Annotated in this window: 93 protein-coding genes and 2 pseudogenes (1 of these 95 cut by a window edge); 54 read left to right on the top strand and 41 right to left on the bottom strand. The window is 57.7% G+C overall.

The annotated features are described in order from the left end of the window. The first annotated feature begins 94 nt into the window (after positions 1-94). A complete protein-coding gene (locus tag FHS09_RS04480; RefSeq protein WP_183457159.1) occupies positions 95-742 on the top strand; it encodes a hypothetical protein in 648 nt (215 codons plus the stop codon). A 678-nt stretch (positions 743-1,420) separates the two neighbouring features. Continuing rightward, positions 1,421-1,627: pseudogene (locus tag FHS09_RS04475) on the top strand (transposase); the annotation flags it as partial. A 133-nt stretch (positions 1,628-1,760) separates the two neighbouring features. Here the strand turns inward: FHS09_RS04475 and FHS09_RS04470 are convergent. The 4 genes from FHS09_RS04470 to FHS09_RS04455 form a co-directional block, all read right to left on the bottom strand. Further along, entirely contained in the window at positions 1,761-2,411 is a 651-nt protein-coding gene (locus tag FHS09_RS04470) for an ABC transporter substrate-binding protein (RefSeq protein ID WP_183457157.1), read from the bottom strand. Between the two features lie 95 nt (positions 2,412-2,506). Continuing rightward, positions 2,507-3,466, bottom strand: coding sequence for a glutathione S-transferase family protein (locus tag FHS09_RS04465; protein WP_183457155.1), 960 nt, complete (start codon positions 3,464-3,466; stop codon positions 2,507-2,509). Positions 3,467-3,468: 2 nt separating this feature from the next. Next, the gene (locus FHS09_RS04460) at positions 3,469-4,065 is read right to left on the bottom strand and encodes an FMN-dependent NADH-azoreductase (protein ID WP_183457153.1); all 597 of its coding nucleotides are present in this window, start codon (positions 4,063-4,065) and stop codon (positions 3,469-3,471) included. Positions 4,066-4,094: 29 nt separating this feature from the next. Further along, positions 4,095-4,544: a DoxX family protein gene (locus tag FHS09_RS04455; RefSeq protein WP_183457151.1), complete on the bottom strand. Its 450-nt coding sequence runs from the start codon at positions 4,542-4,544 to the stop codon at positions 4,095-4,097. Positions 4,545-4,755: 211 nt separating this feature from the next. Between FHS09_RS04455 and FHS09_RS04450 the strand changes: the two are divergent. After that, positions 4,756-5,155: pseudogene (locus tag FHS09_RS04450) on the top strand (transposase); the annotation flags it as partial. A gap of 100 nt (positions 5,156-5,255) precedes the next feature. Here FHS09_RS04450 and FHS09_RS04445 read toward each other — a convergent pair. Both FHS09_RS04445 and FHS09_RS04440 read right to left on the bottom strand, forming a co-directional pair. Continuing rightward, on the bottom strand, positions 5,256-5,945 hold the full coding sequence (locus tag FHS09_RS04445; RefSeq protein WP_183457149.1) for a pirin family protein: 690 nt from the start codon (positions 5,943-5,945) through the stop codon (positions 5,256-5,258). 29 nt (positions 5,946-5,974) lie between these two features. Next, positions 5,975-6,421: a DoxX family protein gene (locus FHS09_RS04440; protein WP_183457147.1), complete on the bottom strand. Its 447-nt coding sequence runs from the start codon at positions 6,419-6,421 to the stop codon at positions 5,975-5,977. 112 nt (positions 6,422-6,533) lie between these two features. Between FHS09_RS04440 and FHS09_RS04435 the strand changes: the two genes are divergently transcribed. Next, positions 6,534-7,460, top strand: coding sequence for a LysR family transcriptional regulator (locus tag FHS09_RS04435; RefSeq protein WP_183457144.1), 927 nt, complete (start codon positions 6,534-6,536; stop codon positions 7,458-7,460). Positions 7,461-8,606: 1,146 nt separating this feature from the next. On the opposite strand, the gene FHS09_RS04430 is transcribed toward FHS09_RS04435, so the two are convergent. The 3 genes from FHS09_RS04430 to FHS09_RS04420 form a co-directional block, all read right to left on the bottom strand. After that, complete coding sequence (locus FHS09_RS04430; RefSeq protein ID WP_246394536.1) at positions 8,607-9,296, bottom strand: pirin family protein; 690 nt, start codon at positions 9,294-9,296, stop codon at positions 8,607-8,609. 129 nt (positions 9,297-9,425) lie between these two features. Further along, entirely contained in the window at positions 9,426-10,316 is an 891-nt protein-coding gene (locus tag FHS09_RS04425; protein WP_183457140.1) for a LysR family transcriptional regulator, read from the bottom strand. Positions 10,317-10,347: 31 nt separating this feature from the next. Next, on the bottom strand, positions 10,348-11,454 hold the full coding sequence (locus FHS09_RS04420; RefSeq protein WP_183457139.1) for a lipid A deacylase LpxR family protein: 1,107 nt from the start codon (positions 11,452-11,454) through the stop codon (positions 10,348-10,350). Between the two features lie 471 nt (positions 11,455-11,925). On the opposite strand from FHS09_RS04420, the gene FHS09_RS04415 reads away from it, so the two are divergent. The 12 genes from FHS09_RS04415 to FHS09_RS04360 all read left to right on the top strand — a co-directional run bounded on the left by FHS09_RS04415 (position 11,926) and on the right by FHS09_RS04360 (position 25,054). Beyond that, a complete protein-coding gene (locus FHS09_RS04415; protein ID WP_183457137.1) occupies positions 11,926-12,651 on the top strand; it encodes a hydrolase in 726 nt (241 codons plus the stop codon). A 63-nt stretch (positions 12,652-12,714) separates the two neighbouring features. Beyond that, entirely contained in the window at positions 12,715-14,478 is a 1,764-nt protein-coding gene (locus FHS09_RS04410; RefSeq protein WP_183457135.1) for an amidohydrolase, read from the top strand. Between the two features lie 98 nt (positions 14,479-14,576). Beyond that, on the top strand, positions 14,577-15,743 hold the full coding sequence (locus FHS09_RS04405; RefSeq protein WP_183457133.1) for a low temperature requirement protein A: 1,167 nt from the start codon (positions 14,577-14,579) through the stop codon (positions 15,741-15,743). A 322-nt stretch (positions 15,744-16,065) separates the two neighbouring features. Then, the gene (locus FHS09_RS04400; protein WP_183457131.1) at positions 16,066-17,886 is read left to right on the top strand and encodes an amidohydrolase; all 1,821 of its coding nucleotides are present in this window, start codon (positions 16,066-16,068) and stop codon (positions 17,884-17,886) included. Positions 17,887-17,970: 84 nt separating this feature from the next. Beyond that, positions 17,971-18,207: a DUF1427 family protein gene (locus FHS09_RS04395; protein ID WP_221191791.1), complete on the top strand. Its 237-nt coding sequence runs from the start codon at positions 17,971-17,973 to the stop codon at positions 18,205-18,207. After that, positions 18,204-18,419 (top strand): DUF1427 family protein, encoded by a 216-nt coding sequence (locus FHS09_RS04390; protein WP_183457129.1) that lies wholly within the window; start codon positions 18,204-18,206, stop codon positions 18,417-18,419. Before FHS09_RS04395 ends, FHS09_RS04390 begins: the two co-directional genes overlap by 4 nt. Beyond that, the gene (locus tag FHS09_RS04385) at positions 18,382-19,065 is read left to right on the top strand and encodes a hydrolase (protein WP_183457127.1); all 684 of its coding nucleotides are present in this window, start codon (positions 18,382-18,384) and stop codon (positions 19,063-19,065) included. Before FHS09_RS04390 ends, FHS09_RS04385 begins: the two co-directional genes overlap by 38 nt. A gap of 75 nt (positions 19,066-19,140) precedes the next feature. Beyond that, positions 19,141-20,163 (top strand): LysR substrate-binding domain-containing protein, encoded by a 1,023-nt coding sequence (locus tag FHS09_RS04380; RefSeq protein ID WP_221191790.1) that lies wholly within the window; start codon positions 19,141-19,143, stop codon positions 20,161-20,163. Between the two features lie 41 nt (positions 20,164-20,204). Beyond that, complete coding sequence (locus FHS09_RS04375) at positions 20,205-21,863, top strand: MFS transporter (RefSeq protein ID WP_183457125.1); 1,659 nt, start codon at positions 20,205-20,207, stop codon at positions 21,861-21,863. Positions 21,864-21,889: 26 nt separating this feature from the next. Beyond that, entirely contained in the window at positions 21,890-22,588 is a 699-nt protein-coding gene (locus FHS09_RS04370) for a pirin family protein (protein ID WP_183457123.1), read from the top strand. Positions 22,589-22,721: 133 nt separating this feature from the next. Beyond that, positions 22,722-23,987, top strand: coding sequence for an alginate export family protein (locus FHS09_RS04365; RefSeq protein WP_246394534.1), 1,266 nt, complete (start codon positions 22,722-22,724; stop codon positions 23,985-23,987). Positions 23,988-24,139: 152 nt separating this feature from the next. Next, on the top strand, positions 24,140-25,054 hold the full coding sequence (locus tag FHS09_RS04360) for a pirin family protein (protein WP_183457119.1): 915 nt from the start codon (positions 24,140-24,142) through the stop codon (positions 25,052-25,054). 245 nt (positions 25,055-25,299) lie between these two features. Here FHS09_RS04360 and FHS09_RS04355 read toward each other — a convergent pair whose 3' ends face one another. Continuing rightward, the gene (locus tag FHS09_RS04355; RefSeq protein WP_183457117.1) at positions 25,300-26,313 is read right to left on the bottom strand and encodes a DNA-binding protein; all 1,014 of its coding nucleotides are present in this window, start codon (positions 26,311-26,313) and stop codon (positions 25,300-25,302) included. Positions 26,314-26,547: 234 nt separating this feature from the next. Between FHS09_RS04355 and FHS09_RS04350 the strand changes: the two genes are divergently transcribed. The 5 genes from FHS09_RS04350 to FHS09_RS23360 all read left to right on the top strand — a co-directional run bounded on the left by FHS09_RS04350 (position 26,548) and on the right by FHS09_RS23360 (position 34,318). Continuing rightward, entirely contained in the window at positions 26,548-27,501 is a 954-nt protein-coding gene (locus FHS09_RS04350) for a site-specific integrase (protein ID WP_183457115.1), read from the top strand. A gap of 254 nt (positions 27,502-27,755) precedes the next feature. After that, the gene (locus FHS09_RS04345; RefSeq protein ID WP_183457113.1) at positions 27,756-30,149 is read left to right on the top strand and encodes a tellurite resistance TerB family protein; all 2,394 of its coding nucleotides are present in this window, start codon (positions 27,756-27,758) and stop codon (positions 30,147-30,149) included. Next, positions 30,146-31,450 carry an ATP-binding protein gene (locus tag FHS09_RS04340; protein ID WP_183457111.1) on the top strand — a complete coding sequence of 435 codons (1,305 nt, stop codon included), beginning with the start codon at positions 30,146-30,148 and terminating at the stop codon, positions 31,448-31,450. Before FHS09_RS04345 ends, FHS09_RS04340 begins: the two co-directional genes overlap by 4 nt. 21 nt (positions 31,451-31,471) lie before the next feature. Beyond that, positions 31,472-33,718, top strand: coding sequence for a DEAD/DEAH box helicase (locus FHS09_RS04335; protein ID WP_183457109.1), 2,247 nt, complete (start codon positions 31,472-31,474; stop codon positions 33,716-33,718). Between the two features lie 108 nt (positions 33,719-33,826). After that, positions 33,827-34,318: a tyrosine-type recombinase/integrase gene (locus FHS09_RS23360; RefSeq protein WP_425487762.1), complete on the top strand. Its 492-nt coding sequence runs from the start codon at positions 33,827-33,829 to the stop codon at positions 34,316-34,318. Between the two features lie 166 nt (positions 34,319-34,484). Here the strand turns inward: FHS09_RS23360 and FHS09_RS04325 are convergent, their stop codons facing one another. Further along, complete coding sequence (locus FHS09_RS04325; protein WP_183457105.1) at positions 34,485-35,354, bottom strand: ImmA/IrrE family metallo-endopeptidase; 870 nt, start codon at positions 35,352-35,354, stop codon at positions 34,485-34,487. 2 nt (positions 35,355-35,356) lie between these two features. After that, a complete protein-coding gene (locus tag FHS09_RS04320) occupies positions 35,357-35,749 on the bottom strand; it encodes a helix-turn-helix domain-containing protein (RefSeq protein WP_183457103.1) in 393 nt (130 codons plus the stop codon). Between the two features lie 288 nt (positions 35,750-36,037). On the opposite strand from FHS09_RS04320, the gene FHS09_RS04315 reads away from it, so the two are divergent. The 11 genes from FHS09_RS04315 to FHS09_RS04265 all read left to right on the top strand — a co-directional run bounded on the left by FHS09_RS04315 (position 36,038) and on the right by FHS09_RS04265 (position 46,553). Next, on the top strand, positions 36,038-36,262 hold the full coding sequence (locus FHS09_RS04315) for a DUF2188 domain-containing protein (protein ID WP_183457101.1): 225 nt from the start codon (positions 36,038-36,040) through the stop codon (positions 36,260-36,262). 6 nt (positions 36,263-36,268) lie between these two features. Next, on the top strand, positions 36,269-37,270 hold the full coding sequence (locus FHS09_RS04310) for a CBASS cGAMP-activated phospholipase (protein ID WP_183457099.1): 1,002 nt from the start codon (positions 36,269-36,271) through the stop codon (positions 37,268-37,270). Continuing rightward, positions 37,264-38,406, top strand: coding sequence for a CBASS cGAMP synthase (locus FHS09_RS04305; RefSeq protein ID WP_183457097.1), 1,143 nt, complete (start codon positions 37,264-37,266; stop codon positions 38,404-38,406). The genes FHS09_RS04310 and FHS09_RS04305 overlap by 7 nt, the downstream gene beginning before the upstream one ends. Continuing rightward, positions 38,403-40,034: a ThiF family adenylyltransferase gene (locus FHS09_RS04300; protein ID WP_183457095.1), complete on the top strand. Its 1,632-nt coding sequence runs from the start codon at positions 38,403-38,405 to the stop codon at positions 40,032-40,034. Before FHS09_RS04305 ends, FHS09_RS04300 begins: the two co-directional genes overlap by 4 nt. Further along, positions 40,022-40,498, top strand: coding sequence for a Mov34/MPN/PAD-1 family protein (locus tag FHS09_RS04295; protein WP_183457093.1), 477 nt, complete (start codon positions 40,022-40,024; stop codon positions 40,496-40,498). Before FHS09_RS04300 ends, FHS09_RS04295 begins: the two co-directional genes overlap by 13 nt. A 294-nt stretch (positions 40,499-40,792) precedes the next feature. Further along, entirely contained in the window at positions 40,793-41,878 is a 1,086-nt protein-coding gene (locus tag FHS09_RS04290; protein ID WP_343057402.1) for a bifunctional nicotinamide-nucleotide adenylyltransferase/Nudix hydroxylase, read from the top strand. A 162-nt stretch (positions 41,879-42,040) separates the two neighbouring features. After that, complete coding sequence (locus FHS09_RS04285; RefSeq protein WP_183457085.1) at positions 42,041-42,883, top strand: metallophosphoesterase; 843 nt, start codon at positions 42,041-42,043, stop codon at positions 42,881-42,883. Further along, entirely contained in the window at positions 42,880-43,464 is a 585-nt protein-coding gene (locus FHS09_RS04280) for a 3'-5' exonuclease (RefSeq protein WP_183457083.1), read from the top strand. Before FHS09_RS04285 ends, FHS09_RS04280 begins: the two co-directional genes overlap by 4 nt. Before the next feature lie 158 nt (positions 43,465-43,622). Next, the gene (locus FHS09_RS04275; protein WP_183457081.1) at positions 43,623-44,222 is read left to right on the top strand and encodes an AHH domain-containing protein; all 600 of its coding nucleotides are present in this window, start codon (positions 43,623-43,625) and stop codon (positions 44,220-44,222) included. After that, positions 44,219-44,806 carry a hypothetical protein gene (locus FHS09_RS04270; RefSeq protein WP_183457079.1) on the top strand — a complete coding sequence of 196 codons (588 nt, stop codon included), beginning with the start codon at positions 44,219-44,221 and terminating at the stop codon, positions 44,804-44,806. The genes FHS09_RS04275 and FHS09_RS04270 overlap by 4 nt, the downstream gene beginning before the upstream one ends. Positions 44,807-45,137: 331 nt before the next feature. After that, positions 45,138-46,553: a nicotinate phosphoribosyltransferase gene (locus tag FHS09_RS04265; protein ID WP_183457077.1), complete on the top strand. Its 1,416-nt coding sequence runs from the start codon at positions 45,138-45,140 to the stop codon at positions 46,551-46,553. A 144-nt stretch (positions 46,554-46,697) separates the two neighbouring features. On the opposite strand, the gene FHS09_RS04260 is transcribed toward FHS09_RS04265, so the two are convergent. The 3 genes from FHS09_RS04260 to FHS09_RS04250 all read right to left on the bottom strand — a co-directional run bounded on the left by FHS09_RS04260 (position 46,698) and on the right by FHS09_RS04250 (position 48,296). Further along, complete coding sequence (locus FHS09_RS04260; protein WP_183457075.1) at positions 46,698-47,183, bottom strand: 5' nucleotidase, NT5C type; 486 nt, start codon at positions 47,181-47,183, stop codon at positions 46,698-46,700. Between the two features lie 38 nt (positions 47,184-47,221). Next, entirely contained in the window at positions 47,222-47,935 is a 714-nt protein-coding gene (locus FHS09_RS04255) for an NUDIX hydrolase (RefSeq protein ID WP_183457073.1), read from the bottom strand. 148 nt (positions 47,936-48,083) lie between these two features. Next, positions 48,084-48,296 carry a hypothetical protein gene (locus FHS09_RS04250; RefSeq protein ID WP_183457072.1) on the bottom strand — a complete coding sequence of 71 codons (213 nt, stop codon included), beginning with the start codon at positions 48,294-48,296 and terminating at the stop codon, positions 48,084-48,086. Positions 48,297-48,638: 342 nt separating this feature from the next. On the opposite strand from FHS09_RS04250, the gene FHS09_RS04245 reads away from it, so the two are divergent. The 5 genes from FHS09_RS04245 to FHS09_RS04225 all read left to right on the top strand — a co-directional run bounded on the left by FHS09_RS04245 (position 48,639) and on the right by FHS09_RS04225 (position 55,039). Beyond that, entirely contained in the window at positions 48,639-49,358 is a 720-nt protein-coding gene (locus FHS09_RS04245; RefSeq protein WP_183457070.1) for a hypothetical protein, read from the top strand. Then, positions 49,331-51,223, top strand: coding sequence for a hypothetical protein (locus FHS09_RS04240; protein WP_183457068.1), 1,893 nt, complete (start codon positions 49,331-49,333; stop codon positions 51,221-51,223). The genes FHS09_RS04245 and FHS09_RS04240 overlap by 28 nt, the downstream gene beginning before the upstream one ends. Continuing rightward, a complete protein-coding gene (locus FHS09_RS04235; protein ID WP_183457066.1) occupies positions 51,220-52,176 on the top strand; it encodes an ATP-binding protein in 957 nt (318 codons plus the stop codon). The genes FHS09_RS04240 and FHS09_RS04235 overlap by 4 nt, the downstream gene beginning before the upstream one ends. A 482-nt stretch (positions 52,177-52,658) precedes the next feature. Continuing rightward, positions 52,659-53,603 carry a hypothetical protein gene (locus FHS09_RS04230; protein ID WP_183457064.1) on the top strand — a complete coding sequence of 315 codons (945 nt, stop codon included), beginning with the start codon at positions 52,659-52,661 and terminating at the stop codon, positions 53,601-53,603. Between the two features lie 437 nt (positions 53,604-54,040). Then, the gene (locus FHS09_RS04225) at positions 54,041-55,039 is read left to right on the top strand and encodes a site-specific integrase (RefSeq protein WP_183457062.1); all 999 of its coding nucleotides are present in this window, start codon (positions 54,041-54,043) and stop codon (positions 55,037-55,039) included. 106 nt (positions 55,040-55,145) lie between these two features. Here the strand turns inward: FHS09_RS04225 and FHS09_RS04220 are convergent, their stop codons facing one another. The 6 genes from FHS09_RS04220 to FHS09_RS04195 all read right to left on the bottom strand — a co-directional run bounded on the left by FHS09_RS04220 (position 55,146) and on the right by FHS09_RS04195 (position 65,066). After that, positions 55,146-56,825 carry an NAD-dependent malic enzyme gene (locus tag FHS09_RS04220; protein WP_183457060.1) on the bottom strand — a complete coding sequence of 560 codons (1,680 nt, stop codon included), beginning with the start codon at positions 56,823-56,825 and terminating at the stop codon, positions 55,146-55,148. Then, the gene (locus tag FHS09_RS04215; protein ID WP_183457058.1) at positions 56,822-57,826 is read right to left on the bottom strand and encodes a hydrolase; all 1,005 of its coding nucleotides are present in this window, start codon (positions 57,824-57,826) and stop codon (positions 56,822-56,824) included. Before FHS09_RS04215 ends, FHS09_RS04220 begins: the two co-directional genes overlap by 4 nt. Positions 57,827-57,928: 102 nt before the next feature. Then, positions 57,929-59,329: a cytochrome B6 gene (locus tag FHS09_RS04210; protein ID WP_183457056.1), complete on the bottom strand. Its 1,401-nt coding sequence runs from the start codon at positions 59,327-59,329 to the stop codon at positions 57,929-57,931. Between the two features lie 236 nt (positions 59,330-59,565). Then, positions 59,566-60,528, bottom strand: coding sequence for an L-histidine N(alpha)-methyltransferase (gene egtD / locus FHS09_RS04205; protein WP_183457296.1), 963 nt, complete (start codon positions 60,526-60,528; stop codon positions 59,566-59,568). 2 nt (positions 60,529-60,530) lie between these two features. After that, on the bottom strand, positions 60,531-61,826 hold the full coding sequence (gene egtB / locus FHS09_RS04200; protein WP_183457054.1) for an ergothioneine biosynthesis protein EgtB: 1,296 nt from the start codon (positions 61,824-61,826) through the stop codon (positions 60,531-60,533). Between the two features lie 606 nt (positions 61,827-62,432). Beyond that, a complete protein-coding gene (locus FHS09_RS04195) occupies positions 62,433-65,066 on the bottom strand; it encodes a TonB-dependent receptor (RefSeq protein WP_183457294.1) in 2,634 nt (877 codons plus the stop codon). Positions 65,067-65,346: 280 nt separating this feature from the next. Between FHS09_RS04195 and FHS09_RS04190 the strand changes: the two genes are divergently transcribed. After that, complete coding sequence (locus tag FHS09_RS04190; RefSeq protein WP_183457052.1) at positions 65,347-67,704, top strand: penicillin acylase family protein; 2,358 nt, start codon at positions 65,347-65,349, stop codon at positions 67,702-67,704. Between the two features lie 524 nt (positions 67,705-68,228). On the opposite strand, the gene cysG is transcribed toward FHS09_RS04190, so the two are convergent. The 6 genes from cysG to FHS09_RS04160 all read right to left on the bottom strand — a co-directional run bounded on the left by cysG (position 68,229) and on the right by FHS09_RS04160 (position 75,912). After that, complete coding sequence (cysG, locus tag FHS09_RS04185; protein WP_183457049.1) at positions 68,229-69,611, bottom strand: siroheme synthase CysG; 1,383 nt, start codon at positions 69,609-69,611, stop codon at positions 68,229-68,231. Positions 69,612-69,633: 22 nt separating this feature from the next. Further along, a complete protein-coding gene (serS, locus tag FHS09_RS04180) occupies positions 69,634-70,917 on the bottom strand; it encodes a serine--tRNA ligase (RefSeq protein WP_183457047.1) in 1,284 nt (427 codons plus the stop codon). 54 nt (positions 70,918-70,971) lie between these two features. Continuing rightward, positions 70,972-71,346: a fluoride efflux transporter CrcB gene (gene crcB, locus FHS09_RS04175; protein WP_183457045.1), complete on the bottom strand. Its 375-nt coding sequence runs from the start codon at positions 71,344-71,346 to the stop codon at positions 70,972-70,974. 108 nt (positions 71,347-71,454) lie between these two features. After that, positions 71,455-72,789, bottom strand: coding sequence for a replication-associated recombination protein A (locus FHS09_RS04170; protein WP_183457043.1), 1,335 nt, complete (start codon positions 72,787-72,789; stop codon positions 71,455-71,457). A 6-nt stretch (positions 72,790-72,795) separates the two neighbouring features. Further along, positions 72,796-73,407 (bottom strand): outer membrane lipoprotein periplasmic chaperone LolA, encoded by a 612-nt coding sequence (gene lolA, locus FHS09_RS04165; protein WP_183457042.1) that lies wholly within the window; start codon positions 73,405-73,407, stop codon positions 72,796-72,798. Positions 73,408-73,569: 162 nt separating this feature from the next. Then, positions 73,570-75,912 (bottom strand): DNA translocase FtsK, encoded by a 2,343-nt coding sequence (locus FHS09_RS04160; protein WP_183457040.1) that lies wholly within the window; start codon positions 75,910-75,912, stop codon positions 73,570-73,572. 408 nt (positions 75,913-76,320) lie between these two features. Here FHS09_RS04160 and trxB point away from each other — a divergent pair, with 408 nt between their 5' ends. The 4 genes from trxB (at position 76,321) to infA (ending at position 79,206) form a co-directional block, all read left to right on the top strand. Continuing rightward, positions 76,321-77,265 (top strand): thioredoxin-disulfide reductase, encoded by a 945-nt coding sequence (gene trxB, locus FHS09_RS04155; RefSeq protein WP_183457033.1) that lies wholly within the window; start codon positions 76,321-76,323, stop codon positions 77,263-77,265. A gap of 187 nt (positions 77,266-77,452) precedes the next feature. Beyond that, on the top strand, positions 77,453-78,172 hold the full coding sequence (gene aat / locus FHS09_RS04150) for a leucyl/phenylalanyl-tRNA--protein transferase (protein ID WP_183457031.1): 720 nt from the start codon (positions 77,453-77,455) through the stop codon (positions 78,170-78,172). Continuing rightward, positions 78,165-78,884, top strand: coding sequence for an arginyltransferase (locus FHS09_RS04145; RefSeq protein ID WP_183457029.1), 720 nt, complete (start codon positions 78,165-78,167; stop codon positions 78,882-78,884). The genes aat and FHS09_RS04145 overlap by 8 nt, the downstream gene beginning before the upstream one ends. Before the next feature lie 103 nt (positions 78,885-78,987). After that, entirely contained in the window at positions 78,988-79,206 is a 219-nt protein-coding gene (gene infA, locus FHS09_RS04140) for a translation initiation factor IF-1 (protein WP_010130378.1), read from the top strand. A gap of 79 nt (positions 79,207-79,285) precedes the next feature. On the opposite strand, the gene clpA is transcribed toward infA, so the two are convergent. Both clpA and clpS read right to left on the bottom strand, forming a co-directional pair. Next, the gene (clpA, locus tag FHS09_RS04135; RefSeq protein ID WP_183457027.1) at positions 79,286-81,574 is read right to left on the bottom strand and encodes an ATP-dependent Clp protease ATP-binding subunit ClpA; all 2,289 of its coding nucleotides are present in this window, start codon (positions 81,572-81,574) and stop codon (positions 79,286-79,288) included. Positions 81,575-81,687: 113 nt separating this feature from the next. After that, positions 81,688-82,068, bottom strand: a complete 381-nt coding sequence (gene clpS, locus FHS09_RS04130) for an ATP-dependent Clp protease adapter ClpS (protein WP_183457024.1) — start codon at positions 82,066-82,068, stop codon at positions 81,688-81,690. A 269-nt stretch (positions 82,069-82,337) separates the two neighbouring features. Between clpS and cspD the strand changes: the two genes are divergently transcribed. Further along, positions 82,338-82,628, top strand: coding sequence for a cold shock domain-containing protein CspD (gene cspD, locus FHS09_RS04125; protein WP_183457022.1), 291 nt, complete (start codon positions 82,338-82,340; stop codon positions 82,626-82,628). 102 nt (positions 82,629-82,730) lie between these two features. Here cspD and icd read toward each other — a convergent pair whose 3' ends face one another. Further along, positions 82,731-83,981, bottom strand: coding sequence for an NADP-dependent isocitrate dehydrogenase (icd, locus tag FHS09_RS04120; RefSeq protein ID WP_183457020.1), 1,251 nt, complete (start codon positions 83,979-83,981; stop codon positions 82,731-82,733). 156 nt (positions 83,982-84,137) lie between these two features. Here icd and FHS09_RS04115 point away from each other — a divergent pair, with 156 nt between their 5' ends. The 7 genes from FHS09_RS04115 to FHS09_RS04085 all read left to right on the top strand — a co-directional run bounded on the left by FHS09_RS04115 (position 84,138) and on the right by FHS09_RS04085 (position 90,888). After that, the gene (locus FHS09_RS04115) at positions 84,138-84,728 is read left to right on the top strand and encodes a pseudouridine synthase (protein WP_183457018.1); all 591 of its coding nucleotides are present in this window, start codon (positions 84,138-84,140) and stop codon (positions 84,726-84,728) included. A gap of 182 nt (positions 84,729-84,910) precedes the next feature. Then, a complete protein-coding gene (gene mnmA, locus FHS09_RS04110; protein ID WP_183457016.1) occupies positions 84,911-86,041 on the top strand; it encodes a tRNA 2-thiouridine(34) synthase MnmA in 1,131 nt (376 codons plus the stop codon). Between the two features lie 9 nt (positions 86,042-86,050). Continuing rightward, entirely contained in the window at positions 86,051-86,686 is a 636-nt protein-coding gene (gene hflD, locus FHS09_RS04105; protein ID WP_183457014.1) for a high frequency lysogenization protein HflD, read from the top strand. A gap of 15 nt (positions 86,687-86,701) precedes the next feature. Next, positions 86,702-88,075 (top strand): adenylosuccinate lyase, encoded by a 1,374-nt coding sequence (gene purB / locus FHS09_RS04100; RefSeq protein ID WP_183457011.1) that lies wholly within the window; start codon positions 86,702-86,704, stop codon positions 88,073-88,075. Positions 88,076-88,198: 123 nt separating this feature from the next. Beyond that, positions 88,199-89,353 (top strand): JmjC domain-containing protein, encoded by a 1,155-nt coding sequence (locus FHS09_RS04095; protein WP_183457009.1) that lies wholly within the window; start codon positions 88,199-88,201, stop codon positions 89,351-89,353. A 1-nt stretch (position 89,354) separates the two neighbouring features. Then, positions 89,355-89,834, top strand: a complete 480-nt coding sequence (locus tag FHS09_RS04090) for a DUF7931 domain-containing protein (protein WP_183457007.1) — start codon at positions 89,355-89,357, stop codon at positions 89,832-89,834. A gap of 220 nt (positions 89,835-90,054) precedes the next feature. Then, on the top strand, positions 90,055-90,888 hold the full coding sequence (locus FHS09_RS04085) for a CheR family methyltransferase (RefSeq protein WP_183457006.1): 834 nt from the start codon (positions 90,055-90,057) through the stop codon (positions 90,886-90,888). A 3-nt stretch (positions 90,889-90,891) separates the two neighbouring features. On the opposite strand, the gene FHS09_RS04080 is transcribed toward FHS09_RS04085, so the two are convergent. The 5 genes from FHS09_RS04080 to FHS09_RS04060 all read right to left on the bottom strand — a co-directional run bounded on the left by FHS09_RS04080 (position 90,892) and on the right by FHS09_RS04060 (position 99,159). Then, positions 90,892-91,482 (bottom strand): NAD(P)H-dependent oxidoreductase, encoded by a 591-nt coding sequence (locus FHS09_RS04080; RefSeq protein WP_183457004.1) that lies wholly within the window; start codon positions 91,480-91,482, stop codon positions 90,892-90,894. Positions 91,483-91,495: 13 nt separating this feature from the next. Further along, complete coding sequence (locus tag FHS09_RS04075; RefSeq protein WP_183457002.1) at positions 91,496-92,323, bottom strand: arylamine N-acetyltransferase family protein; 828 nt, start codon at positions 92,321-92,323, stop codon at positions 91,496-91,498. A 245-nt stretch (positions 92,324-92,568) separates the two neighbouring features. Further along, the gene (locus tag FHS09_RS04070; protein WP_183457000.1) at positions 92,569-95,484 is read right to left on the bottom strand and encodes a TonB-dependent receptor; all 2,916 of its coding nucleotides are present in this window, start codon (positions 95,482-95,484) and stop codon (positions 92,569-92,571) included. 430 nt (positions 95,485-95,914) lie between these two features. Beyond that, on the bottom strand, positions 95,915-98,095 hold the full coding sequence (locus tag FHS09_RS04065) for a malate synthase G (protein WP_183456998.1): 2,181 nt from the start codon (positions 98,093-98,095) through the stop codon (positions 95,915-95,917). Between the two features lie 128 nt (positions 98,096-98,223). Further along, complete coding sequence (locus FHS09_RS04060; protein WP_183456996.1) at positions 98,224-99,159, bottom strand: LysR family transcriptional regulator; 936 nt, start codon at positions 99,157-99,159, stop codon at positions 98,224-98,226. A gap of 115 nt (positions 99,160-99,274) precedes the next feature. Here FHS09_RS04060 and aceA point away from each other — a divergent pair, with 115 nt between their 5' ends. The 3 genes from aceA (at position 99,275) to FHS09_RS04045 (ending at position 105,469) form a co-directional block, all read left to right on the top strand. Beyond that, positions 99,275-100,609, top strand: a complete 1,335-nt coding sequence (gene aceA, locus FHS09_RS04055; RefSeq protein WP_183456994.1) for an isocitrate lyase — start codon at positions 99,275-99,277, stop codon at positions 100,607-100,609. 315 nt (positions 100,610-100,924) lie between these two features. Further along, the gene (locus FHS09_RS04050) at positions 100,925-103,189 is read left to right on the top strand and encodes a glycoside hydrolase family 9 protein (protein WP_183456992.1); all 2,265 of its coding nucleotides are present in this window, start codon (positions 100,925-100,927) and stop codon (positions 103,187-103,189) included. Positions 103,190-103,408: 219 nt separating this feature from the next. Continuing rightward, the gene (locus tag FHS09_RS04045; protein ID WP_183456990.1) at positions 103,409-105,469 is read left to right on the top strand and encodes a glycoside hydrolase family 9 protein; all 2,061 of its coding nucleotides are present in this window, start codon (positions 103,409-103,411) and stop codon (positions 105,467-105,469) included. 203 nt (positions 105,470-105,672) lie between these two features. Here the strand turns inward: FHS09_RS04045 and FHS09_RS04040 are convergent, their stop codons facing one another. The 6 genes from FHS09_RS04040 to ppsA form a co-directional block, all read right to left on the bottom strand. Further along, complete coding sequence (locus FHS09_RS04040; RefSeq protein ID WP_183456989.1) at positions 105,673-107,877, bottom strand: acetyl-CoA hydrolase/transferase C-terminal domain-containing protein; 2,205 nt, start codon at positions 107,875-107,877, stop codon at positions 105,673-105,675. A 72-nt stretch (positions 107,878-107,949) separates the two neighbouring features. After that, positions 107,950-110,175 carry an acyl-CoA dehydrogenase gene (locus FHS09_RS04035; RefSeq protein ID WP_183456987.1) on the bottom strand — a complete coding sequence of 742 codons (2,226 nt, stop codon included), beginning with the start codon at positions 110,173-110,175 and terminating at the stop codon, positions 107,950-107,952. A 98-nt stretch (positions 110,176-110,273) separates the two neighbouring features. Further along, positions 110,274-111,116: a DMT family transporter gene (locus FHS09_RS04030; RefSeq protein ID WP_183456985.1), complete on the bottom strand. Its 843-nt coding sequence runs from the start codon at positions 111,114-111,116 to the stop codon at positions 110,274-110,276. Positions 111,117-111,166: 50 nt separating this feature from the next. After that, positions 111,167-111,646 carry a ribonuclease E activity regulator RraA gene (rraA, locus tag FHS09_RS04025; protein ID WP_183456978.1) on the bottom strand — a complete coding sequence of 160 codons (480 nt, stop codon included), beginning with the start codon at positions 111,644-111,646 and terminating at the stop codon, positions 111,167-111,169. A 134-nt stretch (positions 111,647-111,780) separates the two neighbouring features. Continuing rightward, positions 111,781-112,365: a L,D-transpeptidase gene (locus FHS09_RS04020; RefSeq protein ID WP_183456976.1), complete on the bottom strand. Its 585-nt coding sequence runs from the start codon at positions 112,363-112,365 to the stop codon at positions 111,781-111,783. A 312-nt stretch (positions 112,366-112,677) separates the two neighbouring features. Then, on the bottom strand, positions 112,678-115,041 hold the full coding sequence (gene ppsA / locus FHS09_RS04015) for a phosphoenolpyruvate synthase (protein ID WP_183456974.1): 2,364 nt from the start codon (positions 115,039-115,041) through the stop codon (positions 112,678-112,680). 173 nt (positions 115,042-115,214) lie between these two features. Between ppsA and ppsR the strand changes: the two genes are divergently transcribed. Next, positions 115,215-115,343, top strand: the start of a protein-coding gene (gene ppsR / locus FHS09_RS04010; RefSeq protein ID WP_183456972.1) for a posphoenolpyruvate synthetase regulatory kinase/phosphorylase PpsR. It continues 699 nt past the right edge of the window; 129 of the gene's 828 nt are visible here — the first part of the coding sequence; its start codon is at positions 115,215-115,217; the stop codon falls past the right edge of the window.

The following is a 115,343-nucleotide window of genomic DNA, read 5'->3' as shown; positions in this document are numbered from 1 at the left end:
GTAAGACAACGCTCTGGAGCTTGCTGACAAGATGCCGCCTAAGGCAAACTATTGACCTAGCCCTCTACTTTCACGTCATTAAGCCAGAGATCGTATGAAAGTCGCGACTTTTCGCTTGGAAGACCCCGAACGCATACCGCAAAACGATATTTTTGATGGCGGTAGCGAAACGATATTTAAAATACCAACCTTGCCTGCGTATGCAATTCATCATTCTAATATCGAAATGGATCCATGTATTTTTACCGCGTCCGAGGTCACCCAGAAAATTAGTCATGAAATACAAAATTGCATGGTCACTGTTCGAGGGTACTATGATCTTTACAGTCCAGCCTCCGGATTTTTGACGATTTATCATGCTGGAATTAAAGACTACTCTCTGCTATTTCCTCATATTAAGTCAGAATCACTTCGTCAACGATTGGGTCAGTTCGCTCAGGAAGCGGAGAGCGCACTAAGTAGTCAGTCCTGGATGTCTTACGTCTTAATGGTGGGAGCTGTTCTGGAAGGGCTGCTGTTTAATCAGTTTGGGGATAAATCATTTGCAGTGTTAATTAGAGATGCAATTGATAGGAATCTTATAGATAACCAAGAAGCAGCACTTTTCCAAGAAGTAAGAGCAACGCGTAATCGAGTTCACGCAGCAAAGCACATGGAGCCTTTCTCTAACCGAAAAATTGCTATGGAACTAAATGTAATTTACGAGAGACTTCTGAAAAGAAGTTGGATTTCACCCGATTGACTCAAAATCTTAAATCAGACTACCGTATGTCGAATACGATATTGGATATTTAGAGGGATTTAAGAGCCAGCACCGCCTCGCTGCTAGTCATATTGACTTCCGAGCGCGTACCGGTGGTTGCAGCCACATAGATAAAAATATTAGGCAGGACGCTTGGCAGTTGTGGGCCGTGCTGTTGAGCGTCTACGCATTTAGTATGAAAAGCCACATAGGGGTACTGAGTAATTCTGGCCAAATTATCACGCCAAATCATATAACCAGGGCTTGAGCTAGGGGCCCAGTACCTCCTCTTCGTACTTGTGATGACCTCACTTTTAGCACTTCTTATTCACTATCCCCCAAATTTTTGACGAATCTTCCCAATCAACTCGGGCGTTACCTCCCTCTTCCCCAGATAGCACATGGCGGTCAGAGCCAGCCCCGCTGGTCGTCGCTTACCAAGGGTCAGCTGACCTGGACAGACATGCTGCAAGCGGATCTCTAACTTCCCATACGGGGCTACTGGCTAATTTTGGCCAACACCACTAAAATGGGCATTCACCCAACATGAGATCACCTTATTGTTTCCCGCCGCTAATTCCGCTCAGTGCGTCCGAAATCTCTTCCTTTAGTGGTTCTTCATAAAGAATCGTCGTAGACGGACTTACATGGCCTGCAATCTTCTTGGCCACCTTCAGGGTGAACACCGTTCTCGGCAATCTCAAGAGTGCGCTACGCAGCACTTACCATTCGATACGTCCAAAATATGCGCAACGCTACCTTGCCGAATTTCAGTATCCGTTTAATCGCAGATTCGACTTGTCAGCGCTCATTCCTCGGCTTGCCTTTGTCTCCCCCCGGACGCCATCGATGCCGGAAAGACTACTTAAACTTGACTTAGCTTAGATGGTAATTAGGTGGGTTTTTGCAAGTGAACTTCATTGCTACAGCGACTTCCGAAGAAGAATTCCAGCGTTGGGTGGCGCAAGACTGGAAACCCGCCGGTCGCGCAGCAGAAAGGCGCGACCGGCGCAGTGGTTCAGCTGACTTTGTCAGGGGCCTCATCCGCGGACCAGTTGGCGATCACTTTGTCGATATCGCCGTGTGTCTGCATGGATTGCGCGAACTGGCTGCGGAAGGTCTTGCCGAGGTTGACCCCATTCAGGATCACATTGATCAGCTTCCACTGTCCGGCGCGGTTGCGCAACAGTGTATAAGAGACCTTGGTAATCCCCTCCTTACTACGCACTTCCTGCAGGACATTCACCCGGTTGCCGCTCGGTGCGGAACCTGGATTGACGACCCTGACGTGCATATCGCCGAACGAGGCCACCCCGTGGGCGAAAATCGCCACCAGGTTGCGACGGAAGGTATTGGAAAAACGCGAGCGCTGTTCGGCTGTGGCCCGTTTGGCGTAGCGCCCCATAACGCCGCGGGCGATGAAGTCGAAGTCCACGACCGGCGTCAGCACGCTCTCTACCGCACTGTAATAGCGCTGGGGATCGGAGTTCAGGTACTGGCCGTTTGTGCGAATCACCTCCAGGAGGTTCTGCGACACACCCTCGCTCATGGTGTAGGGGTTCTGGGCGGCACTGGCAAAAGGCACCCATACAGATACCAGCAGTGCGCACACAGCTGCCTTCACCCAACCGGCGAAACCGGTACGGCCAGAAAATGACGATACGTTCACAAATATTCTCCCATTGGCAAATCATCCCTTGGATGCACGCAACACCAAAATTTTCTGTTCATATTGAACCTTCTGGATTCTGAAACCTGTTGTTTTCACTCAAACTGGTCCCGGTTATGGGGTAACGTAAAATCCTGCTCGGGCCCCAGCGGCACCACCTGGGTCGGGTTGATAGTGACGTGGCTGCCGTAATAGTGTTGCTTGATGTGTTCAAAGTTAACTGTCTGTGCCACTCCCGGCTGCTGGTACAACTCGCGAAGATAATTGCTGATTGCCGGATAATCGGCGATGCGCTGGCGGTTGGTCTTAAAATGTCCGTAATAAACAGCATCGAAGCGAATCAGGGTGGTAAATAGGCGCCAGTCCGCTTCCGTCAGTACGGTTCCCGCCAGGTAGCGCTGCCGGGTCAGTGTCGCCTCGACACAGTCCAGCGCATCAAACAGCTTGTAATAGGCCTCTTCGTAGGCCTGTTGAGACGTTGCGAAGCCAGCCCGGTATACGCCATTGTTGATCGAGTCGTAAACCCGCTCGTTAATGGTGTCTATCTGCGTCCGTAAAGCGCTAGGGTAATAGTCCTTGCCGTTACCGGTAAGCCCGTTAAAAGCACTGTTGAGCATGCGGATAATCTCCGCCGATTCATTGCTGACAATGGATTGGGTCTGCTTGTCCCACAATACCGGCACGGTGACCCGACCTTCGTAATTTGGGTCTGCCTTTAAGTACAACTGATACAGATAATCCAGGTTATATTGATCGTTTTTCAACTCCCAGCCGTTGCTCAACATCAATGGCTCAACCACAGTGACATCAATCAGATCCTGCAGGTCTTTGAGCTGGCGAAAAATCAGGGTGCGGTGGGCCCAGGGGCAAGCCAGCGACACGTATAAATGATAACGTCCCGGCTCTGCTTTAAATCCCGCGCTACCCGTCGGGCCGGCGGTGCCATCAGCGGTTACCCAACTGCGAAAGCGACTGTCCTGGCGGCGGAATTTACCGCCGCTTGAGCTAGTGTCATACCACTGATCTACCCATTGTCCGTTCTGTAATAAACCCATAGCTACGCCTCCCCGACTTCACGCTGCGCCAGCAACGTATCAATTTGCTGCCTGGCCGCTTCTATCACCACCCCTGGGGCTCCCTTGGAACCGCTGGCATCGATATGAACCACTTCTGTTACACCCAGAAAGCGACAGATATGTTCAAGATAGCGACTGGCAAAATCCCAGTCACCGCCAATTGGCGTGCCGCCGGACGCTGTCACAATGAAGGCCCGCTCTACTCCGATCAATCCCTCCGGGCCGTTCTCCGTGTAGCGGAATGAAACCCCGGCGCGACAGACATAATCGATCCACTGCTTCAGGTAGGCGGGCACGCTAAAGTTGTACATCGCAACCCCCAGCACCAGGGTATCGGCCTGCTGCAACTCGGCGATCAATTCGTTGGATACCGCCAGATGCTGCTGCAAGCTGGCACGGTCATCTTCGTGGGAACCATGCACACCCACCAGATCTCGCGGACTGATCGGTGGCAGAGGGTTCTTAACCAGGTCTCGCTCGATGACCGGCTGCCCCAGTTGTTGCACCAGATAATCGGTGATGATGCGGGAGTTACCGCCTTCCACCCGGGCACTCGAATCAATTCTCAATACGGTCATAAGGTATCTCCTGTAGATTTGAGTAGGTTTTATTGGCTCAGTTTTGTGCTAATCAGCTGATCGGCACTTATGCTCCCTGCACCGCGGATCGCAAGAGTGACGCTCATCGCCAGTAATGCCAGACCGAACTCATAGCCGTTGTTTGCCATGAACAGGCCGTTACCGGCATGCACCGCGAGGATCGCCACCAGCATGGTGATCGCCAGCACCGCCGCCGCCGGGCGCACCAGCAGACCAAGCAGCAAGGCGATACCGCCGAAGAATTCGGCACTACCGGCGGCCAACGCCATCAGGTAGCCGGGTTCCAGGCCGATGGAGGCCATCCACTGTCCGGTCCCCTCCAGTCCGTAGCCGCCGAACGCGCCGAACAGTTTCTGTGCGCCGTGGGCGGCAAAGATGATGCCGGCCGGGATACGCAGCGCCAGGGCCGCCAGGCTGGAGTCGGTTGCAAGCAGTTTCGAAATCGTTGAGTTATTCATGTCGGGTCACCTTGTTTAATTCAATGTATTTGATCAGTAAGGCCACTATAATTCCTATCATTAAGAAAAAATAACGGGTATATTTGAACTTTATCATCAAATAATTTGAACTATTGGCTCACCCCTGACCCTCGATGCCATCGATCGACGCAAGAGTTTCGCTGCCACGGCTGAGGAGCTGTGCCGCGTAGGGCGTTCGCTCGAATGGTAAGGCCTGTTGGAACGAGACGCCGAGAACAGCTATCTCGTTGGGGAGGCGGTGGACGACGACCCGATGACGCCACTGCTGGGGCATGCCATCACCTACCGCATCGCCGTGGGCCGCAGGCAGGGCGCAAGGTGTTCACCTTGCAGACGCTGCCGGGCAGCAATGAGCCGTTCGATGACAGGGTGGGCAACGTGGCTGGCTTCTCGTTGCACGCCGGGGTGGCGGCAAGAGCGAATGAACGCAAGAAGCTGGTGCGGCTGTGCCGCTACATCAGCCGCCCGGCGGTCTCGGAAAAGCGTATGTCGCTCACGCCCAACGGCAACGTGCGCTATCAGTTGAAGACCCCATACCGCGACGGGATTTCATTGCAAGATTGGCGGCACTGGTACCCAGGCCCCGAGCGGGAGAATCAGCTGCGCCAGGAGGAGATTACCGAGGAGATCGAGGTGCTGCTGCTCAACGCGTCCTGCACTGAACTGGCACCTGAAGATAACCAGGACTGATCAGGCGGCCAGATCAAACAGCAGCGCTTCGACGCCGTCGCCAACATCGATCGCGAGCAATGACTCTGCCTCGATGATCCCACCATCCCCCTCTTGCAAACGCGTGCCGTTCAGCTCCAGACCGCCCCGCGCCACATGCAGGTAATACACTCGATCGGCTTGAAGCGGTAACTCGACACGCTCTGCCGACAGCCTGAGTTGATAGATCCGCACATCCTGATGCGCCTTCAGCGATCCGTTCTCGCCATCCCGAGAGACGATCAAGGTCACCCCCCTCGCAGCACTGAAATCCCTCTGCACGTAACCGGGCCGCAAGCCCTGCCTCTCGGGGCGAATCCACACCTGCAGGAAGTGCAGAGGCTTTTCCCGGTCCGGGTTGAATTCGCTGTGCATGATGCCGGTACCCGCGCTAATCACCTGTACCTCCCCGGCGCGCAAGCGGGTCCGGTTGCCCATCGTATCCCGGTGCTCGATACTGCCCTCGAGGATATAACTGATGATCTCCATATCCCGGTGAGGATGGGTTTCGAAACCCGCACCTGGCACCACCCGGTCGTCGTTGATCACCCGCAGGCTGGATACACCCATATGGCGAGGGTCGTAATAGTGGCCAAAAGAGAAGGTATGACGGCTATCGAGCCACTTGATGCGGAACCGCCCCCTCTCCTCTGCCGGTCTGAGCTTGATCATGTCATCTCTCCTGTGGTGTGGGACGCCATTCAGGCGCCCGCGTTGGTCAGCTTGCGGTCGATCGACAGCGCGCCGCCACCCTGAATTGCCAGTGCCACGGACACCGTCAGAAGTGCCAGCCCGAACTCATAGCCGTTGTTCGCCATAAACAGGCCGTTACCGACATGTACCGCGAGGATCGCCACCAGCATGGTGATCGCTAGCACGGCGGCCGCCGGGCGCACCAGCAGACCAAGCAGTAGTGCGATACCGCCGAAGAATTCGGCACTACCGGCGGCCAGCGCCATCAGATAGCCAGGTTCCAGGCCGATGGAGGCCATCCACTGCCCGGTCCCCTCCAGTCCGTAGCCGCCGAACGTGCCGAACAGTTTCTGTGCGCCGTGGGCGGCGAAGATGATGCCGGCCGGGATACGCAGCGCCAGGGCCGCCAGGCTGGAGTCGGTTGCAAGCAGTTTCGAAATCGTTGAGTTATTCATGTCGAGTCACCTTGTTTAATTCAATGTATTTGATCAGTAAGGCCACTATAATTCCTATCATTAAGAAAAAATAACGGATATATTTGAATTTTATCATCAGATAATTTGAACTATGAGCTCACCCCTGACCTTGGATGCTCTGCGCATCCTCGATGCAATCGATCGACGCAAGAGTTTCGCTGCCGCGGCTGAGGAGCTGTACCGGGTACCCTCGGCCATCTCTTACACTATCAACAAGCTGGAGGAAGACCTTGGGGTGAAGCTATTCGATCGCAGCCGACGCAAGGCTGAGCTGACCGCGGTGGGTCGGCTGGTTCTGGAACAGGGCCGTCAGATTCTGACCGCCAGTGAAGAGCTCGCGGTGCTCGCACGTCAGGCGGCCACCGGCTGGGAAGCAGAGCTGCGCATCTGCGTGGACTCGGCGATTGGCTTCGATACCGTGTACTCCTTGATTGGAGCCTTTCAGGAGTTCCAGCCACGGACCGAAGTGCGTCTGATCGAGGAGGTGTTGGCCGGCAGCTGGGACGCACTCAACGCCCAGCGCTGCGATCTGGTGATCGGCGCGGCGGGCGAGCCTCCGGGCCAGGGGTTTTCCACCCTGCCGCTGGGCGCGCTGGAGTTCGAATTCGCCGTTGCCATGGACCACCCGCTGACACAGATGCCGCAGCCATTGTCGATGGAGCTGATCCGCCAGTACCCCACCGTGGTGGTCGCCGACAGTTCACGCTACCTGCCGGCACGCTCCTCCGGGCTGCTGGATGGGCGCAACCGCATCGTGGTCGACTCGATTCAGCGCAAGATCGACGTTCAGGCGCGCGGACTTGGCGTCGGCTATCTGCCGCTGAACCTGATGCAGAAAGAGTTGCACAACGGCACGTTGCAGATCATGCAACTGGCAGAGAGTCGACCGGCGCAACCGATCTGCGCCGCCTGGCACAGCAGCAATCGGGGCAAAGGGCTGGCCTGGTTTATCATGCAACTGCGTGGCATGCGCTTCGATGCCCGTACAGGCCTGATCAGCGATCAGGCCAGCGAGTGAGTGGATGCCGCCTCCGAATGCCGGCAGACGCCGAGAACAGCTGCTGGGGCATGCCATCACCTACCGCATCCCGGGGGCATGGTTGCGAGGACGGTGCCGCGGAATTAGTTGTTATGTTGCGGCTGCCCGGATGCTAGCACCGACTATTTTCCCTTAATAGTGGAGCCTGCCCTTTTTGTCGACATGAGGGCGCGGGGTATTCTGAGGGCCTCGAATCGGAATTGGTAAGGAGACATCCATGTGCCAGTGTTCCCTCGCTGCCAATACAGCAACCGCCGTCCCTACGTCACGTTCAAAGCAAAACTGCTGGAATGGGAGGATGGCACGAAAACGCTTAAACTGCCGGCAAAGTTCACCCAGAACCACTGCAATATGCAGCCTTTTCGGTGTTCGAAACGATTTGGTGGTTTCGCCAATTCTGATTAGCCTATTGGCCGGCCACAAACACGCTGATGGTGGAGTACAAATACAACCAGCCATCGTTCAGCATTAAAGATTCCAGGTGCCTTAGGGATCGCATTTTCGGTAAAGACGAGACTGATAGGGCGGGTCAGTTCAGTCGGATCGCTCGTCGTCGCGTTTTGTACGGCACCGTCCTCGCATGCTTGAACTTCTAAAATGGCCTACTGCGGCAACCGGCGATAGGAGCGATGTAGAAATGTATATAGGGCCGTGAAATGCATTGGTGGATGGTCCACCCCCCTTACCCCATTCCGACGATCTTTATCACTGTGGATTCTCTGGATGACTGGCTCCATAACCAAGCTTGGTCGTGATGAAATCCATCAGCTGGCACAGTACACGAGTGGCTTCTTGTTAGTTTGCAATGTAAGACGCCTGCCATGCAGTTAAACTGCACCGCAAGAAAAACTTCCTAATATTTCAGATTATGCGCACTGGACACCTAGGAGAAATGACAATAGATGCAGCGGCACACCTAAGTGGAAAAATTTTTGAGGCATTGCCTACAACTTGCATCCAACATTGAAGTGTATCTAATATGATGATGACTGGCTCTATACCAAGCTTGGTCACGTTCATCAATTTTCAGTTACATTCAGGCACCACAACGAGTCTACTGAACTAGTTGTCGGATTGCTTTCGTGATGCTCCCAGTTTGCATCGGAAATTTGTGAGAGTCCTCGGTTAGCCTTCCTCCGGAGGAAGGTCAAACCAGAGTGCAATTAACCCATCCTCTCGTGCCCGCACTTCCAGCAACTCACCAAAGGAACCCAGGGCGTCGCCAGGACCGAGCTCCCGCCCATTCACCTGAGCGCCACCTTCGATTAAGTGCAGGTAACCAATACCACGGCTGGCCTCCAATAGCTCTCCTTCGTCACTTGCAAGCTTCAGGCGAAAGATACTCACGTCCTGGTGGATAGTCAGGGAGCCCTCTTGGCCATCGGGTGTTATCAGAGATGTGAGGTGACCACTTTGCGCTATGGCTTTTTGCTCGTAACTTGGTTCTAGGCCCAGCCGATTGGGCCTAATCCAGATCTGCAGAAAACGCAGTGATTCACTGCTGAAATGGTTGTACTCCGAATGGGTAATGCCAGTTCCCGCTGTCATGCGTTGCACCTCGCCAGCGGGAACCACAAATTGGTTACCTAAACTGTCTTTGTGTTCGATTGCTCCCTTCAGCACATAGGAAATGATTTCCATGTCCTGATGGCCGTGGGCATTAAAACCTGCACCCGGTGCCACTGTATCATCGTTGATGACTCTCAAGACAGATATACCCATATGATTTGGGTTGTAATAGTGTCCGAAAGAGAAGCTATGGCGAGAGTCTAACCATCCAAATTCTGCCCTGCCCCGCTCTCTAGCACGCCGCATGTAAAGCATTCTTGCATCTCCGCAATTAGTTGTACGACACGCACTTTATAAAGGATTGCGGAAAATAAAAATCAGCTTATATTAGATGAATGGTTCGAATTATTCACACGAGTTTTACAATAGTCAGTCCTATGAAGGCATGTTCATGGTCCGGTAGCGCAACTCACCTAGCAACTCTCTGGCGGCCGGCCCTAAACTGTCGCTGTCGGCGTAATTAAGATAAAAGGACACAGTGCGACGAGACCCACGCTCCAAGTTCAGCGGCAGCAACAAGCCCTCATCTAAATACTGTTGAATAGAGGGCAGTGGTAGCCAGGCATAACCAATGCCCTTACATACCAAATCAATGGAGGTTCGCATATGACTTACCGTCCATCGCTGCTCCGAACCAAGCCAGCCAGCGCTCGCCGGGGCCTTGGCACTGGAGTCTCGCACCACGATCTGACGGTGTGCCTTTAGATCTTCATACGTGAGCAGTCGCTCCAGCTGATGCAGCGGGTGCCCTTCTTTCGCTACCGCAACAAATGCTACTTGGCAGATTTCTTCGTTTAAACCGCTATCCATCATTAGAGGGGATATACCCAATGTGGCACGCCTTTCAGCGACGGCTTCGTTGGCACCGGATAGAACCGTCTCCACCACCTCTACCTTGAGCTGGGGAAATTTTATGGAAATTCTTTGTAGAACACGGAAGATAAGCTCCTGGGGAAAGGCGCTGTCCACGGCGACACTCAGGCTGGCCTCTATACCGGTGCTCAATGCCTTGGCAACTGTCTCTATGCGCGCGACCTCTTCAAGCAGAAACCTGCCCCGACGCAGTAACAGTTCGCCATTGTCGGTGAGGATGGCCTTGCGCCCCTCGAGTTTGAACAAGGGCGTGCCAAGGCTCTCCTCCAGTTTACCTACAGCATGGTGCACCGTGGACTGGCTCTTGTGAACCGCCTGGGCGGCCTGGCTGAATCCACCGTATTCCACTACGGCCTTGAACATACGCCATTGTTCCAAGGTTGTTTTTTGCATGAAAATTCCTTCAGGACTTTCTAGAGGTTTCCTACAGATCGTAAGAAATGATGATTCCCGCCCACAAAGGGCTGCGTGCGCCGGCGCCGCTCTTGATTTCTCTGTTCTGGTAGCGGAGGACGTAACTCAGGCGATAGCGCTGCAACTGCGCAGTGACGCCCAGCCATGCCTCTCCCAGCAGGTGATTCAGTTCACCACTGCTGAAAGTGACATCGCTCTCCCTGAACTGCCCCTGCAGGAACGCGTTGTATGCGCGCGCGCGAACCTTGACCCCGCCCCAGAGATAGAGCTCCCCTACTCCCCGTCGCACCGACTCACCGATCACCGGCGCAGGCCGCGAGCTGTAATCGCCATTCTCCGGAGTAAAACTCCACCAGGGGGTGTTGATCAGCCCCCAGCGGCCGGTCAGGGAAAGGCTGGTCTCGCTGATGTAGCCGATGCTGGCAGAAGAAGTGTATTTGATCTCGTACTCAGTGCGCTCGCTCTGGAAGTTGGAAGCCAGTAGGGCCTGACGGCCGGCAGTGTACTGGAAAGTGAGCTCGCCCCCGTCGCTGACCTGGTGGTCCCAGCCGTTCGGCAGGTCCGAACCCACCACTCTGTGCACCCTGTCCTGCAACGTAGCGCCCAGTTGGCTACCCATTACCCCCAGGGTGAAGGCCGTTTGGTACACGGGTTCATCGGCGTCGCGGACGTAGAGGCGGCTGTTGGACAGATAGGCCAGGTTGGCAAAGGGGCGGTCATCGTAAATCGCCTCGCTGCTGGCGATATCCGTTGGGGAAAACATAAGTACCCCAAACTGCATCGCGTGCAGGCGATAGAAATCGTCGGTTTCCAGCGGCAGCAGGCTGTCCGCGGCACCCAGCAGCGGATCCAGGGACCACCAACCCTCAGCCGCTTTCCGCCCGCTGAAAGTCACGCCTACCCCAGCGGTATAGTCCTGGTCCCGGCTGGCGCCGGGGATCAGCAGGTCGTTGTCGAAATAGAAGCTCCAGCCTGAGAAGGGCTTTTCAAGCCCATCCTCCCCCAGAGGCAACCCCTCGGGCTCTGCCCAGGCAGGGCTTTGCGCCGCCCAGAGAAGGGGAACTGCGGCGGCCAATGACCATTTGTTTAAAATACTTAGAGTTCTAAGGGACTGCATAACCATCTCCAACCAGATGGCGGCAGCTTACCCTCTATTTTTTAGAAGAAAATAAGATAAAAGGCGACAATATATTCTATAAAGTAGAAAGTTCTTTGGCTACGGCTACGGCTACGGCTACGGCTACGGCTACGGCTACGGCTACGGCTACGGCTACGGCTACGGCTACGGCTACCGGGCTACCGCAGTTCGGCAACAAGAACTCCGGAGAAGAGCAATCGCTTCGTTGCTATAGCGCCATACTGCCGCTTCGCGCTTTCCTCGCTCGACCCACCCTCATCATTCTCTTCCGCTGTCGAAGGCGCAAACAGAGGCGGAAGCCCCCTGCCTTCGGGCTTTTTCTAAATTTTCGAAACACACCCTCGAAACTATCAAATTTTCACCCCGCCACGGCGGCAGTAATCTGCGCCCCGACGGTCAGTGATGGCCACGCAAGACGCTTATTAGCGAACACACTTTGAGGAAATGACTATGGGTATCATTGGCAAAAAATTCAAAGCGGCAATCGCGGCTGTCGGCCTGCTCGCCGCAGCTTCCGCTTCTATCCAGGTACAGGCCGGTGAGCCGGCCAAGAGTCTGCTGACCCCCGACAACCACACCCTGATCCTGATCGACCACCAGCCACAGATGGCCTTCGCCACCCGCTCCCACGGCGTGCAGTCCATTCGCAACAACGTCACCGGACTGGCCAAGTCCGCCAAGGTGTTCAATGTGCCCACCATACTGACTACCGTGGCCTCTAAGTCCTTCAGCGGCCCCCTCTTCCCGGAACTGCAGGCGGTGTTCCCGGAGCAGACCCCCATCGACCGTACTACCATGAACACCTGGGAAGACGACCGCGTGACCGACGTGGTTAAGAAGCACCGCAACAAGAAGTTGGTGATCGCCGCCCTGTGGACTGAAGTCTGCGGTATCGGCCCGGTACTGTCCGCCATCGAAGACGGCTACGACGTTTACTTTGTGACCGACGCTTCCGGTGGCGTGAGCAAGGAAGCCCACGACATGGCGGTACAGCGCATGATCCAGGCCGGCGCCCACCCCGTCACCTGGGTACAGTACCTGCTGGAGCTGCAGCGCGACTGGGCCCGTGGTGAAACCTACGCGGCCGTAACCGACATCGCCAAGGAGCACGCCGGCGGCTACGGCCTGGGCATCATCTATGCCAAAGAGATGTTCAGCGCCAAAGAAGGACACTGAATCGCCAGCGACGCCCCGGCCCGATCCGGGGCGTTTTTCGTTATCGAAGAGGATAAAACAGCCATGAAAGCCCTACCCCGCCTCCTTCTGGCCTTCGGCATCAGCTGTGCCACCCCGGCGCTGGCAGCCCCGGATCTGATCGTCACCAATGCCAAGGTCACCAGCTTCAAGAGCGGCGAAAACATCACCGCCTTCGCGGTGGAAGACGGTGTTTTTACCGCGGTGAGCAAAGACGCCGCCAGCCTGCTGGCGGGCAAGGATAAAGATACCAAAGTCATCGACGCCGGCGGCCGGCGCGTAATTCCCGGCCTCAACGACTCCCACCTTCACGTAGTGCGCGGCGGTCGCTTTTACAACAGCGAAACCCGCTGGGAGGGCATCGACACCCTGGAGGAAGCTCTGACGCTCGTCAGCGAGCAGGCCAAGCGTACCCCCAAAGGCCAATGGGTACGCGTGATCGGCGGCTGGTCTCCCTACCAGTTCAGGGAAAAGCGCATGCCCACGGTTGAGGAGCTCAACAAGGCTGCTCCCAATACGCCGGTTTTCGTACTCTTCCTCTATTCTGGCGGCCTGCTTAACAAGGCAGGCATGGAGACGCTGGGCATAAACCGCGACAGCGTAGCACCGGAGGGTAGCCGCTATGAGCGCGACGCCGAAGGCAACCCCACCGGACGGCTGATCGCCGACCCCAACCCGATGATTCTGTACCGCACCATCGCCGCCCTGCCGCCGTTGGACGCGAAGCAGCAATACAACTCCTCCATTCAGTTCTACCGCCACCTGCTGAGCCTGGGTGAAACCAGCGCCGTGGACGCCGGTGGTGGCGGCCACCAGTTCCCGAAGGATTACAAGGCCTCGACCAAACTGGCCGCCGACGGCGAGCTGCCCATGCGCGTGTCCGCCTTCCTCTTTCCACAGAAGCCGGGAGAGGAACTCGGGCAGTTTGAAGAGTGGATGGCCGATTACCACCACGACCAGAACTTTCACAGCGATCACGACAACGGCTATGTGATCGAAGGCGGTGGCGAACTGCTTGTGTGGTCCGCCTCCGACTACGAGAACTTCACCTCCCACCGACCGGATCTCAAAGCGCAGGCGGAAAAGGAGCTGGAGCAGGTGGTGCGCCTACATGTGAAGAACGGCTGGCCCTTCCGCATCCACGCCACATACGACGAATCCATCGAACGCATGCTCAACGTGCTGGAGAAGGTCAACAGTACCCAGCCTCTGAACAAGGTACGCTGGGCCTTCGACCACGCGGAAACCGTATCCGACAAAAACCTGAAGCGGATCAAGGCGCTGGGTGGCGGCATCGCGGTACAGGGACGCATGGCTTTCGCCGGTGAATACTTTATCGACCGCTACGGCAAAAAAGCTGCGCGCCGCTCCCCGCCGATTCGCAAGATGCTGGATATGGGCATCCCTGTGGGTTTCGGCACCGACGGCACCCGTGTGGCCAGCTTCAATCCCTGGGTCACCTACTACTGGGCCGTGTCCGGTCGCACCGTTGGAGGAACCGAACTCTACGGTGCGGATAACCGCCTGGATCGCCTCACCGCACTGAAGCTGTTCACCCAGGGCTCCGCCTGGTTCTCCGGCGAGGAAAACAGCAAGGGCGACATAGCCTCAGGTATGGTGGCGGACTTCGCCATCCTCGACCGCGATATCTTCAAGGTGAAACAGCGCGAATTACTGGACACCCGGGCGGAGCTCACCGCGGTGAACGGCGAGATCCAGTATGCCTCCGAGGCCTTTCCAGCCTATCGTAAGCCGACACTGCCGGCACTGCCCGATTGGTCGCCGGTAAACAGCGCCGTCAGACACTGAGCATTCGCCGGGCTCTGTCCCCGACCTCCCTGGCGGGATTTAAAGGGTCGAGTCCGGTATATTTGCCCCAACATAAAAATACCAATCGCAGAGGCACCATGAGCGCAGGACTCTTCCGGGTAAAGGGAAGCCACAACGAACACAAGGTGTCGTTTTCCGAACTGTTTTTCGATCTGGTTTTTGTCTACGCCATCACCCAGACCACCCATCTTCTGATTCACCACTTTACACCCTACGGCGCCTTTCAGGCGATGCTGCTTCTGCTGGCGGTCTGGTGGGTATGGGTGTTCACCGCCTGGGTGACCAACTGGCTGGATCCGGAGCGCATTCCCGTGCGACTGGTGTTATTCGCGCTGATGCTGTTGGGGATGATACTGTCTATCTCCATCCCGGAGGCCTTCGGCAAGCACGGCATGCTGTTTGCGCTCGCCTACGTCACCATGCAGCTGGGGCGTACCCTCTTTTTTTGCCTGCACAGCCGCAAGCACGACCCGGTATTGCACAATGACTTTCTGCGCATGAGCCTGTGGTTTGCCCTGGCGGCGGTATTCTGGATTGCAGGCGCATTGCAGATAGAGAAAACCCGTACGATCTTGTGGACCGCGGCACTGGTGCTTGAATACCTCTCCGCCTCCCTGTCCTTCCGGGTACCCGGCCTGGGTCGTTCCGACAGCGGCGAGTGGAAAATTTCCGGCGCGCACATGGCCGAGCGCTGTGGGCTGCTGGTGATCATCGCGCTGGGTGAATCACTGCTCGTCACCGGCAACAGCTTTGCTGAACGACACTGGGGGATCGCTACCATCACCAGCTTCCTGAGCGCCTTCGTGGCCACCGTGGCCATGTGGTGGATCTACTTCAGCTTGAGCGCCGAGCGCGCCAGTGAGCGCATGAACAAGAGTGAACACACCGGCGCCATGGCACGGCTGGTGTACACCTATATCCACTTTCTGATCATCGCCGGCATCGTGCTCACCGCCGCGGCTGACGAATTCATCCTCGCCCACGCCAGTGGCCACGTCAGTCTTCCCACCCTGGTGGCAGTCATCGGCGGTCCCGCCCTCTATCTGGTTGGCAATATCCTGTTCAAGACATTGATCTTCAACAGCCATCCCCGCTCCCACTACCTGGGCCTGATACTTCTCGCGTTTCTGGTTCCCGTACACACTCTGGTCAGCCCGGCAGTCCTCGCCGTCCTGAGCACCGCCATTTTGGTCATCGTGGCCTGCTGGGAAACGGTTGTGGTTTTGCGCAGTGATCACTGCTGATGAACGAGACGTCCAAGTTGAAGAGTAGAGACGCCTCTTCTTGGCGCATTGTTCAAATAATTGAACGGCGGCTGTCCTATTCGTTATTTTCTGGCCTTATCGTGCAAGATTTTGACAAACTCATGCAATCTCATTACTTGGCAATAAATCTTGGTGCTAGAATAATTTAACGCCGTGAACTCGGGATGATTAAGAGAACTGGGGCGGACAGCCTTCCTGACCAGGCGCGCTCCTTAAAGCGCGCTGAACGACAGGAATTCTGAGGTCGAAGCGCTTAGTTTTCCATAATTTCAAATGAAAACGATCGAGAAGAACAGCAACCATGACACGCACGCTCTTAACCAACGGTAAGATTCGAACGCTCAATCCTTGCCAACCCACGGCATCCGCTGTCGCGATTAAAGACGGAGTCTTTGAAGCTGTGGGGACCGATAGCGAAATCATGAAGCTGAAGGACAATGATTCTCAGGTCATCGATTTGAAAAAACACACAGTGATTCCGGGCCTGAACGATTCCCACCTTCATGTGATCAGGGGAGGCCTGCATTACAACATGGAGCTCCGGTGGGAGGGCGTGCCTTCCCTCGCCGACGCCCTACGGATGCTGAAAGAACAGGCCCTGCGCACCCCCGCACCCCAGTGGGTGCGCGTGGTCGGCGGTTGGTCCGAGTTTCAGTTTGCCGAACGACGCATGCCGACACTGGACGAGATCAACGCCGCGGCGCCCGACACCCCGGTATTCATTCTTCATCTTTATGACCGCGCCTTGCTGAATGGTGCTGCGCTTAAAGCAGCGGGTATAACTAAGGAAACACGAGACCCTCCCGGCGGTGTGGTTTATCGGGATCGCCGCGGGAATCCTTCCGGAATGCTGATTGCGGAACCAAGCGCCCTTATCCTGTACTCCACCTTGGCTAAAGGGCCAACCTTATCATTCGAGGACCAGATTAACTCATCCCGACACTTTCAACGCGAGCTTAATCGGCTCGGAGTAACAAGCGCCATTGATGCGGGGGGTGGCGGCCAGAATTATCCAGATGATTACAAGGTCATCGAGGAGCTTCACAAGCGCGGCGAGATGACCATGCGCATTGCCTATAATCTATTTGCACAAAAACCGGGATCGGAGTTTGACGACTTTAAACGTTGGACAAAGATGGTTAAGCCTGGCGACGGCGATGCGATGCTGCGCATGAATGGTGCGGGAGAAAACCTTGTATGGTCGGCTGCCGACTTTGAAAATTTCCTGCAACCCCGCCCTCGTCTCGCCGAAGATATGGACAGCGAGCTTGAGAAAGTCACTCGCCTACTTGTTGAACATCGCTGGCCCTTCCGGCTTCATGCAACCTATGACGAGTCGATATCTCGATTTCTCAACGTATTTGAGAAGGTAAACAAGGATATACCTTTTGATGGCCTGCGTTTCATTATAGATCACGCTGAAACTATTCGGCCACATAACATTGAGCGCATCAGAGCACTCGGTGGTGGAATTGCCATCCAGCACCGGATGGCATTTCAGGGCGAATATTTTGTCGAGCGTTACGGAGCAACAGAAGCAGAGTTGACCCCTCCGATCACTGAAATGCTTGCCACTGGCCTCCCCGTCGGCGCCGGAACTGATGCCACGCGCGTTGCGAGTTTTAACCCTTGGGTCTCTCTGTACTGGATGTCCACAGGAAAGACATTGGGCGGGTTAACCCTCTACCCGGAGAGTCGTCGACTCGACCGAGAAAAGGCGCTCTATTTGTACACCAAAGGCAGTGCCTGGTTCTCCGGTGAGCATGAAGCAAAAGGCGCTATTGCGGTAGGCGAGTACGCGGACCTCGCCGTGCTATCCGCTGATTACTTCTCAGTCCCCGATGAAGACATTAAGGCCATCACGTCGGTGTTGACTGTTGTAGACGGCAATATTGTGCATGGCAATAGGGACTTTAAGACACTGGCTCCTCCTCTGCCACCGGCAAGCCCCGACTGGTCACCTGTTCGAAGTTACTCGACACTTCGACACGATGTTGATATCCCGAGGAATATAGCGTCACATTCCTCTCTCAAGCATGGCCATCATCATCATTTTTGTGTTTCAAAATCGTCGTCGGAGCCTTTCTGGGGCCCCCTGGGATGTGGCTGCTTCGCCTTCTAGAGATTCTTTGGTGGATGACGTTTTCGGTCAGTAATACCCTACCGAAAGTGATGCATCGCAAGGCAGTACTGTGAGGAGTTCATCATGAAAGTGGTTTTAGGCATTTTGTTGGCTTTCGGAATTGGCGTGGTCTGCAGGCTAACAGGTATTCCTGTCCCTGCACCGCCAGTGATCCTCGGTGCTCTGCTTGTTGTGGCGATGACATCCGGATATTTGATCGTGGACTATTTGGCTTCACACCGCCCATCCAAGAACAAGGAGCTGTGCGGCGGACCAACTGGGTCGACAAAATCCTCAAAATCACCAGGGGGCAAACCGTGATCAGTTCTATTTCAGGAATCGTCTTAGGGCTCATCATTGGCGGAGCCTGTCGCTGGTTCGACTTACCTCTCCCTGCACCACCGAAACTGGTTGGTGCGATATTGGTGGTGGCAATGTCATTAGGCTTTGTCGGCACCGGCTCTCTCAACAAACTAAATATTCCAGGAGTATTTTATGAACAAACAGAAGCTCGAAGTACTTACACCCGATAACTGCCAGTTGATTTTTATCGATCAACAACCACAAATGGCTTTTGGAGTCCAGAGCATTGATCGGCAGACGCTAAAGAACAATGTGGTCGCTTTGGGTAAGGCTGCAAAAATTTTTAATATCCCCACCACAATCACGACGGTTGAGACCGAGAGCTTTTCTGGTCATACCTATCCAGAGTTATTGAGTGTATTTCCGGATAACCCTCTCCTGGAAAGAACATCCATGAACTCTTGGGATGACCAAAAGGTTCGTGATGCGCTGGCCAAGAATGGGAAGAAAAAGGTTGTTGTTTCCGGCCTATGGACTGAGGTGTGCAACTGCACTTTCGCGCTTAGTGCTATGCATGATGCAGATTACGAGATTTACATGGTTGCCGACGCCTCAGGGGGAACATCGCTGGCCGCGCACGACTATGCCATGGATCGCATGATACAGGCCGGCGTAGTACCTGTTACCTGGCAGCAAGTATTACTTGAATGGCAACGCGATTGGGCACATCGCGACACCTACGATGCTGTGATGGACTTGGTTAAGGAGCATTCCGGAGCCTATGGAATGGGAGTTGATTACGCTTATACCATGGTACATAAGGCTCCGGAACGCGTGAAGCACGGTGAAATACTTGAGCCGGCTCCCGCGAAGTAGTCAACTCTCTGAGATTACTTTGATGAAAAAATTACGCCTCATATACTTAGCTAAAATGCAGTGAGGAAATGTTGCATGATCCGAGCCGGCTGGGATGAACCCAGACGGTTCTGGACTGCCAGGCGGTGGGATTCGTTTTCAAAAATTGTAAACAACCACCCCTGCACCCTGAATAATGAATTATCTATGCAAGACCTTAATGATCTTTACTACTTCGTGCAGATAGTCGAGCACGGTGGATTTGCCCCAGCGGGTCGCGCCTTGAACACACCAAAATCCAAGCTCAGTTGCCGATTTGCTGCCCTTGAGGAAAGGCTGGGTGTCCGTCTGATTCAGCGATCATCTCGCCGTTTCTCGGTCACGGATATTGGGCAAACCTATTACGAACACTGCAAGGCGATGCTGGTTGAGGCGGAGGCTGCGCAGGCGGCGATTGAAATGACCCGGGCCGAGCCCCAGGGACTATTGCGCGTGAATTGCCCTCAGGCGCTGCTGAGCATACATGTGGAGAAAATCCTGGCAGATTTCCTCGCGTTGTACCCGCGGGTCAACCTGCATCTTGAGATGGAGACTACCAACCGACAGGTGGATCCGCTGGAAGAGGGCTTCGACATCGCGGTCAGTCGCCACCCGCCCTCACCCGACGATAGCAGTTTGTCCTCATGCTCGTTAAGCGATCGTGGCCAATGCCTTGTAGCAAGTCCGGATCTACTCGAACGTATGGGCTGGCCAACCCAGCCAACGGATCTCGAGGTGTATCCGACTCTGGCATTAGGAGGGCGGCGTCAACATTGCCAGTGGGAACTCTTTGCGGATGATGGTGCCAGTGTGCGCGTCAAGCATTCGCCACGATATACGGCTTCAGATACATCAGCCTTGCATCAGGCTGTCATTTGCGGCGTTGGTGTGGGTCAATTTCCATTGACGATGGTGCTGGACGAGTTGGCCGACGGCTCTCTCGTTCGAGTCCTACCGGAGTGGAGCCCACAGCCTGAGGCAATTTATGCCATTTTCCCCACAAGGCGGGGGCTACTATCCACAGTACGCACACTGGTTGATTTCCTGGCTGAACACTTCGCTGCATTGGAAGTTGGTTAGTCCTTTGCCATACCAGCGAATGTCATACTGAGGCTTTGAGTTTGAGCGATCACGAAGAGCGCGAGCAACACCGGGCTACCGGCTCGGCCTGGGCGCCTTTTACCCACACTGTCTTCGCAGTCCTTTGGACCGCCACGGTCATTTCCAACGTCGGTACCTGGATGCACGATGTCGCATCCGGCTGGCTGATGACTTCGCTGACCCCCTCGCCATTGATGGTGGCGCTGGTACAGGCCGCCACCAGTGCACCGATATTCCTGTTCGCGCTCGCCGCCGGTGCCCTAGCCGATCTGGTCAGCCGGCGCAAACTATTGATCGTTGTGATGGCGGCGCTGTCGGTCACCACGCTGATACTCGCCAGTCTCGTCTTTACGGAGAAAATCACGCCCGGCGGACTGTTGCTGTTCACCTTCTTATCAGGTACCGGCGCGGCCTTCATCGCCCCGGCTTGGCAGTCGATAGTGCCGCAACTGGTACCTCGGCCGGACCTGCAATCGGCCATAGCGTTGAACGGGGTGGGTATCAATGTCAGCCGGGCCATTGGACCCGCGCTCGCCGGCGCGATCATTGCCGCTTTTGGTATCGGCTGGCCCTACCTGGTCAATGCCCTGAGCTTTCTGGTCGTGATCGCCGCCTTGCTCTGGTGGAAACCGTCGCCGCCGGAAGAAAGCGACCTGCCCGCAGAACGTTTCTGGAGCGCAATGCGAGCGGGCATGCGCTACGTACGGGCCAGTGGCGCAATGCGGGCAACCCTGATTCGCGCGGTGGCGTTCTTCCTGTTTGTTAGTGCTTTCTGGGCGCTGCTGCCGCTGGTGGCGCGGGAAGAGCTACAGGGAGGACCACAACTCTACGGTGCTATCCTCACCGCCGTCGGTATCGGCGCCGTAGCCGGCGCGGCCTTCCTGCCACGGCTCGTGCGCAAGTTCAGTTCCGATCAGCTGGTGTTGATGGGCACGCTGGGAACGGGACTGGTGCTGGTAACTCTAGCCCTGATAAAACGCGCAGATGTCGCTATTGCTGCATGCCTCCTGGCCGGAGCCTGCTGGATCACGGTGCTGTCGCGCCTAAATATCTCCGCACAGTTGGCCCTGCCGGACTGGGTGCGAGCGCGCGGCCTGTCCATTTTTATCACCTTCTTCTTCGGTGCCATGACCTTCGGCAGCATCCTCTGGGGGCAAGTGGCCAGCCATGTCGGTATTTCCTATACACAGTTGATTGCCGCCGGCGGCTCAGTGTTGGCCGGCGCACTCAGCTGGCATTTCAGGCTCCTGCAGGATGAAGGACTGGATCACACGCCGAGCGGTTACTGGCCACAGCCCCTGGTAGCCAAAGATGTGGGCCTGGACCACGGTCCCGTCATGGTCACCGTAGAGTACCGCATTGACATCTCTGACACCGCAGAATTTGTGACCGCAATGCGGGAGCTCAAAGCCTCCCGCGAACGCCACGGTGCTTTCGCCTGGGGGCTGTTTGAAGACGTTGCAGAGCCGGGCCGAATGATCGAATACTTTATCGAGGAGTCCTGGGTTGCCCATCTGCGGCATCATCAACGCATTTCAGTGCTAGATAGTGGGATCCAGCAGCGGGCTCGGGATTTTCATCGTGGCGGTGTCGATCCGGTGGTAACTCATCTACTCGCCCCCGAGCCTGGGCGCGCACCGCCGGTGGAGCCTATTCCTGCCCGGGGCTCCATCCAGTAACAATGTTCGATAAGGAAGGAAGAATCATGATCCAAATTCGTAAAGCCAATGAGCGCGGCAGTACCAAGGTTGACTGGCTCAACAGTCGACACACTTTTTCTTTCGGTCACTATTACGATCCGCAATATATGGGATTCCGGACTCTCCGTGTAATCAATGAAGACCGTGTGATCCCCGGCGGCGGTTTTGAAGCCCACAGTCACCGGGATATGGAAATCATCTCCTACGTACTTTCGGGAGCCCTCGAACATAAAGACAATCTCGGGAATGGATCAGTGGTCCGGCCCGGCGAAGTTCAGCGCATGAGTGCCGGTACGGGTATTAGCCACAGTGAGTTCAACCACAGCAAGAGCGAAGGGGTGCACTTTTTACAAATCTGGATTGAACCCGGATGTGCAGGCCTGAATCCTGGTTACGAGCAAAAAGTATTTGCTGCAGAGGATCGCCTGGGCTGCTTCCAACTGGTAGGAGATCAGTTCGGCAGCGAGGGCGCCGTAACCATACATCAGGATGTGCGCTTCTATCTCGGGAAGATGCTCCCCGAACAGGATCTCGAACAGCAGCTCACCGACAATCGATACGCTTGGATACAGGTCCTTTGCGGCGATGTTACCCTCTTCGGTCATCGTCTTGAATCGGGTGATGGTGTCGCAGTCAGCGGCGAGCATAAGCTGGAACTCCACAGCGATCGTGGCGCCGAGTTGATGCTATTCGATCTCGCCTGACATCATGCGACATGAGTCTGGGGCGTTAGCAGTCATTCCACTCTTGCTCAGTGGGCCGGGGATTGCGCAAGACGGAGAGCCTCCACCCATTAAGAAGCTGCGCTTTAACGAGGACTATTCATACTTGCAGGGCATGCCGCGCACATACCACTGGCCGGAATACTGGAAGTACATCCCTTTGAATAATGACTCCGACGGCTACCTCACCATCGGCGGCGAGGTGCGACAGCGCTATGAATACACCAACAATCCGACCTATGGCCAGGACCCGCAAGACAAACGAGGCGTCTGGCTGCAGCGTTACTCCCTGTTTGGCGATCTGCACTGGAACCGTCACTTGCGGTTTTTTGGTCAACTCACCAGTGCGCTGGAAGCCGGACGCGCCGAAGGCCCCAGCCCAGTGGACGAAGACAAGCTTGAGTGGCAGAACGCATTCATCGACCTGAGTCCGGACAAATGGGATGATCGTGAAGCCACGCTTCGCCTGGGACGCCAGGAGATAGTATTCGGCTCAGGCCGTATCGTGGACGTCCGCGAGGGGCCCAATGTACGGCGGACCTTCGATGGGGGTCGGGGGTTTGTTATTGACAACCGCTGGCGGGTCGATGTCGTCGCTGCGCGGCCGCGGCTGGACCGACCCGGCGTCTTCGACGACAAGACCAACGACACCCAGGCGCTCTGGGGCATTTACAGTGTTTTCCAGAAACCGCTACCGTATCCCGGCAATCTTGACCTCTATTACCTGGGTTACGAAAACGAGAACTCGACTTACGTCCAGGGCACCGCGCATGAAGACCGCTATTCCTTCGGAGTCCGCTACTGGGGCGACGCAGGCAACTGGTCCTGGAACTGGGAGGCGTTATACCAGTACGGCCATTTCGGCAGCGGCGATATCAACGCCTGGACCCTGGCGACAGAGACAGCTTATCAGTGGGCAGACATGCACTGGCAACCCACCATGAAACTGAGCATCAATATTGCCAGCGGAGACGATGATCCTGACGATAGCGAGCTGGGTACATTCAATCCACTCTACCCTCGTGGAAATTATTTTTCCGAGGCAGCAGTTTTTGGCCCTCGCAACTTTTACAACTTCCACACGTTTCTCTACTTGCAGCCGACAGATGCATTGGCACTCACTGCGGATTTGAATTTTTTCTGGCGCTTAGAGACTGAGGATGGACTCTACAGCCCTAATGGCCAGATAATTCGAGAGCCAGACGATAGCGACGCTCACTTCGCCGCAACCGCGCTGTCTTTAACTGCTGAGTACACGTTCTGCCGCGGTCTGGTATTCACCGCGATACAAACTTTTGGCAAGCCGGAGAAATTCATGCGCGAAACCGGCCCTTCGGAAGATCTCAGCTTTACTGAATTGACAGTGCAGTTTCGCTTTTGACCAGCAGGTGCCGCTTTTCGGCAAAGCTATTATTGCCACGGTGATGTTCTATTTTATTAAACGAAAGCACTTATATTTGAAGTGTTCTAGCTGACGTTTTTCCAGTAAAATCCTCAGAATTTCGCCATCCAATAGGCCCCGGGAAGCAAGCCATGAGCATCCAAGAGCGTAAACTTGAACAGGACTGCAGTTTCGGCAGTGGCTGTGGAGCTATTAATCTCGTTATCAGTCCTCGCGACAAAGACCTGGGAGGATTCTCGGTGCGTCGCGCCCTTCCCACCAGCCGCCTGCAGATGGTCGGCCCATGGATCTTCTTTGACCATATGGGCCCAGCCGAATTCGAACCGGGCCACGGCATCAATGTCCGCCCCCATCCCCATATCAACCTGGCCACTGTAACCTACCTCTTTGAAGGGGAAATCCTGCACCGTGATTCCCTCGGCAGCCTACAACCCATCCGCCCTGGCGACGTCAACCTGATGGTGGCCGGCAAGGGCATTGTGCACTCCGAGCGGGAAAGCCCGGAAGTCACTGCCAGCCGGCACCGGCTGCACGGTTTGCAACTATGGCTGGCTCTGCCGGAAGCCTGTGAAGAAATCGACCCGGCCTTTTATCACTACCCTTCTGCCGAAATCCCGAAGGTGGAGGTCAACGGCGTTTCCGTGCGGGTCATCATGGGGCAGGCCTACGGCGTTCATTCACCAGTAAAAACCCATGCGGAAACCCTCTATATCGAAGCACGACTCAAGGCCGGCCAAACCCTGGTGCTACCTGAGGCTAATGAACGGGCACTCTACCTGGTTGAGGGTAGCCTTCAGGCGCGGGACACTCTATTGTCCCACCGCACCATGGCAAGCCTGCGACCGGAGCCCGGCATCGAAGTCGAAGCCCGCGAGGACTGCCTGCTGGCACTAATCGGCGGAGAGTCACTTGGAGAGCGTTACGTGGATTGGAATTTTGTCTCCAGTCGCAAGGAGCGTATCGATCGCGCCAGGGCCGACTGGGAGAATGGCAACTTCCCGCTGGTACCCGGTGACGAAAAGGAGTTCATTTCGTTACCGGACTAACAGCATACAGTTGAAATGAGCAGGCCTGTACTGCGCTCGCCACTTGAAGGTAAGATCAGAAGTAATCTTAAGTCTTTGGCGCTTCTATCCATATCAATCTCACCACCCTGTGGTGACGACCCAAAAGTGGGAAATGACGGCCTCGGAGTCACTCTGTCGTCTGCCGGACTAAAATTTGAAGACTTCAACACTGCGGTGAGGGCTACGTAAAGAATATCGCACGCCTGCTCCTTACTTGGATTTTTCTATAGTTTCAGCACTTCTTTTACTATGGTAGCGCCTTTCACCTCTGCAATCGCCTTAAAATGCCCCAAGCTGGTTCGGACCTCGGCGAGAGAAATCTCTAGCTCTCTCTGCCGATGCGTATTTTCCTTGAGCTCTTGTTGAGTTCGCACTAGCTGCTCCTGCAGGAGGTCTCTCTCATGGGATTTTGAGCTCAACTGGGCGTTGGTTTCACTCAGCTGCTCGCGTAAAGCGGTCAATTGTTGCTCTGATCTCCTAAGCACATCTTCCTGGCTGCCGACGTGCTTACGCGCCGCGCCCAACTCGCTGGCCAAGCGTGCATTGTCTTTGTTGAATTGAGTGAGCTCACCCTGCTTTACGATGATGGACTGGTTGGCTTGGCGCAGTTCCGCCTGAAGCTGCTGTACCTGCTGTTCGTGCCGGCGAATGTCCTGGTCCCGCTGCTCCTTGCTGGCTTGACGGTAGTGCTTGAGGGCATCCCTCGCGTGCTGGTGCTTGTCTTCCAGGGATTTAAGATGGGCGTCCTTGTCCGCCAGGCGGACCTTCAGGTCCTCGACCTGTTGTGTCAGCCGCTGGGACTTGAGCCGTTCGGACTGCAGCTCTGCGGAAGTAGCGCCCAATGACGCCTGAGATTCCGCGAGGCGCTGATCCAGACTTTCCACCTTCTCTGTGCTTTCCTTAAGTGCGCCCTGCAGACCTTCACGTTCTTTCTCCCATTGGGCTTCCCGTTCTCTATGGCGCTTCTCGGCCTCGGAGACTATCTCACCGGCCTCTTCCTTAAGCCGGGCTGCCAGCCGCCCCACCATTTCCCCGAGTGTTTTACTGAGGAGCTGCTCGTCGTCAAAACGGGTGCTTTCGGCCTCCTCGATCTCCTTGAGATAGCGGTGAATGGTGGATTTGGAGCCGGTATTGCCCAGCTCTATACGTATCGTATCGAGGGAAGGGTTCTCCCCGCGTGCCAGCACCGCATCGCGCGCCCGCTGGACCTGGACCTTGTTGATGCCTGCACGTGCCATTTGGAGAGCTCCTATTATTTTGTACTGTGGTATGTAATATGTATATACATACTATATTGATTCAATCAGGCACGGCAATCAATAGAGAATTTAACAATAGATAATAGAAGTTTATCCATTGTTAGATGCTGTCTTTGCCGTAAAATGGCCATTTCTCAGTACGAAAGCCCCGTCACCGGGTTAATTCCAAGTGACTCCAGCCGTCTCACTCCGGCGTCCTGGAAAGGAATCGCCATGAGTAATATCGAGCAGTACATCCATGCAGCTACCCGCGACAACACGCGACGCAGCTACCAGGCAGCGATCCACCACTTCGAGGTGAGCTGGGGCGGCTTCCTGCCAGCCACTGCCGACAGCATCGCCCGATATCTGGCAGACCATGCGAAGACCTTGGCCGTCAGCACCCTCAGGTTGCGCCTGGCTGCTTTGGCGCAGTGGCACAGCGACCAGGGCTTTCCCGATCCAACCAAGGCGCCAATTGTTAAAAAGGTTCTCAAGGGCATCCGCGAGCTGCACCCGGCACAAGAAAAGCGGGCGCGCCCACTGCAGATTGAGGAGTTGACCGCCCTAACCTCCTGGCTTGAGCATGAGTCCGAAGCCGCAATAGCCACGAAGAATCACAAGTCGTCGCTCGCACATGCCCGCAACAAAGCACTGCTGCTACTCGGATTCTGGCGAGGGTTCCGCAGCGACGAGCTATGCCGCCTGCAATCGGAGTTTGTGACGGTGAGCCCCGGCAAGGGGCTGACAATCTTCCTGCCCAGGAGCAAGGGCGACCGACAGAGCGCGGGGAGGGAGTTCAGGGTGCCGGCGCTAAGCCGGCTATGCCCCGTTTCTGCTTATGAGGAGTGGATTCGCTTGGCCGGCATCGGCGAAGGCCCGGTCTTTCGCAATATCAACCGCTGGGGTCATCTTTCTGAGCAGAGCCTAAAGCCGAACAGTGTCTCTGCCCTCCTCCGGAGCATGCTCGAGAAATCTGGGATCTCTATACTTGACGGCATAAGTAGTCATTCCTTACGTCGCGGCTTTGCCAACTGGGCAAACAGTAGCGGCTGGGATGCCAAGACCCTGATGGAGTATGTCGGCTGGAAAGATATTCAGTCCGCACTGCGGTATATTGATACACCCGATCCCTTTGCCCAGCGACACATCGAGCAGAGCCTGGGAGAAAATTCTCAAGACCAATGAACCTGAAAACAGGTGAAAAGCTTAGTTTGTCATTCGGAAGTAGTTGACCGCCAGCAATACTTTGATTACGTTTATTGGCCAGCTTTTGAGGTGTTTTCACGTCACTTCCCAACTGGTCTTTAACACATCTTATGACGCCTAGACCTCTAACGGATTGATTTTATTGATCTTTTCTCCTGGTTTGTAGAGACCTAGTGGCATCGTCCAGTACCCAATAAGAAAAACACAGCCTTGGCTGTCAGACAGGAGGTCGAATGGCAAGACGAAGGAAGAAATCCAGTGGCAGTAACAAGTTCCTGGGTGGCCTAATCTTATTAGTCTTAATAGTGAGTGCGGTTCCCAAGGAAGGCTGGATAACCATTGGAGTGCTGGCTGGCATTGCGCTGGTGATTTACTTCGGCTTGCTCTTCTCATCATCCAAAACCATCCCGAGCGTTTCTGAGCGCACCAATCCTCCCCCGTCCAATACCGCGAACTCATCGACGAGAAGGGCCGCAAGTTCGCGTGTCAATGTAGAGGTACGTTACGGCACGGGCTCCGATCCCGTCCCGATAACAAAGCCTGCGCCCTCACGCGCGACTTCGGGCTTCGGTATCCCGAAAGCACCAAAGGGGTTCGGTGCTGCAAAATGGATTCCCGCCGGCGAGTCGATCGCTGTTGCAGGGACGGCAGTACCAGGTGGCATGCTCTATGTTGGGACGTCACTTACGACCCCCTCAGGAGAGACAGATCCCTGCTTGATTGATCCGTCACGCTCAGTCTCCGCTCACGGTGACTACACCGAGCGAGAAATGGGCTATTGGCCGAACTACTCGGAAATCTCGAGCAGGGCGCGTCGCGCCTACTTGAGCTGGCTGGAAGGCGGTCGTCGCGATCCGGAAGCAGATCTTGGATACATCTTTCTATTTTTTTATGGGCTGGAACGACGCGTGCTGGTAGACGCGCAGTCCGATCCGGCTGCAAAGTCAGATCTGCCGTTGATTGCCACAGAGTTGCGCCGTCTACTCGGCATTTACAGTGAACGCTCTGGATCACTCCGCCACTATGCGGGCGAACTACTTAATTGGATCGAGCTGATAGATCATGGCAATGACCTCTATGAGAAGCCGATTCCTGAGCTCCCGAACACATCTGAACTGTCAATCTACCTGCGACTGGCTTTGGGACAGGCCGCAATCGCCGGCATCCCCATACCGCCAGAATTGGCATTGACGTGGGTAAAACATGACCCAGCTATCTCATTGCGGACGCCTGCTGCTCGCTGCGCTGAGCAGTTCGATATCCTCTTCCACCAGCGATATATTGACGTTTTCGGCGCGGGGCTAAAACTGCCCCGCAACCGTACCAAGCTCAAATTCGTTTACCGCCCCGCCTCTGCCGGATTCTTTAGCCGCGAGATCAAACGCACGTTTGGCGAAGTGCCAGACGTGACCGCAGTGACGGGGCCCACGAAAAAACTCCAGAAGATAGTAGATGAGGCCACCGAGACGCTAGCCTCGTATAGCCGGCTTGTCGGCAAAACTCCAGAGGCAGCCGACACGCTGGAGGGCTGTTTATTGCTGCCGATGATACTCTGGCCTGAGGCAGTCAGGGCGCCGATCGAGACACTGAAGACCCGCATGGGTGGCGGCATGCTTCTATTTACCTATGAAACCCTACTCACTGAACTCTGTGCGCAGTCAACGCTGACCCGCGCCAAGACCCAGGAGCTTGCCCGTATATTGGCGTCGATCAATATCGGCTTTGAACCAGATGTTCTCTCTGGCGCCAGAACGCCCAAGCCCGAAAGCAAGATAGTGCTCTTTGACTTGCCGCCGGAAGAAACGCAATCACAGGTCACGACTGAGTATCAGGCTGCACTGCTGACGCTTCAACTGGCATCTGCAGTGGCTGCTGCCGACGGCGAGTTCAGTGCCAAGGAAATCAATCATCTGCGAACACAGGTGGAGAGTTGGTCGCATTTGACACACAGCCACCATCGCCGGCTCATCGCCCACTTGCGGCTATTGATCGCCGAGCCGATGGCGATTGGAGCGCTCAAGAAAAAGCTCGATCCGTTGAGGCAGTCCGAAAAGGAGTCGATAGCCAGCTTTATGGCGGTGGTCGCGCAGTCGGATGGCGTAGTCTCTCCGGAAGAGGTCAAGCTATTAGAGAAGCTGTACAAGGCACTCGGCATCCAGTCGAAGAAAGTTTTCAGCGATTTACACGCGGTTTCCGCAGGAGAAACCCCGGCGACCGACGAAAGCGAACAAAACGGATTTACCCTCGATCCGACACGTATCGCAGCGCTCCAGCAGGACACTCAGAAAGTTTCCGCCCTACTCTCCTCGATATTCACGGAAACTGATGATACATCGCCGGTCGAAGACGGCGAGGAAGAGAGTGGTTCGACAGAGAATATGGAATCAGTGGCTGAAGGTATCCTTGGCCTGGACGAGGCTCACTCGGCCTTCGCTCGGCTCCTGATCTCTCGCCCGCAGTGGAGCCGAGAAGATCTTGAGGACGCGGCGGCAGACCTCGAACTGATGCTCGACGGTGCACTCGAGCAATTGAACGAGGTCGCTTACGACACACACGATATTCCATTTACCGAAGGCGATGACCCAATCGAAGTGGGCGCCGAGATTGTGGAGATGATTGCAGCATGACTACCCGAATTCGTCCCAGAGAACGCGACGCGGTGATTCAATCCTTGCGTGCCGGCGTCGTGCCGCGCATGGGCCAGCATCTGATACAAGTTGGCCGCACTCGTGAAATCGAAACGCTGGTAAGCGACATTGAGCGCGTTACTGATGGCGGTTCTGCTTTTCGTGTCGTCATCGGCGAGTACGGCGCCGGCAAGACCTTCTTCCTGAATCTTATCCGCGCAATCGCCATGGAGAAAAAGCTGGTAGTGGTCAGTGCCGATCTCAATCCAGATCGACGGCTTCATGCCAGTGGCGGCCAGGCGCGTTCGCTCTACGCGGAATTGATGCGTAATCTCTCGACGCGTACCAAGCCCGACGGCGGTGCATTGGCCGGCGTGGTCGAGAAGTTCATTGCCACTGCCAAAAACGAGGCTAAGAGCGCAGGTAAACAAACCGAAACCGTGATTCGCGAGAAGCTCGCAAACCTGACCGAGCTGGTTAACGGCTATGACTTCGCTGATGTCGTAGCGGCCTATTGGAAGGGGTTCGAAGAAGGCGATGAGAAGCTCAAAACTGACGCGATCCGTTGGTTGCGCGGCGAGTTCTCGACCAGAACGGATGCCCGCAAGGCCTTGGGTGTACGCAGTATCGTCGACGACGCCTCCATGTACGATCAATTGAAACTCATGGCCCGCTTCGTGCGCCTCGCCGGTTACTCCGGACTCATGGTTAGCCTTGACGAACTAGTGAACCTCTACAAGCTCGCCAACACCCAGGCGCGCAACGCCAACTACGAGCAGATATTGCGTATCCTAAATGACTCCCTGCAGGGTACGGCTGTGGGACTAGGATTCGCATTAGGTGGCACGCCCGAGTTCCTGCTCGACACCCGTCGCGGCCTCTACAGCTACCCTGCCCTACAAAGCAGGCTGGCACAGAATACCTTCGCCACCGGCGAGCTCGTGGATTTCAGTGGGCCGGTGGTTCGACTATCCAGCCTGACCCCTGAAGACTTCTTTGTGCTTCTGCAAAAGGTCCGGCATGTGTATGCCACCGGCGATGAAGCCAAGTACCTACTGCCGGACCAGGGTATCGAGAGTTTTATGAAACACTGCTCATCACGTATAGGCGATGCCTATTTCCGCACACCGCGCACAACCATTACTGCCTTTATCAACCTACTGGCTGTACTAGAACAGAACCAGGATGCAGACTGGCGTAGCTTAGTTGGCGGTGTCGACATTAAGGCTGATGAGGGTGGCTCTGCCGACTTGGATGTCGAAGTGGAGACGGATGAGGAACTCGCTTCCTTCCGGTTGTAAGCCGCGCGCGAATAGTTCATCGTGACCGATACCAGTTCATCTTTCTTTCTGCTTGATGAGCGCATCCAGCGATTCATCTGGGCGGAGGGCTGGGAGTCTCTGCGAGATGCCCAAGAGGCTGCAATTCCGCTCGTACTTCAAGCCGAGCACGATGTTATCGTGGCCGCTGCCACTGCATCAGGAAAGACCGAAGCTGCCTTTCTGCCGGCACTCACTCACCTGCTCCAAGCGGATCGAGGTGGTCTCATTGTCTACGTGAGCCCCTTGAAAGCGCTTATCAATGACCAATTCGGCCGGCTGGAACGTCTGTGTGAGCGACTCGAAATCCCGGTGTGGCCATGGCATGGTGACATCTCCAGCTCTCGCAAGGCACGATTTCTCACTAAACCCGAAGGGGTACTTCTAATCACGCCGGAGTCACTCGAGGCGATGTTCTGTAACCGCGGCACGGCGGTTGCCGCCATCTTCGCGCATTTGCACTATGTCGTTATCGATGAGCTGCACGCTCTCATCGGCGAAGAGCGCGGCAAGCAGGTTCAGTCGCTGCTGCATCGGATCGAAGTGGCAATCCGCCGGAGAGTACCACGCATCGGCCTGTCCGCCACACTTGGTGATATGGGGCTAGCCGCGGAGTACTTACGACCTGGCGAAGGTACCCAGGTGGCGATAGTTCATTCAGAAGACACGGAGACGGAACTGCGTATTCTAGTAAAAGGCTACGAGAATCTCGTGGAAACTCGATTGATGCCAGAAGATAAAGTGTATTCGGAAGAACCGGAAGAATCGGAAGACGACGAACTCTCGGCGCCACGGCTGATCAGCTTGCACCTCTTCAATGTGCTGCGCGGTTCCAACAACCTGATATTTCCCAATTCACGGCGTGAAGTAGAACGCTATACACATCTACTCGCTGAACAGAGTACTCGTCTGCGTGTGCCCAACGAGTTCTACCCCCATCACGGAAGTCTTTCCAAGGAGATCCGAGAAGAAACCGAGATGGCGCTCAAACAGAATGAGCATCCGGCAACGGCAATCTGCACCAATACTCTTGAACTCGGCATTGATATTGGTGCAGTGAAGAGCATTGTCCAGATCGGAACGTCTCCATCGGTGGCGAGTCTCCGACAGCGCCTTGGTCGTTCCGGACGACGTAGAGGCGAACCAGCAATTTTGCGTGCTTATTGCATCGAGGAAGCGCTTTCTTCAAGACCCACGATCGAGAGTGCACTGCGGCTGGGGACAGTGAAGATGGCAGCCATGATTTCACTGCTTCTGGAGGGTTGGTTCGAACCACCGCGGACTGCTGGGGCCCACTTCTCCACACTCGTTCAACAGATCCTATCAGCCATCGCCCAGTACGGGGGACTGGCCGTAGGACAACTTTACAATCTGTTATCTTCAGAGAAGGCGCCCTTCCCTGCTGTCTCGAAGAATGACTTCGTAGCATTGGTGCGCGCCATGGGCAAGGAGGAGTTGCTGATGCAAGATTCCTCTGGTGTGCTTCTCCACGGCCAGCTCGGGGAAAAGTTTGTTAACCATTACACCTTTTATGCCGCCTTTCCGGATGAAGAGGAATACCGTATCGTCACTGGCGGCAAAGCGCTAGGAACACTGCCTGTCGATCAGATGCTAATTGACGGTCAGCGCATCCTCTTTGCTGGAAAGACTTGGCTCATCGAAGAGATCGATGAAGAGAAAAAGACAATTTATGTCAAGCGTGCCAGCGCCAACCAGCCACCGTTGTTCAAGGGGGAAGGCGGCCGAACCCACACTCAAGTTCGCCAACGCATGCGCGAACTCTTGGCCTCTGGTGAACGGCTTGTATTTCTAGACAAGGAAGCGCACCGGTTCCTCGACGAAGGACGAGAAAACTACGCACGACACCAGATGGCAATGAAAACGCTGCACAACGAGGGCAGATCTGTAAGGCTATTCACGTGGCTTGGGGATGCAGGCAATGAAGCCCTCGCCTGTCTACTCACCAACCGCGGTTTTCAAGCTTTGCACGGCGAACTCGGCGTCGAGGTGCGCAAAGAGAACGATATGACGGCTGAGGATATCGCGAATGCGCTTTATGATGTCGCACTGGATGGACCGCTTGAGGCTGAGGAACTGCTCAAAGGAGCGAAGAACTTAGCCCGCGAGAAATGGGATTGGGTGCTTCCAGAAAACCTTCTGGCTAGAGGCTATGCGAGCAATTATTTAGACCTCAATGAGGCAATGAATTGGCTACGGCAGATGACGACGGCCGAAGTCTTATCATTCTGAGAGGTAGACAAGCCAGCTGTGGCGAGCAGGAAACACTTAGCCACTACAATTTTTACAATAAGTTGTAGTAGTTCAGACTTGATCTGACAGGTACCGGTTTTTCCGAAGGTGTTCGGTCAGGCCAAGTTCAGTTTTCGAACTTTTCCATCCAGATCTTCTTGCCATCTTCGAGCGTTTGCAGCGGTGTCCGGCCAGGGCGACCGACAGAGCGCGGGGAGAGAAAGCCGGCTATGCCCCGTTTCTGCTTATGAGGAGTGGATTCGCTTGGCCGGCATCGGTGAAGGCCCAGTCTTTCGTGGTATCAACCGCTGGGGTCAGCTTTCTGACCAGAGCCTAAAGCCCAACAGTGTCTCTGCCCTACTCCGGCGCGTATTCGAGGAATCCGGGATCTCAATGCATGCGAGCATAAGCAGTCATTCCTTGCGTCGCGGATTTGCCAGCTGGGCAAACAGAAATGGGTGGGATGCCAAGGCTTTGATGGAGAATGTTGGCTGGAAGGATATCCAATCTGCAATACGCTACATTGATGTTCCGGACCACTTTTCCCGGCGACTCATTGAGCAAAGCTTGGCAGAATCCCCTCAAGACCAACGAGACTGATAGCAAAAGAAAAACTTAGTTTATGTTCGGAAGCCGGGAGGGTATAAATAATTCTGTGTAACTGCCCCCTGCCAGTTGCTTACTGGTAATCGGCGAGACGGTCGCCGAACTCGATCATAAAGCGGTTCAGAGCCGGCTTCCTTCCGGCGTAAGCTATCAGACTTCGCTAGCGACGCCGGCTTCGTCCTGGCCAAGGAAGCTCGCCCGTAAGTTCGGGCAAGCCACCGTCGTCTTCGATTCGTGCGCCGAAGCGGTCCACTTCAAACTCCGGCAAATCTTCACCGTCAAGCCATAGCAGCGAGATGGTGGTGTCAGTGCGTGCGTAGTGCCTTGAAAGCTCCCAGAGATCTAAACCTTTTTCCCAGTTGTCGAACCAAACGTCCTGAGAAACCTCCCCGGTATCAGTCGTACTGCTCCCGGAGGATCGGATTCGATGCGCCACTGAGCCAGCCGGGATCACTGACTTGGGGGATATCCACGCTCCAGCTTGTCTCAATGACGTGGAGCGTGCGGCATACCGTACTGCGCCGCGCTCCATGGTGACGAAGGCACACGGCGTATCGCTGAGACTGGCAAACCTTGAGGCAGCGGCGGGGAACGAGGCGCCGAACAAGTCGGCCATGTGCTGGATAAGCTCCAAGGAAGGCTCCTCCTTGGGAACGGCAGGGAGCCATTGCTGATAAGGCATCAGCAGTTCAGCGGCAAATGTGTCGCAGGCGATCTCGTTCGGATGTCGCTTGACATAGGACCAGGACGGCACCTCCTCGTGACTCGACTTCAAGTCGAGCACGATATGAGCTATTTCGTGGCAGATGGTGAAACGCTGGCGTTCGTCAGTTTCCAGCGAGTTCACCGTGATGATGTGCTTCCCGTTTGGCTTGGTAACTGTGTATCCAGACTCCCCCTCGCCAAGTTCATCTTTCTTGACCTTGGCGTTAGCTGCGGCCACGTAGGGGGAAAGATCTTCTTGGATGTTAGAAATATCGACTTTCGCGACAAACGCACGTGCTTTCTGCCTGACATCTACCTCATCCATGCTCAATCGTCCTCGTCGTCATCCTCGAAAGCCCTTTTAATTCGGGCAATCAATGTTGCGGGATCAGGCCTTGCATTACCCCTATGCCTGACTCCAGCCGCAGCCGTAAATACGTCGATACTAATTGAAGGATCTTGTAGCACAAATTCGACGAGGCTCGGGTCAGCGTCTGCATGGTCAACCAGCCAAGTTACGAGTACAGCATCTCTCTCCGACGGCTTAAGAACCTTCAATAGCTTTTCAACCAGGTCTGGGGAGGGGTTTGTTTTTTCGCCCGTTTCGAGGCGGTGGATATACGCATGGTCCACTGTCGATAGTTGGCCAATTTCACGTAGGGAAAGGGTTCTGCGTTCGCGTAGCGTCTTGATAGCGACGCCCAAGCCTGTTTGCGGCATGAGTTCTGATCCTTGCGGTTGCGGGAAGAAGACCATAGCCCTCGGTTGCACCAATCCGCATCCAGTCGAGTTTAAAGGCGCATGTTGCACGGGAGTTGCACCGGCGCACATGCTCTGATACATTGTTGTCTAGCCAGACAACAGAGGCAGGTTTTACGAACGCTTCGGCTTGGATTGGCTCGGCCTTCCTGTTGTCTGACTGAGCAACATATTGTGCTACAGAGGGCGGCCATTGACAACCCAGCCGACGGGCTGGGACTTCCATAGATCCACTATAGGAGAGCCATCATGGCCGGAAAAAATCAGCATGTTGTTCCTCATCAAGACGGTTGGGCTGTCAAAGGCGCTGGCAACCAGCGAGCTACCTCCGTGCGTGACACGCAGCAACAGGCAATAGATGCTGCGCGGGATATTGCACGCAACCAGAAGTCCGAACTCGTTATCCATCGTCCAGATGGCCGTATCCGTGACAAGGATAGCCATGGCGACGACTCCTTTCCCCCGAGAGGTTAAGGTGCCATGGCTGATATCCCTACCTACCATGTGCTCGCCCTGTCGGGCGGAGGCTATCGCGGCCTCTATACGGCTACGGTTCTTGCCGAACTTGAAGCCGTGCTGGGTCGTCCTATCGCTTCGCACTTTGATCTGATTTGCGGCACATCGGCAGGCGGGATGCTGGCTTTGGGACTGGCTGCGGAAATTCCGGCCCATGAACTCAAAGCACTGTTTGAAGACCAAGGCAGCCGCATCTTTGGTTGTCGCAGCCTTCCACGGCGGCTCCTGGGATTCTGGTTGACCGCAAAGCATGACTCCGCGGGATTGAGAGAAGTGCTGACCGAGCGCTTCCAAGGGACCACGATTGGCGACTTGAAGCATCGTGTTCTCGTGCCGGCAGTCAACTACTCAACAGGGCGCGGGCAGTTCTTCAAAACACCTCACCATCCTTCCTTTGAGTTGGATCACCGCATGAAGATCGTCGATGTTGCGTTAGCGACAGCCGCCGCGCCCGTCTACTTTCCTCTGGCGCGCAACGACCGCGGTGTCTTCGCGGACGGAGGGCTGGTGGGCAATGCCCCCGGCCTGTTCGGGTTGCACGAAATCAAGACGTTCCTGGCGCCGAAACAGGATGCGCTGGTTCGGGTCCTCGCCATCGGCACGATGACCATCGGTGCGACCGTTCGCGGCGGCGCCAGCCTTGACCGCGGATTCGGCAAGTGGCGCGGGGGGCTCTTTGATCTCGTGATCTCCTCCCAGGAGTCGTCAGTGGACTACATGCTTCGGCAGGCGCTGGGGAACAACTACTTCCAGATCGACGACAAGGCAACGCCGGATCAAAGCAAGGACGTGAAGGCGCTGGATCGGGTTTCCATTGGTGCCACGAATACGCTCAAGGATCGCGGCAACCACGCAGCGCAGCGTGCGCTCGGCGATCCTCTTTTCCAGCCGTTTCGAGCGCACCAGGCCGGCGCACCCATCTTCTATCACGGCCCCAACAAAAATGTTCCGGAGGCCGCATGCTGAACTTGAGCCCGCTTTTCTTCACCACCATCGATGACGAATCCTGCATGCATGACGAGCTGGATCTGACGTCTGAGCAACGCGCATGGATCGGCAGCGCACGCACTGATGTCAGGGACTGCCTGCGCTCAGGCATCCCTCGCGTGCTGAGGGCAAGCGGGTACACGGAAGGCGTGCCGCAGCCGCGCTTCTTCACGCAAGGGTCGTGGGCATACAAGACGCTGAACTCCCCGGCACAACGCCCTCAGCAGGCGGATGTTGATGATGGCTGTTATCTGCCAATGAGTTTCGTCTCGCAGACGAGGCGTCCCAGCACTGCGGCGACGGTGTTCTTTGCAGCTGCGGAAGAAGCATTGAAGTCGCTGGTCGAGGAAAAGGGGTGGAAGCTTGTCACCGACAAGCCGACGTGCATCCGCATTGTCATTGCCACGTATGCACACATTGATGTCCCTCTGTACGCCATTCCCGACGAGGAATTTGTCACGCTCGCAAAGGCTTCGATGGAGCGATATGGCTACGACTCGCTGACGGAAGCGGTGAACATGGCGGAGCGAGATGCCTGGACAGCATTGCCGGCTGACAAGGTGCTCCTGGCCCATCGTGAATGCAACTGGAAGCCCTCTGACCCCAGGCCTGTGAAGGAGTGGTTCCTGAGCGAAGTGGAGGCCAAAGGAGAGCAGCTCCGCCGCGTGGTTCGTTATTTGAAGGCGTTCCGCGATTGGAGGTGGTCTAGCGGTGGACCCGCTTCGATCCTGTTGATGGCCGCTGCGTCCCCTCTCTTTGAGAAGCGTGATCGGCGCGACGACCTCGCGTTGCTGGATGTCGTCGCGGTACTACCGGCCAGGTTGCGGGCGGGAGTGGATAACCCCGTGGATGAGTCTGAGTCGCTCACAGAGCGACTTGGTAAAACGGGTGTCGAAGAAGCGGCAAAGGCATTCGAAGAACTTGAGAAAGTGCTGCGCGGGGCCACCGACGCCGGTAGCCCTTCACAGGCCTGCATTTGGATGCAGGGTGAGTTCGGCCCACGCTTTCCGAACGAGCCGGATCGGGTCAAGGTGGTATCCGTTGCCGCCACCATTGTCGCAGCGCCCGCCACTGCTGGTCCGAGCGAACTTGTCGGACGAACGAAGGCTGGATGAGCTACGTTGCAGCAGTCGCAGACGTAATCGAGGCCTTCAAGCAGCGAGGCTTCGAGTTTGTTGGCAAGACGGATGATGGCTGGTTCCGACTGCACGGGCGGTTGACCCCGCCCCAAGCGGACAAGGGTTGTCCGTGCGAAGTCCAGCTTGACCCCACGTTCTTCGACTTGCCTCGCATCCGGCTGCTGGAAATCCCTCCTGAGCTGCCCGCAGCGGTTCCTCATCTTGGCGCAGATGGCGGGCTTTGCTATCTCGTCAAGGGTACCGTCGTTCTGGACATCTACGATCCTGTCGGACAGTCGCTGGCGTGCCTGCAACGCGCGGCCGTCGTGTTCGGGCAGATCATGCAGGGGGAGATGATTGAAGACCTCGCGGAAGAGTTCTTCGCCTATTGGCATGGCTGGCTTTGCTTCGTGGACATACAGGGCGCAGACCTAGGGCGACAGAACTGCATAGTCACGCAGGCTAATGGAAGTCCTTTGTGGTTCATCACCGACAACGAAGATCGAACAACTGAGAAGCTGGCATCGCTCGGCTACCAAGTAACCGATAGAACGGTGCTGACTTATCGGATAAAGACTGGTACCCAACCTCGTCCTCTGACCAGCCATTGGCCCCCCGAAACAGTTGGAGATATCTTGGCGTGGCAAAGCACCCTTGACCCTCGATGCCGGCGCAAGATTCACGAGCGAATCAAGGAGGGAGAAAGGAAAAAGGTCAATGGCGTTCTGATCATTATCGAGTCTCCGTTGATGGCGTATGGCTTTGCGGTTCTCTATGACCGCCAACTTCCGGTCCAAAAGAGCAAGGTCGCAGATCGCAAAGATTTGAGCTATGGATTGAAGGTGATGCCCATCTCGGTGGTCAGAATTGACGATCGGTACCTTGCCCAGCGGAACATGCCAAAGTCAAAGACACTTGCGAGTAAAAACGTAGCCGTTGTGGGATGCGGCACGATCGGCGGATATCTGTCGGACATGCTGGTCAAAGCTGGGGCGGGTACCTGCGGTGGAAAGCTCACGTTAGTGGACTTCGATTGCCTTCTCCCGCAAAACATCGGGCGTCATCGCCTGGGATTTCCGGATCTGCTGTCGAACAAAGCCGAGGCCATGGCGAAGGAGCTCAAACGCTTGGCGCCAGGGGCCGAGATTCGTGCTCTCCCCGTGGATGTCAGGCAGGCCCAACTTGGAGAACTGGACCTTCTCATAGATGCCACCGGGGAAGAATCCCTCGGGCATTGGCTGTGTGGCCATTATCCACCACCTACACCAATGCTTTCGGTCTGGATCGAGGGGCCGGGAACGGCTGTCCGTGCGCTTCTCAGAACGAACGCATCTGGTGCGTGCTACCGATGTCTATGGCATAGCAACAGAAGAGGCGAGCTCCGTTCCACCTTCGATCCTCTTCCTGCCATCTTGGCGGGGCATGGATGTGAAGGCTTGTACGTGCCATTTCCCGCTTCGGTGTCGGTGCATGCCGCCAGTCTAGGCGTTGAGATGACACTTGACTGGGTCAATGGTATCTATTCCCCTGCGTTGCGAACCAGACTGATCGATCGCGTCCAGCAGCTTGCCACTCCCGATTGCGATCCACTGCTGGATCGGGAGTGTCCCCTATGCAGTTCATGAGCTCTTGGACGACCAACGACAAAAGAACGCTGCTGCATTTTTCGACGGCGACGCTGGAAACTTTTTGTCAGCATATTCAGAACAATGATACCGACTGCGAAGCTGGTGGGCTTCTACTCGGTTCTGTCCATGGAACCCATATGCTCATTGAGCAAGCGACGGCTCCCACGGCATTGGATAAGCGGTTTCCTTATCTTTTCGAGCGGATGCTATTTGGCCACGAAGCCATCGCCATGTCACGATGGGTGATGAGTCAGGGAACCGTCCGCTATCTGGGTGAATGGCACACCCATCCGGAAGACCATCCTCATCCTTCTGTTCTCGATAGGTCAGAGTGGAACCGTTTATCGGCGAAGCGTCAGGACAAGCGGCTAATGCTTGCTGCCATCGTCGGACGAAAATCTCTATATGTAGAATTGGTACCAAGTTCAGGGCGCGGTTCTGTGCTTGACCCTATAGAGTAGCGGCCCAATCTGTATTGCTCTACTAAAGCCGAATACTACAATGCCGCGAAAAAGAAATAGCTAATAAGGCAGCAGAGAAATAGGAAATATATATCGGAACGATGGATAGAAAAAAGTCCAAGCGTCGCAGATTCTTTTCAGAGTTCAATGCCAAGATCCTCGTCTAGCAAATCATATAATAATGTAGTCTCGTGCATAGCACGCTGGCTAACAAGGCATCTGTTTCTTGACTATTAGTGTCTAAAAGTCAATAATATGGAGCCGAATAATCATGGCACTGGATAGACCAGAGCCATTCACCCCAGCAAGGAGCTTGCTGCCATGTCCAGAGACTACGATTTCGCGATCTTTATCGGCCGCTTTCAGCCATTTCATGTGGGGCACCTCAAGGTGGTCGAGGAAGGGCTGTCCCGGGCAGAGCGCCTGATCGTCCTGATCGGCTCGGCCTTTCAACCTCGCAATCCCCGAAACCCCTGGACTCATCAGGAACGGGAAACCCATATCCGGGCCTGCCTTTCCGATGAGGAGAAGGCCCGCCTCATCTGCCTGCCGCTGATGGACGTGCCCTACAACGACGAGTTGTGGGTGCGCAATGTGCAGACCTCGGTATCGGGGATAGTGACCGCGCATCACCCAGTGCCGCACAAGCCGCCGAAGATCGCGCTGATAGGCCACCGGAAAGATCACACCGGCTTCTACCTGAACCTGTTCCCTCAGTGGGATGCGCTGGGCGTCGACAATTTCGAGAGCATCAGCGCGACACCCATCCGGGAACGGGTGTTCGACGATAATCCCGCCGGCCAGTTGCGGGACCTAGAGGGCTCCTGCGTGCTTCCGTCACCGGTGGCCCAGGCCCTGCGAGGCTTCGTGGACTCGGATCCAACCTACCAGGCGATGCGCGAGGAAGCCGAGTTCGTCGCCAAATACAAGGCCTCTTGGGCTGCAGCGCCCTACCCGCCCACACACGTCACGGTGGATGCAGTTGTAATTCAGTCAGGGCACGTGCTGTTGGTGGAGCGGCGGGCCTTGCCCGGTCGAGGCCTCTGGGCGCTGCCCGGCGGCTTTGTCGATCCACAGGAGAAGCTGGTGGATGCCTGCCTGCGGGAACTGCGCGAAGAGACCCGGCTCAAGGTGCCGGCCCCAGTGCTCAAGGGCTCGATCCGCCGCCAGGACGTCTTCGACGAGCCTTATCGCTCCGCCCGCGGCAGAACCATTACCCACGCCTTTTATATTGAACTGGAACCCAGCAGCCAGTTACCCAAGGTAAAGGGCGGCGACGACGCCCGCCATGCTAGGTGGGTGCCACTGGGTGCACTGGATCCCCAGGAGATGTTCGAGGATCACTACTACATCATCCAGTCCCTGGTGGGGACAGCGTAGAGCGGCCCTTTCGGGGTGCCGCGCCCCACCAATGTGCTTTTAGAGCGGGTTTAGCGAGTTTATGTTGGTGCGATAAACTTGCTTCATCCGCCTCACTGTCGTTCACATGGAGGCTATCAACGGCGGAAATGCTCAACCTCCAACCAATCGCTCGAATTTTTCATGAGTATGTTCCTTAAAGTCGACAGGAATCTTGCCGGACGGGACTTTGTCGTCGGAGACGTGCATGGCCACTTGCAGCAACTGCATGAGCAATTGCAGGAGGTCGCCTTCGATCCGGCCCGCGACCGCCTGTTCTGTCTGGGCGACCTGGTCGACCGAGGCCCGGACAGCGAACTCCTGCTCGCAATGGTCGATCAAAAGAGCTATTTCGGCATTCTCGGCAACCACGAGGCGATGATGATCGCCGGCTTCGAGAATCCGGAAACCGCCGATCGGCACCGCGCCAACGGCGGCGAATGGTTCTACAGGTTGCCGCGGGCGCAGCGGCAACACTTGGTGAGCCAGGTCAGGCGCTGGCCATGGGCCATCGAACTGGACGCCGACGGGCGGCGCATCGGTCTGATCCACGCCAACATCCTCGGCGGCAGCTGGCCGCGAACGCTGCGTGCTCTGACCGCAATCGAAGAGGCCTGGTCCGCTGGTGCATCGCTGGAAGATAACGAGCGAGTGGCGAGTACCGCGGAGCAGTTCCTGTGGGATCGTTTCCTGGCTAGCCAGCTATACAGGCGCCTGTTAGGGTTGGGCGATGCGAAACGCACCCTGGCCGAATACAAACGACTATTTCTGGAGCGCATGAGCACAATTACCCATGCCAAACCGGATGCCCTCGCCCCCTTCCGGATCGAGGGCATCGAGGCCCTCTACCTCGGCCACAACTTCGTACCCAAGCCGGTCGTCGTGGGCAACTGCCACTTCCTGGATACCTATCGCGGAGAGGAAGGCGAGCGTCTGGCCCTGATGTGCGTCAGTGAATCCCCAAGAACAACGGAGCCCCTTTCATGACTCTGCCGAATACTTCCATCCGCCAATTATTGATCGTCGACCTCGAAGCCACCTGCTGGGACGATCGCCCCCAGTCCGTCGAGGTCATGGAAGTGATCGAATTCGGGCTGGCTCTGGCAACCCTGGAAGGAGAAATCCTGGCCAGCCACAGCCAACTGGTGAGGCCCACCATCAACCCGGAACTCAGCGACTTCTGCTGCCAACTCACTGGCATAGATCGTGACCAAGTGGCGGCTGCGCCGGGCTTTGCGGAGGCAACGTCGCTGCTAGACGACTGGCTGCAAGGACTTGAGTATCAGGCCTGGGCCAGTTGGGGACAGTACGACTCCAACCAGATCCGCGTCGAGCAAGCGCGCCACAACTGCGCACCGGCATTTTTTTCCAAGCCCCATATCAACCTCAAGGCATTGTGGCAGGAGAAGACCGGCAAGAAGCGCCACTCAGGCCTCGGCAGCGTTCTGCAATCCCTCGGGTTGACCTTCGAAGGGCGGCTGCACCGCGGCGAGGACGATGCGCGCAATATCGCCAGAATCCTGCCCAGCCTGGCTTCGCACATTCAACCGGGAAGCGGGAAACCCTAAGCCCCAAACACAGCACTGAGGCATTAAAGCCGTCCCTTACCGGCTCTGAGGCCATAGAGGTATACGACACAGATAACCAATTTAGGTTAAAGTACATGACCAAGCCCGTGGCATACGGGCATCTTTAGCTACCGCTCAAACAAAACGGAACTTTGCTTATGGCCCCGCCAAGGATAGATAAGAAAATTCACCAGAAAGACCGGCTGGATCTGGCCATTGATGAATTTGCCGCTCTTGAAAAACCGACCATCAGTGACCTGCACAAGGTCGGCGTGATCGGGCAGGTTCAGGAGGGCATCGAGGCATATCGGGCTGAAGGCAGGAAGATGTCGGTTAAGGCGCTGGAGAGCGAAGAACACTGTTCCAGGCGACTGGCGGCCTTTTTGACCGCTGCCGGCGATCCCCGACCTCACAAGCTTTGTGATGCACATGCGATTATATCCGGGCGTCATGCCAGTGCGGCGAAGTTGCGCGCTGTGCTCTCGTGGTTTGCTAGGCGCATTGACGATCCCATCAATGGCTGCTGGCTGCCGCGAAACACGGCCGCCAAGGCCCATATGCGGGGAAGGCTTCGCAATGCCGTGCCCCATAGCCGTATCCACAGAAAGCATTACTATCAGTGGTTGGAGACGCTGATTAATATCCCCCTGATCAAGACAAACGAGATGCTGGTACAGACGTTGAAAATGATTGAGCTGAAGCTGCAAACCTCGACTTTCCCACAACGGGTAATGCTGCCGGCGGGCAGGGAAGCATGAGTATCAACCGCATCCACCAGGATGACGAATACCTGATCTTCCACATACCCTCGGATGAAGTGGTCGAGAAGCTCGGGCGCGCCTACCCCATCCATATCGACCACTCACCGATTCAATATGCCTCCGTCTGGCCGGCAGGGTTTCGAATCGAATTCCTCCCCGAGGTCGATAGCGATGCGCATATTGTCCCCGATCTCAGTGTGTCGGGTGGTAAGCTGTTCCTCAGCGAAAAAGCCTATGGCGCATTGAAAAGCCTTTTAGAAACAGATGGAGAGTTCTTGCCCGTCGAGTATCACAAATCCGAAAAAGGCTATCTCTTCAACCCCTTGGTCATTGCGGAAGACATGGATGCACTTGATGAGGCGCGCACCGGCTATGACGAGCATGGGAACCTGGAACACTTCGATTTTATCGAGAACAAACTGGAAAGTGTCGCTACGTTCAAAGCGAAGATCGACCATTTCAATGGTGTGTTTTGCAGGGATACGCTCAAAAATACCATCGAAGAGACAGGACTGACCGGTGTCTATTTTCAGCCCGACCTTGCCAATTTCAGCGGCGAGTCGTCGGACACCTCTCACTGAGTGCCAATAACCCGTGCACGGGTTATTGGCACTGGGAAACACAACTTCGAGGGCCGATCAAAGCCAGACTCAAATCGCGACTCTGTTGTCTTCCCAGGCCAGCAGCCCCCTCATCATCCCCTTCTGCTTGCCGGCACCCTTAACCCCCAGATTCCATCCCATTCTTTCACCCCGATGCCGGCTGAATAAATTTCGATAGGGTCTTGACACAATAGTGCCTATTAGACACTATTGTGTCATTAGAGACGAAACGTCACTAATGATCTGGCAGCCACTGCCCAACGTGCCGGATAGACCGGCACCAATATCACTTCGACGGAGGATTTCCGCGATGCAAGACTACAACCCGATCCTGAACGTAGACAGCTACAAGACCAGCCACTACCTCCAATACCCGGAGGGAACCCAGTACGTCAGCAGCTATATCGAGAGCCGCGGCGGGCAGTTCAAGGAGGCGGTCTTCTTCGGCCTGCAGGCCTTTATCAAGCAGTACCTGACACGGCCGATCACCCGAGCCGACGTCGACGAGGCCGAGGAACTCTGCCTGGCCCACGGTGTGCCCTTCAACCGCGAGGGTTGGGAGTACATTCTTGAAGAACACCGGGGCTATCTGCCTATCGAAATCCAGGCGGTGTCGGAAGGTATGGTGGTACCGGTACGGAACGTACTGGCCCAGGTGATCAATACCGACCCCAAATGCTTCTGGCTCACGAGCTACGTGGAGACTGCCTTGTTACGGGCGGTCTGGTACCCCACCACCGTGGCCACCCAGAGCCGAGAGGCAAAACAGATTATCCAGCGCTACCTGGAGGAAACCGCGGACAACCTGGATGGACTACCCTTCAAGCTGCACGACTTCGGCGCCCGTGGCACCAGCAGCCAGGAAACCGCGGCGCTGGGCGGCCTGGCCCACCTGGTGAACTTCCAGGGCACCGACACCATCGCGGCCCTGGTCGCCGGCCGTCGTTTCTACAACGCACCCATGGCCGGCTTCTCTATTCCGGCTGCGGAGCACAGCACCATGACCAGTTGGGGCCGGGAACAGGAGACCGAGGCCTACGCCAACATGCTGACCCAGTTCGCTGGCAGCGGGCGCCTGGTGGCGGTGGTCAGCGACAGCTACGACCTGTGGAATGCCATCGACAACATCTGGGGCGGCGAGCTAAAGGAGCGGGTGGAGAACAACGGTGGCACCCTGGTGATCCGCCCTGACAGCGGCGACCCGGTGGACGTGGTCACCCAAACCATCGAGCGCCTGATGCGCATCTTTGGGGCCCGGATCAACGATAAGGGCTACCGGGTGCTGCCGGACTATATCCGGGTGATCCAGGGGGACGGCATCTCCCTGCATACCATCGAGGGCATCCTGGCGGCGATGAAGGCCCGCAAACAGAGCGCCGACAACATCGCCTTCGGCATGGGCGCCGAGCTGCTGCAGAAGGTGAACCGGGATACCATGAAGTTCGCCATGAAAGCCAGCGCGGTCAGGGTGAACGGCCTGTGGCGGGACGTCTACAAGGACCCGGTGACCGATATCGGCAAACGCTCAAAGAAAGGCCGCTTGGCGCTGGTCCGCCGCGGCGACGGCGCGCTGGGGACTATTCGCGAACAGGACCTGGGGGATCGCTCTAACCTGCTGCGGCCGGTATTCCGCAACGGGGAGTTGCTGGTTGAGCAGGTCCTGGAAGAAATCCGCGAGCGCGCGGCCATCCTTCACGGAGAGATGACAATGGCCGCTGCCTCTTGATTACGTCTCGCGGCGCCGTGAAAACCAAGGCAGTACGGTTTTTCACGGCGCAAACGTTGTTCGAGGTCCACCGAGCAATTTCTATGACTCACAATCTGCCTGTAGGATGAGTCATAGAAGCCCTTTCTATGACTCACTCGCGATCTAAGCCCCCATCTCGGCACCGGCCGACAGGAGTTCAAAAAAGCGCCTCACCTCCGGCCAACCCGGGAAAGAAGGCTGCCCAAAGTGGATCAGCTCCCCCTCGAAATACTCCTGCCCTCGCCCTTCGGCATTGTCGTCAATCAGGTAGTGGCCCCGGCTGAGGCCCTTGTGCGCACTAATGATCAGGCGGTCGACTACATCGAAACCCAGGTGTTCCTCCACCCAAAGCCGTTTCTCGGTGTAGCAGTGAGGATTCATGATGGAGGGCGCGGTCAGAATGAACACTACGAACCTTTCCTGTTCGTGGAGCCAGCGATAGGTCTCCACCGCGTGGGGCAGCGGCTGCAGCCCGGCGTAGAAGCCGGGGATGCTCTGCGGGAAGGCGACGTCCGGCCGCTCGCGCTGGTAATGCCGGTAGGCACCATCGAAATCGCACAGGGTGCGATCCATATCCACGTAGATAACGGTCTTGTTCTTCCAGGACATCATGTACCTCTTACCGCCGGACCACCGATTGGCTGCGATTACTGTTCAAGATTGCGCACGAAGGTGTAGTCCCCAGACTTCGCCCGCATCCGGTAGAGCGTTGCCGGCCGTCCGCCCTCCGAGCGCTTCTCCCCGGTGTCGATTAGCAGGTCGGCCTGCTCGATCCGGCGTCGGAAGGACTTCTTTTGCAGCGGCTTGCCGATGATCGCCTCGTGTACTCGCTGCAGCTCCGGCAGGGTGAATTTCTTGGGCAGCGCATAGGCGGGCACGATGCTGTACAGGGCTTTCTGGCGTAGGCGCTCGCGGGCGTAGCGGAGGATCTTTTCGTGGTCGAACGCCAGATCCATCTTCTCCGCGCGGGCGACATTCACCCAGGCTACGTCGGAGACTGTATCGATATGGCTCTGGCAGGCCTGATGGGCGATCAGGGCGGTATAGCAGACGGTAACCGACCAGCCGCGCTTATCCCTGCCAGCGCCGCCGAAGGTGTACAGCTGCTCGATATAGGGAGGGGCTACGCCGGTCTTTTCCTTGAGCTTGCGAACGACGGTGTCTTCCAGCGTCTTATCGGTGTCCTCCGCAACGAAACCGCCCGGCAGGGCCCACTTCCCCTTCTCGGGGTGGTTGGAGCGCTCCACCAGGAGCACCTTCAACTCGTCCAGATGGTAGGTGAACAGCACGGCGTCTACCGTGAGCAAAGGGGCCTCGAACGCCCCCTTGTCATAATCTTGCAGGTACGCTTCCTCGTTCATCCAGAGCTCACATAGTGTCGTTTGGGCACTATATTACCTCTGATAATGCGGTGGTCACAATCTCCCAGGACAAAGGGGGCATCAACGCCTTTCGGCTCAAATGCACCTAACTCCCCTGCTCTCAACCTGAAATCTTGCGATCGCAAATTTAAAGGGGAGCCTGTAATCTACCAGATGCAGTGCCGCGACCAGCTAGATCGGTTCCACTTATCTCCAGCAGTTTCTGTACGAAGTATCCTGAAATATTGATACAGGCTTCATAGGATTGCGCTAGCGCCGATTGCGTATCGACCAGCTCTCCGGAGACGCTTTCTCCACTAGAATCGGTACTGATATTGATCGCTGGGTTGGTATTGACCAATCCCTCCCCTGCTCCTCTGATGATGAACTCGATCCAACACCGGAGCGATCGGAGATGCCGCCGCCTCGCATGGGAGGTTGACAGGTCAGACTTGGTGGAATGGAAATTCCGCTTTGAGATTCAGAGTATTGCGCCATTTGCCTCCTAGACTGGGATCGCAATGGCAGCAAAATACTCAGTCGATTTAGTCGGTTCGGCGGTGAAAAATACGGTTGCGTTAGAGTATCTCCCTACTCGGACTATGCGCCAAAACACCGGGAAACGGTATATCGCCGTGTCGATAAGTGAGTCTATGTGAATGTACTATGATATTCAGAGTTGTACGATCAATAGGCAGTCAACATGGTACCGAATGGCCTACAAGGCACACCGGAAATCCTAGCCGACGTCACCAAGGTCAAGGGGACTAGTCTAATCCCCAATCAGCAGCCAACGAAGGTAGACATACTCAAACGCGCCGACTGCTACCAGCAATACTGCCTAAAATTCGATGACGTGGCAGTGCTACATTCCTATCCGATGTATCTGCATACCCTACTGCTCGAGAGCGATCCAGACGTCATCAGCTTCGTCCCCCGCCCCTACCGACTGCGTGTCGGGCGTCGCGATTATGTCCCCGCCTGCTACGTGGCTCGCACCGGTGGACGTGACGTGATCGACATCAGTCCGCACGGCGAGATGGCGGAGGCGCTGCAACGACCACTGGCAGCCTACTTCGACTGGCACGACCTGACCTTCTCAGTAGTCAGCGAGGAAAGCCTTCTGGAACAGGAGACTTTGGCCCTCAACTGGCTGCCGCTGATTCAGGTTCTCGTCGCAGCCAGGCAGCTCGGCCTAGAGACCACGGAACTGGAATGCCGGCTACTGCATGAGATTGTGGCTGGATCGGCGAGTGAGGTGGGCGATCTACTACAGCCGGGCCGCCGCGAAGAACAATTTCTCGAGGAAGTCGCCCTTTATCGGCTGATCCACCAACGGCGTGTCGCGGTGGATCTCAGCCGCGCACCACTGGACTTCGACACGGTAGTGACACCATGGCACTCACTTGGCGCGAGCGACTGATTCAAGAGCCCGAACTGGCCGATATCCGCCGCTGGCCACTGGTGGATACTCAGAGACTGGCACCCTGTCATCGGAAGGCTTATCAGCGCAATCTATCCATTGTGGCCCAGGCACTAGACGGCACCATAAACCTGTCGGCAATCGCCGCCGCCAACGGGGTTTCCCCAAGCTTGGTCACCAAGCTGATGACCCGCTGCCTCGCCGGCCCCGCCGAGGAACCACCTCAGCTCAGCCGCGCGCTGATTCCCCACAAGCGTCTGCAGAAAAGTCAGCGCCAGTCGCCGCTCAGCCGGCTCACCGCGTGTAGAGGTAGCCGCTGCTCCTTCACCCATCTCCTACAGACAGTCCCAGGGCTCCAACATTACCTGGACAAAATGATCAGAGCGTCGGTGAAACGTGCGGCCTACGGGCAAAACCTAAAACCCGCACCCTTTCACGCGGCCTTTATCCGCTATCTGGAAGAGCGGGGTTGGCCGCGCGATACCTATCCCTTTACCGAAACCTCACGCGGCTACGAGTCCCTGCGCCAGTATCTCAATCGGAAATGCACGGAAATCAGTTTACCCAAGTCACCGAGTCGGGTGATCTTGACGAGCCGCGCCTCGAATCGCATATTTTCCCAAATACAAATCGATGAACAGACGGTGGACTGTAATGGCTCAGTCGTACTGATCCTCAACGAGCAACTCGAGTCTCTGCGCCTCTCACGTATTACCCTGCTACAGGCGCGCGACGCCGGAACAGGTTGTACATTAGCCTTCACGATCGCCTTAACGAAAAAAGTGAGGGCCGACGATATCCTCACACTGTTCGAGCTGATGACGCAGCCTTGGGAACCCCCCACGTTAAAGACGCCCGGCCTAGCCTATGAGCCCGGCGCCTGTCTTCCTTCGTCCCTGCATGCCGACTTCCGACGTCCCGCCTTTGGTATTGTGCGCATGGACAACGCCCTGGAACACCTGGCGCATAGTGTTCGCGATATCGTCTGCCGCCGTCTGCATGCAACACTGAATTATGGGCCACCTGCACAACCGAAGGGACGCAATGTGATCGAACAGGCGTTCGACCTGTTGAATCACCCAGTACATCGCTTTGCCTCCACCACGGGTAGTCACGTTCAGGATTCGATACGGGAGGACCGCAAGAACCGTCGCAAGCCACCAGTTCTGTCACTGCAGTCATTGGAAGAAGTCATCAGCGTAATTTTGGTCAATAACAACTTGAGGGTACTAGCGAATATGGGCGCGAAGAGTCCACTGGGTCAGGCTCGCTATCAAATGGCCAATCACCTGCTACCACTACGGCCCACTCTGCCAGACACCGCTTTGCGACCTTACTGGAGTTCCCGCCGGGTCATCATCCGAAAGGTGAAAAATGATCCGCACGCACCGCACATCAATTTCGAAAAGGTCCAATACCAGGGTGAGGCGATTAATAGAGCAGATCTGATTAACCGGGAGGTCAATGTAGAGTTCGACCGGCGCGATATACGCGTACTTCGCGTGACAACCCTGGACGGAGAATACCTAGGAGAAGTCATAGCCCCGAAGACCTGGCAGCGTTTCCCACACAGCTTGACCACCCGAAAATACATCAACGAGCTGATTCGTAAGGAGACAATCGAGCGGCAAGACCCGTTGGGAAAATACTTCGATTATCTATTGGATAGACGGCATAACCCGAAAGATGCGATGGAAATGTTGCGTGTCGGCCGTGAGTTCGGTGCTACAGCAGCGATATCACCGCCTGACCCAGCGCCGCAACCCGAAGACCGCTCCCGCCAGGAATTATCGAACACTGAACTTGAGAAGGCACTGAAAGAAATTCCGGACTGGAACCCTGATATGGTTAGGAAGAGAAAATGAGCGAATCAATTGACTACTCATCGGTGCTGGCGAATGCCAGCAGTTTCTATATCTCCACGCCGATGCTCAGGGACCTACACCAGTGTATCACCCAATGGACCTGGTGTGGAATGACCGGCGGAGTAATCGTTGGAGAAGCTCGCTGTGGCAAGTCATTCGCGATCCGTGCCTTGTCAGATCACATTTTATCTCGAACCGGACAGAGAATTCCAATTTTTAGAATTTCATATGGAAAACGAGACAAAAAAACGATTCGAGAAGTCTACAGCAAGACGGCAAAGGCTCTGGGCTACAAGGTTAAACTGCGTGACACCTCCGAAGAACTATCAGAAATGATTTGCACCAAATTAGCTGAAGCAGCAGAATCAAATGATACAAAAAAGGTGATTTTAATTATAGATGAGACGCAATACTTAACTATAGATCAACTAACCGTCTTCGCAGAAATCTATAATACCCTAGAGGAGGTAAAGGCAAACTGCGTTATATTTTTTGTTGCCAATGAAGACACCTTCTCACCCCTTGTGAAAAAACTACATGAAAAGGAAAATAGTTATATTATGGAGCGATTCTTTACTCACACACACCATCAATACGGCATTAGAAATTCACAGGAACTAAAGTTATGCCTAAAAGAATTTGACCAATATATAGTAGATATTGAAAACAATATTTCCGCCACGCAAGCATTCTGCCCTCACCTATATGATCAGGGGTGGAGACTTATAGATTTAGCTAAACCATACTGGCAGCACTACTGCGAAGGATACAAGATTCCGTTGCAACATAAGTCGTGGAGAATGAATCAATTTATTAGATCAACCAATGTTCTATTGATGGACTATTTGCCCAGGTGCAAAAATTCAAATGACCATTCTTATATTGAGGCTGCAATTGTCAAAAGCTTGGAGGCGGCAGCTATAACCCCAGACTTGGTAAAGTATGTAAGTTGAGCATGATTAATTTAAATACTGGGCTAAACCTAAGAAAACCTTACGAAAGCCATTACAACGCTTATCGCCGATTTCTGATCGCAAATAGATTCCAGAACCAAAAAACCTTAACAAGCGAATTAAAAAGACGGTTCTCCCACATACCTCAGCAGCAAGCATATAAATTTCTAAACAGAATAGTTCCTACACCTAATCTAAGATCTTGCGCCCCATTAGCGGAACTGCTCGAGCGGGAAGTTTGCGATAAAGCAAATATCCCATACGTAGAACCTAAGCAACTTGGGAGGTCACATAAGTTCCGAAACTGCCCAGAGTGCGCCAGACGCTGCTATCATTGCTACCTATATGAATTGCCTTGGCTTTCCAAGTGTCCTCTGCACAAAGTAGATCTCATTGAAAAATGTCCGGACTGTAATCAATCATGGCCGAAGCTGGGCGAGCTTAAACGCACGCGATGTCTTACCTGTGGCACCCACCTTTACTTGAAGAACCTGAGGGAATCAGGGTCACTTGAAAAACTAAGAGATACATCCTCCTTCAAATTTATCGAACGGGCAATTCATGATTATACAGGCATGGATAACGGAACAACATTATCATCTGAGGCAGCAGTTAATTATTTAGATTCCCATTCCTCAATAGGCATATTCGACCCGTACTTTCCTGCTATAATGTCTGAACTAGGAAGAGAATATAAAGATGGGTTCCAATCTTTAGATGTGGCCCTGCCAAAAACAATAATGAAACGATTTGAAATACTCCAAAAGGTGAAAATAAAAAGAACCCCATTTACGTACAGCAATGCGTCAAAGTTAGAAATTAGAATAAGTGTCCATGAAAGAATATGCCAGGCCGCCGAGCTGAAGTTTGGCATTAATCCAAGTAAACCAATAAATAGATTTTTGGATTTAGGCGAAAGAATATCATCATTGGAAAATCTTTTAAAAACGACTTATAAAATATGGTTAAGCATAGTTTGCGAATGTCGGAAAAGTAATAATGGAAAAGCACAACACTATGGTAGTGAGTATTTTTACTGTGCCAATGTCGAAAATATGCCGTTAACGCCTTGTATAATGGACGGAATATATTTTTTTGAATACAAAGAATATAAAATTCCTGGAAACATTAATGAAATGGTAATATATGCAACACCAGAAAGCATTCAAAAATGGCTTTACGAATCCGATCTTTGGAAGATATTTCGAACGCTACTATTTTATTTAGACTCATTGAATTATGTTTTACAGAAACATGGAAATACCTGTGAAATATTCAGATATATTCCACAAGACTCCACTCCATATTCATGGAATAGAAATTCTTACGCTTTCCTTCAGCTATCACAGAATGAAGGAGTATGCATAATCCCGGAAAATATCGGAAAAATTTCCTTTGACGACATTGAGCTGTATACAGTCAAATAATTATCCAAACTAACTTCCGCATTGAGACTTCTACGCTAACTGACTGTCAAACGGCACTGGCTATTTACCTTTGGCTGTATCAGCTCCAGGCAGCATTAAATGTCAATTTCTATTTACCACCCACCTCTAATCAATATTAACTATCCAATATAGCCCCGCTTAGCCTTTGCTCGAAGGCCCGATCTAGCACGTGGAATAGCGAATCACGCTATTAGTGGCGCCAAACCCTTCCAGGGTGGATTCCAATTTTCCAGTTTTACTTGAAATTCCATGACCACCAGCCAAACCGCGTGTATCAGGCTTTTTTTCCTTATTTTCTTGAAAATTCACAATTGCATTTGCTTATAGATCAAAGACTTACTGCCAACTTTGTGTCCATCTGCACTTGGGCATCCACTGTCAGTACAAATGCGGCCTTTCGGTGACACATTTCCCAAATGAACAAAGAACACCCACTCTCACAATCGCCATCCCTCTTCATAAGTACGTCGACAAGTGCGCGGGAATTGCAATCTGGAGAAGAAGTACAGAAGTACCTGCGCGCGGCAACGTCAGATAACACCCGCAAAGCCTACCGATCAGCGGTCCGGCAGTTCGAGAAGTGGGGAGGAAGACTTCCTGCCGATAGCCAGGTGGTTATTCGTTATTTGCTCAGCCGTATCAAGGAGGTCAACTCGCGCACACTGGATCTACACCTCACGGCCATTGGTCAATGGCATCAGTACCAAGGCTTTGCCAATCCGGTTAACGACCCCCTGGTACAGAAAACGATGGAAGGCATTCGGCGTATACATGGCACGCCAAAACAGAAGGCTAAAGCGCTGCGTCTTCAGCATATCGCGGCAATGACCAGCCATTTACGGGGGCTTCCGGAGACAAAGAAGAAGTTGCGGGATCTCGCTCTATTGCTCACGGGCTTTTTCGGGGCCTTCCGGCGCAGTGAACTCGTGGCGATACAGGTTTCTGACCTGGTGTGGGAGGATGAAGGGCTTGTTATCCGATTGCCAAAGTCCAAGACCGATCAAGACGGGGAAGGGTTGACCCGCGCGCTGCCCTTTGGAGACAAGCAAATCTGTCCTGCCACTGCCCTCAGGCGTTGGCTGGATGGGGCGGCTATTACTGAGGGCCCGGTATTTCGTTCGGTCAACCGCTGGGACCAGGTCCGGCCAAAACAGCTGAGCCCGGGTGCAGTCAATGATCTACTGAAAAGCCTTGGCACTTCCTGTGGCTTTGATTTTGTTGCCAGTTTAAGCAGCCACAGTTTTCGCCGCGGACTATCGACATCGGCTGCCCGAGAGAAGGTGGACTTTGAACTGATCAAGAAGCAGGGTGGATGGAAAAGCGATGCCACGGTGTGGGAATATATCGAAGAGGGGCAGCGTCTTACCGACAATGCCACCATCATCCTGATGGAAAAAATGGCAGCGCTGATTTAAAGCGACAGCAGAGGCTCCACCTCTGCGTGGCGTCTCGCTATCTCGAAAGCAGCCCCGGCGAACGCCGGTCGTTGCCGGCGCTCGCAAGGTAGTTCTGAAAAAGCTTCTAGAAGGACCGCCGCCGGTATTGCCGATAGCGGGGATACCAGAAGTTCTGCTCGATCGCGGACACCAGATCCTCGGCCTCGCTGACCAGGGCGACGCCGTCACTCTGAGCCTGGCGGGCCACGTCAAAGGCAATTTTCTTGCTCAGCTCGCGAATCTCCGACAGCCGGGGAAGCAGGATATTCTCACCGGTGGTATTGATCGGCGCCTGGCTGGCGAGAGCTTTGGAGGCGGCCATCAGCATGGATTCCGTCACCCTTGTGGCGCCCGCGGCGATCACTCCGAGGCCGACACCGGGAAAAATATAGACATTGTTACACTGGGCGGCCGGATAGGTTTCTCCGTTCACTGTTACCGGTTTGAAAGGGCTTCCGGTGGCGACGAGCGCCTGACCGTTTGTCCATGTCAGGATTTGTTCCGGAGTGGCTTCGGCCCGGGATGTTGGGTTGGACAGCGGCAGCACCACCGGCCTTGCACAACCCGCCTGCATGGTCTCGATAATACCCTGGGTAAACAGGCCGCCCTGCCCTGAAACACCGATCAGTACAGTGGGTTTGACCTGCCCGATGATTTGTTGGAGACTCCAGACACTTACGCCCTCCTGGTCTTTCGGGTCCCGGGCCAGCCTGGCTTGGAAATCGTAGAGGCCGTCCATATCCGTAGTGAGAAGGCCGTTGCGATCCACCATGAAAAGACGGGCTCTGGCCTCGGTATCCGTTAACCCCTGGTCTATCATTGCTTTGATAATCTGCTCTGCAATACCGCAGCCGGCGGAGCCGGCGCCCACCAAAACAACCTTTTGATCTCCGATTTTTTCACCTTTCGCCTGGCACGCCGACAGTATGGTGCCCACGCAAACCGCCGCGGTGCCCTGGATATCGTCGTTGAAACAGCAGAGCTGGTCGCGATACTTTTCCAGCAGAGGCATGGCGTTCTTCTGGGCGAAGTCCTCGAACTGCAGCAGTACGTTGGGCCATCGTCGCTTCACCGCATCGATAAACTGGGCGATAAAGTCGTCGTACTCCGCCTGGGAAATTCGCTCGTGACGCCATCCCATGTACATGGGGTCTTTCAGCAGTTCTTTGTTATTGGTGCCTACGTCGAGCATGATCGGCAGGGTGTTGGCCGGGCTGATACCGCCACAGGCGCTGTACAGGGAGAGCTTGCCGATGGGGATTCCCATGCCGCCGATGCCCTGGTCGCCGAGCCCGAGAATGCGCTCCCCGTCAGTGACCACGATGACTTTTACGTTGTCCTTGGTGGCGCTGCGCAGGATATCGTCCATGTGTTCCCGGTCGGGATAGGAGATAAACAGGCCGCGGTGGTTGCGATAGATCTTGGAAAACTCCTCGCAGGCCTCGCCCACCGTCGGGGTGTAGATGATCGGCAGCATCTCTTCGATGTGGGCTTCGATCAGGCGGAAAAACAGCGTCTCGTTATCGTCCTGGATTGCGCGCAGGTAGATATGGCGATCCAGGTCGTTCTTGCATTTGAGGTACTGGTGATAGGCCCGATGGGCCTGCTCTTTAATGTTCTCGACGTTGTTCGGCAGCAGGCCGATCAGGTTGAACTCCAGGCGCTCCTCCAGGGTAAATGCGCTGCCCTTATTCAACAGGGGCATTTCCAGTAAGGAGGGGCCGGCGTGGGGAATATAGAGGGGGCGTTTGATTGGGTCGTTCATACTGCTGAGCTTTTACCAGATGAGTGTATATCTTTGTAATCGGCCAGAAAATCGGGAATCCGCGACTCCAGCCAGTAGTGTGGTCGCCACAGGCTGCCGCTGACAAAGCCAACATGCCCGCCCTGCTCGCTAATATCAAGCTGTACTTGAGGACTGACTTCCCTTTTGCCCGGAATCGCCGATGGACAGATAAAAGGATCGTCGATCGCATGAATAATCAGCGTTGGCTTGGCGATATGCTTGAGTAGCGGCTTGCTTGAGGCTCGGGTGTAGTAATCGTCCGCGTCCCGGAACCCATGCAGGGGTGCGGTAAAGGCGTTGTCGAACTGCCGGAAGTTGCGGAAATTGCGCGGGTCCTCCAGGTTCGGCAGGGTCGCGGCCAGTTGCGGATTGGTTGCCTTCCGCTGCAGGGTGGCTTTCAGGCTGGCCAGCAGATGCCGCTGATAGAGGCGCGATAGTCCGGAGTCTATACGTCGGCTGCAGGCACTCAGGTCCATGGGCGCGGATACTGCCACCGCGGCGGTCAGTGGACTGCCCTCGCCGTCCTCGGCCAGCCACTTCAACAGGACGTTGCCGCCCAGGGAGTAGCCCACAGCCATCAGCGGGGTATTGGGTAACTGCTTTTTCAGCTCTCCCGCCAGCCAGCGGGGATCGTCGCTGTCACCACTGTGGTAAGCCCGCACCAGCTGGTTGGGGACGCCACCACAGCCGCGGAAATGCATCACCGCCACCTGATAGTGCCGCTCCAGCAGGGCTGACATCAGCCCCTGGACATAGGGGGAATCCACAGAACCCTCCAGGCCGTGCAACACCAGAACCAGTGGGCGCTGCGGGTCGTCCACCAGGGCTGCCGGAGTGTGCAGTGCCAGTCGGTCGTGATCCGGGGTCGGATACCAGATGCAAAGGGTCTCAACCCAGGGCCTGGGCCGGTGGAATCGGGGAAACAACGTTTGCAGATGGCAGTTGCCGAGCCCGGCCGCGGGGGCGAACTTCTTACTCATTGCAGGTTCCAGCAAGTCGAGCGCGCACCTTACCGGGTTTTGCCTCGGAACCAAAGTGGGAACCCGGCTGTTCCTCCGAACTGCCGGGCCCTGGGAAAGAGGTTATAGAGTATACATGTAAGCCACCAGGTCTTTCTTATCCTGCTCAGTCAGCTGGGTGCCCAGTACGATGTTGAAGAACTCGACGGTGTCATCCAGGGTCATCAGCCGGCCGTCGTGCAAGTAGGGGGGCGAATCCTTGATGCCGCGCAGGGGGAAGGTCTTGATGGGGCCGTCGGCGCTGGCCAGGCGGCCGTTGATCATTTTGGGCTTGAAGAAGCGCTCCGTGCGCAGGTTGTGCATCAGGTTGTCGGTAAAGTAAGGCGGGGTATGGCAGGCCGAGCACTGGCCTTTACCGAAAAAAATCTCTTCGCCGCGCAGTTCCTGCTCGGTGGCCTTGTTCTTATCCAGCCGCCCGAGCAGGTTCAGTTTGGGCGCCGGGGGAAAGTCGAATAGCTCCTGCACCTCAGCCATAAAATGCACCTGGCTACCCCGCTCCAGGATATTGACGCCTTTCTTGGTGGCGATTACCGGGTCGCCGTCGAAGTACGCGGCGCGCTGCTCGAATTCAGTGAAATCTTCCACACTTTTCAGGGCCCGTTGGGAGCCGAACAGCCGCTGGATATTCACTCCGCGCAATGTGGGAGTGTCGATACGGTGCCGGTGCTTCTGCGGCCGGATATCACCCACAAGGTGGGTGGCGGCGTTGGTGTGCCCGTTGATATGGCAGTCCAGGCAGGCGACACCCAGGCTGGGTTTTTCCGAGCGCCGGTCGGCGGTGGCATTGAATTGCTGTTGCGGGAAAGGCGTCACCAGCAGCCGCATCCCCTCCAGCTGTTTTGGATTGAGAATGCCATTGAACAGCTCGAAAAAGTTGGTCAGGGTGACAGCCTTGCCCTGGGAGACATCGCCGAGGTCCGGCCTGGTGGTAAGGAAGATGGGTGGCGGGAACTCCGGCAGAAAGGTGTCCGGCAGCAGGAAGTCCAGGTCGAAACGGGTGAGGTCCCTGCCCTCCTGGTCCTTTATCGCGTCGATGTGGAATTGGGGAAACAACATCCCGCCTTCGTTCTGGTTGGGGTGTGGCAGTGGGTAGAAGCCTTCGGGCCAGAGTTCTTTTTCCCGGATATTCTCCGGTGACATCTTTGCCAGATCCTCCCAACTGGTGCCGCGAGGCAGCTTGACGCGTACACCGCCCTGCACGGCTTTGCCCCCGCTCATGGTGACCCCTTGCGCCGGCTTGTCGGACAGGTCATAGCGTTTGTTGAGCAGTTCCTTGTGACGCTTCTCAACGGAGGGTTTCTCCTCCCGCATACGCTTAAGTGTGTCGCTGAAACTCTCCTTATCCACTACGGGCATGTAGCTGCTGGGCGGGGCTTCATCCTGCGCCAGTGTCTGTGGGGAAAAAATGAATGATGCGATCAGGGCCAGCCGTACAACGGTCGGTCTGGAAGTGATAATTGACATGGATCTCCTCCGCTCTGAGATGGCTTCCGTATTATTTGGATGAAGCTTTACAAGCGACGGGGACTGCGCGCTACTACTGCGAAAAGCCTGTAATCCAATAGCGCAAATAATCAAAGGCTGCCAATTGATTTTACCTTTTGCACCAATAATGTCCGGCTAAATTAAGGGGTTTTGGCGTAAATCTATTTGAATTGGCATGGATTTGCAGGGAAGAGTGGGAAAATTTCCCGCTCCCGTCAGCTTACACGAGCGTAATGGATAGCGTAATGTCGCCGTCCATCACACCAGTGCTTCTGTGGAATGTAGCCGGTTTCCGTAAGCAGATTATGAAAATCGTCGAGGGAGTATTTGTGGCTGTTCTCCGTGTGAATGGTCTCTCCCTCTTTGAACCGGATTGTTTCACCAGCGATATGCACTGCTTGGTCTTTCAGGCTGACAAGGTGCATTTCCACCCGTTGGCGCAACGGGTGATAAAAGGCGCGGTGAGCGAAGAGATTGGGGTCAAAGTCCCCTGCCAGTTCACCGTTGATACGCACCAGCAGGTTTTTATTGAAAGCCTCGGTCACATGTTCGCTGTCACAATAGGCGCGCTCCAGAATCACAGAATCTTTTACCAGGTCAGTGCCGATCAGCAGGCCGTCACCGGCCTCCAGGTGTGAGGAAAAATTCCGCAGCAGTGCCCTGGCCTGTTCCGGATTGAAATTGCCAATGGTAGAACCGGGAAAGAAAATCACCCGCCTGTCACCGCCGTTGTTTTCCAGGGCATGCCAAGCGCTGTGCTGGGTGAAGTCGCCGACGGTAGCGTGGACCCGGATCTGGGGCAGCCGCTCTTTAATGGCATCCCGTGCGGTGAGGAGGATTTCCGGGGAAATATCGATGGGCATATAGCCGCTGGGAGATTCCAATTCCTCGAGTAGCGGCTGGATCTTTTCGCAGTTGCCCGCACCGGGCTCAACGATCAGCGCTTCGGGGCCAATGCAGGTGGCCATCTCGCCGAGATTTTCCTCGAAAATCGTGGCTTCGGTACGGGTGAGATAGTAGTCGTCCAGTTCGCAGATCTGCTCGAACAGGCGGGAACCGGTTTCGTCGTAGAGATATTTACACGGCAGGGTTTTCTGTTGTTCGCTCAGTCCTTCAAGTACGTCCCGCAAAAATTCGCCGATTTCCGGCTGCGCGTCGAGCCGCTGTGCCAATGCCATATTCACAATAGATCTCCCGCAAGACGAATACCCGTAAACTGCCAGGACTGGTGTGGATAGAAGAAATTCCGGTAACTCATACGGATATGGTCCGCCGGTGTTACGCAGGAGCCGCCGCGCAATGCTTTCTGGTTGCACATGAACTTACCGTTGTACTCCCCCACCGCATCGGCGCTGGCGCGGAATCCGGGATACGGCAGGTAGGCACTGGAGGTCCACTCCCACAGGTCGCCGAGGAACTGGGTTTGCCCGTGATCGGCGGCCAGGGGGCGAAACTGGCGCTTTTCCAGCAGGTTGGCTTTGGCCAACTGGTCCGGCTGGTGATGCAGGCAGGCGGCAACCTCCCACTCGAATTCGGTAGGCAGACGTTTGCCCGCCCATGTGGCGTAGGCATCCGCCTCGTAGAAATTGAGATGGCAGGCAGGTTCGGGGTCCTGCAGTGGCTGCAGTCCGGTCAGGGTGAACTGGTACCAGCGATCTTCCCGCCGCTGCCAGTAGAGCGGCTTGTCGACGTGTTGCTGCTGCAACCAGGCCCAGCCGTCGGAGAGCCACAGGCGCGGCTCGCGATAGCCGCCATCCTGGATAAACTCCAGGTATTCTCCGTTGCTCACCAGGCGCGAGGCAATCTGGAAGTCCTGTAGCAATTGCCAGTGTGGTGGACTCTCATTGTCGAAACAGAAATGGTCGCCGTCACTGCCAATCGCGTATTCCCCGGAGGGTATTTGCAGCCAGCGCATGTCTGCCGTATCAACGCTGTCATCATCCTCAGGGCTGTAGTCTGTGTAGGCGGGCAAAACCGGATTGATGGAGAAGGCGTGCTTGATATCGGTCAACAGCAGTTCCTGGTGCTGCTGTTCGTGATTCAGGCCCAGCACGACCAGCGCTTCCAAGTTTGGAGACAAGGATTGCCCGGCCAGAAGCCAATTCATCTGTCGGTCCACGGCGCCGCGATAAGCAAACACACTATGCAGATCCGGGCGCGACAGCAGCCCGCGTTGCGGCCGGCTGAAGGGTGTGCCCAGGCTGTTGTAGTAGGAGTTGAAAAGGTGGTGGTAGTCGGGGTCGAACAGTCGGTAATCCGGCAGGTTAGGCTGAAGGATAAAGGTTTCGAAGAACCAGGTGGTGTGGGCCAGATGCCATTTACTCGGGCTGGCATCGGGCATGGACTGGAGCTGCATGTCTTCCGCGGAAAGCGGGTCCACCAACTGCTCCGTTTCCCCACGAATGCGCCGATAACGGGTGAGAAGCTCGGCCTGTGTCTCAGTCTGGGCTTTGATATCAGCCTCATGCACCAGCATCGTCATTCCAATTGCGAACTGCGGTTGTTGGGATTCATCATACGCAGTTTGGACGCAATTCCTATGAAATGAACCTGATTAAAGAGCTATTTGGCGCCAATTTCTTTTAACGGGATAACAAAACGGCAGGACAGCCGTTTTGCGCAGATGAAGGCCGCCCGGAGGGTGAGGGCCATGGATGGCCCGAATAACTAAACGGCAGGACAGCCGTTTTGCGCAGCCGGAGGCTGCCCGGAGGGTGGACTATCGATAGCAAGGATAAAAAGCAGGCAAAACCGCAATGGTGTTTTCTAAGGCAATAGTCATGATGCGAAGATCCTGCTGCCGGGGGCTTTTTGCGGGACCGTATGAGGCATGGATGCCGATTACGAGCGTACAGGGAAGTATTTAAGGGGGGCGCCCAGCCCGTGTTCCGCGAAAAGCCCCCGGCAGCAGGATCGCCTAGTCGCTTGATTCGCAGTGGGTGTCCCTACTACTGGGCTTCACCTTGCGAGACATGCCGTGAATTCACCTCTATAGGCTTGTCCGCGAGGTCCCTCTCACAGACAAAATGGCAGGACCGCTGCTTAGGCCGGCTGGCCTTTATCACAGCTGCCTGCGAACAGGCTAGAAACGCATGGTGAAGTCCGCACCATACATCCGCGGCGCAAAGCGCCAGCCGGTGTTGGAACCGATCGCTTCACCCGGGCCGCCGTAGGAGCCGACAATTTCCTCGTCGGTGAGGTTCTGCACCCAGGCGGAAACGGTGTAGGTGTCGTTGGCGCTGTTAAAGGCCACCCGCGCATTCAGCAGCTTGTAGTCGTCGATCACCAGGGAGGGATCGGTGATGGTGCCCACCCGCTCGTCGGTCCAGTTGTAATCGCCGCGGAACACCACTTGGGCACCGCTGTTCAGCGGCAGGGTGTACTCGGCCATCAGGTTGACCTTGTTTTCCGGAGTGCCCACCCGCGGCTGGCCGGTGCGGTCGTCCTCTTCGGTCTCGCCGGCGGCGGTAATAACCTGGTATTTGGTGTACTCAGTATCCAAATAGGAGTAGTTGCCGCCGACCAGCAGATTGTCGGTGGCCGCCCAGAGCACTTCCAGCTCGGCGCCCTGCCCTTCGGCGTCGGCGTTGCGCAGGTTGTAGCTGGGGATCGGTTCGCCGATCAGGACCAGCTCCTGCAGGTTGTCGTACTCATAACTGTACAGGGCCGCGTTCAGCTGCATGCGGTTGTCCAGTAGGTTGGACTTCAGGCCCACCTCGATATTGGTGACGTTCTCCTGGTCGAATGAGTTCTCGATATCCTCCCCGTAATTGAGGCTGTTGAAACCGCCCGCCTTGAAGCCGTTGGCCCAGGACACATAGGTCATCAAGTTGTCGCTCCAGCGGTAATCCAGCACCAGGCGGCCGGACAGGTCGGACCAGTTGTCGGATTGCTTCTGGGATACCATCGGCTGGCCGTCGCTGAAGAAGGCGATACCGAAGGGCATACCGTAGAGGCTGTTCTGGTAAGCGGTATCGATGGTGAAATCCTTGTCGTCCTGGGTATAGCGAATCCCGCCCGTCAGATCCATGCGCTCGGTGATGGACCAGGTGGCGTCGGCGTAGATGGCGGCCGAGCGGTAGTCGCCGGTGTTGAGTACGCTCTCGGTCCAGGAGGCGTCGGTCCCCTGGACAAACGCGTTGGCGCCGGAGATTAGGCATCCCTGCATAAGCTGCCCAGCCTGCTGCAGGGCGGCACCGGCCTGGGCGATTGCATTGGGATCGCCCGAAGCTTGTGCTTGCTGGAAGGCAGCTTGCGCATTTTCCACCATGCCCAAGGGCATCGCACAGGTAAAGCCCTGAAGCACCTGCGGGTTAACTTCGGCCTGAGCACGTAGTTGCGGCAGCAAGTTCTGGCCGAAGAAAGCAGCAATCACTGCACCGTCAGCAGTCGACATGCCGTAGGGGCCGAGATTCAGTGGGGTCATGCGCAGTCCCTGTCGAAGCGCGGGTACTTGCTTGCTGATCTGTTCATCCGTCATATTCGCGAAAGCGGCGAGCATATCGGGGTCGAAGCCAAGCGCTGCCAGTTGAGTGGGGTCATCCTTCAGCGCGGTATAGAGAGCGAATGACTCGAAAGTGCTGGACGTAAAGATCGCATCGGTCCGGTGTTCGAGCTCTTCCTGTGAATAGGAGGCACCCAGGGTCCATTTCAGGGTATCAGTGGCACCGTTGAGGCGGAATTCCTGGGAGAAGTATTTCTGCTCGTCGGTGTTCCGCGAACCGAAGAAGAAGTCTCCGTTAGCCGCGCCGTCCTCGTCCTGCTGAATCATAGCGTCGAATTTACGGTAGGCGGTGATGGAAGTGAGCGTAACGTCATCGAAGTCGTGGCTGACGGTCAGCGAGCTGCCGTAGAGATCGCGCTTTTCGCGGTTGGGGAAGTCCAGAGCCAGATCGCCGAAGATATCGCCCTCGGAAATAGAATTGTTGGTGGATACCCGGATGCCGCTGTTCTGGTCCAGCTTGTTGTACTCGTTGCGCCAGACAATCTCGGTGTTCTCACTGGGTACCCAGGAGAAGGCGGCTCGGTAGGTCTGGGTGTCCTGGCCGTTCCAGTCGGAACCCTCGCCGGCATTGTCGTAGTAACCGTCTCGGCGGTCACTAGATGCGGAGAAACGCATGGAGAGCTGTTCGGTCAGCGCGCGGTTGATGATCACATCGGAAGACAGGCGGCCGTAGTTGCCCGCTGTCATGGAAACTTCCACCTGGTTGTCGTTGAACGGTTTCTTGGTGATGATGTGAATGGCACCGCCGGTGGCGTTGCGGCCGAACAGAGTGCCCTGCGGGCCTTTCAATACCTCCACCCGCTCAATATCCGCCAGTGGGATTTCGGCACCGGCGCCGCGGCCGGTGTAGACACCATCCACATACACGGCCACCGCCGGGTCGGAGCCCACGGTGAAATCGGAAGTCTGGATGCCGCGGATATTGTAGGTGGGCTGAAGAGTGGTATCGTTGTTCATTTCGACACCGGGGGTGGATTTGCCCAGGTCGGTCAGGTTCTGCGCTCCCATCTTCTCGATGTTGTCGCCGGTAAAGGCGGAGATGGCAATGGGGACATCCTGCAGGTTTTCCGCACGCTTCTGTGCGGTTACCACCACTTCCTCAATTTCAGCCGCATAGGCGCTGCCGCTGATGGCGGTGGCGAATGCGATTGCCTGGGAAAGAGTGGACAGGCGGAAACACCGGTGGCTACCGGTCTGATCGGCGTAATGCATCATCGCGTCCTCGCGTTTGTTGTTATAGAAAAGCGTGATGTTCTATTTTTGTTATTGACCCCATCTTACGGTCAGGTCAGAAGGATTAAAAGCCTGTATGACTTTTTTTGGGTGACCGGTCAGTTCTGTTTTGCCCTCCAGAAACAGGCCCAAGCTCAATGGCACTAAATTCCACTCGATATCTTTTTTTGTGACCAATATTTGTCACTTGGTAACTACTTTGGTGCGGTCTTCCACTGCTAGAATCCTGCCAATCAGAATAGTGCCGACGGAAATATTCATGCCCAAGAGTCCATTCACCCCCCGCCTTTTCCTCCGCATCCTGGCCTGGCTGGCCGCCCTTCTGGCGATTGCCTTGGCCGGCAGTTGGCTGTGGCTTCGACAAAGCCTGCCGATACTGGACGGAGAGCTGGATACCGGGAAACTGGAGGCTCCGGCCACCATTCGCCGGGATGCCCAGGGCGTGGCTCTGATCGAATCGCAGGATCGCAACAGTATTGCCTTTGCGCTGGGCTTTCTGCACGCACAGGAACGCTTCTTCCAAATGGATTTGTTGCGGCGCAACTCCTCCGGAGAACTGTCCGCCCTGGTGGGGGCCGCGGCGTTGAAACACGACAAAAAAGTACGTCTGCACCAGTTCCGCAAGCGCGCCGAGCGCAACGTGGCTGCGATGGCCCCGGAGCAGCGCCGGTTGCTGAGCCGCTATGTGGAGGGAGTCAACTACGGCCTGCAGCAACTGGGAGCCAGGCCCTGGGAATACGCTGTGTTGGGGAGGGAGCCGGAGCCCTGGACCGAAGCGGACAGCCTGCTGACCATGTTCAGCATGAGCCTCACCCTGCAGAGCCCCACCGGCGAATACGAACGGCGCGACACCGCGCTGACCGAACTGCTGCCCCAGGACCTCTACCAGTTCTTTTTCCCCGACGGCGGCCACTGGGACGCCCCACTGATCGGGGAGGCGCGCGGTCCTGTCAAAATGCCCCAGACCGATATTGCCTCACTGCTGGAGGAGGAGGAGCCGATCGCCTACCAGAAAATGGAGAGCGACGACAAAATCTATGGCAGTAATAACTGGGTGGTTGGCGGCGCCCTGACCCAACATGGCAGCGCCATACTGGCAGACGATATGCACCTGGGGCTGAATGTGCCCAATATCTGGTACCGCGCCGGGTGGAACCTGCCCGGAAGCGAGCGGACGGTGCGTGGTGTCACTCTGCCCGGTGGTCCCATTGCGGTGGTGGGCAGCAACGGACTGGTGGCCTGGGGGTTCACCAACACCGGCGGTGACTGGGGCGACCTGATTCCGCTGGAGCTGAGCGAAAACGGCCGCCAGTACAAAACACCCGAAGGCTGGCGCGACTTTGAAATCGATCGCGAAGCCATCGAGGTGAAGGGAGGTGAAACAGAGTACCTGAAAGTCCCCAAAACCATCTGGGGGCCGGTGGTGAGCCGGGATTACAGGGGTGCTCTCCTCGCCTACCGTTGGGTCGCCCACGATCTGCGCGGCGCCAATGTGAACCTGCTGCAAATGGAGACAGTGGAAAGCGCGCGCGAAGCGTTGGACCTGGGCCCGCTACTGGGCATTCCCCACCAGAACCTGGTGGTGGGCGATCGCGAGGGCCATATCGGCTGGACGGTCGCCGGCGCCATTCCCCGCCGCGTGGGCTTCGACGGCAGCCGCTCGGTCTCCTGGGCCGACGGCGGCGCCCGCTGGGAGGGCTTCCTCTCTGCAAGCGAGCAGCCGCGGGTCTACGATCCCCCCTCCCACCGGATCTGGACCGCCAATGCGCGGACCATGGATGGCCAGTTTCTGGCGGTGATGGGCGACCACGGCTACGCCTTGGGAGCCCGCCAGCAGCAGATTCGCGATGCCCTTTTCGCCCGCCAAACCTTTGCCGAGCAAGATCTGCTGGATATCCAGTTGGACGACCGCGCAGTATTTCTGCAGCGCTGGCAGCAGCAGTTGCTGGGCCTGTTGGAGAATGAGGAAGATTACCGCGACGTGCGCGAACAGATCGAAAACTGGGGCGGCCGCGCCGCCGCCTCTTCGGTGGGTTACCGCATTGTGCGCAACTACCGCCTCAGGTTCCTGGAGTTCGCCACGGCACCGGTACTCACCTATATGCGCCGCTTTCAGGAGGATTTTTCTTTCGGTCCCATGAAACGCCAGTTGGAATATGGAGCCTGGGAAATGAGCCAGAGCGAGCCGCGGCATCTGCTCAACCCGGACTTTGAATCCTGGCGGGCGCTGAAACTGGCCGCCCTGGACGCGGTCCTGGAAGAGATGGCCAAAGACGGCCACCCGCTGGTGGAGCAGAGCTGGGGAGCGCAGAATACTGCGCGTATCCGCCACCCCTTGGGCCGCGCGGTACCGGCGATCAACTGGTTTACCGCCATGCCCGCGGAGCCGCTTTCCGGCGATACCCATATGCCGCGGGTGCAGTCCCCGGACAACGGCGCCTCGGAGCGGATGGTGATCTCCCCCGGCCGCGAGGGCAGCGGAATTTTCCATATGGCCACCGGCCAGAGCGCGCATCCACTGTCGCCGTTTTTTGGCAATGGCCACAGGGATTGGGTTGAAGGAAATCCATCGCCGCTTTCGGAACGGGAAAGCCGCTACACGCTGACGCTGCGCTGAGAGGTGAGTAATCGTAGGGTGCGCCGTGCGCACCAGCAATAGAGCTGCGAGCCAGCTTGAGCGGTTCGGTGCGTACGGCGCACCCTACACGGTTTCGTCGAGTATCGCGAAAGATAAAAAGGACGTGAGGAGTCCCAGCGAGAGCACGAAGGGTAGCAGCGGAAAGCACAGCATTAACAGGGACGAACCTATCCAGAGGTTTTTAACCCAGTTGCGTTTGACGCGGTAGCGGTGTGTATAGCGTCGACTGTGATCGTCATTCGGATCCGGTAGGCAAATTTCGCTTTCCCGCGGCAAAAAACAGCGCACTACAAGAGTGCAGTAGAATCGAATCGACGCCCAAAACATACCGTGCACCACTCGCAAACTTCTCTTGCAGTATAGGTGCTCGAACTGGATCGGGCGTTCTGTAGGAGCGGTCCGGCCGGGAGCGGCCCATGGACGCGATCGGAATAAGGCGAAGTGCACGCCTTTACCGCTGATCGCGGCCATGGGCCGCTCCTACAAGGATGAGGGTGGTAGCGTCAGGGCTGATACCAGCGCAGTTTCTTATGCAGGCTGACAACGCCGCCAATGATGGTGAGTGCGGGCGCCTCTACGGATTTTTTCTCCGCCAGCGTGGGGATTGACGACAGGTCGCCTACTACTACCCGCTGTTCCCTGGTGGTGCCTTTTTCCACCAGTGCAACCGGTGTATTCGCCGGCATGCCGTGGGAAATCAATTGCTTGCAGATGGTGGACAGGCCGGTGAGCCCCATATAGAAAACCAGCGTCTGTCCCGGCGACGCCAGTTCCTTCCAGGGCAGTTCCAGTTCGCCTTCTTTCAGGTGGCCGGTGATAAAGCGCACGGATTGTGCGTAGTCCCGGTGGGTCAGCGGAATACCCGCGTAGGTGGAACAGCCGGATGCCGCGGTGATCCCCGGCACCACCTGAAACGGAATTCGCGCCTCCGCCAGTTTGTCGATCTCCTCGCCTCCACGGCCGAAGATAAACGGGTCCCCGCCTTTCAGGCGCAGAACTTTCTTTCCTTTTCCCGCCAGGTCCACCAGCAACTGGTTGATACCGTCTTGCGGCACCGAGTGGAATTCCTTTTTCTTGCCCACATAGATGCGCTCGGCGTCGCGGCGCACCAGGTCCAGTACCTGCGGCGACACCAGGCGGTCGTAGAGCACCACGTCCGCCTGCTGCATCAGGCGCAGAGCACGGAAGGTGAGTAGATCCGGGTCCCCGGGTCCGCCGCCCACCAGGTAAACCTCCCCCGCCGGTCCCTCTTCGCCCCGCCAGTTGGCGAGTGCCGCGAGCAGTGCCGCTTCTCCCTCTTTTGTCTTGCCGGCTTCCACCTTGCTCGCCACCGGCCCGGAGAAAACCCAGCGCCAGAAGTCCTTGCGCTGTGGCTCCGGCAGTGCGGTTTTTACTTTGTCGCGCACGTGCATCGCCAGTTCCGCCAGAGCGCCGATACCCGGTGAAAGCAGTGCCTCCAGCTGGGCGCGCAGCCGCTGTGCCAGCACTGGCGCCGCGCCGCCGCTGCTGATACCGATGGACAGGGGACCCCGTTCGACGATGGCGGGAAAGGTGAAGGAACACAGCCCGGGAGCATCCACCGCGTTGACGGGCAGCTTCCGTTCCTGTGCGTCGGCGGAGACCTCGGCGTTGACCGCCGGATCGGCGGTGGCGGCGATCACCAGCTCTGCGCCGTCGAGAAAATCCGCGTGATAGGTGGCGCGGAAAAACTGTCCGTCGCTGTCGTCGATCAGTTGGCGCAATTCATCGGTGATCTCCGGGGCCACAACCGTCAGGCGGGCCCCGGCCCGGGCCAGCAGCCGCGCCTTGCGTGTTGCTACGGCGCCGCCGCCCACCAACAGGCAGGGGCGGTCTTGAACGTCAAATGCGAGGGGCAGATAGCGCAAAGTGGTATTCCGTGTCGTGGGGTTATGCCGGCGTCAATACTTCCTGGCCGCGCATATAGGGCCGCAGAATTTCCGGTACTTCGATGCTGCCATCCTCGCGCTGGTAATTTTCCAGCACCGCAATCAGGGTGCGGCCCACCGCCAAGCCGGAGCCGTTCAGGGTGTGTAGCAGTTCCGGCTTTCCGGTTTCCGGGTTGCGCCAGCGGGCCTTCATCCGCCGCGCCTGGAAATCGCCGACCAGTGAGCAGGAGGAAATTTCCCGATATTTGTCCTGGGAGGGAATCCACACTTCAAGATCGTAGGTCTTGCGGGCGGCGAAGCCGATATCGCCGCCGCACAGGATCACGGTGCGATACGGGAGGTTCAGTTTCTGCAAGACGGTTTCCGCATTGCGGGTGAGTTCCTCCAGCGCCTCTTCCGACTGGTCCGGGCGGGTAGCCCACACCAGTTCCACCTTCTCGAACTGGTGCTGCCGGATCATGCCGCGGGTGTCGCGGCCGTGGGAGCCGGCCTCGGAGCGGAAGCAGGTAGTGTGCGCCACATATTTATGCGGGAGCGATTGCGCGTCCTCGACAATTTCGTCGCGGTAGAAGTTGGTCAGCGGTACTTCCGCGGTGGGTATCAGGTAGAAGCCGCGCTCATCTTCCAACCTGAACAGGTCCTCGGCGAATTTTGGCAACTGGGAAGTGCCGTACAGGGAGTCGTCGTTGACGATGACCGGCACATTGGCCTCGCGATACCCGTGTTCCTCGATATGCAGGTCGAGCATAAACTGCGACAGCGCCCGGTGCAGTTTGGCCACCTGCCCGGTCATCACCGCAAAGCGGGAACCGGTGAGCTTGCTGGCCATCTCGAAATCCAGCCCGCCGAGCTGTGCGCCCAGGTCCACGTGGTCCTTGGCGGGGAAATCGAACTGGCGCGGCTGGCCCCAGCGGCGCACTTCCACATTGTCGTCTTCGTCCTTCCCCTCCGGAACGGACTCGTCCGGCAGGTTGGGAATGGCGGAGAGAATGCTGTCCAGCTCGCCCTGCAGTTCCGACAGCGCCTGCTTGGCTTCACTCAACTGGCTGCCCAGGGACTCGACTTCCTTCAGCAGCGGTGCAATGTCCTCGCCGGCGGCCTTGGCGCGGCCGATATTCTTCGACTTGCTGTTGCGCTCGTTCTGCAGGCTCTCGGTGTGTACCTGCAGTTCCTTGCGGCGCTCCTCGAGGCTTTCGAGTTTGGCCGTATCCAGTTTCACGCCGCGCTTTTTCAGGGCCGCGGCCACTTGATCCATTTGTGTGCGAATAAGTTTTGGGTCGAGCATCGTTTCCAATCTGCCTGCGTACAGGCTCCTACAGCATTGTGTTTATGGTTGGGGTTAAAAATATTTCATCGCCAGTGCGACGGCGGCGCCGGTGGAAGCCAGGCAGAGTACCAGGCTGATCAGGATATAGCCGAGGGCCGTCAGGGGTTGGCCATTGTGCCACAACATCAGGCTTTCCAGCGAGAAGGTGGAGAAAGTTGTCAGGGCCCCGCACAGGCCCGTCATCAGCAGCAGTCGCCACTCGGGGCCGAGCATGGCCCGTTCGACGATCATCACATAGGCGATGCCGATCAAAAATGAACCGCTGACATTGACGATCAGGGTACCGAGCGGAAATTTTCCGTTGAAGACCGGGTAGCTCCAAACGGTAATCAGGTGGCGAAGAATAGCCCCCACTGCGCCCCCCAGGGCGATTGCCAGCCACTGCATGTTTCAACTACCAATGATCAGTAAACAATGGGCAATTATCACCGATCGCGGCTAAATGTTCATTGTTCATTGTTCATTGTTCATTGTTCATTGTTCATTGTTCATTGTTCATTGTTCATTGGCCTTGTAGCGCTGTTTGTCGCTCTCGCGGTTCAGCCGCCGCAGGGTTTCCAGCTTCTCGCCGATCTTCAATTCCAGCCCGCGGGGCACCGGCTGGTAGTAGCTGCGCGCGGCGATTTCCTCGGGGAAGTAGTTCTCCCCGGCGGCGAAGGCGTCCGGCTCGTCGTGGGCGTAGCGGTAGTCGGCGCCGTGGGACAAGCTCTTGGCCAGTTTGGTGGGCGCGTTACGCAGGTGCACCGGCACCTCGTAGCTCGGGTCCCGGCGCACGTCCGCCAGAATCCGTTTATAGGCGCTGTACACGGCGTTGCTCTTGGCCGCCACTGCGAGGTAGGCGATGGCCTGGGCGATTGCCAGCTCCCCTTCGGGGCTGCCCAGGCGCTCCTGTACATCCCAGGCGTTGAGCGCGATCTGCAGGGCGCGGGGGTCGGCGTTGCCGATATCCTCGCTGGCCATGCGCACCGCGCGGCGGGCGATGTACAGCGGGTCGCAGCCTCCGTCCACCATGCGCGCAAACCAGTAGAGGGCGGCATCCGGATCGGAGCCGCGCACCGCTTTGTGCAGCGCGGAAATCTGGTCGTAGAAGTAGTCGCCGCCCTTGTCGAAGCGGCGCACATCGGCGCTCAGCACCTCCGCCAGCACCTCATCGTCAATCACGAAACGACCGCCCTCCTCCCGGGCCAGGTCGCAGGCGATCTCCAGCAGGTTGAGAGCGCTGCGGGCATCGCCGTCGGCCGCTCTGGCGATCTTCTGCAGAATCTCCGGGGCGATCGACGGGTTTCGTTCCTTCAGTTCGGCGTCTTCATCCAGTGCTCGCCGCAAAAGGCCCAAAAGCTCCTCTTCGGACAGGCTGCGCAGCAGGTAGACCCGGCAGCGCGACAGCAGCGCGTTGTTCAGCTCGAAGGCGGGATTTTCCGTGGTGGCGCCGACAAAGGTGACGGTGCCCTCTTCCACGTAGGGCAGGAAGGCGTCCTGCTGGGCTTTGTTGAAGCGGTGTACCTCGTCCACGAACAGGATGGTGCGGCTGCTGTACTGCTTGGCCTCCGCCACCGCCTGGCGAATCTCCTTGACCCCGGCGAGCACCGCGGACAGGGTCGCGAAGCGCGCGTCGCACTCCCTGGCCAGCAGGCGGGCAAAGGTGGTCTTGCCCACGCCGGGAGGGCCCCAGAGCACCATGGAGTGGAGCTGGCCCCGCTCCACCGCTTCGCGCAGGGGTTTTCCCGGCCCCAGTAAATGCGTCTGGCCCATATACTGGGCCAGGGATTCCGGCCGCATGCGCGCGGCCAGGGGCTGGTGTGGGGGAGTGGACTGAAACAGGTCGCTCATCGCGCCTCACTGATCTTTGACGACATCGGTCCCCGCCGGCGGCTTGAAATTGAATATGGCGTCGGACAACTTCGGATTGGCCTTCATGCCGCTGAACTTGATTTTGGTGGTCTGGCCCATCTCATCGCGTACGGTCATCGCGGACGGCAGGCCCTTGTCGCTGAAGCGGATTTCCATGGATTTGAAAGCCGCCGACTTGCGCTTGGGGGTCAAGTGGTAGGCGCCGTCCTTGCTGTCGACGTTGAAGGAACTGCGAATCTCCTCCACCTTGCCGCCCAGCAGCAGCGCGGGAGTTTCCCTCATGCGCTTGTCCACCGGGCGGATCGTCACCTGCTCCAGGTCCGGATCGTAGAGCCACAGTTTCTTGTTGTTGGTGACCAGCAGTTGGGGAAAGGGTTCGCCGGTCTTCCAGCGCAGCTTGCCCGGTCGCTGTACGGAGAAATTGCCGTTACTCTTCTGCATGACCTTGCCGCGCTCGTCGATCAGGGTCTGCTGGAAGTTGCCGGAGATACTCGCCAGCGGCTTCAACAGTTGGCTCAACTCTTCCGTGGCGTCGGCCCAGGCGCCACTCGTGGCCAGGCCGAGGGACAGGATCAGGGTTCTCAGAGTACCTTTCATCGAAGAATTCCTGTGCAGGGGATTTCCCTAAAGATTAGTTGCCGGCGGGTGAATATTGCCTGAACCCGATTGGTTGGACTGTAGGTGCGCCGTGCGCACCGTTGATCCAGACGGTGCGCACGGCGCACCCTACACTACCGAATCTCTCGACCGAACCTCTCGTCAGGCCGGCGGCGGCGCCAGTACCTCCCGGTTGCCGTTGTGCCCGGCCTCGGACACCACACCGGCGGCTTCCATGGCGTCGATGATCCGCGCGGCGCGATTGTAGCCGATACGCAGCTGCCGCTGTACCGAGGAGATGGAGGCCTTGCGGGACTTGGTGACGAAGGCCACCGCTTCGTCGTAGAGGGCATCGGTTTCCGGGTCGTCGTCCTCGCCGCCCTCGGTCTGCAGGCCGGGTACCGGGATGCTGTTGTTGGTGTCGTCGACGATACCGTCGATATACTCCGGCTCACCACGCCGGCTCCAGTCCGCCACCACTTTGTGTACCTCGTGATCGTCCACAAAGGCGCCGTGCACCCGTACCGGCACACCGCTGCCCGGCGGCAGGTAGAGCATATCCCCGTGGCCCAGCAGCTGTTCCGCGCCGCCCTGGTCGAGAATGGTGCGCGAGTCCACCTTGGAGGAAACCTGGAAAGCGATCCGGGTGGGTACATTGGCCTTGATCAGGCCGGTGATCACGTCCACCGATGGGCGCTGGGTGGCCAGCAAAAGGTGGATGCCGGCGGCGCGGGCCTTCTGCGCGATACGCGCGATCAGCTGCTCCACCTTCTTGCCGACGATCATCATCATATCGGCGAATTCGTCGATCACCACCACCACGGCCGGCAGCGGCTTCAGGTACCCCGGGGTCTGCTCCGCTTCCGGCACGCTGGACATGGGGTCCGGTTGCCACAGCGGGTCCACCAGCGGTTCGCCGGTCTCGATGGCGTCGCGCACCTTGCGGTTGAAGCCCGCCAGGTTGCGCACGCCCATGGCCGCCATCAGCTTGTAGCGCCGCTCCATCTCGCCCACGCACCAGCGCAGGCCGTTGGCGGCGTCGTTCATATCGGTGATCACCGGAGTCAGCAGGTGTGGGATACCCTCGTAGACCGACAGCTCCAGCATCTTCGGGTCTACTAGGATGAGGCGCACCTCTTCCGGGGTGGACTTGTACAACAGGCTGAGCAGCATCACGTTGATGCCCACGGACTTGCCCGAACCGGTGGTGCCCGCCACCAGCAGGTGGGGCATCTTGGCCAGGTCCGCCACTACCGGCTGACCCGAGATGTCGTGCCCCAGGGCCAGGGTCAAAGCCGACTTGGCACCGTCGTATACATCCGCAGAAAGTACTTCAGAAAGTCGTACCATCTGCCTGTTTTCATTGGGAATTTCGATGCCCACCACCGATTTTCCAGGGATCACCTCCACCACCCGCACGCTGATCACCGCCAGGGAGCGGGCCAGGTCCTTGGCCAGGTTGGTAATGCGACTCACCTTGACCCCGGGGGCGGGTTGTATCTCGAAGCGGGTCACCACCGGACCCGGCAGCACCGAGACCACCTCGGCCACCACGCCGAAGTCTTTCAGCTTGAGTTCCAGCAGGCGCGACATGGCCTCCAGGGAGTCGCGGGAGAAGCCGGCTTTCCTGTTCTTGTCCGCCGCATCCAGCAATGACAGCGGCGGCAGGGTTCCGGTGACCGGTCCGCTGAACAGTTCCCTCTGCTTCTCCTTAGCGGCGCGCGGGCTCTGCTTGGGCGTCGGCAGCGTGGGCTCAATTTTGGGCGGCAGGCGTTTGGCGGTGCGTTGCTTCTCCTCTTCCACCGCCGCCTTGCGCACGACGATGGCCTCCCGCGCCGCGCGCTCCTCCTCGCGCCGCTGGCGTGAGCGCTGATAGCGGTTCCCCAGCCAAGTGAAAAATCCGAGGATATTGCGCCCGATCGAATCCACCAGTTTCAGCCAGGAGAGCCCGGTAAAGACAGTGATGCCGATGGCGAACAGGGCCAGCAGCAGGATGGTCGCCCCCACATAGCCTAGATTGTGCTCGGTGGCCCCGGCGAGCGCCGCGCCGATAATGCCGCCGTTGGAGAAAGGCAGCGGTTCCGCCCCCTGGGCGAAACAGAGGGTGGCCAGCCCGGCGCCGCAGGCCAGCAATAGCCCCAGCCCGGAAACCCGCAGTGCGAACAGCGGGCCGTGAAAGCGCGCATTGCGATCGCGCAGGATGCCAAAGGCGCGCCAGCCGATCAGCAGCGGGAACAGGTAGGCCATCCAGCCCAGCAGCGACAGGCAGACATCCGCCAGCCAGGCGCCCGTGGGACCGATGGCATTTTCCACCTGATCTAAGTGGCCCGTGTGGGACCAGCCCGGATCCTGCGGGCTGTAGCTCACCAGGCTGATGGCGAGCAGCAGCGCGCCGGCGAGCAGCGCAATCAGCATACCCTCGCGCAGCAGGCGGGCGATCAGGGAGTCCGGCGGGACACCGGCATCATCGTTGGTGGCTGCGTCGGTTGCGCTGTCGGCCTTCAATGGCTTACCTCGGGAGTTGATATTGGTTGTATCGCGCTTGTCGATATCGCGCCGGTCGGCGGCGCCAGAGCGGACTGTGTACTACAGACGCCCGTGAAATGCTACCGACCGCCTTATTGAGAAACCACTTTAAGTGAGTTTAAGCCTATAAAAATCAGCAATATAGAGAACCTTCTTAAGGTTCGCTGTGAAGAGGTCTGCACTTTTTGTAATCGGCTTTCCCCCAGGTCAATAGCGGCGCGTTATTGCAGAAATAAAGGCAAACTATTTCGTTGAGGGGCTCGCTTCGCCTATCATGACCGCCAAATTGATAGCCTCAACTGATCAAAAATCGGTCGAGCGAGGCAAACAGGGCTCACCCACCTAGATTCAATACACTGTTTTTAACTGTTTGTTTAAGAGCGTTCCATGAGCAATAACCACCATCGCCTGATCATCCTCGGCTCCGGCCCCGCCGGTTACACCGCAGCCATCTACGCCGCGCGCGCCAACCTGAACCCGGTGGTCATCACCGGTATGCAGCAGGGCGGCCAACTGACCACCACCACCGAGGTGGAGAACTGGCCCGGCGGCGTGGCGGACCTGCAGGGCCCGGATCTGATGGTTCAGATGCAGCAGCACGCCGAGCGCTTCGATACCCGGATTATCTTTGACCATATCGAAGAGGTAGACCTCAAGCAGCGCCCCTTTACTCTCAAGGGCAACGAGACCTACACCTGCGATGCGCTGATTATCGCCACCGGCGCCTCCGCCCAGTACCTGGGCCTTCCTTCGGAGGAGGCATTCCAAGGCCGCGGAGTCAGCGCCTGCGCCACCTGTGACGGTTTCTTCTACCGCGATCAGAAGGTGGCGGTGGTGGGCGGCGGCAACACCGCCGTGGAAGAGGCGCTGTACCTTTCCAATATCGCCAGCGAAGTGACCCTGATCCACCGCCGGAACGAGTTGCGTGCGGAGAAGATCCTGCAGGACCGCCTGATGGACAAGGTGGAGAACGGCAATATCAATCTATGCTGGCACAACACCCTGGATGAAGTGCTGGGCGACGACAGCGGCGTGACCGGTGTGCGCCTGCGCAGCACCCAGGACGACTCCACCAAAGAGCTGGAGGTTTCCGGGGTGTTCATCGCGATCGGCCACAAGCCCAACACCGATATCTTCGCCGGCCAGTTGGAAATGAATGGCGGCTATATCCTGGTGCAGAGCGGACTGGACGGCAACGCCACCCAGACCTCGGTACCCGGTGTCTTCGCTGCCGGGGACGTGTCCGACCATATCTATCGCCAGGCAGTGACCTCCGCCGGCACTGGCTGTATGGCGGCGCTGGATGCGGAGCGTTTTCTGGACGCGCAGTAGCCGGGGGCGCCGAGCGCCGGCTCGGCTTCCGGGCTGCGGCGATTGATCGCCCTGGGGGTGCTGACCAGACCGGTGCCAGGGTCTTCGCATCGACATATGCTTACTATCCTGGCTTCTGTAGGGGCGATCCTTGTGATCGCCCTTTTCATTTGGTTAATCTCAGTAGTGAAGTCAAAGGGGCTGAGGCGTGACAAAATCTACTGAAGGCCATCTGGTACTGCTCGATGAGGGGCATATCGATTTTCCTCCCACCGAGCGTGCCCTACGTGACCCCAACGGCCTGCTGGCCATCGGTGGCAAGCTGAGCCCGGAATGGCTCCTGGCCGCCTATCGCCGCGGCATCTTCCCCTGGTATTCCGACGACCAGCCGATCCTCTGGTGGAGCCCCTCCCCCCGCTGCGTGGTCTTTCCAGACCGGTTCCGCATAGGCCGCAGCCTGCGCAAGGCGCTGCGCCGGGGCGGATTCCAGGTGACCTTCGACCGGGCTTTCGAGTGGGTGATAGACGCCTGTCGGAGCTCCCGGGCCGACACCGAGGGCACCTGGATCACCGGGGAAGTGCGCGATGCCTATGTCCATATGCACAGGCTGGGCTACGCCCACTCGGTGGAGACCTGGCGCGGCGGGGAACTGGTGGGCGGCCTTTACGGCATCGCCCTGGGGCGGGTGTTCTTCGGTGAGTCCATGTTCCACCGCGCGACGGATGCCTCCAAAGTCGCTTTTGTCCACCTGGTGCGCCAGTTAGAATCCTGGGGCTGCCCCCTGATCGATTGCCAGGTGGGCAACCCGCATCTGTTCAGCCTGGGGGCGGTGGAAGTGTCTCGGGCAGATTTTGAGCGGCTTTTGCGCAGCGGAGTCGAAATGCCGGCGTTTGCACAGCCTTGGACCCTATCCTGGAACTATGAGTAAGTATTCCCAGCTCGACTCGGTGCGCTTACTGGCCACCCTGCCCCATCCCTGTGGCTACCTTCCGGACCGGGAGGCCACCACGGTTTTTGTGGACCCGCAGACCCTGGTTGACCAGCGTCTATACAGCCGCCTCTCGGAGCTGGGGTTCCGCCGCAGTGGCGGCTACCTGTATCGCCCCCAATGCGCCACCTGCCGGGCCTGCATCCCCGCGCGCATCCCCGTGGGGCTGTTTGTCCCCAATCGCAACCAGCGCCGCTGCTGGCGCCGCAATCGCGACCTGGATATCTTTCACGTTGACGGGATTGATAGCGACGAGCACTACGAACTCTATGCCCGCTACATAGAACAACGGCACGCGGACGGCGAGATGTACCCTCCCAGCCGCGAGCAGTACCGCAGCTTCCTCACCGCGGCCTGGGGCTGTACCCGCTATATCGAGTTCCGCGCCCGTGGCAGGCTGGTGGCCACGGCGGTGTCCGATGTGCTCACCGCCGGGGTATCGGCCATCTATACTTTCTTCGATCCGGACGAGGACAAGCGCAGCCTGGGGTCTTTCTGCATTCTCTATCAGGTGGAGTGGGCGCGGCGGCTGGGGCTGCCCAGTCTGTACCTGGGCTACTGGATAGAAGAGTGCCAAAAAATGGCTTACAAGAGTCAGTTCCAGCCGATCGAACTGCTGCGGGATAACCGCTGGGCAATAAAATCCTCCTAACTTTTGCCCTGCTGGGGCTTTTCGTGCAAAATGCACGCCCGTCGTACCGCGGCTACACGCCGGGGTGAAGGTCCGAGCAAGTTATTTATAAGGTTACTGCCGCATGGCAAAAGACGATTACATTGAAATGGAAGGTGAGGTGATCGACACCCTGCCGAACACCACTTTTCGCGTAAAGCTGGAAAACGGACATGTGGTGATAGCGCATATCTCCGGCAAGATGCGCAAGAACTATATTCGCATCCTCACCGGCGACAAGGTCAAGGTGGAGCTGACTCCCTACGACCTGAGCAAGGGGAGGATCACCTACCGCGCCAGGTGACAGAAGCCAGAGATCAGATGACAGAAAGGCCACCCGAAGGTGGCCTTTTGCATGTCTGGCATCTGTCCTCCGTCCCCTGTCAGGCAGGAACCGCCGTCCTGATCGCCAGATCGTCATCCTCCAGGGTAACCATCACGCGACCACCCTCCTCCGCCAGATCTCCGAACAGCACTGCCTCCGCCAGCGGCTTGCGCAGCTTGTCGCGGATCAGGCGGGCCATTGGGCGTGCGCCCATCTTTTCATCGTAACCGTTCACCGCCAGCCACTCGCGAGCTTCCTCGCTTACCTCCAGGGTTACGTGGGACTCGTCGAGCTGCGCCTGCAGTTCGACAATAAACTTGTCCACCACGGTTTTCACTACCCCGAGATCCAGGCTGCTGAACTGGATAATACTGTCCAGCCGATTGCGGAACTCCGGGGTGAAGATCTTCTTGATCTCTTCCATGCCATCGCTGGAGTGATCCTGGTTGGTGAAACCAATGGAGCGGCGGCTCATCAGTTCGGCGCCGGCGTTGGTGGTCATGACCAGGATCACATTGCGGAAATCCGCCTTGCGGCCATTATTGTCAGTCAGGGTGCCGTGATCCATCACCTGAAGCAGCAGGTTGAAGACCTCCGGGTGCGCCTTCTCGATCTCGTCCAGCAGCACTACGCTGTGCGGGTGCTTGGTCACCGAATCGGTGAGCAGGCCGCCCTGGTCGAAGCCCACGTAGCCAGGGGGAGCGCCAATCAGGCGGGATACGGTGTGGCGCTCCATGTACTCGGACATATCGAAGCGGATCAGCTCGATACCCATCACCTTGGCCAACTGGCGGCAGAGTTCGGTCTTGCCCACACCTGTGGGGCCGGAGAACAGGAAGGAGCCGATGGGCTTTTCCTCGGCGCCAAGGCCCGCGCGGCTCAGCTTGATTGCGGTGCTGAGGGCGCCGATCGCCTGGTCCTGGCCGAAGACCACCAACTTGAGGTTGTCTTCCAGTTTCGCCAGGTGAACCTTGTCGGAAGCGGAAACGCTCTTCGCCGGGATTCGCGCCATTTTGGCGACCACCATTTCAATTTCGGTCACGCCGATGACGTCGCTGCGCTTCTCTACCGGAAGAAGAGACTGATGGGCGCCGGCTTCATCGATCACGTCGATTGCCTTGTCCGGCAGAAAGCGCTCGGTGATATGTCTGCTGGCCAGATTGGCCGCGGCCTCCAGGGCGGCGTCGGTAAACCGCACCTTGTGGTGGTCCTCGAAGCAGCTTTTCAGGCCCTGGAGAATCTGTATCGTCTCCTCTACCGAGGGTTCGTTCACATCGATTTTCTGGAAACGGCGTGACAGGGCGCGGTCTTTCTCGAAGATGCCGCGGTACTCGGTAAAGGTGGTGGAGCCGATACAGCGCAACTGGCCACTGGAGAGCAGTGGCTTGAGCAGGTTGGAGGCGTCCATTACCCCGCCGGAGGCCGCGCCGGCACCGATAATGGTGTGGATCTCGTCGATAAACAGCACTGCATGATCGCGCTTCCTGAGCTCCGCCAACAGAGCCTTGAAGCGCTTCTCGAAATCGCCCCGGTACTTGGTGCCCGCCAGCAAGGAGCCCAGATCCAGGGAGTAGATGGTGCTGTCGAGCAGCGGCCCGGGCACCTCCTCGTCCACGATACGTCGTGCCAGGCCTTCGGCGATGGCAGTCTTGCCCACGCCGGACTCACCCACCAGCAGGGGATTGTTCTTGCGCCGCCGGGCCAGTACCTGGGTGACCCGCTCCACTTCCGGTCCGCGGCCCACCAGCGGGTCGATGCGTCCGAGGATGGCCTCCTGGTTGAGGTTGGTGGCATAGCTTTCCAGCGGGTCGGAGCCGCCGGGTTCCACGCCGCCGGCAATATCCTCGTCGGTCTGCTCCGGCGCCGGTTCGGGGTTGTGGTGATGGTGGTGGTGATTGTGGCCGCTGCTGCCCACCCGGGATATCCCGTGGGTGATGTAGTTGACCACGTCGATACGGGCCACGCTCTGCTGTTTCAGGTAGTAGACCGCCTGGCTCTCTTGTTCGCAGAAGATGGCAACCAGCACATTGGCGCCGGTCACCTCTTTCTTGCCGGAGGACTGCACATGGAAAACGGCGCGCTGCAGCACCCGCTGGAAGCCCAGGGTCGGCTGGGTCTCGCGGTCGGTGTCGGCCTCGGGGATCAGGGGGGTGGTGGAGTCGACGAATTCCAGCAGTTCGCGGCGCAACGCTCCGAGGTCGGCACCGCAGGCGTGCAACACGTCCGCCGCCGATTCGTTGTCCAGAAGCGCCAGCAACAGGTGCTCCACGGTCATGAACTCGTGGCGCTTCGCGCGTGCACCCTTGAACGCCAGGTTGAGTGTTACCTCTAAGTCCTTGCTGAGCATCTAAACCTCAAAGCCTAACTCGCCTATACCACCCGTCAATCACCAGAAAACACATGCCCGAAAGCGGTGTTTTAGTGAGCCTGATTCCTTTCAAGCGACGGGACCTGATGTGCCTAATCTTCCTCATCTTCGTCTGCTTCGATCTCGCACAGCAGCGGATGCTGGTGATCGCGAGCGAACTGGTTGACCTGCGCGGCCTTCGTCTCCGCTATATCACGAGTATAGACACCGCAGATCGCTTTTCCCTGCGTGTGTACCTGCAGCATCAGTTGGGTGGCGCGTTCTCTGTTGGCACCGAAAAATAGCTCAAGCGTTTCCACGACAAACTCCATGGGCGTGTAGTCGTCGTTGAGCATTACCACCTTGTACATGGGGGGGCGTTTGAGCTGGGGCGGAGCCTCTTCTACTGCTGTATCGCCGCCAACATCGCCAAAGTACGGCGAGTCGTCCCCAGTTCCGTGTGAGTGTAGTTTAATGGCCAGTGAAATACCCATAGCAATTGTCAATGAGGTCCTGGAGAAAAAATAACAAGCGAACCCGGGCTTTTAAACTGGGGACCATTGTAACCTCATTTGCATCGCGACACAGCGGGCGCCAGCAGTCCTTGACAATCGCATATCAGTTAGCTACAAGATGTGGTGTCGGTCCCATTCGGGGCCGGATCGCAAGCAGGAACGCGATCTATATGCAGGAAATGCAGATAACAATAAAAGACTCTACAAGGCGGCCAGCAGTCGCCCCGGCAATTAGAGGGAGTTCGCCAATGCCTACCGGTACCGTCAAGTGGTTCAATAACGCCAAGGGATATGGGTTTATTCTTGCGGATGAAGGGGGAGAAGACCTGTTCGCACACTACTCAGCGATCCAGATGGAGGGTTACCGCACCCTGAAAGCGGGCCAACAGGTCACCTTTGACATTATCAAAGGCGATAAGGGCTTTCACGCCGCCAACATCTGTATCAGCACCTCCGCAGGAGCGTCCAAGGAGCCAATCATGGCCTCCGACGATGCCAGGCGGACGCAGCGGGAAAAGGAGGCGGAAGCGTTGGAATAGGAAGTCACCCTTCGGCCCCTTAACGAATACCCATACAAAAAGCCCCGCACCTTACAGCTCGGGGCTTTTTGCTGTGCGGACACGGGGCCCGCATGGGTGCCGTCAAGCCATGTGCTTGATGGCTTCGTCGCCAAACTCGGAACAGGACTTCAGCTCGGCGCCGTCCATCAGGCGCTCGAAGTCGTAAGTGACCGTTTTGGCTTCGATAGCCCCTTCCACGCCCTTGATCACCAGGTCGGCCGCTTCGTTCCAACCCAGGTGGCGCAGCATCATCTCCGCGGACAAGATCAGGGAGCCAGGGTTTACCTTATCCTGGCCGGCGTACTTGGGCGCGGTGCCATGGGTGGCTTCGAACAGGGCCACTTCGTCGGACAGGTTGGCGCCCGGGGCAATGCCGATACCGCCCACCTGCGCTGCCAGGGCGTCGGACAGGTAGTCACCGTTCAGGTTCAGGGTGGCGATTACGTCGTACTCCGCCGGACGCAGCAGAATCTGCTGCAGCATGGCATCGGCGATCACGTCTTTAACCACGATTTCCTTGCCGGTTTTCGGGTTCTTGAAGCTGTGCCAGGGACCGCCGTCCAGGGGCTGGGCACCGAACTCGTCGCGGGCGATCTCATAGCCCCAGTCGGCGAAGGCACCTTCGGTGAACTTCATGATGTTGCCCTTGTGTACCAGGGTCAGGGAATCGCGGTCCTGATCGATGGTGTATTGCAGGGCCTTACGTACCAGGCGCTTGGTGCCTTCTTCGGAAACCGGCTTGACCCCGATACCGCAGTGTTCCGGGAAGCGGATCTTCTTGACCCCCATTTCTTCCTGCAGGAACTTGATCACTTTCTTGGCTTCATCGGTGTCGGCTTTCCACTCGATACCGGCGTAGATGTCCTCGGAGTTCTCGCGGAAGATCACCATGTCGACCTTGTTCGGCTCCTTCACGGGAGAGGGTACGCCGCTGAACCAGCGAACCGGGCGCTGGCACACATATAGATCCAGTTCCTGGCGCAGGGCCACGTTCAGGGAGCGGAAACCACCGCCCACCGGGGTGGTCAGCGGGCCCTTGATGCCCACGACATATTCTTTCAGCGCTTCCAGGGTCTCGGCCGGGAACCAGTCGCCGGCGTAGGTCTCTGCCGCTTTCTCGCCGCAGAAGATCTCCATCCAGGCGATAGATTTGTCGCCGCCGTAGGCCTTCTCCACCGAGGCGTCGATCACCTTGCGCATAACCGGGGTGATATCCACGCCGATGCCGTCACCCTCGATAAAGGGAATGATTGGGCGATTCGGCACATTCAGCGAACCGTCGGAATTGACTGTAACTTTCTCGCCGTCTGCCGGCACCTGGATATGGCCCATATTGTTTGAACTCCGTCTTTGGTGGATCTGACCCGTCCAGCAATCTGCAGCCTAAAAGTCCGGCAGGGGGCTGGCGGGGTAAAAAATCGGCGGGATTATATCAGCATCGGCTCGTTTTTGTAGTTGGATTACAATAGTGGCTTTTGGACCCACCCAGTGAGCCAGATCGTCCTCTTCAACAAGCCCTACGGGGTGCTCTGCCAGTTCACCGATGACCGCGGGCGCCCCACCCTCGCCGACTATATCCGCCGCCCGGGCTTCTATCCGGCGGGGAGGCTTGATTTTGACTCCGAGGGCCTGCTCTTGCTCACCGATGACGGTGAGCTGCAGCACCGGATCAGTCACCCGCGGCAGAAACTGCCCAAGACCTACTGCGTGCAGGTCGAGGGGGATATCGGCGAAGATGCTTTGACCCTGCTGCGCCGGGGCGTCGAGCTGAAGGACGGCCCTACTGCCCCCGCCAAGGCCAGGCGGCTAGCGGCTCCGGACCTCTGGTCGCGCAACCCGCCGGTGCGCAGCCGGCAGTCGATTCCCACCTCCTGGCTGGAACTGACCGTCAGCGAGGGCCGCAACCGGCAGGTGCGGCGGATGACCGCGGCGGTGGGCTACCCCACACTGCGGCTGGTGCGGATGGCTATCGGGAATTGGACGCTGGGTCAGCTGCAGCCGGGGGAGCAGAAGCTCGAAGAAGTCTACACAGCCCCCGCCAGACCCCGGCCGGTGCAAAAGAGACGACCGAAGCGGTGAGCTGCCACTGTCCGCCGTTGACAAAGCCATTGGTCACAAAGCCCGATCGCGGGTAAAATTGCGCCCCTTTTTATTAGCCATGTGCTGAATGGCGCTAAGTTAAGCGATAGTTCGTGATGCGAGGGGGCCTCCCCTAACTTTATAGTGCCATTTAGTCATGCAGTAACTGATCGTCCTTATCTATGCCCCACTCCTTGAAACAGCCCCAGCGCGTAATCGTCGGCATGTCCGGCGGCGTGGACTCCTCCGTGGCCGCCCTGCTGCTCCTGCAGCAGGGCTATCGGGTGGAGGGGTTGTTTATGAAGAACTGGGATGAGGACGACGGCACTGAATACTGCACCGCCAAGGCCGACCTGGCGGATGCCGAGGCGGTGTGCGCGAAACTGGGAATCCGGCTGCACACCGCCAACTTCGCCGCCGAGTACTGGGATCACGTGTTCGAGTACTTTCTGGCGGAATACAAGGCCGGGCGGACGCCCAACCCGGATATCCTGTGCAACCGGGAAATCAAGTTCAAGGTCTTCCTGGAATACGCCGAAGTGCTCGGCGCAGACCTCATCGCCACCGGCCACTACGCGCGGCGCAGGGATATCGACGGGCGCACCTACCTGCTCAAGGGCCTGGATGCCAACAAGGATCAGAGCTATTTCCTGCACGCGGTGGACGAAGCGGCTTTCGCCAAGTCCCTGTTCCCCCTCGGCGAGCTGGAAAAACCTGAGGTGCGCCGCCTGGCGGAAGAGCATAATTTCGTCACTCACGACAAGAAGGACAGTACCGGTATCTGCTTTATTGGAGAGCGCCGTTTCAAGAACTTCCTGGAACAGTACCTGCCGGCGCAGCCGGGGGATATGGAGACCCCGGAGGGGCAAGTCATGGGGCGTCACGCGGGGCTGATGTACCACACTATTGGACAGCGCCAGGGTTTGGGGATCGGCGGTGTGAGGGGTGCCGGCGAGGAGCCCTGGTATGTGGTGGGCAAGGATCTGGAGCGCAATGTATTGATCGTGGCCCAGGGCGCCCACCACCCCCTGCTCTACGCCACCGGCCTGGAAGCGGCACAGACCCACTGGATCAGCGGCAGCGCTTCGGCGACCGGGTTTCGGGCCAGGGCCAAAACCCGATATCGCCAGCCGGATCAGGACTGCACGGTGCAGGTCTGCGGCACCGGCGGGTTGAAAGTGGCCTTTGACGAACCACAGCGGGCAATCACACCGGGGCAATCACTGGTGCTGTACGATGGCGAAGTCTGCCTCGGCGGCGCCGTCATAGAGCGGGCCACCGGCATTGGCTGCGCACCCGGCAAACAGAATTAAGGAGAGACTTTGAGTAACTGGCGGGATCAGGCGCTGGCACTGGCGGGGATCTTTCAATCCGCGGTTCTGGTAGAGCGGCTGGCAAAAACCGGCACCGCGCCCCTGGAGCAACTGGAGACCGGCGTCTACAGTCTGTTCCAGATCAACCCGGATCGCGCCGAAGATGTCTTCGGCGGCGCCGACAGGCTGCTGCCCGGGCTGCAGGTCTCCCGCCAGCTTCTGCGCTCGCGCCAGCACCCGGAGTACACCGATTGCCTGCGCTACGCGCTCTCCATCCTTTACCTACAGCGCCAACTGAGCAGGAAAAGCGACCTGCTGGCGATAATCGGCAGCCGCCTGGAAAAAGCCAAGGTGCAGGCGGATCACTTCAACCTGACCCACGAAAATGTCTTTTCCAATCTCGCCGGCGTATATAGCGACACTCTGAGTACCTTCCGTTTCCGCATACAGGTGCTGGGGGATTTTAATTTTCTGCAACAACAGCGCATCGCCAACCAGATCCGCACCATGTTGTTCGCCGGCGTGCGCGCCGCCACTCTGTGGCGCCAATTGGGCGGGCGCAGACTGCACCTGCTGTTCCAGCGCAAAAAACTGCTCGCCGCGACCGACGAGTTGATCGCGCGAATCGAATCCTCAAATGTTTAAGTTCGGAGAGAAACTATGACTGTCGAGCTGTCCGCCCTAACCGCGGTTTCCCCTATCGACGGGCGCTACGAGAGCAAAACTGCACCGCTGCGGGATATCTTCAGCGAATACGGCCTGATCCGCGCGCGGGTGGAGGTGGAGGTTCGCTGGTTGCAGCAGCTTTCCAACCACCCGGAAATCGAGGAAGTTCCAGCTTTCGACAGTGAAGCCAACCAAGTGCTCGACAACATTGTGGCCGGGTTCTCGGTGGAGGATGCGCGGCGCATCAAGGAAATAGAAAGCACCACCAACCACGACGTCAAGGCGGTGGAATATTTCCTGAAAGAAAAAATCTCTGCCAACCAGCAGCTGGCGGAAGTCAGCGAGTTTGTGCATTTCGCCTGTACCTCCGAAGATATCAATAACCTCTCCCACGCTCTGATGCTGCGCGCCGGGCGCGATCAGGTGCTGCTGCCCGCGATGAACCAAATTGTCAGCGAAATTGCCGGGCTCGCAAAAGGGTTTGCCGATGTACCCATGCTTTCGCGCACCCACGGCCAGACCGCCAGCCCCACCACCGTGGGTAAGGAACTGGCCAATGTGGTGGCGCGCCTGCGCCGACAGCTCAAACAGATTCACGATGTGGAATTGCTGGGCAAGATCAATGGCGCCGTGGGCAATTACAATGCGCACCTGTCCGCCTATCCCGATGTGGACTGGGCGGCAAATGCCGAGGCATTTGTCACCTCCCTGGGCCTGGCCTGGAACCCCTACACCACCCAGATCGAGCCCCATGACTATATCGCCGAACTGTTCGATGTCATTGCGCGATTCAACACTATTTTGATCGACTTCGACCGCGATATCTGGGGCTATATCTCTCTCGGCTATTTCAAGCAGAAAGTTGTCGCCGGTGAAGTGGGCTCCTCCACCATGCCCCACAAGGTCAACCCCATCGATTTCGAAAACTCCGAGGGCAACCTGGGCCTGGCCAACGCCGTTTTCCAGCACTTGGCCGCCAAGCTACCGGTTTCCCGCTGGCAGCGGGACCTCACCGACTCCACCGTACTGCGCAATATGGGCGTGGGTGCAGGTTATGCGGTGATCGCCTATGCTGCGACACTGAAGGGACTGGGCAAGCTGGAAATCAACCGCCAGCGTCTGGCGGAAGACCTGGACAATGCCTGGGAGGTGCTGGCGGAACCGATTCAGACGGTGATGCGCCGATACAATATTGAAGAGCCCTACGAGAAACTCAAAGCGCTGACCCGCGGACAGGGTATCACTCGCGAGACCTTGAAAACCTTTATCGGAAACCTGGAAATTCCGGAAGAGGCAAAGAAATCTCTGCACGAACTGACCCCGGCTTCCTATATCGGAAATGCCGTGGATCAAGCTAAAAAAATCTAGAATGGGCGGGACATTTGTAGGATGGGCAAAGCGAAGCGTGCCCATCTTCCGCAGAATCGATGGGCACGCTGCGCTTTGCCCATCCTACGGAAAGTTGCCATTGGAAATTGCTGGGAATTTACTGTGGTCAAACCGCTGACACACCTGGGCGATCTGCCAATAGCCGACTTCCTGCGCGACTACTGGCAGCGCAAACCGCTGCTGATTCGCAACGCCTTCCCGGACTTTGTCTCCCCCGTTTCAGGAGAGGAACTGGCCGGTATGGCACTGGAGCAGGAAGTGGAATCGCGCCTGGTGGAGGAGAGCGGAAAAGACGGTCCCTGGCAGTTGCGCAACGGGCCTTTTACCGAGAGTGATTTTCTCTCCCTGCCCGCCAGTCACTGGACGCTGCTGGTACAGGCGGTGGATCAATGGCTGCCGGAAGTGACCGAACTGAAGGAATGCTTTCGTTTTATTCCCGACTGGCGCCTGGACGACGTAATGATCAGTTATGCTGCAGATCGCGGCAGCGTCGGCCCCCACTACGATTTCTATGATGTGTTCCTGCTGCAAGCGGAGGGCAAACGGCTCTGGCACCTGGGGCCCAAAGCCGACGAAAGCAGCCCAAGGGTAGAAGGCACGCCGTTGAATATCCTGCGTGATTTCGAGGCGGAGAACAGCTGGCTGCTGGAGCCCGGCGATATGCTTTATTTGCCACCCCAGTACAGCCACTGGGGCATCGCCGATGGCCCCTGTACCACCATTTCCATCGGCTTTCGCGCTCCCTCAGCACGCGTTGCTCTCGAGGATCTGGCTTCTGAGCTGGCTATGGCGCTTCCGGAACATATCCGTTACAGCGATCCCGGGTTGGCACCGGCAAAAAATCCCGGCGAGATAGACAGTGCCGCTGTGCAACGGCTGCAGGAGCAACTGGGTCGGTGGATTCAGCAACCGCAGAATATCGCCCGCTGGTTTGGCGCAGTGATGACCGAGGCCAAATACCCCGACATCCTCGCCTTTGAAGCCGGCGCAGCGGAGGACTGGCGGGATCAGCTGGCGTGTGGTGTCGAACTGGTTCTGAATCCCGGTTCCCGCTGCGCCTTCAGCCGCGATCCCCAAGTGTTGTTCGTGGACGGTGAGTTTTTTTCCGCACCAATCCCCTTTGCGGAAAACTTTTGCACTATAAAAACCCTGGTTGAGCGGGATATCGAGCGGTTCCCCGAACTGGCGGCTGCCGGTGGCCTGATCGACCAGTTGGTTGCCCAGGGCAGCCTGATCTACCCACCGGAGGTGGAGTAGCGTGAAAGACCCCAGGCCACTGACGTCCGCCGAGGATTTTCGTCGGGCGCTGATCGAACTGCTCGGCAGCAGCCGCAGGAGCCTGAATATTCTTTCGGAACACCTGGATCGCGCCCTCTACCATGACGCGGAGGTTGTCGAGGCCCTCTCCCGTTTTGCCCGCGACAGCCGCTTCGTCCAGGTACGTATCCTGATTCGCGACAGCGATCCTGTGGTACGTCACCACCACCGCTTGCATCACCTTACCCAGCGGCTCGGTTCGATCATGGAAATCCGCAAAGTTCAGGCCACTGTGGACACACCGGACTGGGAATTCGCCGTCGCCGACGACCGGCAACTGCTTGTACGCGACGAGCGTCATCAATGGCTGGGCGTCTACGAAGCGGATAATCCGGTGCGGTCGCGCAAGCTGCTGGACGTGTTCGAGCAGGATTGGCCGCTGGCCGTACCGGACGGCAATTTGCGGCGGTTACTCATTTAGGGCCTCGATTTTGGGCTCAGGGCAATTGCGCAACGATTTCCACTTACAACAGGTGCTTTTCCCTGTAGAGCTGGTCCACCCGACCCCAGGGCGCAAAACTAATTACCGGCTTCACGGGCTTGCGAGCCCGCTGTAAGGTATCGCCCTCTGCTAAGCTTGTTCCCCATGTATTACCTCGAATACCCGGCCCGCCGCTGAGCGGGATTGGGAAAAGCACCGGATGCACGACGAAGCCTGTGTAACGTTTCTGCAATGGGCCCTGCCCCGGCTTCGCATGCGCTGGCCCGGTTTCCGCAAAGTTCGCGGCCAGGTCTGCAAGCGCCTTCAAAGACACATCAAACAGCTTGGGCTTGAGGACGTATCCGCTTATCGCCGTTACCTGGCCCGGCACCCGGAGGAATGGCGCGTCCTGGACGCCATAACGCGGGTGACCATTTCCCGCTTTTACCGCGACAAAGGAGTATTTGCCCGTCTGGTTGAGGAAGTGTTGCCGGAGCTGGCGCAACTGGCCCGCTCGAGAGGGGCCGACCGCCTCAACGTGTGGAGTGCCGGCGCGGGCGCGGGGGAAGAGCCCTATACCCTGGCCATTGCTTGGGAGATGCGGCTGCAGCCGTCGTTTTCCGATCTGCGCCTGCGCATCGTCGCCTCCGATGCCGATGCCAACCAGTGCCGCCGTGCCCGGGAGGCCTGTTATCCCCCCAGCAACCTCAAGGACCTACCCGCCGGGTGGCGGGGTACGGCATTCACTCGCCGCGCCGAAAACTATTGCCTGAAACCGGAATTCCGGGGCAATGTCGAGTTCAGGGTGGAGGATATCCGCGAAAGCGCACCCCCCGGGCCATTCGATCTGGTGCTTTGCCGCAACCTGGTATTCACCTATTTCGACGAGGAGTTACAGCGCGCCGTCCTCGAACGCATAGGGGCCGTGATGCAGACGGGAGCGGCCCTGGTGCTGGGCATTCACGAGGGGCTGCCGGAAGGGACTGCAGCTTTCCGCGCCTGGGATGAACACCAGGGAATCTACCGGTTGAACCCGACGGCGGCGCCTGACTGAACGTCACGATATCCCTGTCGCTCCGGCTCCCCGGAACAGTAATCCTGCCAACTCCCCCACCCTGCTCCCGAGATACTCCGCGGTCAGGTGATCTTGCGGGTGTACTTCCCCCGCGGCGGAATGCGCCGCAACCAGGCCGGATTGCGCACCCAGACGAGGGCGCGCAGCAGCATCGGCCCCCGCCGGCAGGTCGATACTGATCCACAACATGCCATGCTGGCTGGCGAAAACCTGCAGGGTTTGCAGCGTGTTCAACTGGTCGCCGCTGGGGCTGGAACCGATGGTGAAGCCCGCGGCGAGCTTCCCGGCCCAACTTCTTCGGGAATAACGTTCACTGGTCGCATCCATAAAGGCCTTGAACTGAGCGGAAACGCAGCCCATGAACGTGGGGGAACCAAATACGATGCCATCGGCCGCATCCAGCTGTTCCAGTGCCCGCTGATTGCGGTAGCGGCCCTGGACTACTTCCTCACCGGTTACTTTTATCCCGATGGCTTCAGTGCCGGTGAGCCCGTTGGCTCCGGCAATCACCGATCTGGCCAGGGCTTCGGTTGTCCCCTGGGCCGAGTGATATATAACGGCAATTTTCGTCACGAGGTTTTTCCCACTATTTTCCACTAGTGAATACCTTTTCCAGGTCACGCTCCGTTTCCGGGGTGTCGGGCAGGTTGATATCAAAAGTCTGCAAAAGCACCTCACGCAATTCATCCACACTGGCCAGGGCGGATTCCCGTTTGGGGCCACTGTGAGGATAAAAGATCAGGTTATTGTTGCGCAGGGTATAGCGTCCGCCGGTTGTCGGGCGGGTCGCGATCAGGTCGGTGGTAAAATGCGAGTCCGGATGAGTGGAGCAATACCAGTTGAACATCTTGTAGTCGCCGGCGGACTGCTGCTGTAAATCAAAGCTGTAAATCGGTTTCCACTCGCCTGAAATTTCCACTTCCACCCAATATTCGCCCCCCTGCTGCAGTTTTCGATAACGGCCGTGAGGAGTGGTTTGCGGTTTCTCGGTATCCAGGCGTAGTGGCCAGGTAGGGGTCTGGATACCAAATCCCACATCCACCAGGTAGGGGATACCCTCTATCTCCGCGCGCAACATCATATGGGATTGCGCCGGCGTCGTCCCCGCCGGTCTCTGCCAGAGCACCCGCGCGGCGAGACCGATAACCGCTATGCCGAGCGACTCCAGGACAGCGCGAAAGAGCGTGTTCTGCTCATAGCAGTATCCACCCCGCCCACCGTGTACCAGTTTGCGCTCTACCGCCGCCAGGCTGATATCCACGGGCCAGCCCAGGAAAGGGTTGAGGTTTTCGAAGGAAATGGCGTGGGTGTGTTGGACAACCAGTGCTTTTACCGTGTCCGGTTCTGCGGATAACCTGCCCTTATAGCCGATCCGCCGGCAGTAGGCCTGCAGGTCTATTGCTGTAGTAGCCATGATAACCTGGTCCCTTTGCTGCTTGATAACGGCGGGCAGCATAAGACCTCAAGTGTGCTTCAGGTCAAGAAAAAAACTTTGAGTACTTCTACAAGAGGTACGCTGTGCGCACTGGCTCCGCAAGCTCTGAAAGGGTGCGCACGGCGCACCTACCAAGCTGTGATCTCGCGCACAAAGGTCTTGTCGCCCTTGCTGATCGATCCTTGCAGGTCGCTCTTCACCCATGTAGAGGGCCGGGTTTTCCTTCAGAACTTGGTGTTGAGACCAACAGTAAAGGTTCGCCCCATTTCGGTTTCAAACAAAGGGTCCCTGCGTTGGCTGTCAATGTAGAGGGTGTTGCGTTCATTCGTGAGGTTCTGTGCCTCAAATATTAACTTGACGGTGTCCGTCAGATAGTAAGATGCTGAGGCATCAACAAAGAATGTGGAATTGTTGCCTAGTACGTCGCTGTCGTTGGCTCCGGACGGAACTGAGCGCAAGTAGCCTGAACGATAGCTTCCGGTGGTGCGGAAACTGAAAACATCATTCTCATAGTAAAGCGTTGCGCTGGCCGCGTTTTCCGAGAGACCGATTAGGTCGTTGGTGGTGGTCAGCGTTGGTACGCCTTCCTTGCTCTGGAGTACATAGTCAATTTCAGAGGTTACGTGGGTGTAGTTGGCCAGAACCCCGAAGTCTTGCCAAAAGCCGGGCAGGAAGATCATCGGCAGCTGAAGATTTAACTCGACACCGCTGAGTGGACCACCCTTAGTGTTAGTCGCTTGATTTACTGTAAACAAATCATCGGAGTCGGCGGCCGTACCTTCCAGCAGCGTATTGGGAAAGCCAAGTTCAGTGTACGGGACCAGGCTTGAAATGGACTGAATATAAGTGCTGATGTCTTTCTTGAAGTAGGCGATAGAGGCCAGTGCACCTTCATCAAAGTACCATTCCAGGGCGACATCGTAGGTCTTCGCTCGAATCGGCTCAAGCAAGGCGTTGCCGATGGAGGCGGTTCGTGTAGCAGGGTTCATGGAGCCGCTTGGAATCAGAAGTCCCAGGTCGGGCCGGGACATTACTTCCGCGATTGAAAGCCGCCCCAGGAGCGAAGGTGTAAACTCTACGACCACGTTGGAGGAAGGCAGCAGATCGTCGTACTGACGATCAATCTCGACCCGCTGGGCAAAAGTGCGGTAGGGAGAGCTTTCAGGGGTCTCGGTGGGGATAAAGCCAATACTGTGCTGGTCGGTATCTATGTATCGAACGCCGATATCACCGCGCACAGGAAATCTCCATTGATCAAAGGCGAATTCGGCCATCAAGTATGCACTGTTGGTTTTCTCGTTTACCGCGGGAGATTGAGCGCCACACTCTGCGCCACACCATATAAAATCGTCAAAACCCACGATGTCTTTCCATTTCTCGTGATCGACACCCAGGTAGTCGCCCATCGTGGCTGAGCCCAGAACATTGCTCACGCCCTGAACGGTTCTTGAGAAGTCGGCGATGCTGGTTCCTTCCGGTAATTGCGATGTGCCTCTGAACTCGTCTGCGATTATAACAGAATGGGTTTTGTAATCGTTCTCACGGGCCTGTACGCCGAACTTGAAGGTAAACTCAGGTGAGAAATTCCAGATGATGTCTACTTCGGCCGTTGTATTCTCCGTAACTCTTCTTTGATTTCGGGTATTGAAATTGCCCAAAACAACACCGTCCCCCCGGCGAGGGGCATAGTTGAAATTTCCTGGGTCATTGACATTTATGCCGTAGCTCATGGCGGGAATGTTGTCGCGGTTTCTAAAATCAATGACGAAGTTATCGGTATTTGGAGAGTCTACGTTTACGGTCAGGCGCTCAGGATTGTCGAACTCTGACTTCGAGCGACCCAGTAGCGCCTTAACTTCAAAGTCTTCGCTGAACAGATGCGAAATGCTGAGATTGGTTTGTTCAAACGTGGTAGAAAAGCGGTCGACCAGACTTTCTGAGCGAAGGTTGACGCCATCAAAAACGCCGTAGACTAATGTACCATTGTCATCTACCTCAAGCTCCCGGACCGATACCATGGGTTGGCCATTGACATTGGCATTTCGAGCGAAAGATAGCGCATCAATATAATTGTCACGCCGCACGACATCATACTTGGAGTAAAGGTTGTCCAGAGCGATATGGGTATCGGAGGTGGGTTGCCATTCGAGTGTCAAGGTGCCGCCGGTGCGCTCTGCATCCTGCTCGGAGTTAAGGTAGCGAGGAATGCGTGGAAGAAACACACCGCCCCCGGGGTTACCGGATACCCCGGTCCGGGATTGAATAAGCTCATAGGCTTCACTGCTACCCGTGCGTGGGTTATTGGCGCTGCAGTTGAGGGCGTCTGCTCCTTTTTCCGCATGGGTTTCCGGGTTTTGTGGGGTGTAGCCCACAGGCGAACAGAAGCCGCCATTCACATAAGTAGGGAGAATGTTAACGGCAGAGTAGCCCACTTCGCGAATATTCCGTTCGGAGTGTGCAACGGATGCCAACACGCCGAAGGTATCGTCGAAAAATTTCTTTGAAATCAGTCCTGAAAAACGGGGATCGACAGAGTCTCCCACCTCGTTGTAGACGCCTCGCGCGGTACCGGTGATGGTTAGATCCCCTTCCGCAGACAGTGGCCTTGGTGCTCTCAAGTCTACGGTAGCGCCGAGGGAGCCTTCTTCTATATCCGCGCTGGGTGTTTTGCGGACAGTCAACTCGGAGAAAATTTCGGTTGGGAATACATTGAAGTCGAAGCTCCGCCCTGCGTTGCCGGCGCCGTAAATGTCGGATGAGCCGGTCTGGGAGGCACCTTCCATACCATTGATCCGCACACGGGTGAACTCGGCACCCAGACCGCGCACAGAAATATTCTTACCTTCGCCACCATCACCGCGCGCCAGTGCGACACCGGGTATACGCTGCATGGACTCGGCCAAGTTGGAGTCCGGGAATTTCCCGATGTCTTCGGCGACAATACTGTCTACCGCTGCTGTGCTCTCGCGTTTCTGATTGAGTGCGGTATTCAGGGACGCTCTGAACCCTGTCACCTGAACCTCTTCAATGGCGCCGTTTGGATCAGAGGTTGATTGGGCGTGTGTTGTGCTGGCGAAGGCCATGGCGGCCATGATCGCTACCGACCGGGGAGCGGGGGCACTCAGTCCTTTGTAGCTCATTGGTTTGCTCCGTCGTTATTGGAATTGGAACGCATGCAAAGCCGAAACCGCGCAGCTCTCCTCTGCGCTTTGTTTCACCATATGATATATAAGATATGTTATCAATCAATAAAGATCATTATTCATCTAACTCCATCAACTTCAATCAATAGTGACCGTTTCAGCGAAACCTAGCTTTCGGGCCGGGGCTGGAACGGATCGTATTCGGGGTAGCCTTCTCTATCAGGGTGGGAAGCCAGCGGCGATTGGCTGTCGCGGATTTCTTCAGCTACATATCTAGCCAGTTGATGAGCATCGCAATTATTATGATGAAAGGGCTCTTTGCGCGCAGATGATCGGCGGCGGGGCGGCATTGGCCGGGATCAGCGCCAGACTGAGTGCCAGCAGCAGTTTCTTCCTATGAAAAAAGGCCCCGTGGGGCCTTTTCTGTTTAAGCATTTTTCGATTTGAACTCCCGCCTCCGGCGGTGCAGCACCGGCTCGGTGTAGCCGTTCGGTTGCTCCCCGCCCTTGAACACCAGTTCGCAGGCAGCCTGGAAGGCGATGCTGCCATCGTAGTTTGGTGACATGTCGCGGTAGTCGGGATCACCGGCGTTCTGCCGATCCACAACCGCAGCCATGCGCTGCATGGTTTCCATCACCTGTTGCTCGGTGCATACACCCTGCTTCAGCCAGTTGGCGATGTGCTGGGAGGAAATACGCAGTGTGGCCCTGTCTTCCATCAGACCCACGTCATTGATATCCGGCACCTTGGAGCAGCCGATGCCCTGCTCCACCCAACGCACCACATAGCCGAGAATGCCCTGGGCGTTGTTGTCCAGTTCCCGCTGTATTTCCTCGGTGCTCCAGTTGGTGTCCTCCGCGACGGGAACCGTGAGAATGTCATCCAGGCTGGCCGGCTCGCGCCTGGCCAGCTCTTCCTGCCGTTTGGCCACGTCTACCTTGTGGTAGTGCAGCGCGTGCAGTGTGGCGGCCGTGGGTGACGGCACCCAGGCGGTGTTGGCGCCGGCCATGGGGTGGGCCAGTTTGGCGTGCATCATCGCGAGCATCTGGTCGGGAATCGGCCACATACCCTTGCCGATCTGTGCCCTGCCCTTGAGCCCGGTGGCCAGCCCCACATCCACATTCCAGTCCTCGTAGGCGGTTATCCATTTGGACTTTTTCATGTCTCCCTTGCGGATCATCGGGCCGGCGAGCATGGAGGTGTGAATTTCGTCGCCGGTGCGATCTAAAAACCCGGTGTTGATAAACACAACCCGCTCCCTGGCTTCGGCAATACAGGACTTGAGGTTGACGGTGGTGCGTCGCTCCTCGTCCATGATGCCCATCTTTACCGTGTTGCGCTCCAGGCCCAGAACGTCTTCGATCCGGTCGAACAGGGTGTTGGCGAATGCCACTTCCTCGGGGCCGTGCATCTTCGGCTTGACGATGTAGATACTGCCGGTGCGCGAGTTTTTCACCGGCCTCTCGCTATCGCCGCGGATATCGTGCAGTGCAATCAGGCTGGTGATCATACCGTCGAGAATTCCCTCCGGGACTTCGTTATCGTCTTTATCGAGTACCGCATCGCTGGTCATCAGGTGGCCGACGTTGCGAATAAACAAGAGGCTGCGTCCGGGCAGGGAAAAGGCCCTGCCGTTGGGGGAGGTGTATTCGCGATCGGGATTCAGTTTGCGTACGAAGGTCTTGTCCCCTTTGCTGATGGACTCCTGAAGATCGCCCTTCATCAGCCCCAGCCAGTTGCGGTAGACCAGCACCTTGTCCGCCGCGTCCACCGCGGCCACCGAGTCCTCACAATCCATAATGGTGGTGAGCGCGGCCTCCACCACAATGTCCTTGACCCCGGCTGTGTCGTTTTTGCCGATGGGGCTTTCGCGATCGATCTGGATTTCAATGCGCAAGCCGTGCTGTTGCAGTAGGATTGCATTGGGCGAGTCGATATCGCCGGTATAACCGACAAACTGGCTGCTGTTTTTCAGCGTTGCGATATCGCCGTTGGTCAATTCCACTTCCAGCAGCGATCCGTTGAGACGGTACTCCACGACATCCTTGTGGCTGCCGCGAGTGAGCGGTGCTGACTGGTCGAGAAATTCCCGGCCGTATTCGATCACCTTGGCACCGCGCACCGGGTTGTAGCCAGTGCCTTTTTCCGCACCACCCTCCTCGCTGATTACATCTGTGCCGTAAAGGGCATCGTACAGACTGCCCCAGCGGGCGTTGGCGGCGTTCAGTGCATAGCGGGCATTCATTACCGGCACCACCAGTTGCGGCCCCGCCATGGTGGCGATTTCCGCATCCACTTTTTCCGTGGTCGCGGAGAAATCCGCGGGCCCGTCCACCAGGTAGTCGATCTCGCGGAGGAATTCCTTGTAGCGGGGAATATCCCGGAAGGCGCCGGGATTGTCGCTGTGCCACTGATCGATTTTGGCCTGCAGTTGGTCGCGTTTCTCCAGGAGGGCGCGATTCACCGGCGACAGGTCGTCGATAATTTTCTCGAATTCAGCCCAGAATTCCCCGGCGTTCACACCGGTGCCGGGGATCACCTCCTCGTTGATCAGTTTGTACAATTCCGGCGCGATTTGTAGTTCGCCGATTTGGACTCGTTCCGTCATATCCGGGCCTCTCGCTGATCGTTGGGAATTCGGCATTCTAAACAGGCGTTTCGCCATGCTGCTAATTTATAGGCGGAATTTCCACTATTCACATTTTGAATTTTTATCAAAAGCAGTCTCGTGCGCCGCTACAGATGGCGGCCGATATCCAGAATCAGCCGTCGCAGCCAGCGGTGGGGCGCACTCTGCTGCAGCAGTGGACTCCAGGCCATTTTCAGTTCCAGCGGCGGAATCTCCAGCGGCGGTTCCCGGCGCACCACCCGGGGGTTGTCCCGCGCCAGCAGGGCCAGGCGTGTGGGCACGGTGACAATCAGGTCGCTCTGCTCCGCCAGCAGCATGGCCACCTGGTAGTGGCGGGTGAATACCGAGATGGTCCGCTTCTCGCCCAGACGGCCGATGGCCTCGTCCACCCAGCCCAAGCGCTGCACGTCCTCCGGGTTGACCCCCACGCCGACACCCATGCCGGTCTTGCTCACCCAGATATGCTGGGCACGCAGGTAACTCTGCAGATTGTAGTCCTCGAGAATTGGGTTATCCGCCCGCATCACGCAGGAAAAGCTGTCCCGCCACACGGTGGCCTGGTGGAAGCTCTGGGGCATGCTGTCGAAGCGGTTGATCACCATGTCCACCTTCCCCTGCTCCACGTCCACGAAGCTCACGTCGCTGGGGGTCATGATATCCAGGCTGATCCCGGGTGCACCCTCTCGCAATTGCTTCAACAGCGGCGGGATCAGCGTGGATTCCGCGTAGTCACTGGCCATAATACGAAAGGTGCGCCGCGCGGCCCCAGGGTCGAAATCCCGATTGGGCTGGATCACCCGGTCGATGGCCGCCAGCGCCTCGCGCACCATGGGCTGAAGGTCCAGAGCCCGCTCCGTGGGCATCATGCCCTCGCGGGTGCGCACCAGCAGCGGGTCGTCGAACAGCTCCCGCAGCCGCTTGAGGCCGTTGCTCATGGCGGGCTGGGACAACCCCAGGTAATTGGCGGCGCGGGTGACATTGCGCTCCCGCAGCAGCACATCCAGGTAGACCAGCAGGTTCAGGTCGGCTCTTTCCAGGTTCATTGAGTATTCGTACCGTCGATAGCGAAAATAGAAGCAATAAATTGGGCAAATTATGCCAGGGCTACTAGGATACTCAACACCTAATATCAGTCAGCGCCTTACGAGGGAGAGAGAAATGACCGCAGGCAATTATGACCGCAAGGCCGAAATCGAGGCCATCGAGAAGGACTGGGAGTCCAATCCCCGCTGGAAGGGCGTGAAGCGCACCTACTCCGCGGAAGATGTGGTGCGCCTGCGGGGTTCCCTCAAGCGCGAGAACACCATTGCCCAACGGGGCGCCGAGAAGCTGTGGCAACTGATCAACGAGGGGGGGCGCCCGGCCTTCCGCCCGGACAAGGACTTCGTCAACGCCATGGGCGCCCTGACCGGGGGCCAGGCGGTACAGCAGGTAAAAGCGGGTGTGCAGGCCATCTACCTGTCCGGCTGGCAGGTGGCCGCGGATGCCAACACCTCTGAGACCATGTACCCGGACCAGTCTCTCTACGCGGTCGACTCGGTACCCACGGTGGTGCGACGCATTAACAATGCCTTCGAACGCGCTGACCAGATCCAGTGGAAAACGGGTGTGAACCCGGGTGACGCCGGCTATATCGACTACTTCGCTCCCATCGTGGCGGATGCCGAGGCCGGCTTCGGCGGTGTGCTGAACGCCTACGAGCTGATGAAAAACATGATCCGCGCCGGCGCCTCCGGCGTGCACTTCGAAGACCAGTTGGCCTCGGTGAAGAAATGCGGCCATATGGGCGGCAAGGTGTTGGTGCCCACCCATGAAGCGGTACAGAAACTGGTCGCCGCACGCCTGGCCACCGACGTGGAGGGTGTCCCCACCATCGTACTGGCGCGCACCGATGCCAACGCCGCGGACCTGATGACCTCCGACTGCGACGAGTACGACGCCCCCTTCCTCACCGGTGAGCGCACCGCCGAGGGTTTCTACCGGGTCAAGGCCGGTATCGACCAGGCCATCAACCGCGGCCTGGCTTACGCCCCTTACGCGGACCTGCTGTGGTGCGAAACCGCCACGCCGAACCTGGACGAGGCGAAGAAATTCGCCGAATCGGTACGTCGGGAGTACCCGGACCAACTGCTGGCCTACAACTGCTCCCCTTCCTTCAACTGGAAGAAGAACCTGGACGACGCCACCATCGCCCGCTTCCAGCGCGAGCTATCGGCGATGGGCTACAAGTTCCAGTTCATCACCCTGGCGGGTATCCACAATATGTGGAACGGTATGTTTAATCTCGCCTACGAATACGCCCGCGAAGACATGTCCGCTTATGTTCGCCTGCAGGAAAAGGAGTTCGCCGATGCCGAGAAGGGCTACACCTTCGTCGCGCACCAGCAGGAAGTGGGCACCGGTTACTTCGACGATATGACCAACGTGATCCAGGGCGGCCAGTCCTCCGTGACTGCGCTGACCGGTTCCACTGAGGAAGAGCAGTTTAGGTAAGAGAGCCTTTCGAAATATCCTTTATTTCACTTCGCCGGGCCGCTCTGCGGCCCTTTTTTTGTTTTTCTGCCACTTTACTGTGCTTTCGCAGCGTTCGTTCGTGACGCCGGTTCAATTTTTGCTCTTTCCTCCTCGCTGATGGTATCGGTACCATCCCAAAAATCATATATTTCACACTAACAATAATAAGCTTGTATCGCACCGCATAATTAAAAACAGCGAAAAAGGGAGATCCGTATCATGCGGTTATCACATAAATGTTTATTTTTCAGTATGTGTCTTGCGGCACCATCGGTATTCGCCGCCCAGGCAAACATGAATATTGCCAGTGACTGGGGGCAAGGCGCCCAGGCTGAGATTGTCGTACTCAATGATGATCCGGTGCCGCTTTCCGATTGGACTGTGGAGTTCGAGCTCGATGTGGAGATCACCCAGATCTGGAACGGCATCATCGTCTCCCACGCGGGCAGCCACTACGTGGTGGGGCCGGCGGATTACAACGGGACTATCGGTGTTGACGGCCAGGTCAATATCGGTTTTCTGACCACTCCGGGCGGTATCTCACCGGTACCGGTGACTGTGGGAGGAGATGATGGTGGTGGCAGCTCGTCCAGTTCATCGTCGAGCAGTTCGAGTTCCTCTTCGAGCAGCTCCAGTTCTTCCAGTAGCTCCTCAAGCAGCAGCGCTTCGAGTTCTTCTTCAAGCTCCTCGTCGTCTTCCAGCAGTTCAGGAGGCGATTATCAAGGCTACGAGACCAGCAGCTTTATTACCGTGGATCAATTCGGCTACCTGCCCAACGGCGAAAAAGTCGCGGTACTACGGGATCCGCAAACAGGGTACGACAGCGCAGGAGAATATATTCCCGCTGCGACCTTCAAAGTGGTGAACACAGACAGCGGTGAAGTGGTCTACAGCGCGCAACCGGTTGCGTGGAACAGCGGCGCCACCGCCGACAACTCAGGTGACCGCGTATGGCACCTGGACTTTTCCTCGGTCACAACCCCCGGCAACTACATACTGGCGGACGATACCAACGAACTGCGCTCTCCCATCTTCCGCATCGACAATGAAATCTACCGTCCGGTTCTGGTGCAGGCAGTGCGCAGCTTCTACTACCAGCGTGTCGGTTTCGTCAAACAGGCACCTTACGCCGATGCCCGCTGGGCGGATGGCGCCAGCCACCTGGGCGCGGGTCAGGACCCGGAGGCCCGTTTGTTCAACGACACCGGCAATGCAGCCACCCAGCGTGACCTGCGCGGCGGTTGGTACGATGCCGGCGACTACAACAAGTACACCAACTGGCACGCGGACTACCTGATCGCCCTGCTGCACAGCTATCGGGAAAACCCCTCGGCGTGGACCGACGATTTCAATATTCCGGAATCCGGTAACGGTATCCCCGATCTGCTCGACGAAGTGAAATGGGGGATGGATTGGTTGGTGCGCATGCAGGAAACAAACGGCTCCGTGCTTTCCGTGATGGATCTGTCCCACGCCAGCCCGCCCTCATCCGCCACCGGTCCCACCACCTACGGCCCTGCGACCACCGCCGCCACCTACAGCAGCGCCGCCGCTTTCGCCCTCGGCAGCCATATCCTGGGCCAGGTCCAGGGCTTGGAGAGTTACGCCGCGGACCTGAGTGACAGGGCGGAAAATGCCTGGCAGTGGGCGCAGGTGAATCCCGAAGTGATCTTCAGAAACTCCGACAACGGCGTCGCCGCCGGCGAGCAGGAAGTGGATGAATACGGGCGCTTCGCCAAAAGCCTGATCGCCGCCATCAACCTGTACCGGGCCACCGGCAAGGGCGAATACCGCCAATATGTGGAGAGCAACTACCAGGAAGCCCACCTGATGCAGTGGAGCTGGGCCTCCATCTGGGAAACGGAAATTCAGCATGCGCTGCTCTATTTCAGCGCGCTCGAAGGTGTTTCCAGCGAAGTGGCCTCGGCTATCCGCAGCGCTTACCAAACGGCCATGAACGGGGATGCCAACTGGCCGGCGGTAAACGGTGATGTCGATGCCTATCGGGCCAGTATCCCGGAATACACCTGGGGCAGTAACCGCGGCCACGCCGCGCAGGGCAACCTGTTCCTGGACCAGTTTCAGTTCGGTGCAGGAGCTCCAGGGGTTACCGAAGCGCGCAATGCCGCACAGCGCTACCTGAATTACCTGCACGGCGTCAATCCGCAGGGCAAAGTCTATCTGTCCAATATGGGAGAGTTCGGTGCGGAGAATTCCGTCGACAGCTTCTACCACTCCTGGTTCTCCGACGGCAGCCCGCAGTGGGACTCCGTCAGCGAATCCTCCTATGGGCCCGCACCGGGCTTCCTGGTGGGTGGCCCCAATCCGAGTTACGACTGGGATGCCTGCTGCCCCAACAGCTGCGGCAGCCCCGAAAACAATGCCCTCTGTGGCGTGGCCCCGCCTGAACCGCCTTTCGGCCAGCCCGCACAGAAGTCCTACCTCGACTTCAACACCAGTTGGCCGCTGAATTCCTGGGCGGTAACAGAGAACCACAACAATTATCAGGTGGCTTACATCCGCCTGCTTTCCAAGTTTGTGGAAGCCCACAGCGAATAACTGCCAGCCAAAGTACAACATGGCCGCTAGCCGGATCGGATTCACAGGAATCCGGCCCAGCCAGCGGCTTTTTGGGCCGCTTTTGCGGCCCTTTTTATTCGGGCCCCGACCCTTACGCCAATTTCGTGACCCTCGTCACGGTTCAAGGAAAGTTGCGATAGCGCTAACATAATGAAAAATCATATAATTCTGAAAAATAACCAATCACAAATGCGACCAATGAACAGACGACTATTCTCATCCATTTCCTTCCTGCTGTTCTGTTTTCTCTTATCCGCCTGTGGAGGCGGCGGCGGAAGTGATGCTGGAGACGGTGGCAGCAGCAGTTCCGGAGGTAGTAGTAGTTCTGGAAGTAGTAGCAGTGGTAGCAGTTCCGGAGGTAGCAGTAGCTCTGGAAGTAGTAGCAGTTCCGGAAGCAGCTCCAGCGGTGGCGCCCCGGGGAACCTGACTCTCAGCGGTTTTATCGTCGTCGATCAGTTCGGCTACCTGCCGGAATCGGAAAAAGTGGCCGTGCTGCGCGATCCACAACAGGGCTTTGACGGGGATCGGGAATATACGCCGGCCGACAGCTATCAAGTGGTGGATACCGAGAGCGACGAAGTGGTGCTCACCGTCGGGCCCCAGGCCTGGAATGGCGGCGCCATCGCGGACAATTCAGGTGACCGGGTCTGGCACCTGGATTTCAGCGCGGTTACCCGCTCCGGCAGCTATATGGTGGTGGACACTGAAAACCAGTTGCGCTCTCCCACCTTCCGCATCGCCGACGACGTCTATCGGCCCGTGCTGGTGCAGGCGGTGCGCACTTTCTACTACCAGCGCGCCGGCTTCGCCAAAGAGGCATCCTACGCCGATGCCCGCTGGGCGGACGGCGCCAGCCACTTGGGCGCCGGCCAGGACCCTGAAGCCCGTTTGTTCAACGACACCGGCAATGCAGACACCCAGCGCGACCTGCGCGGTGGCTGGTTCGACGCCGGCGACTACAACAAGTACACCAACTGGCACGCCTCCTACCTGACCACTCTGCTGCACAGCTATCGGGAGAACCCCGGAGTCTGGACGGACGATTTCAATATTCCGGAATCCGGCAACGGTATCCCCGACCTGCTCGACGAAGTGAAATGGGGGATGGATTGGCTGATCCGCATGCAGGAAGCGGACGGCTCCGTACTCTCGGTGATGGGCCTGTCCCACGCCAGCCCACCCTCTTCCGCCACCGGCCCCACCACCTACGGCCCGGCGACCACCGCCGCCACCTACAGCAGCGCCGCCGCCTTCGCCCTCGGCAGCCAGTTCCTGGGCCAGATCCAGGGCCTGGAGAGTTACGCCGCGGACCTGAGTGAAAGAGCGGAAAACGCCTGGCAGTGGGCGCAGGCGAATCCCGAAGTGACCTTCAGAAACTCCGACAACGGCGTCGCCGCCGGCGAGCAGGAAACTAGTGACTACGGGCGTTTTACCAAAAGCCTGATTGCCGCCACCTACCTGTACCAGAAGACCGGTAAAGCCGTTTACCGGCAGTATGTGGAAGACAACTATCAAAACGCCCATCTGATCGAACAGAGCCATGCCGCCCCATGGGAAGCGGAAATTCAGCACGCCCTGCTCTACTTTGCTTTCCTGGACGGTGTATCCGCCCAGGTGGCGGACAGTATCCGCACCGCCTACGGCAACTCCCTGGACCAGGGGGGAGACAACTGGCCCGCGGTAAACAGCGATCGCGAAGCCTACCGCGCCCACATCCAGGTTTACACCTGGGGCAGCAACCGCACCCACGCGCACCAGGGCAACCTCTTCTACGACCAGTACCAGTTCGGTGCCGGCGGCCCCGGGGAATCGGAAGCGCGCAATGCCGCGCTGCGTCACCTGAACTACCTGCACGGGGTCAACCCGCTGGGCAAGGCATATCTCTCCAATATGGGAGAGTTCGGCGCGGAGAATTCCGTCGACAGCTTCTACCACTCCTGGTTCTCCGACGGCAGCCCGCAGTGGGATTCCGTCAGTGAATCCTCCTACGGGCCCGCGCCGGGCTTCCTGGTGGGTGGCCCCAATCCGGGTTACGACTGGGATGCCTGCTGCCCCACAAGTTGCGGCAGTCCCGAGAACAACGCCCAGTGCGGTATAGCGCCGCCCTCACCGCCCGCCGACCAGCCCGCACAGAAGTCCTACCTCGACTTCAATACCAGTTGGCCACTGAACTCCTGGGCGGTAACGGAGAACCACAACGACTACCAGGTGGCTTATATCCGCCTGCTGTCCAAGTTTGTGTCGGAGAGCAAAGACTAGGAGCCTGTGCACAATCTCGTATCTCTGCGTTGGACCGGTCGAGACGGTTCTTTGCGAGAGAGGCTCCAGTCTCCTGTAGGAGCGGCCCATGGCCGCGATCCGGCTGCCCGGGAACCCGGATATCGATCGCGGCCATGGGCCGCTCCCGGCCGGGCCGCTCCTACAATAGGGCGTCGGTAAAAAAGTGACAGGGGCGAGAGCCCTCAATCTCCACGCAGCGGCCGCCGGAAATCAATAAACCTCCGCAGCGCGCCAGCCACGGTATAGCCCTCCAGCCGGTGTTCGTAGCTGTCGGTCTGCTCGAACTCCATGCGTTTCAGGCAGCGGTGCAGCCAGACGTTTTCCTCTGAATCGTCTTTCCAGCCTGCCCGCCCGGCAAGAACCAGCGATATCATCTCCCACCATTTTCTGCTGCGGATCTTCAGTTGCCCGAGGGCCACCGCCAGCAGCGCCTCCTCTTCGGTAAAGTCCGTACCCGACGGGAAATAAGGCAGTAGCGCCAGGCGTTTGGGATCATTGAACACCGCCTGGATCTTCTCCGGCGTATTGGCGGTAAATTCCAGCGGAATGGTGTAGTCCCATTCCACCTTGCCGGCGCTCTTGGCTTTTTCCAGGAGTTCGCCCTGGAAGCGGGAATCGGCGATACACAGCATCGCTGTGATCACGTCCCGGTCAGTTTTGCCGCGCAGGTCGGCGATACCGTATTCGGTGACCACGATATCGCGCAGGTGGCGGGGGATGGTGCAGTGGGGATATTCCCAGACGATATTGCTGCGCACCTCGCCCTTGCTGGTGCGGGTGCTGGCCAGGGCGATCACCGAGCGGCCGCCGGGCAGTTCGTGGGCCTGGGCGACGAAGTTGTATTGCCCCCCCACTCCACTCACTACCTGGCATTCGGCCAGGCCATCGGAAATCACCGCGCCGTTCAGGGTCACCATCATTGCGCTGTTGACGAAGCGGGCCATGGGGCGCTGGGCCGTTTTCAGTTCGCGGTCTTTTTCCAGGCTGTTGATAAAGTCGATGGCGGTCATATTGATACCGGCTTTTTCGCCCTCCGGCATTTCGCGCAGCTCTCGATACATGGCCGAGGAGCCCAGGTAGAAACCGCCGTGCAGCCAGACACCGCCTTTCAGCTTTTTGCCCTTGCGGTCGCCCAGCAGCCTTTCCCGGCCGTGGACGCTGTGCAGGTCGCACTCCTCCTCTTCCCCCCGATCGTTGAGGAATTTGTGCCCGCGCCAGCTGTAGCTGGTATCCACGATGCCCAGGCGCTGCAGGAAATCCGTATCGGCTTTCGTGAGCGGGCAGCTGATGCGGCCGGATTCCCTGAGGACCAGCAGGGTCTGCTCATCCACCGTGGAGGATATTTCTTCGGAATCGAGTAATTTCTGCAGGGCTGCGTCCGGGTAGACCTCGCGGGTGAGAATGCCCGCACGGCGCAGATGCAGGAACCCCTCCGGCACCATTTCGCTGGCGCCGTAGAGACCGCGAGAGAAGGTCTCCAATTGCGGGGGAAGCTTTTCCCGCAGTTGCAGTGAATCGTCACTGGTGAGATCGCGCACCAGCTCGCGATAGAGATCGTTGTGGCTCTGGCGCAGGCGCAGGGCGTGGCAGATGGCATCCCCCAATGCGCCGATGCCAATCTGCAGGGTGCCGCCGTCGGCGACCAGGCTGGCGATATGGAAAGCGAGGCTGTAGTTGGTTAAGTCCACCGGCAGAGTGGGCGCGGCAAACAGCGGTGTATCGAAGTCGGCGCCCTCGAGCAGAAAGTCGAAATCGCCGGCGCGCACCCGGGCATCGCCGCCCATAAACGGCAGTTGCGGATTGACCTCGCCAATGAATACCACCGGGTGGTTTCGCGCGCGGGCCATTTCCAGTACCGGCAGGGTGAGGTCCGTATTGCAGCTCAGGCTGAAGTCCCCGCTGTCGGAACCCGGTGCCACCATCTGCGCGATGACGTTGACCCCCCTGTCGAGCAGGTCCCTCGGCACGTGGGTGTAGTTACTGCTGACATAATCCTGCTGCACGGACGGGTTGCCCAGGTAGCTGCCCGGGTGCAGGAAGAATTCGCACACCTCGATATTGTCCGGCAGCAGCCCCTTGTGCCGCGCCGGGGTGTAGCCCAAATCCTGATAGTGGTTGTAGAGGCGGTCCAGCAGCGGCTGTATAAAACGCCGTTGGATTTCACCGTGGCCCACCGGGCGCTCCAGGGTGAGGGCGGTAAAGATGGTCAGGGAGATCGAGGGATCGCCAGCGGCGCGGGCGTAGAGAGCGTTGGCAAAGTGGTTTGCCTTGCCGACGCCCAGGGGCAGGCCCAGTACGATGCGCTTGCCGGTTTCTTCCAGCAGCGCGTCGACGCAGGCTTCCGGATCGTCGAAGCGCCGGGGTTTTTCGCCAGAAGTCTCGTTCATGTCGCTATTTCGGTGATTTTCCTTGTAGGAGCGGCGGATGGCCGCCCCGCCGCTCCTACAAAAAGAGACTGCTCAGGATTCCCGGGTACCCAGGTGATCAAAGTGATCCACCTGTATGGCCATATTCACCGCCTCGGCGGCCTCCCGCAGCTCCGCCGCCTCCTCGCCGCTGATCAGCTCGCGCTCCAGCCCGGCGTCGATGGCCTCGCGGTTGAAGGCGCGAATCCCGCCCTTCTTCAGTTTGTCCCGCAGACTCTCGGTGGCGCAGACTTTATTGAAAGCCTGCTCCACCAGGTCGACACCATCGCCGGGATTGCCGAGGAACACCCCCCTGGTCAGGCGGTCGCGGGTTTCCGAGGGCTCCATCAGCAATTCGGCACAGGCGTGGGACTGGCGATCGGAAGCAGTGCGTATGCTGTGCCCCCACGGCATGGCGAGGAAGTGCATCAGTTGGCCCAGAAAACGGCGAGGGAAGTTCTGGAACACCTCCATCAGGCTCACCTCGATATTGTGTAGCCCGGCGCGCATGGCGAACTCCAGCAGTGGCCGGTCCTCTCTCGGGCTGCCGTCGTCCTTGAAACGCTTGAGGGTGCAGCTGAGGAGGTACAGCTGGCTCAGCACGTCGCCCAGACGTCCGGAGATCTGTTCCTTGCGCTTGAGCCCGCCGCCCAGGGATAACAGGGATATTTCCGTGACCAGGGTCAGGACCGCGGAGTAGCGGTCCATCTGTCGGTAGTACTTCGCCGCGTAACCCACGCCCCTGGGACTGTTGGCGAAAAGGCCGCCGGTCCAGCCGTGGAAAACGCCGCGGATGAAGGTCTTGACCTGGAACAACATATGTTTGGGCAGCAGCTTGTCCAGCGCTTCCACCCCCTCTTTTGTATCGGGATTCTCTGCCGCCAGCATCTCCTCGAACAGGTAGGGGTGGCAGCGGATGGCGCCCTGGCCGAAGATCATCAGGCTGCGGGTAAGGATATTCGCCCCCTCCACGGTGATGGCCACCGGCACCGCACGGTAGACGTTGCCCAGGTAGTTGAGGGGGCCGTCCATGATGCCCTTGCCCGCGTGGATATCCATGGCGTCGTTGATCGCCTGGCGCAGGCCGTGGGTGGCGTGGGCTTTCATGATCGCAGTGACCACCGCCGGTTTGTGTCCGGCGTCCAGGGCCCGGGTGGTGGTTTTGTGGGCGCTGTCGAGCACATAGGCGACACTGGCGATCTCCGCCAGCCGCCGCTGCACCCCCTCGAACTTGCCGATGGGGATTCCGAACTGCTCGCGGATACGCGCGTAGGCACCGGTGGTGCGCGCGGCCATTTTCGCCCCGCCGGTAGACAGAGACGGCAGAGAGATGCCGCGGCCGGCGGCCAGTGCGCTCATCAGCATATACCAGCCGCGGCCCACATTCTCCCGACCGCCGATAATCCACTCCATGGGGATGAACACGTCCACACCCCAGTTGGGGCCGTTCTGGAACGCCTGCATGGCCGGCAGGTGGCGCTGGCCGATGGTCACGCCTTCGGTGTCCGTGGGTACCAGGGCGACGGTGATACCCAGCGCCTCCTTGTCGCCGAGGAGATGGTCCGGGTCGTAAAGCTTGAATGCCAGGCCCAGGACGGTGGCCACGGGCCCCAGGGTGATATAGCGCTTGTGCCAGTCGACACGCATGCCCAGGGTTTTCTCGCCCTTGTAATCGCCGTAGCAGACCACCCCCCTGTCCACCATGGCGGCTGCGTCGGAGCCGGCTTCGGGGCTGGTGAGGCCGAAGCAGGGGATCTCGCGCCCATCCGCCAGGCGAGGCAGGTAGTACTGCTTCTGCTCGTCGGTGCCGTGGGCCATCAGCAGTTCGCCGGGGCCGAGGGAGTTGGGCACCATCACGGTGACACCGACGCAGGTGCTGCGGGTGGAAACTTTGGTGACTATCTCCCCGTGGGCCGTTGGCGAGAAACCCAGGCCCCCATATTCCTTGGGAATAATAATGCCGAAAAAACGCTCCTTCTTGAGGAACTCCCAGATCTCCGGGGAAATGTCACGGTCTTCGAAGCTGATCTTCCAGTCGTCTACCATCCGGCACAGTTCTTCCACCGGCCCGTCGAGAAAGGCCTGCTCCTCTTCGCTGAGCTGCGGCGGCCCCATGCTCAGCAACTGGTCCCAATCCGGTTTGCCGGAGAGCAGCTGCGCGTCCCACCACACCTCGCCGGCTTCCATCGCCTCCCGCTCGGTTTCCGAGATTGGCGGCAGAACCTTCTTGATCAGTTTCAGTAGTGGCGCGGTGATCCACTTCTTGCGCAGTTCGCTCATATTGTCATCCGTGTATTTCTTCGCCTTTCAGCAGGCTCCTGCAAACCCGCAAAGGCCATCCGCTCCGGGGAATCCCGAGTAAATGATAGGTGACGCTCTCAGGCCAGTGCCAGCGCGCTGATACCGGTGAAGATGATCAGCGCTGCAATCAAGCGACGCAGGGAGAAGCGCTCGTTGAGCACGAACACCGAGATAAGCGAGGCGAACAGTATGCTGCTCTCGCGGGTGGCCGCCACCGCGGCCACCGGCATCACCGAGGTGGCCCACAGTGCCACGGCGAAGCCGCCGGTGGCAAGCAGGCCGGAAGCGGAGCCGCGCACCAGGTTGGCGCGGGCAAAGGCGAAGCCGCGCGACGGCTGGGTGACCAGCACCGCAAGCAGGATACCGAGGCCGGAAAAGATCTCCAGCCAAGCGACAAAACTCAGGGGATTGTCCACCGTGCGCACGCCGGCGGCACCGAAGGTTGTGTAGCCGGTGATCGCCACTCCGGTGCCCAGGGAAAGCAGGATACCGGAGCGGGACACGCGCAGTTCTTTCATGATCAGCGCGAAGATCCCGCTGGTCACAAGCAGCACGCCGGTCAGCTGCAGCGGGCGCAGGGATTCGTCGAGAAACAGCAGCGCGGCCGTGGCCACCAACAGAGGTGTAACGCCGCGAGCCACCGGGTAGGCGGTGCTGTAGTCCAGCGCGCGATAGGAGCGGGTCAGCAGGAAAAAGTACAGGTACTGAAAGGCGGCGCCGCCGAGCAGCAGGCCCAGGGCCTCGGGACCCGGCAGTGGCAACTGGGTCGCGAGGAGCGCGCCGAGCAGCAGGCCGACGCTGCGAATCATCGCCAGCTGCAGGAACCCCTCTGCGCTGTGTTTGACCACTGCGTTCCATACGGCGTGGGCCAGGGCCGACAGCAGGACCAGCCCGTAAACAATTGATTCCGGTACTACCAAGTTACACCAGATTTTTGGGGCGTCGCGCAGCCCCGGTGCCAAAACCTGGATCAGGTGAGGGGCCGGGGAGACACTATTACGCCGTTATTGTCCGCGTACAGGTAGGCGCCGGGGGTGAAGGTCACACCGCCGAAGGTCACGGCGACATCTCGCTCGCCGATCCCTTTCTTTTCCGTTTTCATCGGGTGGCTGCCCAGTGCCTGTACCCCTAACTCTAGTCCAGAAATCTCATCCACATCGCGAATACAACCGTACATCAGGATTCCCTCCCAGCCGCTGGCGCAGGCTTTTTCCGCCAGTTGGTCGCCGAGGCAGGCCCGCCGCATGGAGCCGCCGGCATCCACCACCAGCACCTTGCCCCTCCCCTCCTCTGTTACCAGTTCGCGAACCAGGGAGTTGTCCTCGAAACACTTGATGGTCACTATCTGCCCGCTAAAGCATTCGCGCCCGCCGTAGTTGACGAACATCGGCTCCACGACCTGCACCAGCTCCGGGTGGGCGTCGCAAAGATCCGGGGTGGAAATACGCATGGTGTTTTTCCCGCTCTGTTATCCGTTATCAGTACCACCGGATCATAATCGCAAATAATCGCAATAAAAGTGCTTTGCAGCTAAATACCGGGTATTGTCCCGATGGATAATACCCGGTTCGGTTTTGTCACTCGCTACCAGGTTACTCTAACCGGAGTCCCCACTCGCGCGTGGCGATAAAACTTGCGCGCCATCTGCGGCGGCATGCGCACACAGCCGTGAGAGGCGGGATAGTTCGGAACATTCCCCGAGGCGTGCATACCGATACCACCATTGAAGCGAATATAGTGATTCATCCTGGCGCCGCGGTAATAGGTGCCCGGGGGACGGCGGTGCTTGCGGGTGTTGACGTCTGCCTTCACCACCCGTCCGGTGCGCGCGCTCACGAAACTGCCGTAGACAGTGGAACGGTGGTTGGGGTGTTTGGAAAGCACGCGAAAATGCCCGGGGCGGGTGCCGTACCCCTTCTTGCCGGAGGATACCTTGGAGACCCCTACAAGGCGTCCGCCCTTGTAGAAATAGGCACGCTGTTCGCTGAGATTGATCTTGATTGAGGGCGATCCCGAAAAGCTGGCTGCGGCCTGGTCGTCAAACCAGTTGACGCCCCGTGAGTTGCCCAGTGCGGGAGACGCCCCCAGCAACGCAACCAGAAAGAGCGCCAGGCCGCCGCTGGGGAATAGAAAGAACAGGGGATTAGTGTGTCTTCTGTTCGTGAGCATAGCTCTACCTCCTCTCGCAATATCCGCAGCAGACTCCAGCTGCAACATTCCAACTGGAGTGCTGATGCCCTTAATCTCGATTCCGGAGATTCACAAGCGTGGTCAATCCATTTTCAGCAAATTGCGCAACATAATTTCCGGGCTTTGCACCGTGATGGCACTATCCGGATTCTATTGCGAGAGGTGGGATTATTTAGATTGAATTATTCTCTCAGTGGCGGGAGTTAGCGGAATTGCGCCTGAACTTAGTATGAAAATCCAGGCGTCGCAAAAACAGAAAGGCGGCCTCCTGTGGCCGCCTTTCGCAAATTATCAGTCTCCCTGGTTGGCCAAAAATAGCCAAGTGTCCACAGCGGTATCGGGGTTGAGGGAAACGCTGTCTATGCCCTCCTCCATCAGCCAGCGGGCAAAATCCTTGTGATCCGACGGCCCCTGGCCGCAGATACCCACATACTTGCCCGCCTTCTTGCAGGCCTGAATCGCCCTGGACAACAGCAGCTTGACCGCGGGATTGCGTTCGTCGAATAGATCCGCCACCAGGCCCGAGTCCCGGTCCAGACCCAGGGTCAGCTGGGTCAGATCGTTGGAACCGATGGAGAAACCGTCAAAGTATTGCAGGAATTCTTCTGCGAGCAGTGCGTTGGAGGGCAGTTCGCACATCATGATGATTTTGAGCCCATCCTCCCCGCGCACCAGACCGTTCTGCGCCAGCAGGCCGATCACCTCCTGGGCCTCGCCCGGTGTGCGCACGAAGGGCACCATGATTTCCACATTGGTGAGACCCATCTCGTCGCGCACTTTTTTCAGTGCGCGACACTCCAGTGCGAAGCACGGACGGAAATCCTTCGAACGGTAGCGTGCTGCGCCGCGAAAGCCCAGCATGGGGTTTTCCTCGCTGGGTTCGTACAGTTGTCCGCCCACCAGGTGCGCGTACTCGTTGGACTTGAAATCCGACAGGCGCACGATCACCCGCTCCGGCGCGAAGGCCGCGGCCAGGGTGGCGATGCCCTCCACCAGTTTCTCGACGATAAAGTCTTCAGGAGAGGCGTAGCCGCCGATGCGCTCGCGGATATTTTTTTGCAGCTCCGCCGGCAGGCGGTCGAGCTCAAGCAATGCCTTGGGGTGAATTCCGATCATGCGGTTCAGGATAAATTCCAGTCGCGCCAGGCCGACGCCCTGGTTGGGCAGGTGGCTGAAGGCAAAGGCGCGATCGGGGTTGCCCACATTGAGCATGATTTTGAATGGCAGCTCCGGCATGTCGCTGACTTCGGTCTGCTCGCGTTCGAAGTTCAGTTCGCCGGCCATCACGAAGCCGGTATCCCCCTCGGCGCAGGAAACGGTCACCGGAGTGCCGCTCTTCAGCAGCTCGGTGGCGTCGCCGCAGCCGACCACCGCGGGGATACCCAACTCACGGGCGATAATCGCCGCATGGCAGGTGCGTCCCCCGCGATTGGTGACGATCGCACTGGCCTTTTTCAGCACCGGCTCCCAGTCCGGGTCGGTCATATCGGTGACCAGTACTTCGCCGTCCTGCATCGCCGCCATGTCTGCGACAGATTCCAGCACGCGCACGTTGCCCGCGCCGATGCGCTGGCCGATGGCGCGGCCCTCGCACAGAATTTCCCCCCGCTCGCGCAGGTGATAGCGTTCGACACTGGTCCCCTGGTCGCGGGAGCGCACAGTCTCGGGGCGGGCCTGGACGATAAACAGCTCGCCGGTATCGCCGTCCTTGGCCCACTCGATATCCATCGGTCGGCCGTAGTGTTCCTCGATCCTGCGCGCCTGCAGCGCCAGCCGGGTAAGCTCCTCATCGGTCAGGGCGAAAGTCAGCCGCTCCTCCTCCGGTACCTCTACGGTCTTCACCGAGCGCCCGCAGTCGCCGCTCTCGTCGTAGATCATCTTGATCGCCTTGCTGCCGCGGTTGCGGCGCAGGATCGCCGGGCGGCCGGCATCCACTGCCGGCTTGTACAGGTAGAACTCGTCCGGGTTGACCGCACCCTGAACCACGGTCTCTCCCAGACCGTAGGCTGCGGTAATGAAAATTACATCGCGGAAGCCGCTCTCGGTGTCCAGGGTGAACATCACACCGGACGCACCCGTCTCGCTGCGAACCATATGCTGCACGCCCGCGGAAAGGGCCACACCGTCGTGCATATAGCCGGTGTGCACCCGGTAGGCAATGGCGCGGTCGTTGTAGAGGGAGGCGAACACCTCCTTGACCGCCTGCAGCACGGCGTCTATGCCGCGGATGTTCAGGAAGGTCTCCTGTTGGCCGGCGAAGGAGGCGTCTGGCAGGTCCTCGGCGGTGGCCGAGGATCGCACGGCAACCGCAGTCTCGCCGCCGCCCAGGGCCTCGTAGCCCTCGTGGATCTCCCTCTCCAGTTGCTCGGGGAAGGGAGTATCCAGTATCCATTGGCGGATCTCCCCGCCGGACCGGGTCAGCGCGGTCACGTCCTCCACGTCCAGCTCCGCCAGGCGCCCGGCGATGCGCTGTTCGAGCCCCTGGTGAGCGAGAAAGGTGCGGAAGGCGTCCGCGGTGGTGGCAAAGCCCCCGGGAACGCTGACCCCGGCGCTCGCCAGTGAGGAGATCATCTCCCCGAGGGAAGCGTTCTTGCCGCCGACCTTGTCGACATCCCCCATACCCAGTTGTGCGAATTCGATAGTGAAGTTCGTCAAGAGCGCGCCCTCTGCAGCAGGATTTGAGGCCGCCGATTATAAGGATGGGTTTTGTAAAAAATACCCCGCAAAAATCGCCGAATATGTTGTAAATTTTCTACAAAAAACGGTTTCCGGAAAATTCAGGCCGAAAAACCTGTAGGATGTACCAACCAGAACATCGCGATACCTCTATGGCACAAGATAAACGCACCGCATTCTTTATATCCGACGGCACCGGCCTCACGGTGGAGGCTATCGGCCACAGCCTGCTGGCCCAGTTTCGCGACCAGCAGGTGGAACAGGTTACCCTGCCCTACGTG

The sequence above is a fragment of the Microbulbifer rhizosphaerae genome (assembly GCF_014191725.1).
Taxonomy (GTDB): Bacteria; Pseudomonadota; Gammaproteobacteria; order Pseudomonadales; family Cellvibrionaceae; genus Microbulbifer; species Microbulbifer rhizosphaerae.
The sequence above is the reverse complement of the archived record's forward strand: the minus strand, read 5'-3'. Positions and strand labels throughout refer to the sequence as shown.

What these genes read in the sequence shown, in the direction of transcription:
- FHS09_RS04480 (WP_183457159.1), top strand. Translation starts at nt 95, where the DNA reads ATGAAAGTCGCGACTTTTCGCTTGGAAGACCCCGAACGCATACCGCAA.
- FHS09_RS04465 (WP_183457155.1), bottom strand. Translation starts at nt 3,466, where the DNA reads ATGGGTTTATTACAGAACGGACAATGGGTAGATCAGTGGTATGACACT.
- FHS09_RS04460 (WP_183457153.1), bottom strand. Translation starts at nt 4,065, where the DNA reads ATGACCGTATTGAGAATTGATTCGAGTGCCCGGGTGGAAGGCGGTAAC.
- FHS09_RS04455 (WP_183457151.1), bottom strand. Translation starts at nt 4,544, where the DNA reads ATGAATAACTCAACGATTTCGAAACTGCTTGCAACCGACTCCAGCCTG.
- FHS09_RS04445 (WP_183457149.1), bottom strand. Translation starts at nt 5,945, where the DNA reads ATGATCAAGCTCAGACCGGCAGAGGAGAGGGGGCGGTTCCGCATCAAG.
- FHS09_RS04440 (WP_183457147.1), bottom strand. Translation starts at nt 6,421, where the DNA reads ATGAATAACTCAACGATTTCGAAACTGCTTGCAACCGACTCCAGCCTG.
- FHS09_RS04435 (WP_183457144.1), top strand. Translation starts at nt 6,534, where the DNA reads ATGAGCTCACCCCTGACCTTGGATGCTCTGCGCATCCTCGATGCAATC.
- FHS09_RS04430 (WP_246394536.1), bottom strand. Translation starts at nt 9,296, where the DNA reads ATGCGGCGTGCTAGAGAGCGGGGCAGGGCAGAATTTGGATGGTTAGAC.
- FHS09_RS04425 (WP_183457140.1), bottom strand. Translation starts at nt 10,316, where the DNA reads ATGCAAAAAACAACCTTGGAACAATGGCGTATGTTCAAGGCCGTAGTG.
- FHS09_RS04420 (WP_183457139.1), bottom strand. Translation starts at nt 11,454, where the DNA reads ATGCAGTCCCTTAGAACTCTAAGTATTTTAAACAAATGGTCATTGGCC.
- FHS09_RS04415 (WP_183457137.1), top strand. Translation starts at nt 11,926, where the DNA reads ATGGGTATCATTGGCAAAAAATTCAAAGCGGCAATCGCGGCTGTCGGC.
- FHS09_RS04410 (WP_183457135.1), top strand. Translation starts at nt 12,715, where the DNA reads ATGAAAGCCCTACCCCGCCTCCTTCTGGCCTTCGGCATCAGCTGTGCC.
- FHS09_RS04405 (WP_183457133.1), top strand. Translation starts at nt 14,577, where the DNA reads ATGAGCGCAGGACTCTTCCGGGTAAAGGGAAGCCACAACGAACACAAG.
- FHS09_RS04400 (WP_183457131.1), top strand. Translation starts at nt 16,066, where the DNA reads ATGACACGCACGCTCTTAACCAACGGTAAGATTCGAACGCTCAATCCT.
- FHS09_RS04395 (WP_221191791.1), top strand. Translation starts at nt 17,971, where the DNA reads ATGAAAGTGGTTTTAGGCATTTTGTTGGCTTTCGGAATTGGCGTGGTC.
- FHS09_RS04385 (WP_183457127.1), top strand. Translation starts at nt 18,382, where the DNA reads ATGAACAAACAGAAGCTCGAAGTACTTACACCCGATAACTGCCAGTTG.
- FHS09_RS04380 (WP_221191790.1), top strand. Translation starts at nt 19,141, where the DNA reads ATGATCCGAGCCGGCTGGGATGAACCCAGACGGTTCTGGACTGCCAGG.
- FHS09_RS04370 (WP_183457123.1), top strand. Translation starts at nt 21,890, where the DNA reads ATGATCCAAATTCGTAAAGCCAATGAGCGCGGCAGTACCAAGGTTGAC.
- FHS09_RS04365 (WP_246394534.1), top strand. Translation starts at nt 22,722, where the DNA reads ATGCCGCGCACATACCACTGGCCGGAATACTGGAAGTACATCCCTTTG.
- FHS09_RS04360 (WP_183457119.1), top strand. Translation starts at nt 24,140, where the DNA reads ATGAGCATCCAAGAGCGTAAACTTGAACAGGACTGCAGTTTCGGCAGT.
- FHS09_RS04355 (WP_183457117.1), bottom strand. Translation starts at nt 26,313, where the DNA reads ATGGCACGTGCAGGCATCAACAAGGTCCAGGTCCAGCGGGCGCGCGAT.
- FHS09_RS04350 (WP_183457115.1), top strand. Translation starts at nt 26,548, where the DNA reads ATGAGTAATATCGAGCAGTACATCCATGCAGCTACCCGCGACAACACG.
- FHS09_RS04345 (WP_183457113.1), top strand. Translation starts at nt 27,756, where the DNA reads ATGGCAAGACGAAGGAAGAAATCCAGTGGCAGTAACAAGTTCCTGGGT.
- FHS09_RS04340 (WP_183457111.1), top strand. Translation starts at nt 30,146, where the DNA reads ATGACTACCCGAATTCGTCCCAGAGAACGCGACGCGGTGATTCAATCC.
- FHS09_RS04325 (WP_183457105.1), bottom strand. Translation starts at nt 35,354, where the DNA reads ATGGATGAGGTAGATGTCAGGCAGAAAGCACGTGCGTTTGTCGCGAAA.
- FHS09_RS04320 (WP_183457103.1), bottom strand. Translation starts at nt 35,749, where the DNA reads ATGCCGCAAACAGGCTTGGGCGTCGCTATCAAGACGCTACGCGAACGC.
- FHS09_RS04315 (WP_183457101.1), top strand. Translation starts at nt 36,038, where the DNA reads ATGGCCGGAAAAAATCAGCATGTTGTTCCTCATCAAGACGGTTGGGCT.
- FHS09_RS04310 (WP_183457099.1), top strand. Translation starts at nt 36,269, where the DNA reads ATGGCTGATATCCCTACCTACCATGTGCTCGCCCTGTCGGGCGGAGGC.
- FHS09_RS04305 (WP_183457097.1), top strand. Translation starts at nt 37,264, where the DNA reads ATGCTGAACTTGAGCCCGCTTTTCTTCACCACCATCGATGACGAATCC.
- FHS09_RS04300 (WP_183457095.1), top strand. Translation starts at nt 38,403, where the DNA reads ATGAGCTACGTTGCAGCAGTCGCAGACGTAATCGAGGCCTTCAAGCAG.
- FHS09_RS04295 (WP_183457093.1), top strand. Translation starts at nt 40,022, where the DNA reads ATGCAGTTCATGAGCTCTTGGACGACCAACGACAAAAGAACGCTGCTG.
- FHS09_RS04285 (WP_183457085.1), top strand. Translation starts at nt 42,041, where the DNA reads ATGAGTATGTTCCTTAAAGTCGACAGGAATCTTGCCGGACGGGACTTT.
- FHS09_RS04280 (WP_183457083.1), top strand. Translation starts at nt 42,880, where the DNA reads ATGACTCTGCCGAATACTTCCATCCGCCAATTATTGATCGTCGACCTC.
- FHS09_RS04275 (WP_183457081.1), top strand. Translation starts at nt 43,623, where the DNA reads ATGGCCCCGCCAAGGATAGATAAGAAAATTCACCAGAAAGACCGGCTG.
- FHS09_RS04270 (WP_183457079.1), top strand. Translation starts at nt 44,219, where the DNA reads ATGAGTATCAACCGCATCCACCAGGATGACGAATACCTGATCTTCCAC.
- FHS09_RS04265 (WP_183457077.1), top strand. Translation starts at nt 45,138, where the DNA reads ATGCAAGACTACAACCCGATCCTGAACGTAGACAGCTACAAGACCAGC.
- FHS09_RS04260 (WP_183457075.1), bottom strand. Translation starts at nt 47,183, where the DNA reads ATGTCCTGGAAGAACAAGACCGTTATCTACGTGGATATGGATCGCACC.
- FHS09_RS04255 (WP_183457073.1), bottom strand. Translation starts at nt 47,935, where the DNA reads ATGAACGAGGAAGCGTACCTGCAAGATTATGACAAGGGGGCGTTCGAG.
- FHS09_RS04245 (WP_183457070.1), top strand. Translation starts at nt 48,639, where the DNA reads ATGGTACCGAATGGCCTACAAGGCACACCGGAAATCCTAGCCGACGTC.
- FHS09_RS04240 (WP_183457068.1), top strand. Translation starts at nt 49,331, where the DNA reads ATGGCACTCACTTGGCGCGAGCGACTGATTCAAGAGCCCGAACTGGCC.
- FHS09_RS04235 (WP_183457066.1), top strand. Translation starts at nt 51,220, where the DNA reads ATGAGCGAATCAATTGACTACTCATCGGTGCTGGCGAATGCCAGCAGT.
- FHS09_RS04225 (WP_183457062.1), top strand. Translation starts at nt 54,041, where the DNA reads ATGAACAAAGAACACCCACTCTCACAATCGCCATCCCTCTTCATAAGT.
- FHS09_RS04220 (WP_183457060.1), bottom strand. Translation starts at nt 56,825, where the DNA reads ATGAACGACCCAATCAAACGCCCCCTCTATATTCCCCACGCCGGCCCC.
- FHS09_RS04215 (WP_183457058.1), bottom strand. Translation starts at nt 57,826, where the DNA reads ATGAGTAAGAAGTTCGCCCCCGCGGCCGGGCTCGGCAACTGCCATCTG.
- FHS09_RS04210 (WP_183457056.1), bottom strand. Translation starts at nt 59,329, where the DNA reads ATGTCAATTATCACTTCCAGACCGACCGTTGTACGGCTGGCCCTGATC.
- egtD (WP_183457296.1), bottom strand. Translation starts at nt 60,528, where the DNA reads ATGGCATTGGCACAGCGGCTCGACGCGCAGCCGGAAATCGGCGAATTT.
- egtB (WP_183457054.1), bottom strand. Translation starts at nt 61,826, where the DNA reads ATGCTGGTGCATGAGGCTGATATCAAAGCCCAGACTGAGACACAGGCC.
- FHS09_RS04195 (WP_183457294.1), bottom strand. Translation starts at nt 65,066, where the DNA reads ATGCATTACGCCGATCAGACCGGTAGCCACCGGTGTTTCCGCCTGTCC.
- FHS09_RS04190 (WP_183457052.1), top strand. Translation starts at nt 65,347, where the DNA reads ATGCCCAAGAGTCCATTCACCCCCCGCCTTTTCCTCCGCATCCTGGCC.
- serS (WP_183457047.1), bottom strand. Translation starts at nt 70,917, where the DNA reads ATGCTCGACCCAAAACTTATTCGCACACAAATGGATCAAGTGGCCGCG.
- crcB (WP_183457045.1), bottom strand. Translation starts at nt 71,346, where the DNA reads ATGCAGTGGCTGGCAATCGCCCTGGGGGGCGCAGTGGGGGCTATTCTT.
- FHS09_RS04170 (WP_183457043.1), bottom strand. Translation starts at nt 72,789, where the DNA reads ATGAGCGACCTGTTTCAGTCCACTCCCCCACACCAGCCCCTGGCCGCG.
- lolA (WP_183457042.1), bottom strand. Translation starts at nt 73,407, where the DNA reads ATGAAAGGTACTCTGAGAACCCTGATCCTGTCCCTCGGCCTGGCCACG.
- trxB (WP_183457033.1), top strand. Translation starts at nt 76,321, where the DNA reads ATGAGCAATAACCACCATCGCCTGATCATCCTCGGCTCCGGCCCCGCC.
- FHS09_RS04145 (WP_183457029.1), top strand. Translation starts at nt 78,165, where the DNA reads ATGAGTAAGTATTCCCAGCTCGACTCGGTGCGCTTACTGGCCACCCTG.
- infA (WP_010130378.1), top strand. Translation starts at nt 78,988, where the DNA reads ATGGCAAAAGACGATTACATTGAAATGGAAGGTGAGGTGATCGACACC.
- clpA (WP_183457027.1), bottom strand. Translation starts at nt 81,574, where the DNA reads ATGCTCAGCAAGGACTTAGAGGTAACACTCAACCTGGCGTTCAAGGGT.
- clpS (WP_183457024.1), bottom strand. Translation starts at nt 82,068, where the DNA reads ATGGGTATTTCACTGGCCATTAAACTACACTCACACGGAACTGGGGAC.
- cspD (WP_183457022.1), top strand. Translation starts at nt 82,338, where the DNA reads ATGCCTACCGGTACCGTCAAGTGGTTCAATAACGCCAAGGGATATGGG.
- icd (WP_183457020.1), bottom strand. Translation starts at nt 83,981, where the DNA reads ATGGGCCATATCCAGGTGCCGGCAGACGGCGAGAAAGTTACAGTCAAT.
- mnmA (WP_183457016.1), top strand. Translation starts at nt 84,911, where the DNA reads ATGCCCCACTCCTTGAAACAGCCCCAGCGCGTAATCGTCGGCATGTCC.
- purB (WP_183457011.1), top strand. Translation starts at nt 86,702, where the DNA reads ATGACTGTCGAGCTGTCCGCCCTAACCGCGGTTTCCCCTATCGACGGG.
- FHS09_RS04085 (WP_183457006.1), top strand. Translation starts at nt 90,055, where the DNA reads ATGCACGACGAAGCCTGTGTAACGTTTCTGCAATGGGCCCTGCCCCGG.
- FHS09_RS04075 (WP_183457002.1), bottom strand. Translation starts at nt 92,323, where the DNA reads ATGGCTACTACAGCAATAGACCTGCAGGCCTACTGCCGGCGGATCGGC.
- FHS09_RS04070 (WP_183457000.1), bottom strand. Translation starts at nt 95,484, where the DNA reads ATGAGCTACAAAGGACTGAGTGCCCCCGCTCCCCGGTCGGTAGCGATC.
- FHS09_RS04065 (WP_183456998.1), bottom strand. Translation starts at nt 98,095, where the DNA reads ATGACGGAACGAGTCCAAATCGGCGAACTACAAATCGCGCCGGAATTG.
- FHS09_RS04060 (WP_183456996.1), bottom strand. Translation starts at nt 99,159, where the DNA reads ATGAACCTGGAAAGAGCCGACCTGAACCTGCTGGTCTACCTGGATGTG.
- aceA (WP_183456994.1), top strand. Translation starts at nt 99,275, where the DNA reads ATGACCGCAGGCAATTATGACCGCAAGGCCGAAATCGAGGCCATCGAG.
- FHS09_RS04050 (WP_183456992.1), top strand. Translation starts at nt 100,925, where the DNA reads ATGAATATTGCCAGTGACTGGGGGCAAGGCGCCCAGGCTGAGATTGTC.
- FHS09_RS04045 (WP_183456990.1), top strand. Translation starts at nt 103,409, where the DNA reads ATGAACAGACGACTATTCTCATCCATTTCCTTCCTGCTGTTCTGTTTT.
- FHS09_RS04040 (WP_183456989.1), bottom strand. Translation starts at nt 107,877, where the DNA reads ATGAACGAGACTTCTGGCGAAAAACCCCGGCGCTTCGACGATCCGGAA.
- FHS09_RS04035 (WP_183456987.1), bottom strand. Translation starts at nt 110,175, where the DNA reads ATGAGCGAACTGCGCAAGAAGTGGATCACCGCGCCACTACTGAAACTG.
- rraA (WP_183456978.1), bottom strand. Translation starts at nt 111,646, where the DNA reads ATGCGTATTTCCACCCCGGATCTTTGCGACGCCCACCCGGAGCTGGTG.
- FHS09_RS04020 (WP_183456976.1), bottom strand. Translation starts at nt 112,365, where the DNA reads ATGCTCACGAACAGAAGACACACTAATCCCCTGTTCTTTCTATTCCCC.